The 84,198-nt window shown below is 69.7% G+C and carries 64 protein-coding genes and 1 tRNA gene; 33 read left to right on the top strand and 32 right to left on the bottom strand.

The genetic code is table 11. From position 1 onward, the window contains the following. Nucleotides 1–146: 146 nt before the first annotated feature. From AB0H50_RS32810 to AB0H50_RS32795, 4 genes are all read right to left on the bottom strand, one after another. Complete coding sequence (locus AB0H50_RS32810) at nucleotides 147–13,871, bottom strand: amino acid adenylation domain-containing protein (protein WP_357460417.1); 13,725 nt, start codon at nucleotides 13,869–13,871, stop codon at nucleotides 147–149. A gap of 33 nt (nucleotides 13,872–13,904) precedes the next feature. After that, nucleotides 13,905–14,654 carry a DUF6875 domain-containing protein gene (locus AB0H50_RS32805; RefSeq protein WP_357460415.1) on the bottom strand — a complete coding sequence of 250 codons (750 nt, stop codon included), beginning with the start codon at nucleotides 14,652–14,654 and terminating at the stop codon, nucleotides 13,905–13,907. 397 nt (nucleotides 14,655–15,051) lie between these two features. Then, nucleotides 15,052–16,212: an acyl-CoA dehydrogenase gene (locus AB0H50_RS32800; protein ID WP_357460413.1), complete on the bottom strand. Its 1,161-nt coding sequence runs from the start codon at nucleotides 16,210–16,212 to the stop codon at nucleotides 15,052–15,054. Between the two features lie 158 nt (nucleotides 16,213–16,370). Continuing rightward, on the bottom strand, nucleotides 16,371–17,060 hold the full coding sequence (locus AB0H50_RS32795; protein WP_357460410.1) for a TetR family transcriptional regulator: 690 nt from the start codon (nucleotides 17,058–17,060) through the stop codon (nucleotides 16,371–16,373). 103 nt (nucleotides 17,061–17,163) lie between these two features. Between AB0H50_RS32795 and AB0H50_RS32790 the strand changes: the two genes are divergently transcribed. From AB0H50_RS32790 to AB0H50_RS32780, 3 genes are read left to right on the top strand one after another with little or no spacing between them, the layout of a single operon-like run. Beyond that, nucleotides 17,164–17,622, top strand: a complete 459-nt coding sequence (locus AB0H50_RS32790; RefSeq protein WP_357460408.1) for a helix-turn-helix domain-containing protein — start codon at nucleotides 17,164–17,166, stop codon at nucleotides 17,620–17,622. Nucleotides 17,623–17,624: 2 nt separating this feature from the next. Then, nucleotides 17,625–17,963, top strand: coding sequence for a hypothetical protein (locus AB0H50_RS32785; protein ID WP_357460406.1), 339 nt, complete (start codon nucleotides 17,625–17,627; stop codon nucleotides 17,961–17,963). Continuing rightward, a complete protein-coding gene (locus AB0H50_RS32780; protein ID WP_357460404.1) occupies nucleotides 17,938–18,189 on the top strand; it encodes a hypothetical protein in 252 nt (83 codons plus the stop codon). Before AB0H50_RS32785 ends, AB0H50_RS32780 begins: the two co-directional genes overlap by 26 nt. A 21-nt stretch (nucleotides 18,190–18,210) precedes the next feature. On the opposite strand, the gene purE is transcribed toward AB0H50_RS32780, so the two are convergent. Both purE and AB0H50_RS32770 read right to left on the bottom strand, forming a co-directional pair. Next, nucleotides 18,211–18,711, bottom strand: a complete 501-nt coding sequence (purE, locus tag AB0H50_RS32775; protein ID WP_084501883.1) for a 5-(carboxyamino)imidazole ribonucleotide mutase — start codon at nucleotides 18,709–18,711, stop codon at nucleotides 18,211–18,213. Then, nucleotides 18,704–19,924: a 5-(carboxyamino)imidazole ribonucleotide synthase gene (locus tag AB0H50_RS32770; protein ID WP_357460401.1), complete on the bottom strand. Its 1,221-nt coding sequence runs from the start codon at nucleotides 19,922–19,924 to the stop codon at nucleotides 18,704–18,706. The genes purE and AB0H50_RS32770 overlap by 8 nt, the downstream gene beginning before the upstream one ends. Nucleotides 19,925–19,963: 39 nt before the next feature. Here AB0H50_RS32770 and AB0H50_RS32765 point away from each other — a divergent pair, with 39 nt between their 5' ends. Then, a complete protein-coding gene (locus AB0H50_RS32765) occupies nucleotides 19,964–20,506 on the top strand; it encodes a GtrA family protein (protein WP_357460399.1) in 543 nt (180 codons plus the stop codon). Nucleotides 20,507–20,525: 19 nt separating this feature from the next. Here AB0H50_RS32765 and AB0H50_RS32760 read toward each other — a convergent pair whose 3' ends face one another. From AB0H50_RS32760 to AB0H50_RS32750, 3 genes are read right to left on the bottom strand one after another with little or no spacing between them, the layout of a single operon-like run. Beyond that, on the bottom strand, nucleotides 20,526–21,833 hold the full coding sequence (locus AB0H50_RS32760; RefSeq protein ID WP_357460396.1) for a HAMP domain-containing sensor histidine kinase: 1,308 nt from the start codon (nucleotides 21,831–21,833) through the stop codon (nucleotides 20,526–20,528). Between the two features lies 1 nt (nucleotide 21,834). After that, nucleotides 21,835–22,512, bottom strand: coding sequence for a response regulator transcription factor (locus tag AB0H50_RS32755; RefSeq protein WP_067787709.1), 678 nt, complete (start codon nucleotides 22,510–22,512; stop codon nucleotides 21,835–21,837). Nucleotides 22,513–22,549: 37 nt separating this feature from the next. After that, nucleotides 22,550–23,089 (bottom strand): PH domain-containing protein, encoded by a 540-nt coding sequence (locus AB0H50_RS32750; RefSeq protein ID WP_357460394.1) that lies wholly within the window; start codon nucleotides 23,087–23,089, stop codon nucleotides 22,550–22,552. Nucleotides 23,090–23,288: 199 nt separating this feature from the next. Here AB0H50_RS32750 and AB0H50_RS32745 point away from each other — a divergent pair, with 199 nt between their 5' ends. Continuing rightward, the gene (locus tag AB0H50_RS32745; RefSeq protein WP_357460391.1) at nucleotides 23,289–24,242 is read left to right on the top strand and encodes an acyl-ACP desaturase; all 954 of its coding nucleotides are present in this window, start codon (nucleotides 23,289–23,291) and stop codon (nucleotides 24,240–24,242) included. An 8-nt stretch (nucleotides 24,243–24,250) separates the two neighbouring features. Here the strand turns inward: AB0H50_RS32745 and AB0H50_RS32740 are convergent, their stop codons facing one another. Together AB0H50_RS32740 and AB0H50_RS32735 are read right to left on the bottom strand one after the other, a co-directional pair. Then, on the bottom strand, nucleotides 24,251–25,072 hold the full coding sequence (locus tag AB0H50_RS32740) for a biotin--[acetyl-CoA-carboxylase] ligase (protein WP_357460389.1): 822 nt from the start codon (nucleotides 25,070–25,072) through the stop codon (nucleotides 24,251–24,253). Between the two features lie 52 nt (nucleotides 25,073–25,124). Beyond that, nucleotides 25,125–25,313 (bottom strand): hypothetical protein, encoded by a 189-nt coding sequence (locus tag AB0H50_RS32735; protein ID WP_357460387.1) that lies wholly within the window; start codon nucleotides 25,311–25,313, stop codon nucleotides 25,125–25,127. 245 nt (nucleotides 25,314–25,558) lie between these two features. Between AB0H50_RS32735 and AB0H50_RS32730 the strand changes: the two genes are divergently transcribed. The 3 genes from AB0H50_RS32730 (at nucleotide 25,559) to AB0H50_RS32720 (ending at nucleotide 28,293) form a co-directional block, all read left to right on the top strand. Continuing rightward, nucleotides 25,559–27,199: an acyl-CoA carboxylase subunit beta gene (locus AB0H50_RS32730; RefSeq protein WP_357460384.1), complete on the top strand. Its 1,641-nt coding sequence runs from the start codon at nucleotides 25,559–25,561 to the stop codon at nucleotides 27,197–27,199. 132 nt (nucleotides 27,200–27,331) lie between these two features. After that, nucleotides 27,332–27,658, top strand: a complete 327-nt coding sequence (locus tag AB0H50_RS32725) for an acyl-CoA carboxylase subunit epsilon (RefSeq protein ID WP_357460381.1) — start codon at nucleotides 27,332–27,334, stop codon at nucleotides 27,656–27,658. Continuing rightward, nucleotides 27,655–28,293 (top strand): nucleoside triphosphate pyrophosphatase, encoded by a 639-nt coding sequence (locus AB0H50_RS32720; protein WP_357460380.1) that lies wholly within the window; start codon nucleotides 27,655–27,657, stop codon nucleotides 28,291–28,293. The genes AB0H50_RS32725 and AB0H50_RS32720 overlap by 4 nt, the downstream gene beginning before the upstream one ends. Here the strand turns inward: AB0H50_RS32720 and AB0H50_RS32715 are convergent. Then, nucleotides 28,219–29,010 (bottom strand): transcriptional regulator, encoded by a 792-nt coding sequence (locus AB0H50_RS32715; RefSeq protein WP_357460377.1) that lies wholly within the window; start codon nucleotides 29,008–29,010, stop codon nucleotides 28,219–28,221. The genes AB0H50_RS32720 and AB0H50_RS32715 overlap by 75 nt on opposite strands. A gap of 166 nt (nucleotides 29,011–29,176) precedes the next feature. Between AB0H50_RS32715 and AB0H50_RS32710 the strand changes: the two genes are divergently transcribed. From AB0H50_RS32710 to AB0H50_RS32700, 3 genes are all read left to right on the top strand, one after another. After that, the gene (locus AB0H50_RS32710) at nucleotides 29,177–30,091 is read left to right on the top strand and encodes a sulfurtransferase (protein ID WP_357460374.1); all 915 of its coding nucleotides are present in this window, start codon (nucleotides 29,177–29,179) and stop codon (nucleotides 30,089–30,091) included. A 241-nt stretch (nucleotides 30,092–30,332) separates the two neighbouring features. Beyond that, nucleotides 30,333–32,138, top strand: a complete 1,806-nt coding sequence (locus tag AB0H50_RS32705; RefSeq protein ID WP_357460371.1) for an acetyl/propionyl/methylcrotonyl-CoA carboxylase subunit alpha — start codon at nucleotides 30,333–30,335, stop codon at nucleotides 32,136–32,138. A 93-nt stretch (nucleotides 32,139–32,231) separates the two neighbouring features. After that, a complete protein-coding gene (locus tag AB0H50_RS32700; protein WP_357460369.1) occupies nucleotides 32,232–33,155 on the top strand; it encodes a patatin family protein in 924 nt (307 codons plus the stop codon). 232 nt (nucleotides 33,156–33,387) lie between these two features. Here the strand turns inward: AB0H50_RS32700 and AB0H50_RS32695 are convergent, their stop codons facing one another. Next, nucleotides 33,388–35,394, bottom strand: coding sequence for a protein kinase (locus AB0H50_RS32695; RefSeq protein ID WP_357460366.1), 2,007 nt, complete (start codon nucleotides 35,392–35,394; stop codon nucleotides 33,388–33,390). A gap of 314 nt (nucleotides 35,395–35,708) precedes the next feature. Between AB0H50_RS32695 and AB0H50_RS32690 the strand changes: the two genes are divergently transcribed. Beyond that, entirely contained in the window at nucleotides 35,709–36,056 is a 348-nt protein-coding gene (locus tag AB0H50_RS32690) for a hypothetical protein (protein WP_357460363.1), read from the top strand. Between the two features lie 211 nt (nucleotides 36,057–36,267). On the opposite strand, the gene AB0H50_RS32685 is transcribed toward AB0H50_RS32690, so the two are convergent. The 3 genes from AB0H50_RS32685 to AB0H50_RS32675 form a co-directional block, all read right to left on the bottom strand. After that, a complete protein-coding gene (locus tag AB0H50_RS32685) occupies nucleotides 36,268–37,434 on the bottom strand; it encodes a hypothetical protein (protein WP_357460361.1) in 1,167 nt (388 codons plus the stop codon). A 144-nt stretch (nucleotides 37,435–37,578) separates the two neighbouring features. Next, a complete protein-coding gene (lat, locus tag AB0H50_RS32680) occupies nucleotides 37,579–38,928 on the bottom strand; it encodes an L-lysine 6-transaminase (protein WP_357460358.1) in 1,350 nt (449 codons plus the stop codon). Nucleotides 38,929–38,992: 64 nt separating this feature from the next. Beyond that, nucleotides 38,993–39,445, bottom strand: coding sequence for an Lrp/AsnC family transcriptional regulator (locus AB0H50_RS32675; RefSeq protein ID WP_357460356.1), 453 nt, complete (start codon nucleotides 39,443–39,445; stop codon nucleotides 38,993–38,995). 121 nt (nucleotides 39,446–39,566) lie between these two features. Between AB0H50_RS32675 and AB0H50_RS32670 the strand changes: the two genes are divergently transcribed. The 4 genes from AB0H50_RS32670 to AB0H50_RS32655 all read left to right on the top strand — a co-directional run bounded on the left by AB0H50_RS32670 (nucleotide 39,567) and on the right by AB0H50_RS32655 (nucleotide 43,164). Further along, nucleotides 39,567–41,096 (top strand): aldehyde dehydrogenase family protein, encoded by a 1,530-nt coding sequence (locus AB0H50_RS32670; RefSeq protein WP_357460354.1) that lies wholly within the window; start codon nucleotides 39,567–39,569, stop codon nucleotides 41,094–41,096. A gap of 64 nt (nucleotides 41,097–41,160) precedes the next feature. After that, nucleotides 41,161–41,234, top strand: a tRNA-Met gene (locus AB0H50_RS32665). A 728-nt stretch (nucleotides 41,235–41,962) separates the two neighbouring features. Next, on the top strand, nucleotides 41,963–42,607 hold the full coding sequence (locus AB0H50_RS32660) for a type IV toxin-antitoxin system AbiEi family antitoxin (RefSeq protein WP_357460351.1): 645 nt from the start codon (nucleotides 41,963–41,965) through the stop codon (nucleotides 42,605–42,607). Nucleotides 42,608–42,720: 113 nt separating this feature from the next. After that, entirely contained in the window at nucleotides 42,721–43,164 is a 444-nt protein-coding gene (locus tag AB0H50_RS32655) for a nucleotidyl transferase AbiEii/AbiGii toxin family protein (RefSeq protein ID WP_357460349.1), read from the top strand. Between the two features lie 80 nt (nucleotides 43,165–43,244). Here the strand turns inward: AB0H50_RS32655 and AB0H50_RS32650 are convergent, their stop codons facing one another. Next, a complete protein-coding gene (locus AB0H50_RS32650; protein WP_357460346.1) occupies nucleotides 43,245–46,715 on the bottom strand; it encodes an indolepyruvate ferredoxin oxidoreductase family protein in 3,471 nt (1,156 codons plus the stop codon). A 773-nt stretch (nucleotides 46,716–47,488) separates the two neighbouring features. On the opposite strand from AB0H50_RS32650, the gene AB0H50_RS32645 reads away from it, so the two are divergent. The 3 genes from AB0H50_RS32645 to AB0H50_RS32635 are packed head-to-tail and all read left to right on the top strand — an operon-like array spanning nucleotide 47,489 to nucleotide 50,647. Beyond that, nucleotides 47,489–49,873, top strand: a complete 2,385-nt coding sequence (locus AB0H50_RS32645; RefSeq protein WP_357460343.1) for a nitrate- and nitrite sensing domain-containing protein — start codon at nucleotides 47,489–47,491, stop codon at nucleotides 49,871–49,873. Then, the gene (locus tag AB0H50_RS32640) at nucleotides 49,851–50,276 is read left to right on the top strand and encodes a roadblock/LC7 domain-containing protein (RefSeq protein ID WP_357460341.1); all 426 of its coding nucleotides are present in this window, start codon (nucleotides 49,851–49,853) and stop codon (nucleotides 50,274–50,276) included. The genes AB0H50_RS32645 and AB0H50_RS32640 overlap by 23 nt, the downstream gene beginning before the upstream one ends. Continuing rightward, nucleotides 50,273–50,647 (top strand): DUF742 domain-containing protein, encoded by a 375-nt coding sequence (locus tag AB0H50_RS32635; RefSeq protein WP_357460338.1) that lies wholly within the window; start codon nucleotides 50,273–50,275, stop codon nucleotides 50,645–50,647. The genes AB0H50_RS32640 and AB0H50_RS32635 overlap by 4 nt, the downstream gene beginning before the upstream one ends. 94 nt (nucleotides 50,648–50,741) lie before the next feature. Here AB0H50_RS32635 and AB0H50_RS32630 read toward each other — a convergent pair whose 3' ends face one another. From AB0H50_RS32630 to AB0H50_RS32620, 3 genes are all read right to left on the bottom strand, one after another. Beyond that, entirely contained in the window at nucleotides 50,742–52,697 is a 1,956-nt protein-coding gene (locus AB0H50_RS32630) for an FAD-dependent oxidoreductase (protein ID WP_357460335.1), read from the bottom strand. A gap of 189 nt (nucleotides 52,698–52,886) precedes the next feature. After that, on the bottom strand, nucleotides 52,887–53,666 hold the full coding sequence (locus AB0H50_RS32625; protein ID WP_357460332.1) for a DNA-formamidopyrimidine glycosylase family protein: 780 nt from the start codon (nucleotides 53,664–53,666) through the stop codon (nucleotides 52,887–52,889). Nucleotides 53,667–53,681: 15 nt separating this feature from the next. After that, on the bottom strand, nucleotides 53,682–58,616 hold the full coding sequence (locus AB0H50_RS32620; protein WP_357460329.1) for a DEAD/DEAH box helicase: 4,935 nt from the start codon (nucleotides 58,614–58,616) through the stop codon (nucleotides 53,682–53,684). Nucleotides 58,617–58,821: 205 nt separating this feature from the next. On the opposite strand from AB0H50_RS32620, the gene AB0H50_RS32615 reads away from it, so the two are divergent. Then, complete coding sequence (locus tag AB0H50_RS32615; RefSeq protein WP_357460327.1) at nucleotides 58,822–59,367, top strand: histidine phosphatase family protein; 546 nt, start codon at nucleotides 58,822–58,824, stop codon at nucleotides 59,365–59,367. On the opposite strand, the gene AB0H50_RS32610 is transcribed toward AB0H50_RS32615, so the two are convergent. After that, nucleotides 59,318–59,974, bottom strand: coding sequence for a TetR/AcrR family transcriptional regulator (locus tag AB0H50_RS32610; RefSeq protein ID WP_357460325.1), 657 nt, complete (start codon nucleotides 59,972–59,974; stop codon nucleotides 59,318–59,320). The two genes, AB0H50_RS32615 and AB0H50_RS32610, sit on opposite strands and share 50 nt — an antisense overlap. A gap of 68 nt (nucleotides 59,975–60,042) precedes the next feature. Between AB0H50_RS32610 and AB0H50_RS32605 the strand changes: the two genes are divergently transcribed. Together AB0H50_RS32605 and AB0H50_RS32600 are read left to right on the top strand one after the other, a co-directional pair. After that, nucleotides 60,043–60,990, top strand: coding sequence for a patatin-like phospholipase family protein (locus AB0H50_RS32605; RefSeq protein ID WP_357460322.1), 948 nt, complete (start codon nucleotides 60,043–60,045; stop codon nucleotides 60,988–60,990). Beyond that, a complete protein-coding gene (locus tag AB0H50_RS32600; RefSeq protein WP_357460319.1) occupies nucleotides 60,987–61,826 on the top strand; it encodes an SDR family oxidoreductase in 840 nt (279 codons plus the stop codon). The genes AB0H50_RS32605 and AB0H50_RS32600 overlap by 4 nt, the downstream gene beginning before the upstream one ends. Nucleotides 61,827–61,862: 36 nt before the next feature. Here AB0H50_RS32600 and AB0H50_RS32595 read toward each other — a convergent pair whose 3' ends face one another. Next, on the bottom strand, nucleotides 61,863–62,576 hold the full coding sequence (locus AB0H50_RS32595; RefSeq protein ID WP_357460317.1) for a MerR family transcriptional regulator: 714 nt from the start codon (nucleotides 62,574–62,576) through the stop codon (nucleotides 61,863–61,865). Nucleotides 62,577–62,639: 63 nt separating this feature from the next. Here AB0H50_RS32595 and AB0H50_RS32590 point away from each other — a divergent pair, with 63 nt between their 5' ends. Then, a complete protein-coding gene (locus tag AB0H50_RS32590) occupies nucleotides 62,640–63,122 on the top strand; it encodes a DUF6194 family protein (RefSeq protein WP_357460570.1) in 483 nt (160 codons plus the stop codon). A 129-nt stretch (nucleotides 63,123–63,251) separates the two neighbouring features. Here AB0H50_RS32590 and AB0H50_RS32585 read toward each other — a convergent pair whose 3' ends face one another. Then, nucleotides 63,252–63,995 carry a dienelactone hydrolase family protein gene (locus AB0H50_RS32585; RefSeq protein ID WP_357460314.1) on the bottom strand — a complete coding sequence of 248 codons (744 nt, stop codon included), beginning with the start codon at nucleotides 63,993–63,995 and terminating at the stop codon, nucleotides 63,252–63,254. A 17-nt stretch (nucleotides 63,996–64,012) separates the two neighbouring features. Continuing rightward, a complete protein-coding gene (locus AB0H50_RS32580; RefSeq protein WP_357460311.1) occupies nucleotides 64,013–64,741 on the bottom strand; it encodes a 3'-5' exonuclease in 729 nt (242 codons plus the stop codon). Between the two features lie 516 nt (nucleotides 64,742–65,257). On the opposite strand from AB0H50_RS32580, the gene AB0H50_RS32575 reads away from it, so the two are divergent. The 8 genes from AB0H50_RS32575 (at nucleotide 65,258) to AB0H50_RS32540 (ending at nucleotide 70,982) form a co-directional block, all read left to right on the top strand. Next, complete coding sequence (locus tag AB0H50_RS32575) at nucleotides 65,258–65,899, top strand: 2'-5' RNA ligase family protein (protein WP_357460308.1); 642 nt, start codon at nucleotides 65,258–65,260, stop codon at nucleotides 65,897–65,899. A gap of 285 nt (nucleotides 65,900–66,184) precedes the next feature. Then, on the top strand, nucleotides 66,185–66,511 hold the full coding sequence (locus AB0H50_RS32570; RefSeq protein WP_357460305.1) for a hypothetical protein: 327 nt from the start codon (nucleotides 66,185–66,187) through the stop codon (nucleotides 66,509–66,511). A gap of 11 nt (nucleotides 66,512–66,522) precedes the next feature. Then, a complete protein-coding gene (locus AB0H50_RS32565; protein WP_357460302.1) occupies nucleotides 66,523–67,002 on the top strand; it encodes a hypothetical protein in 480 nt (159 codons plus the stop codon). 314 nt (nucleotides 67,003–67,316) lie between these two features. Beyond that, nucleotides 67,317–67,496, top strand: coding sequence for a hypothetical protein (locus tag AB0H50_RS32560; protein ID WP_357460300.1), 180 nt, complete (start codon nucleotides 67,317–67,319; stop codon nucleotides 67,494–67,496). Nucleotides 67,497–67,539: 43 nt separating this feature from the next. Continuing rightward, nucleotides 67,540–68,103: a TetR/AcrR family transcriptional regulator gene (locus tag AB0H50_RS32555; RefSeq protein ID WP_357460297.1), complete on the top strand. Its 564-nt coding sequence runs from the start codon at nucleotides 67,540–67,542 to the stop codon at nucleotides 68,101–68,103. After that, entirely contained in the window at nucleotides 68,103–68,936 is an 834-nt protein-coding gene (locus AB0H50_RS32550) for an MBL fold metallo-hydrolase (RefSeq protein ID WP_357460294.1), read from the top strand. The genes AB0H50_RS32555 and AB0H50_RS32550 overlap by 1 nt, the downstream gene beginning before the upstream one ends. A gap of 67 nt (nucleotides 68,937–69,003) precedes the next feature. After that, on the top strand, nucleotides 69,004–70,365 hold the full coding sequence (gene hpnE / locus AB0H50_RS32545; RefSeq protein ID WP_357460291.1) for a hydroxysqualene dehydroxylase HpnE: 1,362 nt from the start codon (nucleotides 69,004–69,006) through the stop codon (nucleotides 70,363–70,365). Nucleotides 70,366–70,400: 35 nt separating this feature from the next. Then, entirely contained in the window at nucleotides 70,401–70,982 is a 582-nt protein-coding gene (locus AB0H50_RS32540; protein ID WP_357460568.1) for a TetR family transcriptional regulator, read from the top strand. A gap of 9 nt (nucleotides 70,983–70,991) precedes the next feature. Here AB0H50_RS32540 and AB0H50_RS32535 read toward each other — a convergent pair whose 3' ends face one another. Then, nucleotides 70,992–72,725: a glycerol-3-phosphate dehydrogenase/oxidase gene (locus AB0H50_RS32535; protein WP_357460288.1), complete on the bottom strand. Its 1,734-nt coding sequence runs from the start codon at nucleotides 72,723–72,725 to the stop codon at nucleotides 70,992–70,994. A 280-nt stretch (nucleotides 72,726–73,005) separates the two neighbouring features. Between AB0H50_RS32535 and glpK the strand changes: the two genes are divergently transcribed. After that, nucleotides 73,006–74,505, top strand: coding sequence for a glycerol kinase GlpK (gene glpK, locus AB0H50_RS32530; protein WP_357460286.1), 1,500 nt, complete (start codon nucleotides 73,006–73,008; stop codon nucleotides 74,503–74,505). Nucleotides 74,506–74,634: 129 nt separating this feature from the next. Here the strand turns inward: glpK and AB0H50_RS32525 are convergent, their stop codons facing one another. From AB0H50_RS32525 to AB0H50_RS32510, 4 genes are all read right to left on the bottom strand, one after another. Beyond that, nucleotides 74,635–75,813, bottom strand: a complete 1,179-nt coding sequence (locus tag AB0H50_RS32525; RefSeq protein WP_357460284.1) for a PLP-dependent aminotransferase family protein — start codon at nucleotides 75,811–75,813, stop codon at nucleotides 74,635–74,637. 91 nt (nucleotides 75,814–75,904) lie between these two features. Next, complete coding sequence (locus tag AB0H50_RS32520) at nucleotides 75,905–76,990, bottom strand: hypothetical protein (RefSeq protein ID WP_357460281.1); 1,086 nt, start codon at nucleotides 76,988–76,990, stop codon at nucleotides 75,905–75,907. Nucleotides 76,991–77,062: 72 nt separating this feature from the next. Beyond that, nucleotides 77,063–78,097 (bottom strand): hypothetical protein, encoded by a 1,035-nt coding sequence (locus AB0H50_RS32515; protein ID WP_357460279.1) that lies wholly within the window; start codon nucleotides 78,095–78,097, stop codon nucleotides 77,063–77,065. A gap of 312 nt (nucleotides 78,098–78,409) precedes the next feature. Beyond that, the gene (locus tag AB0H50_RS32510; protein WP_357460278.1) at nucleotides 78,410–79,900 is read right to left on the bottom strand and encodes an NAD(P)H-quinone dehydrogenase; all 1,491 of its coding nucleotides are present in this window, start codon (nucleotides 79,898–79,900) and stop codon (nucleotides 78,410–78,412) included. 81 nt (nucleotides 79,901–79,981) lie between these two features. On the opposite strand from AB0H50_RS32510, the gene AB0H50_RS32505 reads away from it, so the two are divergent. After that, nucleotides 79,982–80,461, top strand: coding sequence for a gamma-glutamylcyclotransferase (locus AB0H50_RS32505; RefSeq protein WP_067787901.1), 480 nt, complete (start codon nucleotides 79,982–79,984; stop codon nucleotides 80,459–80,461). A gap of 81 nt (nucleotides 80,462–80,542) precedes the next feature. On the opposite strand, the gene AB0H50_RS32500 is transcribed toward AB0H50_RS32505, so the two are convergent. The 3 genes from AB0H50_RS32500 to AB0H50_RS32490 all read right to left on the bottom strand — a co-directional run bounded on the left by AB0H50_RS32500 (nucleotide 80,543) and on the right by AB0H50_RS32490 (nucleotide 83,866). Then, a complete protein-coding gene (locus AB0H50_RS32500) occupies nucleotides 80,543–81,709 on the bottom strand; it encodes a M20 family metallopeptidase (protein ID WP_357460566.1) in 1,167 nt (388 codons plus the stop codon). 170 nt (nucleotides 81,710–81,879) lie between these two features. Continuing rightward, nucleotides 81,880–83,082: a M20 family metallopeptidase gene (locus tag AB0H50_RS32495; RefSeq protein WP_357460276.1), complete on the bottom strand. Its 1,203-nt coding sequence runs from the start codon at nucleotides 83,080–83,082 to the stop codon at nucleotides 81,880–81,882. A 79-nt stretch (nucleotides 83,083–83,161) separates the two neighbouring features. Further along, a complete protein-coding gene (locus AB0H50_RS32490) occupies nucleotides 83,162–83,866 on the bottom strand; it encodes an enoyl-CoA hydratase-related protein (RefSeq protein ID WP_357460273.1) in 705 nt (234 codons plus the stop codon). Nucleotides 83,867–84,198: the final 332 nt, after the last annotated feature.

The following is an 84,198-nucleotide window of genomic DNA, read 5'->3' as shown; positions in this document are numbered from 1 at the left end:
CCGCTTTTTCGTCGGGGCGCCGCCCTTGGTCTTCCCTCTCTACCTACCCCCCCCCCCCGGGGGTACCCGGTCGCGGGGTCCCGCGCGCCGCCCCCCCGCGGGGGGGGGCGCGCGCCCCCCCCCCCCCACGGCGGTTGCGATCGAAGTCAGCCGCGCTCCCTCAGGTACTCGGCCAGGATCGGGCCGATCACCGCGAGGGCCTCTGGCCTGGTCAGCCGGTTGTGTTCGTGACCGGTCCGATGATCGAGGATCGCGCCGCCGACATACGGCCTCCAGGTGTCCACGTTGGGCCCGTAGCCGGGTCGGACGCTGGTGCTGCTGAAGAACAGCATGTCGCCGTCGAACACGCCGGGCCGGTACTCGGCCGCCTGTCGGACCAATTGCTGGTAGTCGAGGTGGAGGCGTTCCAGGGCCGCGGCGTCGAGCGCGCCGAGAGCGCCTGCGGCTGTCGCGCCCAAAGCACCGTCCGGCCCAGCGCCCAAGCCGCCACCCGCCACCGCGCCCAAGTCGTTCTCGCCACCGCGCAGCAGTTCGGCGGCGCGCTCGGCCAGCGGCTGGTCTCCGGTGAGCAGGTCCGGGTCGATGCCGCCGAACTCGGCGAGCAAGACCTCCGGCGGCGGCATCTCCGTGGTGCTCTCGGGTTCCACGTCGGCGCGGCCGTCGATGACGACCAGCGCGGAGACCGTCGTGCCGCGGCGCTGGAGTTCCACGGCAACGGCATGCGCGAGCGGTCCGCCCGCCGAGTAGCCGAGCACTCGGTACGGACCGCCGGGCTGGACGGCCTGCATCTCGTCGGCATAGCGTGCCGCGCGTTCGGTCAGTGACATGTCCGGCTGCTCGGCGGCGACGCCGGGCGATTGCAGCCCGTACACCGGATGGCCGGGATCCAGATGACGCACCAATCCCGCATAGCCCCAGGCCAATCCGATCGCCGGATGCACGCAGAACAGCGCGGGTCCGCTGCCAGAAGCACGCAACGGCAGCAGCGGCAGCAGCGCCGGATCCACGCCGTCCGGCCCGGCTTCTCGCTGTTCGACGATGCGCTGGGCCAGCGCACCCGGCGTGGGATCGCCGAACATCCACTGCACCGGCACGGCGCAGCCGAGGCGTTCCCCAAGCTCGGCGCACAGGCGGATCGCCACCATGGAGGTGCCGCCGAGTTCGAAGAAGTTGTCGTCCAAGCCGACCCGGTCGGCGTCGAGCACGGTCTCGAAAGCGCTGACCACCTCCTGCTCGGTGCGGGTGACGGGCGGCCGGTAGGGCAGGTCGGCGGTGCGCCGCTGGGTCAGGTTCGGCGGCGGCTCGTAGACGACCGTTCCCGGCGGGGCCGTGACGTCCAGTTCACCGAGCAGCAGACCCGGATTCGCGGTGACGGCGTCGAGCACCTCGACGTACCGGTCGGCGAAGGTCTGCGCGGTGGACGGTTCGAACAGGTCGAGCGCGAAGGTCAGGCTGCCGCGCATACCGGCCGGCCCGCCCTCCTCGTCGAAGCGCTCGGCGAGCATCCACTCCAGATCGAATTTCGCTCCCACCGAAGGCATTTCGAGCGGGCGGACGTCGAGGTCGGGCAGGGCGGCCGGTTCGCGCTCGAAGTTCTGGAAGACGAGCAGCACCTGGAACAGCGGATGGTGGGCGGTGGAGCGAGCCGGGGCGAGCAGCTCGACCAGCCGCTCGAACGGCAGGTCGGCGTTGCCGAAGGCGTCCAGATCGCTGTCTTTCGTTGCGGCCAACAGGTTTTCGAAGGTGTCCTCGGAGCGAATCCGGCTGCGCAACACCAGCGTGTTCACGAACATGCCGACCAGCTCGTCGAGTTCACCGTCGCCGCGGCCTGCGATGACCGAGCCGATCGCCACGTCCCGCTCCTCGGAGAGCCCGCCGAGCAGCACGGCCAGCGCGGCGTGCGCGACCATGAAGATGCTGACGCCGTGCCACCGGCAGATCTGCCGAATCCGTTGCTGCACAGCGGCATCGATGTCGAACTCGACCACGCCTGCGCGGTGAGTGGACACCACGGGTCGTGGATGGTCGCTCGGCAGGGTCGAGACCTCGGGCAATCCGTCCAGCGCACCGCGCCAGTACTCCAGCTGCCGGTGCGCGACGCTGTCGGGATCGTCGTCGGCGCCGAGCAGTTCGTGCTGCCACAGGGCGTAGTCGGCGTATTGCAGCGGCAGCGGCGACCAGTACGGCGCGGCGCCCGCGCGGCGAGCCATGAAGGCCATCATCACATCGCGGGTCAGCGGCGCCAGCGACCAGCCGTCGGAGGCGATGTGGTGCATGACCACCACCAGCACCGCCCGCCGTTGGCCGAGCCGCAGCAGCGAGACGCGGATCGGAAGCTCGGCGGTGAGATCGAAGCCCTGGGCGATCGCCGCGGCGACCCGCCCCGGCACCGCGTCCGGGTCGGCATCGGAAATCCGCACCGGCACATAGGCTTCCGCCAGACCGCGGACGTCCTGGTAGGGCTCGCCCTCGGCGTCCACCGGATACACCGTGCGCAGCGACTCGTGGCGGGCGAGCACGTCCATCAACGCCGTCTGCAGGATCGCCGGATCCAGATCGCCTTCCACCTCGGCCGCGATGGGCACGTTGTGCGCCGGTGACGCGGGGTCGTACCGGTTGAGGAACCACATCCGCCGCTGCGCCGCCGAGAGCGGAATGCGGGCGGGGCGATGACGCGGACCCGGCCGCGGACCCGGCGCCGCGGCCGCGGTGCGCACCGCTTCGGCGAGTTCGACGACGGTCGGGGCGTCGAACACCATCCGCACCGGAACGCGGGTGTCCAGCGCGGCGCCGAGGCGGGCCGCGATACGGGTCGCGATCAGCGAATTGCCGCCGAGCGCGAAGAAGTTGTCGTCCAAGCCGACCCGTGGCACGCCGAGCAGCTCGCCGAAGGTGTCGGCCACGACGCGCTCGGTGGGCGTGTTCGGCTCGCGGAATCGACCGGCCCTGATATCGGGGGCCGGCAGGGCGCGCCGGTCGAGCTTGCCGTTCGCGGTGCGCGGTAGTTCGTCGAGCACGACGAGCGCCGACGGCACCATGTACGACGGAAGCCGCTGGGCAAGAGACGCTTTCAGCGCCTCGAGGTCGATCGTCGCGAGGTTGGACAGCTCGGCGTCGCGCTCTTCAGCCTCGAGCGCCTCGAGCTCGCGCCCCTCGGCCTCCACTGCATCAACTCCGCGCGCCTCGGCCTCGTACGTCCCGGCCTCAGCCTCGTACACCCGGGCGTCGCGCGCCGCCATGCCGTGCGCCTCCGCCTCGTGCGCCCCGGCCGCGGGGGCTCCAGCCTCGCGCGCCTGCGGCTCATGCGCCTCCATGCCAAGCGCCGCCGCCTCTCGCACCCCAGCCCCGTGCGGCACCACATAGCCGACCAGCAGCTCACCGACGGCCGGATCGGTGTACACCGTCACCGCCGCCTGGTGCACCGCGGGGTCGCTCGCCAGCGCCGACTCGATCTCGCCGAGCTCGATGCGCAGCCCGCGCAGCTTCACCTGGAGGTCGCCGCGGCCCAGGTAGTCCAGTGCGCCGCCGCGCCTGCGCACCAGGTCGCCGGTGCGGTACATGCGTCCGCCGGGCGCGCCGTAGGGATCGGCGACGAATCGGGCGGCGCTCAGCGCGGAGCGGCCGTGGTAGCCGCGGGCGAGGGCCAGGCCGGACAGATACAGTTCGCCGACAACACCGTCCGGGACCGGGTGCAGCCGCTCGTCGAGCACGCGGACCGCGAGGCCGGGGGCCGGGCCGCCGATGGTGATCTCGTCGCCGGGTCGCAGCGCCTCGCTGCCGGTCGCCCAGATCGTGGTCTCGGTCGGGCCGTAGTCGTTGAAGTGCAGGCGATCCGGCGCGGCCCACTTCTCGACCAGCTCCGGCGGGCACGGCTCGCCGCCGGTGATGATGCCGCGCAGCGCGGGTTCGGGGCCGAGTGCGGCGGCATCGACCGAGCCCAATGCGGAAGGTGTCAGCGCGATGTGCGAGACACGCTCGCGGGCAAGCAGTTCGCCGAGTTCCGGACCGCCGAAGGCGGTGGGACCGGCGATCACGAGCGTGCCGCCCGCACCGACGGCCATGAGCAGTTCGAGCACCGCGGCGTCGAAGCTCGGGGACGCCACGGCGAGCACTCGCGAGTCCGCGGTGATGCGCATCCGATCACGTTGCGCGGCGGTGAGATTCGCCAGACCCTCGTGCGTGACGACGACGCCCTTCGGTCGTCCGGTGGACCCCGAGGTGAAGATGACGTAGGCCGGGTTCTGCCAGCGCACCGGCGCGGTGCGTTCGGCGGCGTCGATCGGCGCACCGGCGGCCGAGTGCACCAGATCGGTGGTGGCCGGATCGTCCAGCGTGAGCCAGCGCACCCGCGGGTCGCCGGAGGTCTCCGCGGCGTCGTCGAATCCCGAGCCGGGCAGCGTCGGCGCGACGGCGCGGACCGTCACCCCGAGCCGCGCCCCGGAATCGTCCAGGATCTGCGCGATCCGCTCGGGCGGGTAGGCGGGGTCGATCGGCACGAACGCGGCGCCGGTCTTGGCCACCGCCCATACCGCGAGCACCGCGTCCAGCGAGCGCCGGATGGCGATCGCGACCAGCCCCTCCGGGCCCGCGCCCGCGGCGATGAGGACCCGGGCCAACCGATTGGCGTGCTCGTCGAGTTCGCGGTAGGTGAGCCGGGTGACGCCGTCGGCCACCGCGACGCCGTCGGGATTGGCGGCCACCGCCTCGGCCAGCTGCCGAGGCAGCACGGTCGGTTCGGCCACCGAAGGGCGAGCCGGGATGGCAAGGGCCGTACGCTCTTCCGGGTCGAGCAGCTCGACATCACCGACGGGCGCTTCGGGATCCGCGGCGACGGCGTGCAGCAGCCGCAGCCAGCGGTCCGCGAAGCGCTCGACGGTGTCGTGGTCGAACAGATCGGTGGCGTAGCCGAAGCGGATCGTCAGGCCGGACGTCTCGTCCGGCGCCACCGTCACGCTCAGGTCGAAGCGCAAGCTCTGCTGCTCCAGCTCCACCGCGGCCACGTGCAGGTCGGGCAGCGTGAGTTCCACCGGCGCGAGATTCTGGAACACCAGCATCACCTGGACCAGTGGGTGCCGCGCCGCCGAGCGCGCCGGATCGAGCACGTCGACCAGGCTCTCGAACGGGATGTCGGCGTGCGCGAAGGCGTCCAGATCGGTGCGCCTGATCCCGGCGAGCAGTTCGGCGAACGACGCGGCGGAGTCGATCTCGGTGCGCAGTACGACGGTGTTGACGAACATGCCGACCACGTCGTCCAATTCGGCCGCGCCGCGACCGGCGACCGGCGTTCCGATCGCGATGTCCGGTGTGCCGCTGAGCCTGGCGAACAGCGCCGCGAGCGCGGCGTGCAGCACCATGAACAGCGAACTGTGGTGTGTCCGGCCGAGTTCGTCCAGCGCGGCGGCCGATTCGGCGTCGAGGGTGCGCAGCACGGTGCCGGCGCGCAGCGACGGGATGGCCGGACGCGGCCGGTCGGCGGGCAGTTCGAGGCGGTCGGGCAGCCCCTTCAATGTGCGGGTCCAGTAGTCCAGTTGAGCCGCGAGCAGGGATTCCGGGTCGTCGGGTGAACCGAGCCGTTCCCGCTGCCAGAGCGTGTAATCCGCGTACTGAACGGGCAATTCGGCCCAGTCGGGTACAGCTCCGTGCGAACGGGCCGCGTAGGCCGCGAGCACGTCCCTGGCGAGCGGGCCCATGGAGAAGCCGTCCGCGCTGATGTGGTGCACCACCACGACGAGGACGTGCTCGTCGGCGGCGACGCGGAACAGGCGCAGCCGCAACGGAACCTCGGACGCGACCTCGAAACCTCTTGTGACGCAGTCGAGTACCGCGGCGGGCAGCTCGTCCGCCGCCAGCGGGGTCGGCTCCGGGTCCAGTTCCAGCGCGTCCGGCGGCAGCACGACCTGATAGCCGACGCCGTCGCGCGCCGGGTACACGGTGCGCAGCGCCTCGTGCCTGGCCAGCACGTCCGACAGCGCCGCACGCAGGGCGGCCACGTCGAGTTCACCGCGCAGGCGGAGCACCGCGGGGATGTTGTACGCGCCGGATTCCGGGTCGTACTGGTTGACGAACCACATCCGCTGCTGGGCGGGCGCGAGCGGAATCCGCTCGGGTCGCGGACCGGAGCGTGGTCCGATGCTGGGCCGGGCACCGTCGCCCGCCGCGGGCAGCCGGGCGGCCAGCGCGCGCACCGTCGGCGCCTCGAACAGCAGCCGGACCGGGACCTGGATGTCCAGTGCGGCGCCGAGCCTGGCGGTCACCCTGGTCGCGGACAGCGAATCGCCGCCGAGCGCGAAGAAATCGTCGAACGCCCCGACGCCGGGACGATCGAGCACCGCGCCGAAGACCTCCGCCACGACGCGCTCGACGCCGAGCGGAGCCACGTATTCCACGGCGACGCTCTCGGGTTCGGGCAGCGCGCGCACGTCGACCTTGCCGTTACCGGTCACCGGCAAAACGTCCAGGACGGTCACCGCCGCGGGCACCAGATGGCGGGGCAGGCGGCGAACCAGATGGTCGCGCAGGCGCGCGGCGTCGAGTTCGGCGCCCGCCGTCGGAGCCACGTAGGCCGCGAGCGCCAGATCGCCGGTGGGCCCGCGCCGCGGCACGGTGACGGCGAGCCCGACGCCGGGCACATCGCGCAGCACCGCGTCGACCTCGCCGGGCTCGACCCGGATGCCGTGCAGCTTCACCTGAGAGTCGTTGCGACCCACGTATTCCAGGCCGCTGCGCGAGATGCGCCGGACCAGGTCGCCGGTGCGGTACATCCGGTCACCGGGGGCGCCGAACGGGCTGGGCACGAACCGCCCGGCCGTGAGCCCCGCGCGGCCGTTGTAACCGCGCGCCAGGCCGGGACCCATCAGGTACAGCTCACCGACCGTCCCGACCGGTGCGGGCCGCAGCCAGCGGTCGAGCACGACCAGCCCGAATCCGGGCATCGGCCCGCCGAGACCCGCGACCTCGCCGGGGACGAGGGCCCCGCTGAACGTAGCGGCGACGGTCGCCTCGGCGGGGCCGTAGGAGTTCATCATCGACCGCCCGGCCGCGACCCGGGCGGTGAGCTCAGGGGGGCAGACCTCGCCGCCGGTGACCACGGTGCGCACGCCGTTCCACGAGTCGGTCGAGAGCGTGGCCAGCACGGCGGGAGGCGCGATGACGTGGGTCACCTCGTTCGACACGATCACGGAGGTCAGCTCGTCGCCCGCGGTCGCCGCCGCTGGCGCGACCACCAGCGTGGCGCCGGTGTAGAAGGTGGACAGCCACACCAGCGTCGCGGCGTCGAAGTTCGGGTTCATGCTGAGCAGCACGCGATCGCCCGGCCTGGCCCGCATGCGCGCCGAGGTGCCCACCGCGAGTCCGCCGAGTCCGGCGTGGGTCACCATGACGCCCTTGGGCGTTCCGGTCGATCCCGAGGTGTAGATCAGGTAGGCCGGGTGTTCCGCGCGCAGCGGACGCGGCCGGTCGGCGTCGGTGACCGGCGCGTCGGAATGGTCCGGCAGTTCGGCGGACAGCACCGGATCGTCGAGCAGCATCCAAGACACGGTGCCGGGCAGTCGATCTCGGTGTTCTGTGGTGGTGATACCCAGCTGCGCGCCGCTGTCGGCGGCGAGCGTGGCGAGACGGTCCCCGGGATGGTCGACATCGACCGGGACGAACGCGGCGCCGGATTTCGCGATCGCCCAGACCGCGAGGAACCAGTCGACAGACCGCGGCAGCGCGAGCAGCACCCCCGTCTCGGGACCCGCCCCGGCCGCGACGAGCTTGCGGGCCAAGCGATTCGAGCGGGCGTCGAGTTCGGCGTAGTCGAGCGCCGACGCGCCGTCCTCGACCGCGACCCGGCCCGGGCGCACGCCGCAGTGCAGCAGATCGGGCAGCAGTCGCGTCGGCTGCGGGCGGGAGCGCATCACCTCGGCGCGATCCACGCCGCTCACGGCGGCGGTCTGCCCAGCCGGGCCGGCGGCGGCCATGCGGTCGAGCATCCGCACAAGGCGCGCGCCGATCGCGTCCGCCTCGGCGGCGTCGAAGAATGCGGTGGCACAGCTGAGGATCAGCCGCAAGGTGTCGCGCGCGTGGGCGGCCAGCGAGAGCGGGTAGTGGGTGCCGTCGCGGCCACGGAAGTCGCGAACCCGCAGCGCCGCGTGCTCGGCGGCGCCGCGGAGGGCCGCCGCGTCCACCGGATAGGACTCGTAGACGATGGCGGTGTCGAACAGCACGCCGAGCCCGGCGCCGGACTGGATCTCGGTGAGCCCCGCGGTGTGGTGGTCGAGCAGGGCCCCCTGCTCGCGCTGGACCCGGCGCAGCAGGTCACCGACCGGCTCGGCCGGATCGAGGGCGATGCGCACCGGAAGGGTGTTGACCATCATGCCGACGATCCGCTCCGCGCCAGGCAGATCGGCCGGGCGACCGGAAACCGTTGCGCCGAAGACGATGTCGGTCTCGCCGGTGAGCTCGGCGAGCAGCAGGCCCCATGCGCACTGCACCACCGTGTTGAGGGTGACGCCCTGGTCGGCCGCCATGCGCTGGAGGGCGAGGGCACTCGCGGGCGCGAGCGGCAACTCCAGATCCAGTTTCCCCGAGCCGGTTCGCAGCGGAGTACGCCCCGCGGTGACCAGCGTCGGACCGGACAGTCCGGACAGCGCGTCCGTCCACGCCGCCATCGCCGCGGCGCGGTCCCGGTGCGTCAGCCATTCCAGGTAGTTGCGGTAGGAGACAGAGGGCGGGAAACCCGCTCCGTCGCCGCCGCTTTCGTATCGCGCGAGCAGTTCGGCGAGCAGCAGCGGCATGGACCAGCCGTCGAGCACCAAGTGGTGGTTGGTGACGAGCAGCCGAATGTCGTCGTCGCCGCACCGCGCGCACACGAACCGAACCAGCGGCGGGCGCGCCATGTCGAACGGCGCGGCCAGCTCGCGAGCCGCGAACGTGTCGAATTCGGCGGGATCGACATCCACCGTGCGCCACGGCACCTCGACGTCGGCCAGCACGATCTGCACCGGCTCGTCGGTGCCCGCCACGAACGCGGTGCGCAGCGCCTCATGTGCGCGCACGGTCGCGGTGGCGGCGGCCGCCAGTCGCTCGATGTCCACGGCGCCGTCGAATTCGAACACGGCCTGCACCGCGTACTCGTCGGTGCGACCGGCGGCCAGTTGCGCGTGGAAGAGCAGACCATGCTGTAGCGGAGCCAGCGGCCACACGTCGGTGATGGCGGGATACCTTGTGGCCCAGGCGTCCAGCTGTCGCTGATCGACAGCGACCAGCGGCAGATCGGAGGGCGTCAGTTTGCCCGCATCGGACTCGGCCAGCCGATACGCCAGCTCCTCGAGCGCGGAGATCCATTTCCCGGCAAGGGCTTCCATCTCCGCGCCGTCGACAATCCCCGAGGCGTACCGCCACACCGCGTGCAGCACCGAACCTTTCGGACTTTCGACGACCACCGCGTCGACAGCGAGAACCGCCGAGGCGGGCAGCTCGGCGCCGCCGCCACCGCCCAGGCTCGCCGCGAGCGAGACCGGCAGCCACGGCACCGCGTTCTGCGTCGCGTCGGAATCACCTTCTGCCACCTGGCCGAGGTAGTTGAATCCGAGTTGCGGGTGCGGGGCCGCACCGAGGATTGCTGCGGTCTCCGGGTTCGCGTGGCGCAGCAGGCCGTAGCCGATGCCGCCGCGCGGGACGGCGCGCAGCTGTTCCTTCACGGTGGCGAGCGCGTCCAGCGGACCGGCGTCGCCGATCTCGAGCCGTACGGGGAACTGGCTGGTGAACCAGCCGACGGTGCGGGAGAGGTCGGCGCCGGGCACGGCGGCCTCGTCGCGGCCGTGCCGCTCCAGCATGACCAGCGCGGGGCTTGTCTGCGCACGATGGTCGGCGAGCGCCGTGGCCAGCGCGGCGAGCAGCGCCTCTTCCATACCGCAGCGATAGGTCGCGGGCAGCCGGTCGAGCAGCGTCGCGGTGGTCGCGGCGGGCAGGCTCAGTTCGAGGCGGTCGAGGGTGTCGCCGGTGTCGACGACCGGGTCGAGCCCCCGGCGGCCCAGCGGCGGATCGGGGGTGGCGAGCACAGCGGCCCAGTAGTCGGCCTCGGCGGTCCACAGTTCGGTCGTCGCCGCCTCGGTGAGGGCGTGCGCCCACGTGCGCATGGAGGTGCCGACGGACGGCAGCTCGGGCGTCTCGCCGGCGCGCACCTGCGCCCAGGCGGAGATCAGGTCGGTGATCAGGATGCGCCAGGACACCGCGTCGACGGCCAGGTGGTGGATGACGAGGACGAGCAGGCCCGCGCCATCCGGGCCCGGATCCAGCCAGGTCGCCGCGACCATGACGCCCGCGTCGGGCGCCAGCCGCGCGGCGGCATCGTCGACGACGGATTCGGTGTCCACGCCGTCGATTTCGGGGCAGGGCACGCGAACGAGCAGCGACTCGGACGCGATCGTCGCGGGCGGCGCGACCTCCAAGCCGCCGCGAACGACCCTGGCGCGCAACATGTCGTGCCGGTCGAGCACCGCGCCGAGCGTGCGCACGAGTTCCGGCTCGCGCAGCCCGGCGGGCAGGGCGAGCACCATGGATTGACTGAACCGCTGCCACCCCGGCTGCTCGAGCAGCCAGTCCACGATCGGCGTCCTGGGCAGGAAACCCACTCCGCCGCCGGGCAGTTCGGCCAGCACCGTCCGCTCACCCGGCGCGCTGACCACCGACGCCAGCGCGGCGGGCGTCGGGTGCTCGAACACGTCACGCGCGGAGAACACCAGACCGGCCGCCCGGCCGCGAGCGACCAGCTGGATGGACAGGATCGAATCGCCGCCGAGCGCGAAGAACGAGACGTCCGCTCCGACCGCAGGCACGCCGAGCACCTCGGCGAACAGCGCGCACAACGCGCCCTCGACCTCCGTCGCCGCCGTGCGCGGCGCGGCGTCGGCCGTCGGCTCGGGCAGCGCCCGGCGGTCGACCTTGCCGTTGCCGGTCAGCGGCAGGGCGTCGAGCACGGTGATGGTGCCCGGCACCATGTGGCCCGGCAGCCTGCGCATGCAGAATTCCCGCAGGTGCGGCACGTCCAGCTCGGCGGGCCGCGAATCACGGTGCACCGGAACGACGTACGAGGCAAGCATGGCGCGGCCCGACGCGCCGGTGCGCACCACGGTGACCGCGATCTCCACCTCGGGATGCGAATCGAGCACCGCGTCGACTTCTCCCGGTTCGACACGCATTCCGCGCAGCTTGACCTGGAAATCGCTGCGGCCCAAGTAGTCCAGCACCACACCGTCGGCGCTCGCGCGCGCCGCGTCGTCGAACGGTTCGACCGAACGCCAGCGGACCAGGTCACCGGTGCGGTACATCCGGCTTCCCCGCGGGCCGAACGGGTCGGCGACCAACCGGTCCGCCGTCGAGCCCGGACGCCCCGCGTAACCGCGGGCCACGCCGGGTCCGGCGATGTAGAGCTCTCCCGGCGTGCCGATCGGCACCGGGCGCAGCCTGCGGTCGAGAACCATCAGCCGGGCGCCGGGCACCGGACGGCCGATGCCGGAGGAACGCTCCGGATCCATCGCGCCGGTGAAGGTGGCCGCGACGGTGGTCTCGGACGGGCCGTAGGAGTTCACCAGCCTGCGGCCGGGACCGAAGCGCGCCACCAGTTCCGGCGGGCAGATCTCGCCGCCGGTGGAGACCGCGACCACGCCGTCCAGCGCGCCCTCGGGCAGCGTCGCCAGCACGGCGGGCGTAGAGCACACCTGGGTGATTCCGAAATCGGCGACCGCGGCGGTCAATTCGGCGCCCGCCATGGATTCGCCCCGGCCGATCACCATCGTCGCGCCGTTGCCGAAGGCGATGAGCAGTTCGAGCATCGACGCGTCGAAACTCGGGTTCAGGCAGTGCAGCACGCGCGAGCCGACCTCGGGCCGGTATGCCTCGCGCACGGCGTCGGCCAGACCCGCGATTCCCGCGTGGGTGACGACGACGCCCTTCGGCACGCCGGTCGACCCGGAGGTGAAGACGACGTAAGCGGTGTGGTCGAGACGGACCTCGCCACGCGGCCGGAATTCGGTCGAATCCTGCTCCGCGGCTTTTCTGTCCCCAGCACCCCGCGCGCCGTCGCCGGGTTCGAGAGCCGCGAGAATCGCCGCATCCGTATCGATCTCGAGCCACCGCACCCCATCGGGCAGCCGGGCCCCCTGCTCGCGGGTCGTGATCCCCAGGCGCGCACCGCATTCCGCCGCCATCTTGGCGACCCGCTCGGCCGGATTCCCGGTACCGACGGGCACATATGCCGCGCCGGAACGCACCACGCCCCAGAACGCGAGCACCGATTCCACCGAGCGCGGCAGGGCGACCAGCACCGCGTCGTCCGGCCCCGCGCCCAGCTCGGCGAGCCGTCCGGCCAGGACGGCCGCTGCGTGGTCGAGCGCGCCGTAGCTCACGGTGCGGGCGCCGTCCACCACGGCCGCGGTGTCCGTGCCCGCCGTGTTCAGCCCCTCGTCGAGCACATCGGAGAGCCGCCGCGGCGCGGGCGGCGTCGGCCCGTGCGCGCCTGTGCGCAGGGCGATTTCGTCGTCGAGGAAGTACTCGACGTCCCTGACCGCGGTGCCGGGCTCGGCGTCGAGCAGGCCCTCGAACAGCTTCAGGAACCGCAGGTGATGGCGGGCCAGCGTCTCGTCGTCGTAGAGATCGGGATTGGCGGTGAAATCGAGGTGGACCGGCGCCTGTGCGCCGTGCTGGTAGATGTTGACGAACAGGTCCTCGATCGGGCCCGAGGTGAGCACGTGCAGGCTGGTCTCGATGCCGGTGAACTCGACCTCGCTGGGGAACAGCATGATATTGACCACCGGGCCGACGACACCGCGCCCGCCCGTAGCCTCGACCTCGCCCGTCGCGTGCCGGATCTCCTCGTGCCGGTACCGCTGGTGGCGCAGCGCACCGGAGACCTCGATCCGGATCGCGTCGACGATCTCGACCAGCGTGCTGCGCTCCCCCACCGTGACATGCAGCGGAACGACATTGGCCAGCATGCCGGCCGACCGGCGCAGCGCCGCGGTGGTGCGGCCGGAGACCGGCAGGCTCAGCACCACGTCGTGCGCGCCCGTGGCCTGCGCGTAGTAGACCGCCAGTGCCGCCATCACCAGCGCAGGCGCGCCGACGCCGAAACGTGTTGCCGCCGCGTCGAGCCGAGCCTTCACCTCGTCGGACAGCTGGTGCGTGCGCGCACGCCCGAGCGCGTGCGCGGGCGCGGAGCCCGTCACCAGGCTGCATCGCTGCGGCATCTCCGCGATGCGCTGCTCCCAGTACTCCGCGTCGGCGGTGAACCGGCTCGACTCCCGGTAGGCCATTTCCGCGTCGTGAATCTCGCGCAGCCCGGACGCCCGGTTCGGCTTCGGTTCCTCGCCCGCCAGCGCCGCGTTGTACAACTCGGCCACGCGGTACAAAACCGTCACGGACGCGAACCCATCCGCCACGACGTGGTGTCCGCGCGAGTACCACAGCACCCGATCGGGTGCGACGCGAATCAACACCGACACTCCCGGCCGCTCGCCCAGCAGATCCACCGGCGCGGACAGGTCCGCGCGCATCCACCGCATGGCCTCGGCGTCCGGGTCCGCGGAATCGCTGAGATCCAAATAGGCCAGCGTGGTGTCGAGGCTGTGGTCGACGACCTGATACGGACGCGAGTCGCGCTCGCCGAACCGCAGCAGCGCCGATTCGAACTCGTGCGCGGCGCGATGCCCGACCTCCACGAGGGTGTCGATGTCCAGCGGGCCGCGCATCTCGATGTACTGCGCCTCGTTGAGCGGCACGGAGGGATCGAGCTGCTGTGCGTACCACATGCCCAGCTGTGCGGGCGAGAGCGGAAACTCCCCGTTCTGGCCCATGTCGATCCCCCGCGCGGCCGAAAGTCCGTGCGTCATAGTCGGTCCCTTGGTCGTCGATCGCTGTGTGTCTCAGCTGGCTTTCCGCGGCCCCAGATGGACCGGACTGCCGTTCTCGGTCGGCATCGCCGCACTGCCCTGCTCCGCTTGCAGCTGGTAGACGGGCACATCGAGGTTCGAGCTCGCGGTCAACCGGCCGACTACCACCTGCCGCACGTGGGCGGGCAGACCGGGCGCGAACTTCTTGACGTATGCGGACATCCACTCCGGCCGCCCCAGCAGGAACGGGAAGTCGGTGGCCATCATGCTGCGCACCACGATCATCGGAATGGGCGAATCGAGCGGGTGGAAGTCCTTGTTCCACAATCCCGGCTCCTTGCATCCGGGATAGAACTGCCCGAGCATGAAGCCGCGCTCGACGAACCGCGTCTTGAGTACGTCGTGCAGGTTGTCGATCAGCGAGAAGTCCCGCAGATCAGGCAGTGCGGTGACGAGGCAGCGCAGGACGGCACCGCCGCCGTCTTCCGGTGGGAGGCTCCCGAACAGCTCGAGCGCGTCCTCGATGACCAGTCGCACGTACGGCGGCCACGGACGCACGCCGGCTATCCTGCCGACCCACATCAGGTCGCGGTGCAGCGACGGTCTGACATAAGGACAGACGGGCCCGTCGCGGCCGAGGTCCGGCTCGGTGCCGGTCAGATAGTCCTCGGCCCAGATCCGCACGGCGTCCACCGTGGACATGGTGTGCGGACACGAGATTTCGGTGTCGGACAACGGGAACCAATTCATCCCCGATTGCGGTCCGATGACGATCTTGGACATCACTCACCTCGTCGCAGTGCGAGGTCGAGCATCGCTTCGCGAGTCTCCTCGTTCGGCGATCGACGAACCACCCCATTTCCTTCTTCGTGAGTGACTTTCACTAGTGAATGCAATATGGCGTAACATGCCGTCAACTCCTGCCGACGTACCGTCGAAACGCCCGTTGAGGCGCTTCCTATCAGCGAGGATCGACGTCAGCCACAGACAAAGCCCCGACGGCTTCCGCAAAATCCAGCTATCAATGTTTATGGCGCTGGAGGTCTCGAAACGAGCTGTGGGACGGACACGATAAAACTACCGATAGGACTCGGAACAATCTCCGAGATCGGTCGGTGAACGAAAAAAGGGAACGGCCGGGTAACAACCCGGCCGTTCCCGAATACGCAGCGTGCCGGCGTCAGCCGCGCAGCAACGCCCTGGACATCACCACGCGCTGGATCTGGTTGGTGCCCTCATAGATCTGGGTGATCTTCGCGTCGCGCATCATCCGCTCGACCGGGAAGTCGGTGGTGTAACCGGCGCCGCCGAAGAGCTGGACGGCGTTGGTGGTGACCTCCATGGCCACGTCCGAGGCGAAGCACTTGGCGGCGGCGGAGATGAAGCCGAGGTTCTTCTCACCGCGCTCGGCGCGGGCGGCCGAGGTGTAGACCATGAGGCGGGCGGCCTCGATCTTCATCGCCATATCGGCCAGCATGAACTGGGTGTTCTGGAAGTCGGCGATGGCGGTGCCGAACTGCTTGCGGTCCTTGGTGTAGGCGATGGCCGCGTCCAGCGCGCCCTGGGCGAGGCCGACAGCCTGCGCGCCGATGGTCGGGCGGGTGTGGTCCAGAGTCTGCAGCGCGGTCTTGAAACCGGTGCCGGGCTCGCCGATGATGCGGTCGCCGGGGATGCGGCAGTTCTCGAAGTACAGCTCCGCGGTGGGCGAACCCTTGATGCCGAGCTTGTGCTCGAGCGGGCCGACCACGAAGCCCTCGTCGTCCTTGTGCACCATGAACGCGGAGATGCCGTTGGCGCCCTTCTCGGCGTCGGTCACGGCCATCACGGTGTACCAGGAGGACTTGCCGCCGTTGGTGATCCAGCACTTGGAGCCGTTGATGATCCAGTCGTCGCCGTCCCGCTTGGCGCGGGTGCGCATGGAGCCGGCGTCGGAGCCCGCCTCGCGCTCGGACAGCGCGTAGGAGGCCATCTCGCCGTTGACGATGTCGGACAGCACCTTCTGCTTCAGCTCCTCGGAGCCGTTCAGGATCAGGCCCATGGTGCCGAGCTTGTTGACCGCGGGGATGAGCGAGGAGGAACCACAGACGCGGGCGACCTCTTCGATCACGATGCAGGTGGCGACCGAGTCGGCGCCCTGGCCGCCGTAGGCCTCCGGCACGTGCACGGCGTTGAAGCCCGCGGCGTTCAGCGCGGTGAGCGCCTCCTCCGGGAAGCGGGCGTTACCGTCGACGTCCTTGGCGTACGGCGCGATTTCCTTCTCCGCCAGACCGCGGATGGCCGCCCGCAGTTCGTCGTGGAAGTCCTCGAGCTTGAACAGGTCGAAATCGGGGTTTCCCGCCATGGGACACGCTCCTGGGTGATGGGTCTTAGGCCGCGGTCGGCAGCTTTCAACAGGTCGGCACTCAGTGCCACTTCGAGCGCAAGTATACGCACGAGATTCGCCGCAACGTGCGGATACCTATTGGCACTGAGTGTCAAAGCCTGGCACTGTTGGGCAGGTCACAGGCCACCGAGCTTGCGGGTCAGCAGATCGATCACCTGGCGCGAGGGCATGTCCCTCGGGAAAACCGCGACCACCATCTCCTCGGGCTCGCAGATCCGGCCGTGACCGCGCGGAATGGCCGAGAGTTCCACTCGCAGGTCCGCGGCGCCCGCGTCCGACTCGCCGCGCACCATGCGGCGCAACAGATAGTTGTGCGTCGCGGTGACCGCCGCGGTGAACTGCACCCTGGCGAGGTCGGGCACATCGGGCAGACGCTCGCGCAGGTAGTCGGTGAACAGGCGCTCGTAACGGAACACGGTGACGATCTCGCGCTCGCGCAGCGCGGGCACCCGGCGCACCACCTGGTAGCGCCGCGCCGCGATCTCGCGCCACTGCGTGAACCGCTCGAAGACCTGCACGACGGCCGCACACACGGCCTCCCACGGATCGTCGTCCCGCGCGCCTGCGAGATAGGCCGCCGCCTGTGCCAGCTGCGACTCGTGATCGGCGAAGATCACGTCCTCCTTCGAGCGGAACTGCCGGAAGAACGTCCGCCGCGAAATCCCCGCCGCCTCCGCGATCTCGTCGACCGTCGTCGCCTCGTACCCCTTGTCCGCGAACAACCGCAGCGCCTGATCCACCACCGTCAGCCGAAACTGCGCCGGATCCTCCGCGGCCCGCGCCCGCGCACTCTCCTCAGTTGCCACGGCAGCCACCGTAGCGACCGACGCGCGGAGATCCGCATCGCCCGGCAAGGTTGTTTCGGTTATTTCGTTTGTTTCGTATAATTCGACTGGAGAGGAGGATCTCATGGCCGGAATTCATGCCGCCAAGCGCATCGAGCCTGGTGAGATCGATGCCGAAGTCGCAGCGCGTGCGATGCGGCGCATCAAGGACTACCTCATGCGTCACCCCTCGGAAGACACTGTTCGGGTCGACGGTGAGACGGGTAGCGACAACGCCCTGATCCTCCCCCGCGAGGTTGTCAATATGGTGGCGTTCATCCTGGCCCAAGCGGCCGAGGGCCGAGGCGTCTCCATCGTGCCGTCGCACGCCGAGCTGACGACCCAGCAAGCGGCAGACATGCTGAACGTCTCCCGTCCTTATGTCGTTCGGTTGCTGGAGGCCGGCGAGATTCCCTTCCGTCTCATCGGTACCCATCGCAGGATCCGCTTCGACGACCTGAAGGAGTACAAACGCCGCAGCGAGGCCAAGAGCCGGGCGGCGGCCGACGAACTGTCCGGCCTCGGGCAGGAACTCGGTATCTGACCATGGCCTTCGTTGTCTTGTACGACGCCAACGTGCTCTACGGCAACACGCTCCGCGACATGCTCATCCGCCTCGCCAGATCCGGTGTCGTCCAGGCGAAGTGGACGAACGCGATCCTCGACGAGACACTCGGCAATCTCGCGGACAAGCGACCGGACATCTCGGCTCACAAGCTGGATCGGCTGCGCGAGCTGATCATCGATGCGGTGCCCGACTGCCTCGTAGAGGGGTACGAGGCGCTCATCGAGGGCCTGAAACTGCCGGACCCCCGGCGACCGGCACGTCCTCGCGGCCGCCATCAAGGTGGGCGCGCAAGTGATCGTCACCTCGAACCTGCGTGACTTTCCACCCGAGCGCCTGGCGGAGTGGGACATCCAAGCCAAGAGTCCCGACGAATTCGTTCTCGACCAGATCGCCGTCGATGATCGGATCGTGTGGGCGTGTGTCCAACAGATCGCCGACTCTCGGCGCAATCCGCCGGAATCCGTCGAGGAAATACTCGACGCCTTGGAAAGCGCCGGTTTGGTCGAATCCGTCGCAGCCTTGCGATCCGGGCGCCGCTGTTAGGCGGCATCCGGATGCCGCACCTCAGCCGAGGAGTTTGGTGCGGAGAGCTTCGTCCTTGTCGAGGACCAGCTTTTCCAGGTCGGACTGGAACTGGGTCATGCGGGTGCGCAGGGCCGGGTCGGCGGCGGCGAGGATGCGGACGGCGAGCAGGCCCGCGTTGCGGGCGCCGCCGATGGAGACGGTGGCGACCGGGACGCCCGCGGGCATCTGCACGATCGAGAGCAGGGAGTCCATGCCGTCGAGGTACTTCAGCGGGACGGGGACGCCGATGACCGGCAGCGGGGTCGCGGAGGCGACCATGCCGGGCAGGTGGGCGGCGCCGCCGGCGCCCGCGATGATCACCTGGATGCCGCGGTCGGCCGCGTCGCGCGCGTAGTCGAGCATGCGCTGCGGCGTGCGGTGCGCGGAGACGACACCCACCTCGAAGGGCACGCCGAACTCGGCCAGTGCCTCGGCGGCGGCCTCCATGGTCGGCCAGTCGGAGTCGCTGCCCATGATCAGGCCAACTCGAGGATTACTCATGGGGGTCCCATCCGTCGGTCCACACCGCGTGCGACATCCAGTGCGCCGCCCGCTCTGCCTTCTCGCGCACCTCGGCGACGTCGTCGCCGAGGATGTTGATGTGCCCGATCTTGCGATCGGGGCGCTCGCCCTTGCCGTACAGATGTACCTTCGCCTCCGGCATCCTGGCGAAGAGGTGATGCAGCCGCTCGTCCATCGACATCTCCGGCGCCTGCGCCGCGCCGAGGATGTTGGCCATCACGGTGACCGGAGCCAGCGGACTGGTGTCGCCGAGCGGATAGTCCAGCACCGCGCGCAGATGCTGTTCGAACTGCCCGGTGCGCGCCCCGTCCATGCCCCAGTGGCCGGAGTTGTGCGGGCGCATCGCCAGCTCGTTCACCAGCAGCTCACCCGCGTGAGTCTCGAAGAGCTCGACGGCCATCGCGCCGACCACGCCGAGCTCGGCGGCCAGGTTCAGCGCCAGGGTCTCGGCCTCGGCGGCCCGCGCGTCGGCCAGATCCGGCGCGGGCGCGACCACCACCGCGCACTGACCGTTGCGCTGCACGGTCTCCACCACCGGCCACGTCGCAGCCTGCCCGAACGGCGAACGGGCCACCATCGCCGAGAGCTCGCGCTTGAGATCGACCTTCGCCTCGGCGAGCAGCCGCACCCCGTGCGCGAGCTGATCGGTGACGATCCGCTCGGTCTCGGCGGCGTCGGCGGGCATCCAGACGCCGCGACCGTCGTAGCCGCCGCTCACCGCCTTGAGCACGAACGGCCAGCCGTGCTCGTCGCCGAAGCGCACCGCGTCGGCCGGCTCGGCGACCGGGGTGAACGCGGGCACCGGGACGCCGAGCTCGGCGAGTTTGGTACGCATGGCCAGCTTGTCCTGGGCGTACACCAGGGCCTGCGGCGGCGGCGCCACGTTGACGCCCTCGGCGACCAGCGCCGCGAGGTGCTCGGTGGGCACGTGCTCGTGATCGAAGGTCAGCGCGTGCGAACCGACGGCGGCCTTGCGCAGCGCGGCGAGATCGGTGTGGCTGCCGAGCACCACGTCGGGACTGACCTGCGCGGCCGGATCCTCGGGGTTCTCGGCGAGCACCCGCAACCGCTGGCCGAGCGCGATCGCGGCTTGATGGGTCATCCGCGCCAGCTGACCGCCACCGATCATGGTGACGGTTGGCATGGCGGCTTGATCGAAGGAACGGGTGCTCACGTCGTGCAATCTTGTCATGTCCGGCTGCCATGACCGCTACCGGTACACTCGGCTCTCGTGTCTTTCGTCGACGACGTGGTCAGCGTCCTCCCCCGGCCCCTGCGGGAGATGGCCTACCGCCATCACGAGCTGATCAAGTTCGCCATCGTCGGCGCAACGACCTTCGTGATCGACAGCGGCTTCTTCTACGCGCTCAAATGGACTGTGCTGACCGAGAAACCGGTCACCGCGAAGATCATCTCCGGCGTCATCGCCGTGATCGCCTCCTACATACTGAACCGGGAGTGGTCGTTCAAGAACCGCGGCGGCCGGGAACGCCACCACGAAGCCCTGCTGTTCTTCGCGGTCAGCGGCGTCGGAGTGGTGCTGAGCAACATCCCGCTGTGGATCTCCAGCTACGTGTTCGACCTGCGGCAGCCGAACGTCAGCTTCACGGTCGAGAACGTCGCCGACTTCGTCAGCGCGTTCGTCATCGGCAACTTCCTTCAGATGGCCTTCCGCTTCTGGGCGATGCGCCGCTGGGTCTTCCCGGACGAGATGACCGAGCTGGAGGCCGAGCTCGAGGAACTCATAGAAGAGGAACAGCTGGGCCGCAGCTGACGGCTCAGCGCGTAATGGCTCAGCGCGGCTCGGGGACCGTACCCGCCGTCCGCGCCGACACCGACGACCCGAGGAACACCGCGAACAGCGCGGGCCTGCGGCGCTGCAACTCCAGGCGGCCGCCGTCCGCCTCGATCAACGCGCGCGCCAAGGCCAGGCCGACACCTGTCGATCCGCCCGCCGAGAAGCCGCGATCGAAGATGTGCGGCGCGAGCTCGTCGCGCACGCCCTCCCCCTCGTCGGCCACCTCGACGCACACCAGCGGCTCGCGGGCATTCCCTGGACGGACCGTGCGCACCGACACCGTGCAGGTGCCGCCGCCGTGCATGAGCGCGTTGTCGATCAGCACCGTCACCGCCTCCCGCAGGCGCGAGGCGGTGATCGGCGCGCGCAGCGACGCGTCGCCGGTCAGCAGCAGGGTGCGGCCTGCCTCGGCGAACGGGTGGGTCCACTCGGTGACGATGCCGCACAGCTCGTCCATCACCGGGATCGGATCGCGGTCGGCGGCGTCCTCGTCGCGGGAGGCGCGGACCAGTTCGTCGATGGCGTCGGTGAGCCGGTCGACCTGTGCCATCGCCTCCTCGGCCTCGTGCACCACCTCGGGGTCGGCGTGCGCGGAGAGTTCGTCCAGCCGCAGCCGTACCGCCGTCAGGCGGCTGCGCAGCTGATGGGAGACGTCGGCGACCAGCGCGTGCTCGCGTTGCAGCCGACCCGCGATCTCGACCGTGGCCGAGTCGAGCACGTCGGAGACCCGGTCCAGTTCGGAGATGCCGTGGCGGCGCGGATCGGGGCGGAAATCGCCCATCGCCAGCCGCGCCGCGCGCGCCGCGACGTCGCGCAGCGGATCGGCGACGCGGCGCGCGGTCACCACCGCGACCGTCACGGCCGCGCCGAGCGAGGCGAGCACGGCCAGCGCGACCACCGCGACCGCCTGCCGCTGCCGCGCGTGCATCGGCCCGGCGGGCACCTCCAGGCGCAGCGATCCCGATGTGCCCATGGACAGCGATTCCACCAGCGGGTCGGCCACCGACTCGGCGCCGATGTCGAGGCGGGAGGCGTTGTCCTGCGGGCTCGGGTAGACGATCGTGAGCTTGCCGTCCTCCGGCACCAGCGGGCGCACCACGCGCACGTCCAAGCCGCCGCGCACCAGACCGTCGGCCTTTTCCTGGGCGATGACCTCGGCGGCGACGCGATCCAGCCTGCTCTGCAGGTCGTTGCGGGTGATGTCCTCGACCCACAGCCAGGCCGTGTAGGTCAGCGGCACGCCGAGTACGACCGTCGTGATGGTCAGCACGGTCAGCATCGACCGCAGGATTCGGCGCCGCACGTCAGTCGGTGTTCAGCCGGAAGCCGACGCCGCGCACCGTGACGATGCGCCGCTCGGCCATCGGCCCCTCGTCGCCGATCTTGCGGCGCAGCCAGGACATGTGCATGTCCAGCGTCTTGGAGCCGCGCAATTCGGCGTCGCCCCAGACCTCGCGCAGGATCGTCTCGCGTGGCACCACCTGACCCGCCCGGTCGATGAGCACCTTGAGCAGCTCGTACTCCTTGTTGGCCAGACCGACCTCGACGCCGTTGACCAGCACCCGGCGCGCGGCGGGCTCCAGCCTGATACCGCCCACCTCGACCGCCTCGTCGCCGATTCCGCTGCGGCGCAACAACGCTCGCACGCGAGCCAGCAACTCCGCGAGCCGGAACGGCTTGCCGACGTAATCGTCGGCGCCCGCGTCCAGCCCGACCACGAAATCCACCTCGTCGGTGCGGGCGGTGAGCATCAGCACGGCCAGGTCGGCGCCGCGGGCGCGCACCTGCCTGCACACCTCCAGTCCGTCCATGCCGGGCAAGCCGAGGTCGAGGATCAGCAGGTCGTGGTTGCCCTCGAGCGCGCGGCGCAGCACGGCGGGGCCGAAGCTCTCCACGGTGACGTGGTAACCCTCGCGCCCCAACGCGCGCGACAGCGGCGCGGCGATGGCCTCGTCGTCTTCGGCCAGGAGTACGGCGGTCATGCGAACAGATTACGGATATCCGGCGACCACGCCGGACTCACCGATAGCCGCCCGCCGAGCCGTACCCGTGCTGATTGCTCGATCGCCCCACTTCGAACACCTGGTGGTAGAGCAACGCGTGCACATCCTGCACGCCGGGGATGTCGTCGTATTCGAGCGGCTCCTCCGAGGACGAGCCGATGATCAGGGTGCCGGTGCCGAGCATCCTGTCGAACAGCCCGTGCCGGAACTGGACGCTCGAAATGCGGCTCATCGGGATGTCGATGCCGGTGTGGGTGAGCACGCCCTGGCGTACCAGCACCCGCCGCTCGGTGACGATGAAGTGCGTCGTCTTCCAGCTGAGAATCGGTGCGATACAACGCCATAGGACGATCGCGAGCCAGATGGCGAAGACCAGGACCAGCACAACGGTCTTGGCGCTCTCCGGGGTGTTGCGGTATGCCAGGCCCCCCGCGAAACCGGCCAGCGCCGTGGCCGCGATGAGCGTCACGATGGGCCAGAAGAGCATCTTCCAATGCGGATGGCGATGGAGTATCAATTGCTCGTCGGGTGCGAGCACATCCTCCGGATAACCCATGGGGGAACCCTACCGCGGCATGATGCCGAAATGCCTGACACCGGCCCCGGAGTGCTGCACAATCGTCAGCTTGCGGGACACCCGCTTCACTCAGCTGATTCGCAATGCGCACGACCCGGTTCCGCTGCTCGACAAGCTCGGCCAAGACTCCGAAGACAACCGCTCGGCAAGACGTGCACTGACGACTGAGGAGGCGTGTGTGACCAGGGATCTGACTCAGCTCGAAATTCTGACCGAACTCGAACCGGTGGCCGAAGAGAACGTGGACCGGCACTTGTCGATGGCGAAGGAGTGGCACCCGCACGACTACGTGCCGTGGAACGAAGGCCGCAACTTCGCCGCGATGGGCGGCGTCGACTGGGATCCCGAACAGTCGAAGCTGAGCGACGTGGCCAAGGCCGCGATGATCACCAACTTGCTCACCGAGGACAATCTCCCCTCCTACCATCGCCTGATCTCGGAGAACTTCAGCAACGACGGCGCGTGGGGCACCTGGGTGGGCCGCTGGACCGCCGAGGAGAACCGGCACGGCATCGTCATGCGCGACTATCTGGTCGTCACCCGCGGCGTGGATCCGGTCGCGCTCGAACAGGCCAGGATGATCCACATGACCCAGGGCGTGCACGCGCCTGCAGATTGGGACGGCTTCCTGGTCAACGTCGCGTACGTGACCTTCCAGGAACTCGCGACCCGGGTCAGCCACCGCAACACCGGCAAGGTCTGCGACGACCCGATCGCCGACCGCATGCTGCAACGGGTGGCCGCCGACGAGAACCTGCACATGATCTTCTACCGCAACATGTACGGCGCGGCCCTCGACCTGGTGCCCGACCAGGCGATGCACGCGCTGACCCAGGTGCTGACCAATTTCGTCATGCCGGGCGCAGGGATGCCGAACTTCCGCCGCAACGGCGTGCTCATGGCCAAGCACGGCATCTACGACCTGCGCCAGCACCTCGACGAGGTGATGAACCCGGTGCTCAAGAAGTGGGACGTCTTCGAACGCAACGACTTCGGGCCGCGCGGCGAGCAAGCGCGGGAGCGGCTCGGCGCGTTCATCGAAAAGCTCGGCCGCGATGTGCTCAAGTTCGAGGAGCAGCGCGACCGCATGTTCGCCAGGGAGGCGGCGAAGGGAGACCTGCAGCGCGCATGACGGCTATCTCAGTAATCGGCGCGCAAATGGGTGACGTCGCCCGCCGACACCGGGTAGTCCCCGATCAGCAAACGCCCGCTCGCGTCGATGTCGGTCGCGACACCGGTGCGGGTCTGCCCGCCGGGCAGTTCGGCGCGCACGTCCATGCCGAGCGTGGCGCAGCGCTCGCGGTAGGCGTCGGCCAGTTCGCCGGTGGCCCACGACGCGTCGCGCCAGTCGGTGAAGCGGCGCGCGAACTCGATCAGCAGCGACTGCGCCACCAGCGTGCGGTCGGTCTGCGCGGCACCGGCCAGCGCGAGCGAGATGGCATGCGGCACCGGCAATTCGGCCTCGGTGAGGCTCACGTTCACACCGATGCCGACCACCACAGCAGGCGCATCGCCGCCCGCGGCCACCTCGGCGAGGATGCCCGCCACTTTGCGACCGCCGATCAGGACGTCGTTGGGCCATTTCAGCATCGCGTCCACACCCGCCGTCGCGCGCAGCGCGTCCACCGCGGCCACGCCGGTGAGCAGCGGCAGCCAGCCCAGCGCCGCGGGCTCGATGCCGGGCAGGCGCACCAGCATCGACAGGGCGATCTGCGCCCGCGGCGGGCTCACCCAGGTACGCGCGTGCCGACCGCGGCCCGCCTCCTGCGTTTCGGCGATCAGGACGCGGTGGTCATCGGATGTCGCGGCCGCCGCGATGAGATCGGCGTTGGTGGAACCGGTGGATTCCACCACTTCCACGCGCGAGAAGAAGGCCGCGTGGTCGCTCTCGGCGAGACCCCGCCGCAACTGCTCGGCATCCAAAGGCGGTCGATGCGCTGTATCGGGCGGTGGCGTCTGCACGAACGTGCAGGCTACTAGCTCCCGTCCCGAGCCGGGACGGGAGCGAACGGTGTCAGCCCGCGAGGTCGTAGCCGGCCATGGTCATGCCCGGCTCTCGTTCCCCGCGCGCCCCGCTGTCCCCGGCCGCCTCCTCTTCGTCCGTTTCCGGATCGAGGATGGTCGGCTCGGCCTCGCGAACTCGCCAATTCGTCCATGCCGCCGCCGTGGCGTATTCGGCGACGGTTCTACCCCACTCCCACATGTCTGGCTCCTCCCCATGAGCCGAAAGATGGACTCCGAGAGGATATCCGGACGCCCCGCGGCGGGGAAACCGAATTTTCCGGCGCCGCCGCGGCGCCTCGTCGCAGCCGGTTCCGGACACTCGGCCGATGTCCCGTAAACGGCCGTGGAATTTCCCTTTGCGCCCTTGTCCACCTGGGCTTTTCTACTAGCGGGTAGCCCCTACTGGGTTAGAAAGACCAACTGCCACTGGTTACACTCCGAGCCATGACGAGTGTCCAGCAGCAGTCCGCATCCGGTTCGGCGGGCGAACCCGATATCCACACCACCGCCGGGAAGCTGGCTGACCTGCGGAATCGGCTGGAAGAGGCCAAGCACCCGATGGGTGAGGCGGCAGTCGACAAGGTGCACGCCAAGGGCAAGATGACCGCCAGGGAACGCATCCTCGCACTGCTGGACGAGGGCTCTTTCGTGGAACTCGACGCGCTGGCCCGCCACCGCAGCGTCAACTTCGGCCTGGAGAACAACCGCCCGCTCGGCGACGGCGTCGTCACCGGTTACGGCACCATCGACGGCCGCGACGTGTGCATCTTCAGCCAGGACGTCACCGTCTTCGGCGGCAGCCTCGGCGAGGTGTACGGCGAGAAGATCGTCAAGGTCATGGACCTGGCGCTCAAGACCGGCCGTCCGCTGATCGGCATCAACGAGGGCGCTGGCGCCCGCATCCAGGAGGGCGTCGTCTCGCTCGGCCTCTACGGCGAGATCTTCCACCGCAACATCCAGGCCTCCGGCGTGATCCCGCAGATCTCGCTGATCATGGGCCCGGCCGCGGGTGGCCACGTCTACTCCCCCGCGCTGACCGACTTCGTGGTGATGGTCGACGGCACCAGCCAGATGTTCGTCACCGGTCCCGACGTCATCAAGACGGTCACCGGCGAGGACGTCACCATGGAGGACCTGGGCGGCGCGCACACCCACATGACCAAGTCCGGTGTGGCGCACTACGTGGCCTCCGGCGAGCAGGACGCACTGGACTACGTCAAGGATCTGCTGAGCTACCTGCCGAGCAACAACCGCGCCGATGCCCCGCGCTTCGCGCCCACCGACCCGATCGACGGCGCCATCGAGGACTCCCTCACCGAGGAGGACCTCGAGCTGGACACGATCATCCCGGACTCGCCGAACCAGCCGTACGACATGCACGAGGTGATCCGTCGCCTGCTCGACGACGACGAATTCCTCGAGGTGCAGGCCGAGCGCGCGATGAACATCATCGTCGGCTTCGGTCGCATCGACGGCCGCAGCGTCGGCATCGTGGCCAACCAGCCCACCCAGTTCGCGGGCTGCCTCGACATCGACGCCTCGGAGAAGGCCGCGCGCTTCGTGCGCACCTGCGACGCGTTCAACATCCCGATCATCACCCTGGTCGACGTTCCCGGCTTCCTGCCCGGCACCGGCCAGGAGTACAACGGCATCATCCGGCGCGGCGCGAAGCTGCTCTACGCCTACGGCGAGGCCACTGTGGGCAAAATCACGATCATCACCCGCAAGGCCTACGGCGGCGCCTACGACGTCATGGGTTCCAAGCACATGGGCGCCGACGTGAACCTCGCGTGGCCGACCGCTCAGATCGCCGTGATGGGCGCTTCGGGCGCCGTCGGATTCGTCTACCGCAAGCAGCTGCAGCAGGCGGCCAAGGACGGCAACGACGTCGATGCGCTGCGGCTCGAGCTGCAGAACGAGTACGAGGACACCCTCGTGAACCCCTACGTCGCCGCCGAGCGCGGTTACGTGGACGCGGTCATCCCGCCGTCGCACACTCGCGGTCAGATCGTGTCCGCGCTGCGACTGTTGGAGCGCAAGATGGTGACTCTTCCTGCGAAGAAACACGGCAACATCCCGCTCTGAATCAGCGATACCCTCGGTAGGCCGCGCACACTGGTTGCCGAGACGCAATGAGTGGATCCGAGGATGATTATCGCGTCATCCCGTTTCGGGTGAGGTCTACGCCCGATCGAGCTAGAGGAAGGATCTGGCACTGTGACGACCGTGGCAGAGGAAGACGTGTTGACCGCCGCCGAGTTGGATCTCGCAGTCGACCCGATCGCGGAAGAGGTCGAGGCGGTCACCGTTGACGCGGCCCCGACCGCCGAGGCGGGCGAGCAGCCGTTCATTCGAATCATCAAGGGCTCACCGAGCGACGAGGAGATCGCCGCGCTGGTGTGCGTGTTCTCCGCCGCCGCCAACGCCTCGGGCGCTTCGGCCCCGACCGGCCCGGCGGACGGGTGGGGACGCCCGACCATGATGCACCGCGGCACGTCGCCGTTCTCGCCGTACGCCTTCCCGCAGCTGTCGCACCTTCGGTGACGACGACGCTGATTCTCGCGTCCGCGTCACCCGCCCGCCGAGAGGTGTTGCGCTCGGCAGGCATCGACCCGGTTGTCCGTGTCTCCGACGTGGACGAGGACGCGGTCGCGGCGGCCCTGCCCGCGGACACCGCTCCGCAGATCGTCGTCGTCGAGCTGGCGAGGGCCAAGGCGGCCGCCGTCGCCGCCACCATCCCCGAATTCGCCGCCGATTGCGTTGTGGTGGGCTGCGATTCGATGCTGCTGGTGGACGGCGTTCTGCAGGGCAAGCCGCACACTCCCGAGGTGGCGCGGGCCCGCTGGGCCGACATGGCCGGGCGCAGCGCCGATCTGATCACCGGCCACTGTGTGCTGCGGATGCGGGACGGCGAGATCGTCGCCGATGCCGTCGACTGCAGTGCCACCACGGTGCATTTCGCGAAGCCGGAACCCGACGAGCTGGATGCCTACATCGCCACGGGCGAGCCGCTGCAGGTGGCGGGCGCGTTCACGTTGGACGGGCTCGGCGGCTGGTTCGTCGACCGGATCGACGGCGATCCGTCGAGCGTCATCGGTATCGGTCTACCACTGCTGCGCCGACTGCTTGGCGACGTTGGGGTCGGCATTGCGCAGTTGTGGCGCCACACGGCCCAGTAGCGGCGGCGTGAGAGGCGGTTCCGCGCCGCCCTGCTCGGCGACTACGGGCGCCGACGCCGTCTCGCGATTCTCCTGATTCCGGCGGGCCAGGTATTCGAGCCGGGTCAGGCACAGCTCCGGTTCCACGAACGGGCGCAGCTGGACGTTCACCTCGCCGCGCGCGCCGTTGCGGTCGAGCACTTCTCTGATCAACCCGAGATGCACGCCGCACACCACCTCGGAGTGCGTGCGGGCCAGTTCGCGCAGCGGGCAGGCGGTCATCCGGATCAGGACCTGATCGCCGTTCTCCGCGGCCGGATCGCGTTCCGGCGCGAACCCGAGTTCCGAGAGCAACGTCAGCGTGAGGTCTCTGGCGTCCTCCAGTGACTCCACGGGGTGATCGCCGGCGTCGAGCTTGCCCCCCCAGGCGCGTCCGGCCGCGAGGGCGGCCTCCGAGCGGCGGCGCTGGTCGAGGCCGAGCTGGTCGGCGAGCACCTGCGCCAGTTCCTGATATCCGACCGAGCGCTGCACCGCGCTGTAACCGATGCGCGGTCGGCCGCGGCCGCGCGGAGGTTGCTGGAATTGCCGAACGAGGGATTCCTTGGTGAGCACATCGAGGTGAAATCGCACCGTCGTGACGTGCTGTCCGGTGATCCTGGCCAGTTCCTGGGCATCGAGAGGCTCGCTTGCGCCACGTAGGATCGCGAGCAGTCGCCGCCGCGGCCAAGAATCGGACATAGCTCACCCCTCCTCCCGGGAGACTTTATCGGATGAGGGTGCGATTTATTCGCCCAATCAGCCGATTCGTGATCTGAAACGAAGTTCACTACCGCCTCACATTTACCATCGCAGTGAGACCCGAACCGCCGTAACCACCGTCTACCTCGCGTGAAGGACCCCAATCGTGCCCGTTGCCCCGGACGCTCATCCCTCATTCGGAACGTACGCACATCCTCACCGACTAGTAACCACAGAGTGGCTGTCGGCAAACATAGGCGCGCCGGGACTCAGGATCGTGGAGTCCAACGAGGACATCTTGCTCTACGACATCGGACATGTGCCGGGGGCCGTCAAGATCGATTGGCGCGGTGATCTCAACGATCCGGTCACGCGTGACTATATCGACGGCGCCCGTTTCACCGAACTGATGCGGGCCAAGGGCATCGCGCGCGACGACACGGTGGTCATCTACGGGGATCGTGGCAACGCGCAGGCCGCGCACACGTTGTGGCTGTTCACCCTCTTCGGGCACGAGGACGTGCGGTTGCTCGACGGCGGGCGCGATGCGTGGATCTCCGAGGAGCGCGACACCACCTTCGATACCCCGAACCTCGCGGCCAGCGACTACCCGACCGTGCGCCGCGACGACGCGACCGCACGCGCCTTCCGCGACGACGTGCTCACCCACCTCGGCAAGCCGCTGCTCGACGTGCGCTCGCCCGAGGAGTACTCCGGGGAGCTCACCCCCAAGCCCGACAATCCCGAGGACGCGGCGCTGCGCGGCGGCCACATCCCCACGGCGCTGAACATCCCGTGGGACCGTTCGCTCGGCTCGGACGGACGTTTCCGCTCGCGCGCCGAGCTGGATACCATCTACGCGCCGGTCGACGGTGCCGACGACTTGGTCGTCTACAGCCGCGTCGGCGAACGCTCCAGCCACACCTGGTTCGTGCTGACCTACCTGCTCGGCTACGGTACGGTCCGCAACTACGACGGCTCGTGGACCGAGTGGGGCAATTCGGTGCGGATGCCCATCGCCAAGGGGACCGAACCGGGCGAGGTTTCGGCAAACGGCCCGCGTCGCGGCCGCGGCAAGTAAGCCTTCGCTCGGGAGCCCAACTGGTGCGCGATCACACCGGATGCGATTGTGTGATGCGCGACCTACTGTTCAGTAGGGCTATCCGAGTTCGGCGTCTGTTGGCAGACTGCCTACACTCGCCCCAGACGAAAATTGTCGTCACGGGCACGGGGCCTGCGCGGTGTTCCGACCCCTACCGGGAACGGGCCATGTGCGGCCCCCATCCCGCGAAGCGACCAGAAGATTGCAACCAGGAGGCTCAGTGCCCAGCCATGCCAGCGCGCGGATCACGAAGGTACTCGTAGCTAATCGAGGCGAGATCGCCGTGCGTGTGATTCGGGCGGCCAAGGACGCCGGCATCGCCAGTGTCGCGGTGTACGCCGAGCCCGACGCCGATGCGCCCTTCGTGAAGCTCGCCGACGAGGCCTTCGCCCTGGGCGGTCAGACCTCGGCCGAGTCGTACCTCGTGTTCGACAAGATCCTCGACGCCGCCGCCAAGGCGGGCGCGGACGCGATCCACCCCGGCTACGGCTTCCTGTCGGAGAACGCCGACTTCGCCCAGGCCGTGATCGACGCCGGTTTGATCTGGATCGGTCCGTCGCCGCAGTCCATCCGCGATCTGGGCGACAAGGTGACCGCCCGGCACATCGCCGAGCGCGCGAACGCGCCGATGGCCGCGGGCACCAAGGACCCGGTCAAGAACGCCGCGGAAGTGGTGGAGTTCGCCGAGAAGTACGGCGTGCCGGTCGCGATCAAGGCCGCGTTCGGCGGCGGCGGTCGCGGCATGAAGGTCGCGCACTCCATCGAGGAGATCCCCGAACTGTTCGAGTCGGCCACCCGCGAGGCGGTCGCCGCGTTCGGCCGCGGTGAGTGCTTCGTCGAGCAGTACCTGGACAAGGCCCGCCACGTCGAGGCGCAGGTGATCGCCGACAAGCACGGCAACGTCGTGGTCGCGGGCACCCGCGACTGCTCGCTGCAGCGCCGGTTCCAGAAGCTGGTCGAGGAAGCACCGGCGCCGTTCCTGTCCGACGAGGTGCGCGCCGCGATCCACGAGTCGGCCAAGCGGATCTGCCGTGAAGCCCACTACTACGGCGCGGGCACCGTGGAGTACCTGGTGCAGGGCGAGACCGTGTCGTTCCTCGAGGTGAACACCCGCCTGCAGGTCGAGCACCCGGTCACCGAGGAGACCGCGGGCATCGACCTGGTGCGTCAGCAGTTCCGCATCGCCAACGGCGAAGAGCTGGATATCAAGGAAGACCCGACCCCGCGCGGCCACTCCTTCGAGTTCCGCATCAACGGCGAGGACGCGGGCCGCGGCTTCCTGCCCGCCCCCGGTCCGGTCGACGTCTACCGCGAGCCGTCGGGCCCCGGTGTGCGCGTCGACTCCGGCGTGGTCGCGGGCAGCGTGATCGGCGGACAGTTCGACTCGATGCTGGCCAAGCTGATCGTCACCGGCGAGAACCGCACCCAGGCGCTGGAGCGCGCGCGCCGCGCCCTGGCCGAGTTCCAGGTCGAGGGCCTGGCCACCGTCATCCCGTTCCACCGCGCCATCGTCGATGACCCCGCGTTCATCGGCGACGGCGAGAAGTTCGACGTCTACACCAAGTGGATCGAAACCGAGTGGACCAACCACATCGAGCCCTACACCGGTAGCGGCGCCCCGGCCGACGAGGACGAGGAGCTGCCCCGGCAGAAGGTCGTCGTCGAGGTCGGCGGCCGCCGCGTCGAGGTCTCGCTGCCCGGCAACTTCACCGTGGGCGCGGGCGCCGCAGGCGCCGCGAGCAACGGCGCAGGCGTGATCCGCAAGAAGCCGAAGCCGCGCAAGCGTGGCGGCGCGGGCGGCGGCGCCGCCTCCGGTGACGCGGTCACCGCGCCGATGCAGGGCACCGTCGTGAAGGTGGCCGTCGAAGAGGGCCAGTCCGTGGAAGCGGGCGACCTGATCGCGGTGCTCGAGGCCATGAAGATGGAGAACCCCGTCAACGCGCACAAGGCGGGCGTCGTGACCGGTCTCGCCGTCGAGGCGGGCGCCGCGATCACCCAGGGCACGGTGCTGGCCGAGATCAAGTAAGGCGCACCTCGCGCACACTGGGTCGAACGACACCGCACGAGAGCGGGTGATGGACAACGAAGTCCACGCCCGCTCTTGTCGTATCGTGGTGCGGTGACCAGCTCTACAGTGGCCGAGATCATCCGCGGCCGCAGCGCCACCGGTTCCCGCGCGGACGGGCATCGGCTCGCGCTCGTCATCGAGGGCGGCGGCAGCCGCGGGGTCTATTCCAGCGGGATGGTGCAGGCGCTCGAGGAGCTCGGCCTCTCCGGGGTGTTCGACGCGGTCTACGGCACCTCGGCGGGCGCGATCAACGGCGCCTGGCTGCTGTGCGGGCGGGCCGTGCCCGGGATGCGGTCCTGGTCCAACCCCGAGATCATGCGACGGGTGATCGATCCGAGCAGGCTGTTGCGCGGCGGCGCCGCCTTCGACGTGCGGTTCCTGGTGCACCGCGTCTACGACGGCCTGGAACCCATGGACTTTCCGGCGATCCTGAACAACCCCACCACCTTCCATCCGATCGGCACCGACATCCGCACCGGCAACGCCATCGACCTGCGCCCGCACATCTACGACAAGCGCACCCTGATGCGGGCGCTGCGGGCCAGCGCGAACCTGCCGATCCTGGCCGGTCCGCCGGTCGTGCTGGACGGCGTGCCCTATCTCGACGGCGGCATCGCCGAGCCGATCCCCATCCACAGCGCGGTCCGCGGCGGCGCGACCCACTTCCTGGTGCTGCGCACCCGCCGCGCCGACGAGACCCGTCCGCCCGCCTCCCGCGTGCACCAATTGGTCGGCGGCAACTATCTTCGCCTGCGCGCACCCGGCGCCTACCGTGCCTGGCTGCGCCGCCCGCAAACGGAACAGGCCGAAGACGCACTCCTGGCGGAATTGGGTGACACGGTTCTGGAGATCCGTCCCCCGGCGGGGTCGCCCACTGTCGAAGGCACCGCCCGCGATACCGCGCTGCTCACCGAGGCGCTCGAGATCGGCCGCCAGTCCGTCCTCACGACCCTTGCCCGGGTAGACGCCGCCTGAAGTCCGTTGCCGAATGCTCTGGCGCGCCACACCGTCCCGGCCCCGCCTCCCCGCACTGTTGAGGCTGGTGCTCGGCGCGCTGGTGCTCGGCGCGCTGCTGCTCGGCGAGCGGCTGCGCCCGATCGAGCGCGTCACCGTGCGGACAAGGGGCCGATCCGGCGGGCAACGGGCCGATACCCGCGACCGAGCGATCGGACGTCGCGATCCGCGAGCCGAGGAGCGGCCGGACCGCTCAGTCGAGCGCGACGCTGACGCCGTTGGAGAGCACGAAGTCGTGCAGTTCGAGGTGGGCCGGTGTGCTGCCCGCGGGCACGTCGAAGACCAGCACGGTGGTCGCCGACATGCCGGGACGCAGTTCGAAGGAGTAGCCGAGACGTGACTGCATCGCCTGCCAAGCGGTGGCCGTTGTGTCGTGATCGAGCGCGTTGCCCTCGGCGTCGATGAGCTTCTGGCCGAAGGGCAGGAACCACTTCACCTCGTCGGAGATGTTCCGGACGGCGAGCGTGACGACCAGGAACGCGCCGCGCGCCGACTGCAGACCGACACGCGAGACTCCCGACTTCACGTCGGTCACCGCGAATTCGAACTTGCCGTCCCGCACCGCGCTGTACGCGGGGGCGGGTGCGTCCGGGTTCGGCGCGGGCTCCGGACGCTCCTCGACCATCGCGGTCGGCGGCGTCCTCGCGGACTCGTCCCCGCTGACCGCGGCGATCAACGCCAGGCACCCCGCCGCGAAGACGAAGGGCGCCAAGAAGATCACGACCAACGCACCGATCACCTTCCGCAGCACCCCACCACGCTTGCGCCGAGGCGGGAGCTCCCGACGCGGCGGCGCGACGTACGCGGGCCCACGCGACGGCCACACCGGCCCGAGCGACCGTGGGCGCCGAATCGCGGGGACCGGTTTGCGCCGCAGGTACCACCGCTTGCCGTAGGGGTGACCGACCGGCAATGCAGGACGGGCGGCGGCCGATGGCGGCATCGCGGGCGCGTAGCCCAGCGGCACCAGGCTCTGCCCGATACCTGACGGTGGCCGGCCCTGCGACACGCCATCGGGCGGCACGGAAGTCGGAGGCACGACACCTGCCGAATGGCCCTGCGGCCGCGGGTCCTGCGGTGCGACCCTGGTCTGCACCAGCGTCGGCGTTGGTCCCGGCGCGGGCATCACCTTCGTCGGAGGGAGAACGCCCGAGGCCGCCGGGCTGGACAGTCGCGCGGGTACATCCGTCGGCTTCGGAGCACCGGTCCCCGCCGCGACCGGAGTCGGCGGCTGCCCGCCCGGCATCTCGGGCCCGATCGTCTCGACCCGCGTCGGCCGGAGCACCGGATGCTCGAACACACCGGCTGGCGCAGGCCCGACCGCCTCAACCCGAGGCCGCGAGCCCCCCGGCTGCCCGAGCACACGAGTCGGCTGCGGAGAAGGTGCGCAGGGCGAAACGATGTCGCGGGCCGCCCGCACGAACTCCCCCGCGCTGGCGTACCGATCCCCCGGCTCCTTCGCCATCCCCCGCGCGATGACCGCGTCGAGCCCGGCCGGAACGTCCGGGTTCGCCGACGACGCGCTCGGCGGGTCGGTCATCAGGTGCCCGTGCATCTGCCGGGCCGGGTCGGTGTCGCCGTACGGGCGGCCGCCGGTGAGGGTCTCGTAGAGGACGCAGGCGAGCGAGTAGACGTCCGCGCGCGCGTCGGCGTGGCCGCTGAAGCGCTCCGGCGCCATGTAGGCCCAGGTGCCGATCGCCAGACCCGTTGTGGTGACCGAGGTCTGACCGGTGCCGCGGGCGATGCCGAAGTCGATCAGATAGGTGAAGCCGCCGGGGGCCACCAGGATGTTCGAGGGCTTGACGTCGCGATGCACCAGCCCGGCGCGGTGCGCGGCGTCCAAGGCGGCGGCGACCTGCCCGAGGATGTCGAGCGCCGCGCCCGCCGCGAGCGGTCCGCCCTCGGACAGCCGCGCGGCGAGGTCGGTGCCTTCCACGAAGGCCATCTCGATGTACAGCCGCTCGTCCACGGCGCCGTGCCGGTGAATGGGCACGATGTGCGGGTCGCGCAGCGCGGCGGCGACTTGGGCCTCGCGTTCGAAACGCTTCCGGTAGACCGCGTCCGCCGCGAGCTCGGCGGGCAGCAGTTTCAGCGCGACGTGCCTGCGGTCGGTGGTGTCGTAGGCCAGCCAGACCTGGCCCATGCCGCCCTTGCCGAGCAGCCGTTCCAGCCGATAACGACCGAACCGCGCCGCTGTCATCGCGAACCTCCCAGTCACCGTCGACATCCGCCGCGCCGACGCGGACTCCCGAATGCCGGGGTACACCACCGAAAGTCCAGCTCACGACACTGTCGTGTCGGGCCCAGCCTTACAGGGAGCGTACCCCGCTTTGGCCGACTCGAATGGTGTGAGCTGCCCGACTTCCGCCCCCGCTGCCCGCCCCGCGGCGGCCGGGGCCGCTCACGCTAGCCTTTCCCCGTGGACGAGCTGCCCGGCATCCGGACCGGCGCTCCCGTGCGGGAGCGCGCGATGGGTCGCGCCCTGTCGTTCGGCGACCGACATGGAGAGCACTGATGGAACCCATCGAGATCAACGCGGGCAGCTGGTACCTGCGCGCACTGCGCGCCGACGAACGGATCGACGACCGCCCCGCGCTCGCCGCGGGCGGTATCACCGATCCCGGGTACGTCGCCCAGCGAAGCGCCCAGTGGGACAAGGAAACCCACTACTCCTGGGCGGTCTGCGAACCCACCACGGCGGAAATGGTCGCCGAGATCGTCGTCACCCCGGCGGCTGACGGCACCGCCGAGCTCGCCGGCTGGTCGCGCGCGGGTTACGAATCCGCGCTCGACGCCGGGCGTACGGCGGTCGGTCGATTCGTCGAAGGTGGCCTCGGGCTGCGTCTCGCCGAGACCAGCTGATACCCGCCGCAACCGGTTGCCGTCGCTCGGACGCGCCGGGCCGGACAAGGCGCCCAGTCGCGGTGGTACGCCTACGAATTCCGGCCGAATGCACTCATCGCGTGGCAAGGCGGAAGCAGGAGCCGATACCGGGCTTGGATCGGTGACGACGACAACGCGGCCAAGCGGCGATCCGGGCCGTGGAGGCGCCGGATGGATTTCGAGACAGGGCCTAACGCATGACCCCGGTGTGGCCCGTCGAGTAGCGCCCCGGCTGCGGCCAGATGGTGAGCCCGTGCGGTCCGCGCCCGACCGGGATGCGGGCCAGCAGCTTCCACTCGACGATGTCGATCGCGTAGACCTCGCCGTGGTGGCGACCCGAGGCCCAGAAGACCCGGCCGTCGGCGGAGATATTGCCCATGTCGGGGCTGCCGCCGCCGGGTACGGACCACTTGTGTACCAGGCGGTTCTCCGCGAAGTCCCACACCGAGATGCTGCCCTCGTGCCGGTTCGTGACGAGCATCTGCTTGGAGTCGCGGGTGATGTAGAGACCGTGCGCGCCGTCGCCGGTGGGCACGAAGCCCTTGCTCTCGAAGGTGAGCGCGTCGAAGACGTAGAGGCCGCCCGCCGCCATGTCGGCGACGTAGAAGGTGAGCCCGTCCGGGGAGAGCTTCACGTCCTGTGGCTTGCCCGAGCGCCCGCCCGCGAGATCGATGGTCTTGACCAGCTTGCGGTCCGCGACGTCGAAAACCTGCATGCGGCCGATGAATTCGCAGCTGGCCAGGGCGAAGCGGCCGTCTGCCGTGAAGTCCATGTGGTCAACGCCCGCGCAATCGGGCACCGAGAGGGCGTGCGCCTTCTCCCAGGTCCGCGGATCGTAGAAGTCCAGCGACCTGTCCGCCTCGGCGACGACGACGGCGAACCGGCCGTCGGGTGTGTAGTACATGTTGTAGGGGTCGCGGACCGGGAACGGCTCCCCGGGCAGACCGGTGCGCGGGTCGATCGGCCGCAGGCTGCCGCCGCCGATCGGCAGATCGTTGGTGATGTAGAGCGTCTGCATGTCGTAGGACGGCACTACATGCTGGGGCTCCTGGCCGCCCGCCGGAAACGTGTCGATCACCTGGAAGGTGTTCGGGTCGATCACCGAGACGGTGTTGGACTGGCTGTTGGGCACGTACACCAGCGGCCGGTGATCGGCCACCGAGGGGCTCAGCTCCCGGTTGGCCGCGTACACATCGGTCGGCGAAAGCGGCGGCGGCATACCTGGCAACAGATTGGCGATCTGCGGAGGCGGAGCGTCCGAGCCCGGCGCCGCCGCGGCGGCCGAACTCGTCGATTCGGTGACGACGATGCCGGCCTCGCTCGTCGTACAGCTGGTCAGCGCCGCAACAGCGGCCAAAGACGCGAAGAATACGCTAGGTGCGCCACGTCGGTTCACGCGCCTGCACCGTGCCTGGGAGGAGTGAGACGACATGTAAGCGAAGCCTACGGGTCGGACAGCGATTTCCGGGCTATCCACGCAAGCAGCGCCGACGCGCGCGTGTCAGTCGACCGAACCCAGCACCCTTTCGACGGCGTCGACGGCGGCGTCCAGCTGCGCCGCGCTGACCGTGAGCGGCGGCCGGAAGCGGATGCCGCGCTCGCCGGTACCGATGATCAGCACGTGCTCGCGCTCACGCAGCGCGGTCAGCACCGCGTCGCGCAGTTCCGCCGTCGCCAGGGTGATCGCACACATCAGGCCGCGCCCGCGCGGCTCGGTGACCCTGGGGTGCGCCGCCGCGAGCTCCGCCAACCTGCGCAGCAGATGCTCGCCGAGCGGCTTGGACCGCTCGATGAGTTCGTCGCGCTCGATCACCTCGAGGATGCGGCGGGCGCGGACCATGTCGGCCAGGTTGCCGCCCCAGGTGGAGTTGAGCCGCGAGCCGACCGTGAACACGTTGTCGGCGATCTCGTCGACGCGCCCGCCCGCCATCACGCCGCACACCTGGGTCCGTTTGCCGAAGGCGACCACGTCGGGCGAGAGTCCGAGTTGCTGGTAGGCCCAAGTGGTTCCGGTCATTCCGACGCCGGTCTGTACCTCGTCGAGGACGAAAAGCGCGTCGTTCTCGTGGCAGAGCCGCTGCACGGCGAGCAGGAACTCGGCCCGCAAATGCCGGTCGCCGCCCTCACCCTGGATCGGCTCGGCGATGAAACACGCTATGTCGTGGGGATTTTCGGCGAACGCGCGGCGCATCTGGTCCAGCGTTTTCGCCTCGGCGGCCTCGATGTCGCAGCCGGCCGCCAGGTAGGGCGTGTCGACGCGGGGCCAATCGAACTTCGGGAAGCGGTCGGTCTTGACCGGGTCGGTGTTGGTCAGCGACATGGTGTAGCCGGTCCTGCCGTGGAACGCCCCGGTCAGGTGCAGCACCTTCGTACCGAGATCCGTTGACCTGCCGCGAGATTCGTTGTGCCTGCTCTTCCAGTCGAACGCGACCTTGAGCGCGTTCTCCACGGCGAGGGCGCCGCCGTCGATGAAGAACAGGTGCGGTAGCCGCGGATCGCCGAGCACACGCGCGAACGTCTCGACGAACCGCGCCATCTCCACGGTGTAGATATCGGAGTTGGATGGCTTGTTCAGCGCGGCCGTCGCCAGCTCCGCGCGGAAGTCCGGATCGTCGGCCAGCGCGGGGTGGTTCATGCCCAGCGCGTTGGACGCGAAGAAACCGAACATGTCGAGATAGGTGCTGCCGTCGCGTTCGTCGACGAGGCGGCAGCCGCGGGAGTTCGTCAGGTCCAGCACCAAATCGAAGCCGTCGGCGAGGATGTGCGCCGACAGGATCTCGTGTACCCGGGTGGCGGGGGTGACCGGTGCCGTGTCACCGCCCGATCGGGTGCGCTCCAGTTCGATGGTCACACCAGTAGGGTACGAAAATATTTACGGAATCGCTACAACATTGCGTAGTAATTACACCAAATCGCTACCTGTCGTAGAATGTCTGCAAGATGATGGTGCTGCGCGTCCGGACGTTGGCGGTCGCCCTGATCTCTTGGAGCAGCTGCTCCAAGTGGCGCGGCGAAGCGACCCGCACCAGCAACACGTAGCTCTCGTCACCCGCCACCGAGTGGCATGCCTCGATTCCCGGGATATGTTGCAGCACAGCGGGGGCGTCATCCGGCTGCGACGGGTCGAGAGGAGTGATCGCGACGAATGCCGAGAGCAGCTGTCCAAGGGCCTCCGGATCGACGTGCGCGGCGTAGCCGCGGATCACACCGCGCGCTTCCAGCCTGCGCACCCGGGACTGCACCGCGGAGACCGATAGGCTCGCCTTTTCGGCCAGGTTCGACAGGGTGGCGCGACCATCGGCCATCAGTTCACGAATCAGCAGGCGATCGATGTCATCGAGTACGGGTCTTGCCGGTGTATCCGCCATCAGTGGAGGCTAACCCAGCGAGCGCGGCTCGTGTCGAAAACCCCGACTCGTTCACTTCCGGCAACCTGGCAGCACCGGGTGCACGCACCAAGCAGAATCCAAAGCCGAAGCGGAGCAATCGATGACGAACACCCTGAGCGATCAGCTGACCCGCGATCTCGCCGACCGCGCGGCAACCCTGTTGCGCGGCCTCGGCGCCGAGCCGCCCGAGGCGGGTGAGCTGACCGCCCGCACTCCCATCACGGGCGGCGTGCTCGCCACCCTGCCCGCCGACCCGCCCGAGGCTGTCGACGCCGCCATCGGACGCGCCGCCGCCGCGTTCGGCGCCTGGCGGACCGTGCCCGCGCCCGCCAGGGCCGCCGTGGTGCGCAGGCTCGCCGAGTTGCTCACCGCGCACAAGTCCGAGCTGGCCCAGCTGGTCACCCTCGAGGCGGGCAAGATCGGTCCCGAGGCGGTCGGCGAGGTGCAGGAGATGATCGACATCTGCGAATTCGCCATCGGACTCTCCCGCCAGCTGTACGGCCGCACCATGCCCTCCGAGCGGCCAGGTCACCGGCTGATGGAGACCTGGCATCCGCTCGGCGTCGTCGGTGTGATCTCGGCCTTCAACTTCCCGGTCGCGGTCTGGGCGTGGAACACCGCGATCGCGCTGGTGTGCGGCGACACGGTGGTGTGGAAGCCCTCCGAGACCACCCCGCTCACCGCGCTGGCCTGTCACACGCTGCTGCGCCGCGCCGCCGTCGACGTGGGCGCGGATCCGCAAGTGCACCAACTGATCCAGGGCGGCTCCGAGGTCGGGGCCCGGCTGGTGGACGACGAGCGAGTCGCGCTGCTCAGCGCGACCGGCTCGGTGCGGATGGGCCGGATCGTCGCGCCGCGGGTGGCCGCCCGCTTCGGCCGCTGCCTGCTGGAACTCGGCGGCAACAACGGCGCCATCGTGACGCCGTCGGCCGATCTGGAGCTGGCCGCGCGCGCCATCGTGTTCGCGGCGGCGGGCACCGCGGGGCAGCGGTGCACCACCCTGCGGCGGCTGATCGTGCACGCCGACGTGGCCGGGCCGCTGCTCGACCGGGTCTCGAACGCGTATCGCCAACTGCGCGTGGGCAATCCGCTCGACGAGGGGGTCCTCGTCGGGCCGCTGATCAACGAATCCGCGCGCACCGGCATGCGAGCGGCGATCGACCGTGCCCTCGCCGACGGCGGCGAACTCGTCTGCGGCGGCGAGCCGGTGCCCGGCTTCAGCGAGCACGCCCACTACGTGCGCCCGGCCATCGTGCGAATGCCCGCCCAGACCTCCGTGGTGCGCGAGGAGACCTTCGCGCCGATCCTCTACGTGCTCACCTACCACGACTTCGACCACGCCGTCGCACTGCACAACGCGGTACCACAAGGACTTTCGTCCGCGATCTTCACCGGCGACCAACGCGAGGCCGAACGCTTCCTGGCCGCCGACGGCTCCGACTGCGGCATCGCCAACGTCAACATCGGCACCTCCGGTGCCGAGATCGGCGGCGCGTTCGGCGGCGAGAAGCACACCGGCGGCGGCCGCGAATCCGGCTCGGACTCGTGGAAGGCCTATATGCGCCGCGCCACCAACACCGTCAACTACTCCGCCGAACTGCCCCTCGCCCAAGGCATCCAGTTCGGCTGAAAACCCCCTCCGACCAGCCGATTAGGCGCCACGCCCGCCGCATGTGTAATGTTGAGACTACCGACGCGGGGTGGAGCAGCTCGGTAGCTCGCTGGGCTCATAACCCAGAGGTCGCAGGTTCAAATCCTGTCCCCGCTACAAATGCTCAGGCCAGAGAGATTCGAATCTCTCTGGCCTGAGCTTTTTCTCGCACTACCCAGGCGCGCACCCGGTCCTATTTCGATCCGGCGAGCCACCGCACGGTGTTGACGCACCAGGTCCCGAGAACGCTTCCCGGTGCGGGTGGGCGGTAGGGCGTACCGAACCCGCGGCGGCGATCCAGTGTGAGCCGCAGCGGTCACCGATCAGGTTCACGTCGACGTAGTGATGGAACGAGGAGTCGGTCACGATCCGGCCCACCCCCGCCGGAAGCCCGTCGTGGGCGCACAGGATGCCGATGGCTATCGCGACCGAGGGCGCTGGGTCGCCGGGTGGATTGGCGGCCAGGCAGGGTCGGCGGTGAGGGCGCCCCGGTCGACGCTCCGACTCACGCGCTCGATTGGCGCGTATCCCGGGTTCCCCGGCAACGGTTTTCGGCGGCACTTCATCCCGGGCTGGCCACGGACCGAGTGCACAGATGTCGCCGCCAGAGCTTCGTAACGAAGCTTGCACAACGGGTCCTGAGCTTCGGTACCTTGTGTACCGCAACGGCTTTCATGCAGATCGGATGCGGGCGTCGGTGCCCGAGGTGTTGACGCTGTCGATGTTCCCCTTCCCTCGCCTTTGCGGATCTGATCCAACTACCTCAACTAGCTGTCTTTGATCATTAAGTATTGGATATGTAACCTTTAATAGGACAGATTCGGTACCAAAAGGAGGTGTGGCGGGTGAACGGTCGGCGTCGCACCGGGGGGCTGCCGGACTTCGCGCGTCGTCCGTTGCGCACGGTGGGGTCGGCGGACGCCACCGATGTCTACCGCCATCCCCGACAGCAGTTGGCCCGGCTGGCTCGCCAAGGACTTCTGCACCGGGTTGCCCAGGGGTATTACGTGGTGGTCCCGCAGGAGTATGTCGGTGTGCCGTGGCTGCCGGAACTCGAAGCGGCGGCGGCAGGCATCGGTGCGGCCATGTTCGGTCCCGATCACGCGGTCCTGATGGGCGTCAGCGCAGCACGCGTGCACGGTGCGATCCCTCGCGCGCTCGCGGTCGCCATACTTGCCGTGCCGAGGCAGCGTGCGCTGCTCCAACTGAACGATCGCGATGCGTCGGTGCGTTTCGTGACGCGCGACACGGCCCGCCTCGACGCCGAACTGATGAGCACCGAACTGGGACAAGCGCTCGTGACCACGGTGGAACAGACGGTGCTCGATCTGGCCCGGCGTCCAGATCTGGGCGATATGGCGGTGGAGGTACCCGCTGCGGTTCGCGCGCTGTATCCGCGCTGCGACGCCGATCGATTGACGGAGTTGGCCGCCGAGCAACGAATGCGGGCAACATCGCGGCGGGTCGCCGAGATGGTCGGTGAACGTTGAGGCCGGGGTTCGACGAGCGTGCCGAGGTCGCGACTCGATTTGGTGTGTCGGCGGTCCAAGTCGAGCGGGACTTTCTGATTTCGCTTGTACTCGCCCATCTCTCCTAGCAGAGCGTGGACGGTGTGCTCTTCATCGGCGGAACCGCACTGGCTCGAACTCACTTGCCAGACGGTCGGCTCAGCGAAGACATCGACCTGATCGCACTGGGCAACCGGTCCGAGATCGCCGCGCAGCTGACGCGTGAGCTGCCGCGCGCCGTGCTGCGTCGATTCGGCAGGCTGAAGTGGCGACCGAGTCCGAGCGAGGTGGCAGGTTCCGACTCCGCGTACCTCATGACCGAGGACGAGAGTGTCGTCATCGGCGCGATCGATTCCGCCGCAGCCGAGCTGTTCCGACGGTACGGGCCCACCAACAAGGTGCCGCAGCGTTGGCAATTCTCCACGGCCCCAAGCGAACAGCAGTGGCACGCCCAGCTGGCGGGCCAGACCCGCCTCACGGTGTCGGCACGCCAGGCACTCGAGATCGTGTGTGACGCCTGGGAACAACGAATGGTCTAGCCACAAGGCGTCCAGCATCACCATCGAGCTCGACATGGCCACCGAGATAACCGGCGGACGACCGACGCGATCGTCGGGCCTCAGATCCTCGGCGGCTCGATGCCGAGTTCGCGCAGCCGCTCGGAGTAGGTCACGACAGTGGCGAGCTTGACGTCCTCGTAGCCGCGCACGATGTCGGCGAGGCCCGCCGCGCGAACGGCTCGGTCGTAGCCCGCAGCGTCCAAGGTGGTGGCCAGATCGGTCACCATGCTGACGTAGTGTGCGCGCAGTTCCCGCTCGACGCGGCGCAGGTGCGCGTAGCCGAACAGGTCGAACTTGGTGCCGCGCAGGCGCTTTCCCTTGGCCAGCAGGCGCAGCGCGAAGTGGCTGCGCGGGCCCATGCCGATCTTCTTCTCCCGGCCGAGCGCCCGCAGGACGGGCGGGTGCAGGCGGTAGGTGAGGTTCGCGCCGTCGGGCACCTGCTCGGCGACCTCGGCGAGGAACGCCGGGTCGGTCAGCCGTCGCGCCACCTCGTACTCGTCCTTGTAGGCGGTCAACTTGTACAGCCCGCGCGCCACCTGCTCGCTGAATTCGGTGCGGTCGGTAACCCGCCGTTCGGTGTCCCAGATGTGCTGCACGGTGCGCACGTAGTCGCGCGCCACCGCGACGCTCTGGAATCCGATCAGCTCGGCCGCGCGCAGCTCCACCAGCCGCCGCGTCGCGCCGGTCGCGGTGAATCCGTCGAGCAGATCCGCAGGCACGACCACACGCGTGGGCTCGGGCTTGCTGCGCGCGGCGGCGGCGAACTCCGAAGGCCGCGCGATCGCGATCCTGCCCCAGCGGAAGGCCGCGATATTGGCGGCGACGGCGACGCCGTTGATCTCGATGGCCTCCTCGATCGCCGACGCGGGCAGGCGGAGTCCCCCGCTCTGGTACGCCGCACCGACCAGCAGGAAGTTGGCGGCCGCGGTGTTGCCGAAGAGCACCTCGGCGGCGGCGAGCGCGTCGAACGAACCCGCCACCCTGGCTGCCCGCGCCAGCCGGGCCAGCAGCGAGGCCTCGTCCGGGTAGGTGACGGACTTGTCGTAGACCATGTCGCCGGTCGGGGTCTTGCTGGTCGAGGCCACCGCGACGGTCGCGGTCGGCGAGCCGTAGGCGAGGTTCTTGGCGTCGGTCGCGGTGAGCAGGTCGAAGGCGATGATGCAGTCCGCGGAGGCCGGGGCGAGCCGGTTGGCGGGCTCCAGCGCGTCGGCAGCGAACCGCAGGTGCGACACGACCGGTCCGGCCTTCTGGCTCAGGCCGATCTGGTCGAGGCTCGCCACGTCGAAGCCCGCCCGCAGCGCCGCCGTCGCCAGCACCTGGTTCACGGTCACGATGCCAGTGCCGCCGATCCCCGCGAGGAAGACGTTCTGCGTGCCGGTCGGCGCCGCGAGCGCGAGCTCCGGCAGACGCGCCGGCTGCGGACGGCGAACCTCCTTGCGCCGCTTGCGCTTCGCCGGGTCGGGCAGCTCCACCGTGACGAAGGAGGGACAGTCGCCGTCCAGGCAGCTGTAGTCGGTGTTGCAGGAGGTCTGGTCGATGCGCGTCTTGCGACCGAACTCGGTGTCGACCGGCTGCACCGAGAGACAGTTGCTCTTGACGCCGCAATCGCCGCAGCCCTCGCACACCGCCTCGTTGATGATCACCCTGGTCCGCCGGACCGGCAGCGCGCCGCGCTTGCGCTTGCGGCGCGCGTCGGCCGCGCAGTGCTGGTCGTACACGAGCACGGTGACGCCGGGAATCTCGCGCAGCATGCGCTGGGCCTCGTCGAGCCGATCGCGGTGCCACAGCAGCGTGCCCGGCGCGAGATCGCGTTTGCGGTAGCGGTTGGGTTCGTCGGCGCAGACGATGATCTTCCGCACGCCCTCGACGCTGAGCTTGTGGGTGAGCTTCGGAACGCCGATGGAGCCCTCCGCGTCCTGCGCCCCTGTCATCGCGACGACGTCGTTGTGCAGCAGCTTGAAGGTGATGTTCACCCCCGCCGCGACACAGGCCTGCACCGCCAGCTGCCCGGAGTGGAAATACGTTCCATCGCCGATGTTCTGGAACAGATGGCCCACGTCGGTGAAGGGCGCCTGCCCGATCCACTGCGCCCCTTCGCCGCCCATCTGGGTCAAGCCGGTGACGGCGCTGTCGGCGCGACCGGACATGGTCACCAAGGTGTGACAGCCGATGCCGCCACCGGCCAGCGAGCCCTCCGGCACCGCGGTGGAGCGATTGTGCGGACAGCCGCTACAGAAGTAGGCCGCGCGCTTGGCGGGCAGCACCGAGAGCGACAGCGCCTGCGGCAGAGGCCTTTTCATCTCCAGGTAGCCGGCGAGCGCCCGGCGCAGCGGTCCGGCGATGCGACCCGAGGTGAGTTCGCCGTTGGGGCTGAACAGCGTGCGTCCCTCGGCGTCGGTCTTGCCGATGATCTCCGGCGCACCCGCGCGGCCATAGAGGATCTCGCGGATCTGCGTCTCGACAAACGCAGTCTTGTCCTCCACCACGACGATCCGCTCCAGCCCGTCGGCGAACTGCCGTACCCGCTCAGGCGCGATCGGAAACGGCATGCCGATGCGCAGCAACCTGACCCCGGCCCGGGACAGCGCGGCGTCGTCCACGCCGAGATCGAGCAGGGCTTGGCGCATCGCGTCGAAGGTGGTTCCGGTGGCGGCGACGCCAATTCTGGCGCGCTCCGGATTCACCTCGATCACGTCCAGCTCGTTGACGGTGCTGTAGGCCTTCACCAGTTCCCAGCGCGGCCCGTACAGGTCCGCCTCGGCGACGACGCTGTCGGTCGGCGCCGCCATCGGGCGCTGCCGATAGGTGAACGGCCTTCCTTCCCACTCGATCTCGGGCATCGCGATGGCGATGTCGCCGACCGAACCGTCCACCGTCCAGGCGCCGTCGGCCACATCGGCGACGATCTTCAGCGCCACCAGGCATCCGGACGCCCGAGACAGCGCGACGCCGTGTAACCCCATGGTGATGATCTCGCGCGCGTTGCGGGGAAACAGCACCGGGATGTTCATCGCGGCCAGCGACCGTTCACTCACCGCGGGCACGGTCGAGGACTTCGCGGCCGGATCGTCACCGACCAGCAACAGCATCCCGCCGCGCGCGTTCGCGCCGTACATATTCGCGTGGCGCAACGCGTCGGTCGCGCGATCGAGGCCGGGACCCTTTCCGTACCAGACCCCGATGACACCGTCGTGTGTCGCGTTGCCCGCGGGCAATTGCGCTTGGCTGCCCCACACCGAGGTCGCGGCGAGTTCTTCGTTCAGACCGGGGACGAAGGAAATGTCGTGCTCGGCCAGCACGGCGGGCATTCCGTTGAGCATCTTGTCCACGCCACCCAACGGGCTGCCCTGATAGCCGGAGACGAAGGTGCCGACCCGCAGACCCGCCCGCAGATCGCGAACGTGTTGTTCCACCAGTTGGCGCGCGATCGCCTGCACACCGGTCAGCACGACGGCGCCGGAGCCGACCCGGTAGCGGTCGGCGAGGTCGTACGGCGCGGTGATCAGATCGCGGTCGGCGAGCTCGGTCATCGGTCCACCCATCCGCTCGGCGCCCGATCGGGGCGCTTCGCATCGTTGAGCACTTGGTGACGACATACTGTCCCGAATGGACCAAGTGCACAATAGATGAACAAGATATTGCGCATTCTGCTCAACTTGAGCACCAAATGGTTGGCATCACCTATGCACGATGCGAAATTGATGTGACGGTGAACACGTTCGGCGGCGAACCGCTGATCACAGCCCCTTGCCCTCGGCCCGCGCCACAGTCGCCGCAGACGGCTCCGCGGTGGACGAAGTTGACGCCCCAATCCGAACCGAAGCCGTCGACGGCCAGCGCACGATCCCACCCCGGCCATCCATGCACGCCTTCATCGGGGAGAGCCCGAAATGAGCGTGCTCCACCACGGTTCCCTCGTCGTCGTGTTCACCCGCGCGGGTCACCGGGCCGGGACGGAACGACTGAACCGGCGGTCGCATCGACATCCTCAACCCGTAGATGTCGACAAGAACCGTGACCACCGTGGTGTGGGACCCGCGTACCGCGTGCGTTTACCGTGAAATTGCCCGTGAAATGCGTTGTGACCACTGCATTGGCATTGGTAGCAATTCCGAATATGTCGTTTCGTTACCCGGATACCGCCGCTCCCTATTACTCTCCTCTATGCTCGACGAAAGTTATTGCGTCGCCGTTCTTTCAGTGACTAGGGTTACTCAGGAGACTCGGCCCATGTCGGTTCTCGACCTGGCACAGGCCGGTTCCGCACGGGGCAGCGACGCCCAGAGGTAGGCAAAGAACATCGGTGATAAGCAGCAGAATCCACCGCGTATTACCGACCGGCACGTGGTCCCGCCACCTCGGCGTCCGAACCAGGTTGCTGGCGATCGTCCTCATTCCCAGCGTCGCCCTGCTCGCGCTCGGCATCGGCGCCACCACGTACCTGGTGAAATCCGGTCGCAATGCGTCGTCTTGGGCCGAGCTGGCGACGTCCGTCACCACCCCGGCGATCCTGATGATCGAGGCATTCCAGGAGGAGCGTCGCGCCTCGCTGCTGCACTTGGCGGGCGACGACGACGCCACCCACACCCTGCCCGCCGCGCGCAAGAATTCCGACGACGCGCTGGACGCGCTGGGTTCCCTGGGTGATACCGCCTCCGAACTGCGTCCCGACCTGGCGGGCGACATCGACAGCTACGACGTCCTCTACCAGCAACTGCCCGCGCTGCGCGGCGGCATCGACGCGCACGCGGTGCCGTCGGCGCAGGTGTTCCTCGCCTTCAGCCGGATCATCGACACCATCGTGCTCGCTTCGCTGCTGGCCGCCGAGGTGGCGCCGGACGCCGAGATCGCCGTCGACCTGTACAGGGCGGTGCACGCGCTGCGTGCGGCCGAAGCGGTGTCGCGGGCAAGCGCGCTCGGCTCGGCGGCGCTCATCGCCGACCAGTTCACCCCCGAACAGCTCACCGAGTTCAGCGGCTACGTCGGCGACGCCCGCGGTGAGGTCGGCTACGCGACCACGGTGCTGACCGGCAAGCGGCAGGCACAGCTGCAAGAGATCACCGCGAGCCCCACCTGGCGACAGCTGACCGCGATGGAGGACGCGATCCTCCAGCGAGGCACGAAGACCGGCGATTCCGACGCCTCGAGCAGCTCCACCGGCGAAGGTTCCGGCAGGCAGTCGACCTCTCGGACCACCCGCACGGCCGACACCCCGCCGCCGCTGCCGCTCGGCGTCGGCGAATGGCAGCAGTCCGCCACCGCCGTCCGCTCGCAACTGCTGAAGCTGTGGGAGGACCAGAGCCGCGACGCCCACCGCACCGCGGAGCGCGTCGGCGACGACGTCGCGCGCAACTCCCTCTACGGTGGCCTCGCCGTGCTCGCGCTGACGCTGCTGGCCTTCCTCTCCGCCCTGCTGCTTGCCAACCGTTTCATCGGTCGCATGCAGCGGCTGCGCCGCGACACCCTGGAACTGGCCGACCAGCGGCTGCCCGAGACCATCCGCCTGCTCGGCGAGGGCGCTGAAGTCGACACGCGGGAAGTCGCGCGCCTCGACTACGGCGGCGACGAGATCGGTCAGGTGGCCGACGCGTTCAACCGCGCCCACCGGGCGGCGGTGTCGGCCGCGGTCGGCGAGGCGAAGACGCGAGCGGGCGTTGCCGCGGTCTTCCTCAACATCGCGCACCGCAACCAGGTGATGGTGCACCGTCAGCTGGCGCTGCTGGACAAGGCCGAACGCCAGGAGGAGGACCCCGAACGTCTGGACGTGCTCTTCCAGCTCGACCACCTGGCCACCAGGGCGCGGCGCAACGCCGAGAACCTCGTCATCCTCGGCGGCGAGCAGCCGGGCCGTCGCTGGCGCAATCCGGTGCCGCTGATCGAGGTGGTGCGCAGCGCGGTCGCGGAGAGCCTCGACTACACCAGGATTCAGATCGGCAAGCTGCCCGACGTGCGCGTCTCCGGCGCCGCGGTGGCCGACGTGATGCACCTGATCGCGGAGCTGACCGACAACGCGACGGCCTTCTCCCCGCCCGAATCGCGGGTCGAGGTGACCGGCACGCTGGTCGGCAAGGGCGTGGCCGTGGAGATCATCGACCAGGGGCTCGGCATGCCGGAAGCCGAACTCGCCGAACGCAATGCCGTGCTGGCGTCCCCGCCCGACTTCAGCGTCGCCACGCTCTCCAGCGACGCCCGGCTCGGCCTGTTCGTGGTCGGGAAGCTGGCGGCGCGGCAGGGCATCTCGGTGCGGCTGACCGAATCCGACTACGGCGGAGTGCGAGCCATCGTGCTGGTGCCGACGGCGGTGATCGCCACCGGTCAGGAACCGCCCGTGCGGGGCAACCAGGGCGTCCAGGAACCGCACGCGCTGGCGAGCAACGGGACGTTCAACGGCTTCGCGCCCGTTCCCGTCCTCGCCGCGCCCAGCCCCATCGAGATCCCGCCCGCCGCGAACACCGGAGGAGATCGACCGGCGCTGCCGCGGCGCCGCCGCTCCGACGCCTCCGCCGATCCGTCCGCTCGGCTCGGTGGCGCGGCGGGTACCCGCCCGCGCACCGCCGAGGAGGCGCGCACGCTGATGTCGGCCATCGAGAACGGCACCCGGCAGGGTCGCCTGAACCGCGTCGACGACCCGACCGCAACGAACTCCAACCCGCAGGAAGGCACCGGTGACGACCTCCAAGCCCCGTAGTCTCGACTGGTTGCTGGACGATCTCGTCGAACGGCTGCCCGACGTCCGCTACGCCGTCGTGCTGTCGACCGACGGATTGCTCCTCGGCCACAGCACAGCGATGAATCGCTCGGACGCCGAACGCTTCTGCGCGATGGCCTCCACCTTGCACGGCGTGGCGCGCAGCGCTGGCAGCCACTTCGACGCGGGCGGGGTGTGTCAGACGGTGGTGGAACTCGACCGCGCGGTGCTGTTCATCACCGCCGCAGGCGACAACGCGTGTCTGGCCGTGCTCACCGCGGAGAACGCGAACATGGGCATGGTCGCCTACGAGATGAACCAAACCGTGCAGCGCGTCGGCGCGCACCTCTCGGTCGACCCGCGTCCGCAACCGCTCGACGAGGTCGGTTCGCGACGGCCATGAACGACCGGCGGGAGTCCTGGTTCGACGAGGAGGCCGGCCCCCTCGTCCGCCTCTACGCGGTCACCAACGGGCGCTCCGGCGGCGGCCGCGCCGAGCTGAACATGCTCACCCTGGTGGTGCGCGCCGGATCGCGGACGCTGCGGCGCAACGAGCCCGAATACGCCGAGATCATGCGACTCGCCCGCGAACCGCAGTCCGTCGCCGAGCTGGCCGCACAGCTGAACCTGCCGTTGACCTCGACCAAGATCCTGATCGGCGACCTCATCGACGACGGCCTGCTCGACTTCCGCGATCCCGAACCGACACCCGAGGCCGGTCCGCGGGACATGGACGTGCTGCGCGCCGTGCTCAAGGGGATTCAGGCGCTCTGACCCTTCCTGCGCTCTGCCCTTCCAGCGCTCCGACATCGCGCTCCGGCGGCACGACATCGAAGCGTCCCGACATTGTGGTGGCCGGACCCCGCGCTCAACCCAGCCGCGCGGCAAGACGTTTCGCGTTCATGAGGGCGATCGCCTCGATCGATACCATCGGGTTCACTCCGGACGCGGTCGGGAAGCAGGACGCGTCCGCGACGACGATATTGGGCACCTCCCAGGTCGCGCCGTCGGGATCGGTCGCCGACATGTCGCGCGAACCGCCCATTCGCGCCGAGCCCATGATGTGCAGCGCGCCCATGCCGCAGCGACCCGGTTCGTATCCGGCAGCGAGGCAGGCCGCGACGAATTCCGCGTGCGAGCCGCTGACCCCGGGCGCGTACACCGCGCCCGCCTGATGGCCGGAGAACACGCGTCGCGCGCCCGCCGCCTCGAGAATGCTCGCGGCGCCTGCGATTCCGGTGTGCAGGTGGGCGCGGTCGCGCTCGGAGAGCCGGTAGCGGACGACGGGCTCACCCGCCCGGTCCACCGTGACCCGCCCGTGGTCGCGGTCGCGGGTGATGACGCCGACGGCCGCGGTGCGGGCCAGATCCAGCATGGCGGTGCGGTGTTCGGCCCCGCCCCGCCAGTTCATGAAGCCGACCAGCAGCCCTGGGTGCAGCGGGCCGGTCTCGTAGATCACGCCGTAGCCGTGCTCGTCGAGATCGCTGTGCCTGCGCGAGATCCGAGTCTGCAACCCGCCCTCCCACGGCCGGATCTCCTCGTCGAAGACACCGAACACCGCCGAGGCCGGATGCAGCCGCAGGTAGTCGCCGATGTTCTTGTTCCGCAATCCGGAGCGGCGCAGCAGCGCGGGCGTCTGGACGGCGCCCGCGGCGACCACAACGGCGCGGGCGCGGACCGTGAACTCCGCGCCGTCGGCGGTGACCGCCCGGACGCCTTCGGCGCGGCCGCCGGCGACCTCGACGCGCCGGACGTCGGCGCCGACCACCAGGCGAGCGCCGTGCGCTGCCGCGTCGGCCAGCCAGGTCTTGGTGACGGTCTGCTTCGCGCCGAGCCGGCAGCCGTAGCCGCAGCGACCGCACTCCACGCCCGCGTCGCACGCCGCGGTGACGTTGCGGGGCAGCGGGGAGACGTCCCAGCCCAGCGCCGCGAGTCCGCGCTCGAGCACGCCGTCGCGCGCCGAGCCGGGCGAACGGTCGTAGGTGACGCCGAGCCGTCCTTCGACGGCGTCGAGCGCGGCGCCGTATTCGTCCTCGGCGAACTGGGTGGCGCCCAGGCCAGCCCATTCCGCGCGCACCTCGTCCGGTGTGCGCAGCGAGGTGCTCCAGTTGACCACCGTGCCGCCGCCGAGGCACGTGCCAGCCACCAATGTGAGCTGGCCTTCCGCGGTGGCCGATGGGCCCGGCGCGTATAGCCGCAGCAGCGCGTCGAGCTCTCCCGCGCCGAAATCGGCGTCGTCGTAGTACTCGCCGCGCTCCAGCACGATCACATCGAGGCCCGCCTCGGCGAGCACCGCCGCCGCGGCGCCACCGCCCGCTCCGGAACCGACGACGACCACATCGCAGTCGAGCGTGCCGCCCGCCTCTGGCCGCACCGGATGCAGGGCAGGCTTCGGCGCGCCGGGCAACGGGCCGGGCGGAGCGGGATAGCCCATCTCCTTCCACAGCGGATTGGTGCCGTCGGGTCCCGGCGTCGTGTAGTACGCCAGCAGCGCGGCCTGCTGGAGCGCCTGGAAGATCGCGCGCTTGGCCCCGAACCGCGATTCGCCGAGGCGGAGCAGCAGCCGTTCGCGGTCGGCCTGCGAACGGGCCGAGAACCGGCGCGGACCCATGCCCGCGAGCAGGCCGAGAACCGGCGAATCCCACAGCCCGAGCAGCGTCGCCACCTGTTTGCGTTCGGCCTCGCGCGGATTGCGGGAGAGCAGTTGGACCACCACGTCGGCGACGCCGAGCTCGGAGGCGGGCGGCAGCGCGAGACCGTCGCCGGGCGCGAACGTGTCGCAGATCAGCTCCAACGCCGCCCGCTGCCCTGCCGTCAGTTCCATGGTGTGCTCCCCGAGACCAAAAAAGTGTGCCGCGCAATCGGAATTACGGCTCACATATGTTCGATGAGCTCGAACACTACTCCGGAGCTTTATGGGCGTAAAGGCGGATTGGCAACTATTCGGGCCGGGCGACGTCAACATCCGAAGAGAATGTGGAACAACTTCCCGGAAGGCCGTCGCGCTGCGCTCTCAAGCCGGTTCGGGTTGGCAGCGAGGGCAATAGTAGATGCCGCGCTCGCGCTGCGTGATGCGATCCGAGGGCGGACTCGTCTCGCCGAGCGGCCGCACCTCGATCCGTGTACCGCAGCGTTGACAGGGACGGCGCTGGCGGCCGTAGACCAGTGCTCGCCACGGTGGCCGGTGCGCCGCCTCGCCGAGCACCCGGTGCGCCTCGTTGACCAGGGCGAGCAGATCCGGCACCGCGGCGACGGGGGTGGCCGGGTGCACTTTGCGGAGGAAGCAGACTTCGCTGCGGTAGATGTTGCCGATGCCCGCCAGGTTGCGCTGGTCGAGCAGGGCGAGGCCGACGGGTTGCGCCGGATGCGCCGCCAAACGCCGAACCGCCTCGGCCGCATCCCAATTCACGCCGAGCAGATCGGGGCCGAGGTGATCGGTCGCGGTGTGCTCGTCGGCTCGGCGCAGCACCTCGACGGTGCCCAGCGAGAAGCCGACGGCCTCTGTGTCGTCGGTGCCGAGCACCACGCGCGCGTGCACCCGCGGCCGGGTCCAGCGTTCGCCAGCGCAATAGGTGCGCCACTCCCCCTCCATCTTCAAGTGTGTGTGGATGCTCGCGGTGGTGGTTCTGATGAACAGGTGCTTGCCATAGCTGCCGACCTCTTCGACCAAGTCGCCGACGAGATCCACCGTCGCATAGCGCGGCACCCGGAAATCGCTGCGCACCAGAGTCTTTCCGGCCAGCGCGAGCCGCAGCCGGTGTGCGGTCAGAAAGACCGTGTCCCCCTCAGGCATGCACCGCTCCCGCCGTCACAGCTGCCTCCGCAGCCGCAGCCCGCGCGGCGTGGCGGAGAAGCCCGCCTCGGCGAGAAAGCCGGCGAAGGTGTTGCCGTGCACCGATTCTCCGTCCACCCGGTCGATCACCAGCGAGTCGACCCGGCGGCGCCGGACCAGCTCGGCGAGTTCCGCGGCGGCGGCCTGGCGCGCGTTCGGGTCCTCGGTGAAGGTGAGCAGCGTCTTACCTCCGCGCTCGAGATAGAGCACGAGTTCGCCGTCCACCAGCACGACGAGCGCGCCTGCCTTGCGGCCGGGGCGGTGGCCGCTGTCGCCGTCGCCCTTGGGCCAGCCGAGGGCCGCGCCGTACGGATTGGCTGGGTCGCAGGCGGCCAGGGCCAGCGCCTTGCCCTGCCGCGCCGGATCGCCGGAGCGGGCACGGTCGGTGTCGAAGGAGCGCAGCCGGTCGACCACGTCGGTGGTGGAGAACTGCGCGCCGCCGAGCGAGTCGACGAAATAGCCACGGCGGCACCGGCCGCGATCCTCGAATTCGGTGAGCACCCGGTACATCAGCGCGAAACCGCCCGCCACACCTTCGTTCTGCACCGATCCCCTGGTCAACACACCGTAGCGCTCCAGAAGCATGTCCGCCGTCGCGTGCGCGCGAATCGTGTTGTCGGCGACGCGTTCCGGCAGCAGCGACCAGCGACCGGCGACCGCGGGCGGGCCGGACCTGGTCGGCATGCTCGGGCGGGGCAGATAGGCGCGGCCGCGCGGCGCGCGACGCGGGGTCCGGTGCGCGGTCGTGGTGCGCGATGTGCCCGCGAGCAGGGCGCGCACCGGCGCGAAGGTGTCGCCGGAGACCACACCCGCCCACACCAGGTCCCACAGCGCCGCGGCCACCGCCGTGTCGTCCAGCAGGCCGGTGGCGTCGGAGAGCTGACGGAAGAAGTACGCGCCGCCGCCGTGCAGCACCGGAGGCAGCCGGATGGGCTCGGCATCGGCGCTGGGCTCGAAATCGGCGCGGAGCGCGGCACCGGCCGGTCGCTCGTCCGTCGACGGGACGGAGCCGTCGAGCGCCGCCGCGGTGTCTCCCGAGGTGAGCGGCGTCCGCGCCGCCAAGGACGCGCCGAGCGCGTCGAGCAGGCGCAGGTGCGCCTCGGACAGCTCGATCTCGTCCGGTGGCGCCAGCGTGAACGACGCCTGCTCGGCCAGGTGCAGCGCGACCCACCCGTCCTTGGCCGTGATGGCGCCGTGCCCTGACCACACCACCTCACCGGTGGCCATCAGCTCGTCCAGCATCGCGGGCGAATAGTCGCGAACCCGGGCCGGCAGGATCAGCGACTCCCACGCCGAGGCCGGAATGGGCACTCCGGCAAGCTGTTCCACCACGGCAGCGACACCGTCGACGCCGCGCAGCTCGCCGGTCTCGACATGCTGCCAGGACGGCAGGAAGCGCCCGAAGGCCGCGATCGCGACCGGTTCCACCTCGTGCCGCGCCGCGGCGAGCGACCGCCGTCGCAGCCGCCGCAGCACCTGGGTGTCGCACCATTCCGCGCCGCTGGCTCCCGGCGTGAATTCGCCTTCCACCGCGCGCTTTTCGGCCACCAGGCGATGTAGCGCCGCGGCGGCGACGGCGGGGCCGATGCCGAACCGCGCGGCGACGGCCTCGGTAGTGAACGGCCCGTGCGTGCGGGCATAGCGGCCGACCAGGTCACCGAGCGGGTCGGCGACCGGTTCGATGAACGCGGCGGGCGTGCCGATCGGCAGCGGGACGCCGAGCGCGTCGCGCAGGCGGGAGGCGTCCTCGACGGCCACCCACCAGGTCTTGCCCGCGAACGAGACCTCGAGGGCGCGGCGGGCTTTCGCGAGTTCGGCGAACCAGGGACGCGGATCGCCGACCGGTGGCGGGGGCTCGTCGGCGGTGGCGAAGTCCATGCCCGCCCGCTCGGCGGCACCGCTCGCCAGCTCATCACGAGCACCGCCCGGCAGCGCAGCGCCGACAGAGCGCAGCGCCGCTTCTTCGGGGGTCAGCGGGCCGAGCAGACGCAGCAGATCGGCGAGCCCTTCGGCGTCGCGCGCACGTCGTTCCGGTGTGAGCCGCTGCAATTCGCGCTCGGTCTGCTCCAGCACCACCGGGTCGAGCAACTCGCGCAGCTCCACCCGGCCGAGCAGCTCGGCGAGCAGACCGGAATCCAGTGAGAGCGCGGCGGCCCTGCGCTCGGCCAGCGGACTGTCGCCCTCGTACATGAACTGGCCGATGTAGTCGAACAGCAGCGCGCTGGCGAACGGCGAGGGCGTCGCGGTCTCCACCTCGACGAGCCGCACCTGCCTGCGCGCGACCCGGCCGAGCAGATCACGCAGGTTCGGCAGGTCGTAGACGTCGCGCAGGCATTCGCGCACCGTCTCCAGCAGGATCGGGAAGTCGGGGAACTTGCGCGCCACGTCCAGCAGCTGCGCCGAACGCTGCCGCTGCTGCCACAGCGGGGCGCGCTTGCCGGGATCGCGCCGCGGCAGCAGCAACGCGCGCGCCGCGCATTCGCGGAACCGGGACGCGAAAAGCGCGGAGCCGCCGACCTGTTCGGTGACGATGTCATCGATCTCGTCCTGTTCGAAGACGAACAGCTCCGCGCCGGGCGGATCGTCGGTGGTGTCGGGTAGCCGGACGACGATGCCGTCGTCGGAGGCGGTCGGCGCGGCGTCCACGCCGAACCTTTCGCGCAGCCGGGAGCCGACCGCGAGCGCCCACGGCGCGTGCACCGGCAGACCGTACGGCGAGTGCAGCACCAGCCGCCAGTCGCCCAGTTCGTCGCGGAACCGCTCGACGATCAGCGTGCGGTCGGTGGGCAGCCTGCCGGTCGCGGTGCGCTGGTCCTCCAGCAGGGTGACCAGATTCGCGGTGGCGTTGTCGTCGAGTCCGGCCGCGCGGACGATGCGGCCGAGCCCGTCGGTCTCGGAATCGTTCGCGGCGCCGCTCTTCCCGCGTTTCGCGCCGCGAGCCGGGGCCGCGGAGCGCGCACCGTCGCCCGACGCATCGAGCGCCACCGACCCGGCCGCCGCCGCGGACTCCCGGTCCGCCTTGCGGATGAATTCGCCCAGCGCCGCGCCTAATTCGGCGGGCCTGCCGAGCCCGTCGCCGTGCCAGAAGGGCAGCCTGCCCGGCTGTCCGAAGGCGGGCGTCACCATGACCCGGTCGAAGGTGATCTCCTCGATGCGCCAGCTGGTCGCGCCGAGGGCGAACACGTCGCCGACGCGGGATTCGTAGACCATCTCCTCGTCGAGTTCGCCGACTCGCGAGTTCCGTTCGCCCACCATGTACACCGCGAACATGCCGCGATCCGGGATCGCGCCGCCGGAGGTCACCGCCAGCCGCTGCGCGCCGGGGCGGCCGGTGAGCGTGCCCGCGTCGCGATCCCACACCAGCCGGGGACGCAGTTCCGCGAACTCGTCAGAGGGATAACGGCCGGAGAGCAGGTCGAGCACCGACTCGTAGGCCGAGCGCGGCAGCCCGGCGTAGCTGCCGGTCCCGCGCACCGTGTCGAACCAGGCGTCCACGTCGATCGGCTCGAGCGCGCAGGCGGCGACGGTCTGCTGAGCCAGGATGTCGAGCGGGTGGGCCGGGATCTGGATCGCCTCGATCTCCCCGGTCACCATCCGCTGCGCGGCCACGGCGCAGTGGATGACGTCGGTGCGGTGCTTCGGGAACAGCACGCCGCGGGAGATCTCGCCGACCTGATGACCCGCGCGCCCGATGCGCTGCAAGCCGCTCGCCACCGAGGGTGGCGCCTCGACCTGCACCACCAGGTCGACCGCACCCATGTCGATGCCGAGCTCCAGGCTGCTCGTCGCGACCACGCAGCGCAGGCGACCGCTCTTCAGGTCGTCCTCGATGAGCGCGCGCTGTTCCTTGCTCACCGACCCGTGGTGCGCGCGGGCCAGCAGCTGATCGGCACCGTGGATCACCTCGGTGGACGCGCCGAGCTGCGCGGGCGGCGCGTGCGCGGTGTCGATCGGGTCGCCGAGCCGGGCCGAGTACGCCTCGTTGAGCCGGGCCGTGAGCCGCTCGGCCAGCCTGCGCGAATTCGCGAACACGATCGAGGAGTTGTGGTCGAGGACCAGGTCGACGATGGCCTCGTCGACGTGCGGCCAGATCGAACCAGGCTGATCGGATTCGCCGGGCTCGGTCATGTCCGGCACCGGCACCCGCACCGACAGATCGAAGGTCTTGGGGGCGGGCGGAGACACGATGGTGATCGGCGCGTTGCCCACCAGGAACCGGCCCACCTCCTCCGGCGGGCGCACGGTGGCCGAGAGCCCGATGCGCTGGGCGGGCCGCTCGGTCATGAGATCCAGCCGGGCCAGCGACAGCGCCAGGTGCGAGCCGCGTTTGGAACCGGCGATGGCGTGCACCTCGTCCACGATCACCGTCCGCACGGTGCGCAGGGTCTCGCGCGCCGCGGAGGTGAGCATGAGGAACAGCGACTCCGGCGTGGTGATCAGGATGTCGGGCGGGGTGCGCTGCATCGCGCGCCGGTCGGCGGCGCTGGTGTCGCCCGAGCGCACACCGACGCTGATGTCGGGCGGGTCGAGGCCGAGCCGTTTGGCGGTCTGGGTGACGCCGACCAGTGGCGCGCGCAGGTTGCGCTCCACGTCCACCGCGAGCGCCTTCAGCGGCGACACGTACAGCACCGTGGTCCCCGCGTGCCCGACCTTGTCGTCTCCGGTCTCGGCGCCTCGGCGGCGGCGCTTGGCCGCCGTGCCTTCCTGTCGCTCCCGCGCGGCCAGTTCGTCGATCGCCCACAGGAACGCCGAGAGCGTCTTGCCCGAGCCGGTCGGCGCGACCACCAGGGTGTGTTCTCCGGCCGCGATGGACTGCCACGCGCCGAGCTGGGCCGAGGTCGGCGCGGGGAAGGCGCCGTCGAACCATTCCTGGGTCGCGCGGGAGAACATGGCGGTGGAGAACGTGGCCATGCGATCAGTCTGCACCCCGGCACCGACAGGCGCCCGGCCGCGCGGCGGCAACCAGCCGCGCGAGGGGGACCTGGGCCGCCGGGCCCTGCGTGAACCCTCCAGGTCCTTCAACAGGCAAACCGTGCGCTACACGACAGCGCACTCCGAGCCTCCCTAGCGAGGGATAAAGGTCCGCCCGCAGGCGCCGGGTCGTACGCTTCCAACCGTGCAGAAGGTGCTGAGACTCGACCTGGTCAGCCATGGCATGACCGAGGCGATGCGAAAGGCACGCTTTCCAGTCGACGAATCTCTCACCGAGGCCGGCCGCCGCGCCATCGCCGCCTGCACACCGCTGACCGCGCCGCGGGTGCTCACCGGGCCGGAGCGTCGCACCGTCGAGACCGCCGCTCTGCTCGGTCTGCCGGGCGAGGAGGACGACCGGCTGCGTGACCTGGACGCGGGCGCGTGGCGCGGCGGCGAGCTGATGTCGGTGCCGCAGGACGAGCTCTACGCCTGGCTGACCAACCCGCAGTTCCGCGGGCACGGCGGGGAATCGGTGCTGGACGTGATCGAACGGACCAGGTTTTGGATGGCCGAGATCGCGTCCGGGGGGATGTCCACCGTCGCGGTGACCCATCCCGCCGTGATCCGCGCGGCGCTGCTGGTGACCCTTGACGCCCCGCCGAAATCGTTCTGGCGCATCGACATTCCGCCGGGTAGCGTCACCCGGCTGCACTATCGCGGCGAGTGGACACTGCACTTCCCGCCGTGAGCGCGGTCGTCGACCGCTCGGCGACGCTCAACAGCAGCCGCACCGCGTCGGTGATCAGCCGGGCCGACAGGGACGGGTCGATGGCGCGCTGAATGCCGAGACCGAGACCGAGGCTCAGCACCGTGGCCGCGGCATCCTCGGCGGGCATCGGCAAGACCAACCCGAGACTGTCGGCCAGGGTCTGCAACTGCGCGGCCACCGCACCGCGCACCGCGCCGAGGCTGGACACCAGCGCGGCCCGCAACTCGGGATCGTCGCGGGAGAGCGTGGCGAATTCGAACTCGAGCAATGTCCACCCGACGTCGCCGAGCGTGCGTTCGGCCCAGTCCTGAAGCCGCGCGAGCCGGTCGTCCAGGCTCTCGTCCGCGGCGACGAGTTCGGCCACCTCACCGAACTTGGTGGTGTGGATGTGCTCGAGCACCTCCAGGCACAGCTCCTTCTTGGTGCGGAAGTTGGAGTAGACCGCGCCCTTGGAATAGCCGGCCTCCTCCGCAACCCGCTCCATCGAGGTCTTCGCGTAGCCGTCGGCAAGGAAGAGATCGCGCGCCGTCGCGACCAGAGCGGCCCTGGTTCGGGCCTGACTCTCGGATCGGGTCAGTCGTGCCATGCGGCGATTCTACGTACCATGAGATTTCGGATACCGAGAGAATTTGGATTCTGCTAGTGTGCGAAACCATGGGTAACAACAACGGGTCACAGCGACGTGGCCTGGCCATCGGTTGCGGCGGCACGGTCGGCGCCGCCTGGATCGTCGCCGCGCTGGCCGCGGTGCGCGACGTGCTCGACTGGGACCCGCGCGAGGCCGACGTCCTGATCGGCACGTCGGCCGGCGCGGAGCTGGTGACCATGCTCGGCAGCGGCCTCGGCGTCGAGGAACTGGTCGCCATGCAGGAAGGCCGGAGCACGAACCCGATCCTGCTCGAGCACATGCGCGATGCGCCGGGACGGTTCCCGCCGCTGCCCCGTCCCCGCCTCGGCGCACCGCGGCTGAGTCTGCGCGCGGCGGGCTCGGCGCAGCGGCTGCTCACCGCGGGCAGCGGCCTGCTGCCGATCGGCGGCGGCGACGCAGGATGGTTGCAGCGGCTCGCCGAGCGACTCAACCCGGGCCGCGACTGGACGCCGCATCCCGCGACATGGCTGGTCGCCATGGATTACGCCACCGGACAACGGGTTCCGTTCGGCGCGCCGGATGCTCCCCATGCCGCCCTCGGCGCGGCGCTGCGCGCTTCCTGGGCGATCCCCGGTTGGCTGCCGCCGGTCTCGATCGCCGGTCGCCGGTTCGTCGACGGCGGTGCGGGGTCCACCGCGTCGGTGGATTTGCTCGCGGGGCAGGGGCTGGACGAGGTCGTGGTGCTCGCGCCGATGGCCTCCGCGTCGCGTGTCCCCGCTACCGGCCCCGGCCATTTCCTGGAACGTCAGCTGCGCGACCGGATGAGCGCGCAGCTCGCCGCGGAGATCGCCGCATTGCGCGACGCGGGCACCCGGGTGCTGATGCTCGGCACGACCGCCGAGGACCTCGCCGTGATGGGTCCCAACTTCATGGACGGCCGCCGCCGCCTCGACACCTTCCGGCACAGTCTGCGCAGCACCCGCCGCGCCCTCGAACAAGGAGCGTTCGCATGAGAATTCTCGGACACGGATATCCGGCCATCGATGTGCGGGACGCCAGGGTGCTGATCACCGGAGCGGGCCGCGGCATCGGCCTGTCCACCGCCCAGATCTTCGCCGACGCCGGAGCCGAGGTGGCCATCGCCGACGTCGACACCACGGCGGCCGAAGAAGCGGCAGCGTCCATCGGCGCGCACGCCTTCGAGCTCGACGTGCGCGTCCGCGAGCAGTGGGACAAGGCCGTCGCCGAGCTCGGTCGCGTCGACATTCTGGTCAACAACGCGGGCGTGATGCCGGCGGGCGCGTTCCTGGACGAGCCCGACGCGGTCGGCCGGGCCACCATCGACATCAATGTCTGGGGCCTGATCCACGGCATGCGCGCGGTGGGGCCGGGGATGATCGCGCGCGGGCGCGGGCACATCGTGAACGTCGCCTCCCTGGCGGGCAAGATTCCGATTCCCGGCTTGGCCGTCTACAATGCCAGCAAGTTCGCCGCCGTCGGTCTCTCTGCCGCAACGCGTTTGGAGTTCGCGGAGCACGGCGTGAGCGTCAGCTGCGTACTGCCCTCCGCGGTGCGCACCAGGCTGTCGTCGGGCCTGACCCTCGGGCGCGGGATGCCCACCGTCGACCCAGAAGACGTCGCCGCCGCCATCGTCCAGACCCTTCAGACCCGCAAAGCCGAAGTGGCCGTGCCGAATTACCTCGGTTCTCTCGACGTCGCGCTGGCCGCCGCGCCGGAACGCGCGGTTCAGCTGGTCCGAAAACTGTTCGACGGCAACCGCGCGCTGCATCCCGCCGACGCCGGCGTGCGGGCGAAATACGAGGAACAGGTTCGCTCGATCACGGGGTGAACTCACCGCCGTGCTCCGCAACATGTTCTCGAACCATCACGCCGACGCGAGCACAACGCCCAGCTCGGCGGCGCCGTCGAGCAGGGCACGCGAGCGGACATCGATGCTCGCGTCTCGCGCCGCCAGCACGGATGAGATCTCGTGCCATCTGCTCGCTCGGCGCAGCTCCGGCATGAGGGCGCGCAGCGGAGCGATTCGGTAACCGGCCCGCCGCAGCTGGTTGACGATCCGCGCGTCTCGGACGTCGGTGGGCGTGTACTCGCGTGCTCCGCGCGGCATGCCGCGCGGAGGCGCGAGGAGACCTTCGGATTCCCAGTGCCGCAACGTCGACGGCCGCACGCCCAGTGCACCGGCGAGCTCCCCGACGCTCATCGAGTCAGCAGGCCGGACATCGTCCATCGGCTCGACGGTGATCGCGCCCGCCGCCCGCTTGGCCAGTTCCAGTTCCCGGCGCTCGGTGGCGAGCCGGGCGTGGGCGGCGTCCAGCAGGGCGAGCAGATCCGAACCCGGGTACGCGTGCGCGGCGCGCATGATCCGCTTGGCCTCGACCGGACCCGCGCCCACCGCGAAGGCCCGATAGGCCAACGCGGAATGCAGGTGCGCCTGCGTGTAGGTCCGGTAACCGGCGGCGGTGCGCGTCGCCGGAGGCAGGACCCCGTCGCGTTCGAGGTTGCGCACCTGCTGAACGGAGCACCCGGTCTCTCTGGCTATGTCCACCGTGCGCAATCCAGGCGATTTGCGACTTGTCATCCTGGGAGCTCGGCATTCTCGGTCTGAAGTCTCCATAAGCACATGAGTGAAACGCTAGAACACATGAAGATGGACGAGATCATCGAATTCGTCGCGGCACTCGACGGAGTCCTGACATTGAAGCCGCAACCCGGCGACGGTTCCCCCGAACTCAGCTGGGGCGATGCGTTCTTCTATTACGCCCCGGACGGCGTCGTCCCCCGAACACAACCCTTCGCCACGGTCGTCACGAAGGACTACCCCGGCGACGAAACCTCGCACCTGAACCGCCCCGACACCTTCCGCGTGAATTTCTTCGCAGGCAAGGACGCCTTCCTGAACTGGATGGGCCGCACGCCCCGCGACGCCGATCCACACGACGTGGACCCGAGCGCCACCGACACCGTCATTGCGCACCCGGTCTACGGAACTCAGGGCTGGCTTGCGGTGGTGAATCCGGGCCCGCGCACGGAAACAGCTGTCCTGGAACTACTTCGCGCCGCCCACAACCTCGCCCGCTCCCGCTGGCACCGCCGCGCCGGGAACGATCAGCCTGGCACGTGGTGATGTACCGGCGCGTTCCCGGCGCGCTGAGGTGGGGCGAGCAGGCGCTGGCCCGCCGCCCTCGAGGTCGATCGCCGTCTGACCGACCGATCCGCCGGTGCGTAATGCCCCAGGGAGGCTCGGCAGGCCCGGCTACTGGCGCAAATTGCGGTCGAACAGGGCCAGCAGTTCGCGGTAGTGCCGTTCGGCGGCCTCGGGGTCGTAGGCGGAAGTATCGGCCTGGGTGTAGCCGTGTTGAGCCCCCTCGTAGACCTCGGTGCGGTGGCGGACGCCTGCGGCCTCGAGTGCCTTGTCGAACTGGGCAATGTGTTCCGGGGTCATGTGGTGATCCTCGCCAGCGTGAGCGAAATACAGCTCCGCCGTGATGTTTCCGACGGTCAGGTGCGGGCTGTCCGGGGTGTCGGTGACGAGTGGTCCGCCATGGAATCCGGCAACCGCAGCAACCCGATCCGGGAACATGGCGGCGGCCAGCACCGCCAGCCGCGCACCCATGCAGTAGCCGGTGACACCGACCTTCCCCTCGGCGACCTGCGGCGACGCGGCCATCCACTCGAGGTAATCGCCGACATCGGAACGCAGGAGCTCCGGCGTCAGCTCGCGGATCATCGGGAAGACCTGCTGGAAGATCTCCGGCCGCTCCTCCGGGTCGATGAAGTCCGGCAACTCGATCACCGGCGCACGCCCGTGCCGGTAATAGGCGTTCGGCAGCAGGACCGTATAGCCGTGAGCGGCAAGACGATCGGCCAGCGACCGCAGGCTCGGCCGCAATCCGAAACCGTCCTGAATCACCAGCACTCCCGGATGGGCGGCGCCATCGTCGGGGTAGGCAACATACGCGTCGGCGACACCATCGGGCGTCCGAACATCGACAGACATACCGTGCACTTCAGTCATCATGAATTCTCCTGTCGCGTCGCCCCTTTCGAACCTATCTCATTCAAGATCGGCCGATTCGACTCACCTACCGGTGGCCAGAGTGCCGTTTGCGTTCCGAACTGGTTCACCACAGTCCCCCTTCGGGTTCGAGCACCGGTACGAATTCGGCCCGGTGCGGCGGCGCGCACGACACCGTCCCAATCGAGGCCGCTGTCACCAACGAGGCGGCGCAACAACTGCCACGCCGCCCACGTGTCGTAGGCGGCGCGGTGGTAGCCCTGTTCGGCCAACGCCGCGGTGTCGAGTTCGGCGTGGTCGATGAGCTTGTCCAAGCCGTAGCGGGGCAGGCCCGGCCACACCGCTTTGGCCAGGCGCAGGGTGTCCAGCACCATCGGCGGCGCCCATCCGGGCAGGTGTGCCGACAACACCCTGTGTTCGACGTTCGCGTTGTGCGCCACCAGAACCCGGTCACCGAGTGCGGCCTGTACGTCGGGCCGAACCTCTCGCCAGGTGGGGCATTCGGCGACATCGGCGTTGGTGATGCCGTGGACCTTGCGGGTCACGATCGGGGTGATCGGTGCGGTCGGCCGGATCAGCCATGAGCGCATGTCGGTGGCCTGCGCGGAGCCGAGGGTGATCGGCAGGACGGCGATTTCGATGATCTCCGCTGGGGTGCGACCGTTGCCCTCGACATCGACGACGGCGAGAGCCTTGCCGGTGAACGCGTGCGGAACTGGGGTGGTCACAGCGTCTCCCTCATCGTGGACCAGCCGAGTTCGGCGCGGCCGTGCCGGTTCGGTGGTCGGGCTTGGTGGTGTCGTGCGCCTGATGGGCCAGGCCGTGTTGCATCAGGTAGCGCTTTGCTCAGGCAGGCCTCGATCACGACAGCGCGGTCGTTGATCTCCACCACGCGCCCGCCGAGATCGTTGGCGATCGCCGCGGTGTAGAACGCGTCGGGCTGTCGCCACGCCTGCGCGCAGCGGTCGAACTGGGCTGGGCAGATGTCACACCGCTCGCGGATACCGTAGTGGCCGGTGTAGTCGACTACGCCATGGGCGTCGGTGACCGTGCAACTGGTTTTGCGAAACCTGATGTCGTGAGCTCGTGTTGGGGCCCCTCGTACAACGGGTGGAGGAGATAGCGTTGATGGCGCGCAACACTGCGGGGCGCTCTGCCCGTGGTGTCGCCGAGATCGCGGAAGTGGCCGCGGAGTTCCGTCTGCCCTGCCCTCTCCCGTTGACGACATAGCGAGGTGACCGCTTGTGCTCGAGGAGCAGCAGGAATCGACGATCAGCCATTGGTGGTGGCGGCCAGGCTGGTCGATCGGGAAAGCCTTCTACACCTGGCACGTAATCCCCGAGCAGCCAGCGGCCCGCGGCCTGGTCGCGGCGTTCGCGTCGACCCTGGCCCAAGTAGCGACGATGGACCCCGTTGACGCGGCCGGACTCCACATCACCGTCCAAGGGATCGGCTTCATCGATGAAGTTGCCGAAGTCGACCTCGAGCGGATCATGAAGGCCGTGCGCGAGCGGCTCGCCGCATGCGATCCCGTCAAGATCCGTATTGGCCCCCCGATCGTGGACCGGGAAACCATTCAGCTACCGATAGCCAACCCAGATGGTCTCCGGAGAGTGCGCGACGACATCCAGGACGCGATCGCGTCAGTGTGGGGCCGGGAGCGAGTACCGGAGCGTGGCAACGCATTTCGGCCGCACCTGACTTTGGCCTATTCGACCGGAGTCACGTCGATCCCAGGTATCCGCCGCCAACTGGTCGACGCCGGGCTTGCCGACATCGCGGTGGAGGAGGAGGTGAGCGCTGTGTCGTTGATCGCGTTGAACCGCGACCATCGTCGATACGAGTGGACCGACATCGGCGTAGCCGAATTGACCAGTTCGGTGTAGTCGTCGTCAAGCTACCCGTGCTCACCTACGCCGCAATGCCGATAAACCGTCAGCTCGACCTGTCGTAGCGCGACGTCCGAGAGGACAGCCGGGGACGGGCAGCCAGGGGATGGCCTTGCCGTGGCGAGTGCCGATCGCGGGTTGGTAGGTGACCAGGCGCTCCATGGTCCTCGGGCGCCAACCCGTCTCTTCTTCGACCTCGCGGGCCGCGGCGAGAGCGACGTCCGTAACGAATCTCGTTCGTGGACCAAGCAAGACAGTCGGGGACTATGCCTCCCGAGAGCGGTGATCACTGCAATCCGCCGCACGCCAGTCAGCGGCGCGTACGTGGGACTGCCGACTCATCTGCGCCGGAACGTGCGCAGACCGGGGCGGCGGCGCAGCGCCGCACTCGACCAGTTGGGCATGGTCGAGGCGCGGCTCATCGAGGGCGAGCTCGAGGAGGCTCGCCGTATCGGTCACGCTGCGTTGCAAGTCGTCGAGCAGACCGCGTCGGACAGGGTCGCGAAGAAGGTGGCGAGGGTGTACAACCGCACCGGACGGTTCGCGACGGTGGGTGCGGCGGTCGAGCTGCGGGAGCGGATGCGACCACTGGTCGCCGCGACAGCATGAGGAGCGAAAGTATGGTGCGGGTCGGCGTCACCGGGCACATGAACATCACCGAGGCCACCGAGCTGATGGTCTACGAGGCGGTGCGGGTACTGATCGCCGACGACGACCCAGGCGAGCTGGTCGGCGTCAGCTGCATCGCCCGCGGCGCGGACTCGGTGTTCGCGCGCGCGGTGCTCGACGCCGGTGCCCGCCTGGAGGTCGTGTTGCCGTCACGAAACTACCGTGCGGCGAAGGTGAAGCCGGACCACGCAGCTCTTTTCGACGATCTTGTGGCGCGGGCGGCCAAGGTGCTGGTCATGGACTACGACGACGCGGGCCGGGAAGCTTACGAAGCCGCGAACGAGGCGGTGCTGGGCTCGGTCGATCGGTTGATCGCGGTGTGGGACGGCGAGACAGGACAGGCAGGCAGCACCGGTTCGGTGGTCGACCTCGCGCGCGCGAAGGGCGTGCCGGTCCATGTGGTGTGGCCGGAGGGCGCGGCGCGCGGGTAGACCGGCCGTGGCGCAGTGGTTTGTCACCTGGTGTATGTGACCACCGCGGCGGCTGCGCCGTGTACGCCCACCCACCACGCTCCGTGATGGCTCGCCGTGAGTTGCTGACCAACGAGCAGCCGGCGGCCGGAAGTTCACCCGGCGGACGCGCCCGCGTCGGAAAACGTTCCGGTTCACATGGGAGGCATCTGGGTAGGGCCCGCGCGGATGCGCGTGTCGCGGAGTGTTAGTTGCCACTCAGTTGCTAACAGTTCGGCCCTCGATGACGACAGCCCTTGCGGCCGACCGCTACTCACCCGACAGGAGCAGGACAGATGACGACCCGATCGGCGCGGCGCACGCGCTCGCTGCGCGCGATTGCCGCGCAGTACGTCGCAGCGCTGGTCGCGCTGCTGGCGACGGCCGTCTTCGGTTACCTGCTCCTGAATCCACCGCAGCCGAAGGGCACCGCGGAGGTCCCGCACTCGAGCGTCACCCAGCACTCGCCGCGCTGAACATAACTAGACCGGTCGTCATAGCTCGAGGTACCGTGACCTCGTGTCCCCACGAACCGACTCGCGGCAGCGCTTTCTCGACGCCGCCGCCGACCTCTTCCACACCAAGGGCTACTACGCCACGGGCCTCAACGAGCTGGTCAGCGCGGGCGGCGCGCCGAAGGGCTCGCTGTACTTCCACTTCCCCGGCGGCAAGGAGCAGCTCGCGGCGGAGGCGCTGACCCAGTCCAGCGCGCAACTGCGCGAAACCCTGCGCGCGCTGCTCGCCGACGGCGATACCGACGCGGTGTTCGCCGCCTTGGAGCGGAACCTGCTCGCCTCCGATTTCCGGCGCGGCTGCCCGCTCGCGACGGTCGCGCTGGACGCTGCCGCCGAGAGCGAACCCATCAGGCAAGCCTGTGTCAGCGGGTTCGCCTCGTGGCGGGAGGCGATCGAGGAGTTCCTGCGGGACAAGGGCGTCGACGAGGAGCGCGCCGCGGGGCTCTCGATCGTCGCGCTGACCAGCCTCGAAGGCGCGCTGCTGCTCGCCAAGACCCAGCGCGACATCGCCCCGCTGCGCACCGTCGCCGACCACCTCCGCACCACCCTCGAACGGGAGCTCTCCTGATGCGCATCCATCACCTCGACTGCGGCACCATGCGCCCCTTCGGCGGAAAGCTGCTCGACGGCGCGCCCGGCCTGCTGCGCCGAGCCGAAATGGTCTGTCACTGTTTGCTTCTCGAACTCGACGACCGGCTGGTCCTGATCGAGACCGGGATGGGCGAGCAGAGCGTGCATCGCCCGAACGAATGGCTCGGCCGTCGCTTCATCCACCTCACCCGCCCGGTTTTCGACCTGGAGCGGACCGCGGTGCGGCAGGTGGAGGCGCTCGGCTTCCGCCGCGAGGACGTGCGCGACATCGTGCTCACCCACCTCGATCTCGATCACGCGGGCGGCCTCGCCGACTTCCCGCACGCCACTGTGCACGTCTATGACGAGGAGCTGCGCGCCTTCCGCGGCGCGCACACCGCGCAGGAGCGATTCCGTTACCGCGCGGCGCAATTCGAGCATGGACCGAAGTGGCAGTCCTACGCAGATCACGGCGAGCGGTGGTTCGGCTTCGAGGCGGTCCGCGAACTGGCCGGGCTGCCGCCGAGCCTGCTGCTGGTGCCGCTGGCCGGGCACACCCGAGGTCACGCCGGCATCGCCGTCGACACCGGCGACGGCTGGCTGCTGGCAGCGGGCGACGCGTATTTCCACCCCGGCCAACTGGATCTCACACATCCGCACCAGCCGCTCGGCGTCACCCTGTTCGAGCGCAGCGTGGAGACCCTCGGCGGACCGCGGCGCGAGAACCAGCAGCGCCTGCGCGACCTTCTCCGCGAGCATGGCTCGCGGGTGCGGATCTTCTCCGCGCACAATGCCGCCGAGCTGCGCGCCTTCCAGGGCGTGTCTGCCTGAAACCCTTGACCGCTCAACCCTTCCCGCCTAACTTGCAACATGTAAGTTAAGCGGGAAGGGTACGGCCATGGACGATCCGCGGCGCTATGTGGTCATCGGCGGAGGACTGGCGGGGCTCGCGTCCGCGGTCTGGCTCGCCGAAGCGGGGAAACGAGTCACGCTCCTGGAGCGCCGCGGACGGCTGGGTGGGCGCACCCACGCCATGCAGGTCGATGCCGTCGACGATCCGCCCGACAACGGCCAGCACGTGATCGCCAGCGGCTACGAACACCTGTTCCGCTATCTCACCAGCGTCGGCACCCGCGAATTCGTCGCCTTCCCGCACCGGGCCACGCTGCGCTGGCCGGACGGACGCGCGGTGAGCATGTCCACCAAGGGATTCGGGGCGCTGCGCACTTTCCTCGGCGCACATCCCGACGCGAGCGCCCTGGACCGGCTGCGCGCGGCCCGCGCCACGGTTCTCCTCGGATGGCAATGTCTGTGCCAGCCAGCCGATCTGGGCGATATCACCACCGAGCAGTGGTTCCAGCGGGTCGGCATGCCCGCGAAAGCCCGTGAGGCGCTGTGGGATTGGTTGGCGCTCGGCATCGCCGCCGAACCGGTGCAGCGGGAGTCGGCGAAGGTCTTCGCCGATGTGATGGCGACCGGCATCCGGCTCGGCGTCCGGCACCGCCGCGCGGTCACCATCGGCTACCCGACGACCGACCTGGACACGCTGTATGTCACCGGGGCCCAACGGGTTTTCCAGCGATACGGGGTGGAGGTCAGGCATCGCGCCGTCGCGCGGCGCATCCACATCGCCGACGGCGAGGTGACCGGTGTCGCGCTGGCCGACGGTTCGGTGCTGCCCGCCGACGCGGTGGTCTGCGCGGTCCCCAACTCCGCGATCGCGGGTCTGCTCGACGACCTGCCTGAGCATGCCGAAATCTACGCCGCGGCAGACAAACTCGGCTACACGCCGATCGTGAGCACCAACCTCTACCTGGACCGTCCGCTCGGCACGACAGCGGAGTTCGAGGCGCTGATCGGCGGTACCGGCGTCATCGACGAAGTCTTCGATCGCCAGCTGATGACCGGGCGCGGCACCGACAAGGCCTGGTTGTACTGCCTCACCACCAGCGGCGCCTACGAGCAGATCCGCAAGACGAACGACGAGATCGTCGCCGAACAACTCGATCTGCTGCGCCGCTACTATCCGGCGATGGCCTCGGCCCGCGTCGTGCGGGCCCACGTGGTGCGCATGCCGAAGGCGACCTTCTCGCAGGTACTCGGTACCAACGGGCTGCGCCCGGACCAGCGCACGTCGGTACCCACCCTGGTGCTGGCGGGCGACTGGACCGCCACCGACTGGTCGGCGACCATGGAGAGCGCGGTGCAGAGTGCGGCCAAGGCGGTGGACCTGTTGCTTGCGCTACCGTCTGTGCCGTGACCACGGAGCGAGCCTCACGTGCGCCCAAGCGGCGCATGTCCGCGGCCGACCGGCGTACCCAGCTCCTGGACGTGGCCCGCGACATCGTCGCCGCCGAGGGGTTCGCCGCGGTGAGTATCGATCGCGTCGCCCGCACCGCCGACGTCGCCCGCGCCCTGGTCTATCAGCAGTTCACCGATCTGCCCGGGCTGATGTCCGCACTGCTCGACCGGGAGACCGCGATCGCGCTGGCCGGCGTGCGCAGCGTGGACTGGGTCGGCACCGCCGACGATGTCGATCGGCTCGGCCGCGGAGTGCTCGCCTACCTGCACGCCGCGCCGACCAGCTGGCGAATCATGCTCAGCCCGCCCGACGGCGGCCCGCCCGAACTGCGCGACCGGCTCGAGACGGGTCGCGCCTACGCACGGGCCATCGGCGCGCGACACCTCTCCCGGTACGCCGGGGTCACCGTCGATCCGAACGGCGCGACGGAACGAATCATGCTGGCCGCCATCGAGGAATTGGCCCGCCTGCATCTGACCGACCCGGTCACCTATCCGGACGAGCTCGTGCTGCGCTACCTGCGCACGCTGGTGGACTGGGCGGTCGGCGTCGAGGCTGCGCTCGATCGATCCTGACCGGGTGGTTCAGCCGTCGGTGGGCACCGGCTCGAGTATCTCCGCGCGCGGCTCGGGCGCGGCGGCCCGCAGCGCGTCGGCCGCGGCGTCGTCGGGCTGCGTCTGCGAGCGGATCTCGGCCTCGACCCTGGCGTGATAGGTCCTGATCTCACGGTCGATCTCGGCTTCGTCCCAGCCGAGCACCGGCGCGACCAGCCGGGCCACCTGCTCGGCGCAGTGCGCGCCGCGATGCGAGTACTCGATGGAGATCCTGGTGCGTCGGGCCAGGATGTCGTCCAGGTGCAGCGCGCCCTCGGCCGCCGCCGCGTATACCGCCTCCACCTGAAGATACGAGGGCGCCTCGGTGATCGGCTGCAACAGCTCGGGCTTGCCCGCGGCCATCGCCATCACCTCGTCGATGAGCGACCCGTAGCGATCGAGCAGGTGCTTCACGCGGTACGGGTGCACGCCATAGGCCTCGGCAAGCTGCACCGTCTGATTGACCAGCGCGAAATAGCCGTCCGCGCCGAGCAGCGGCACCTTCTCGGTGATCGACGGCGAGACCCGCGCCGGAATGTCCTGCGCCGCTTCGTCCATCGCGTCGTAGGCCATCACGCGGTAGGTGGTGTACTTGCCGCCCGCGATGGCGACCAGACCGGGCGCGATCCGCGCGACGGCGTGCTCCCTGGAGAGCTTGGAGGTCGAATCGCTCTCGCCCGCCAGCAGCGGCCGCAGGCCCGCGTAGACGCCGGTGATGTCGTCGCTCGTCAGCGGAGTGACGAGCACCTGGTTCACCCGATCGAGCAGGTAGTCGATGTCCGCCTTGGTGGCGGCCGGGTGCGCCAGGTCCAGATTCCAGTCGGTGTCGGTGGTGCCGATGATCCAGAACGCGCCCCAGGGAATGACGAACAGCACCGAGGTTGCCGTGCGCAGGATGATCGCGGCATCACTGACGATCCGGTCGCGCGGCACCACGACGTGCACGCCCTTCGACGCGCGCACGTGGAACCGGCCGCGGTTGTGCGAGAGCGCCTGAACCTCGTCGGTCCACACGCCCGTCGCGTTGATGACGACGTGCCCCTTCGCCTCGCCGGAACGCCCGTCCTCGCTGTCGCGGAACCGCACACCGACGATCCGATCCGACTCCCGCAGGAACCCGACGACCTGGGTGGACATCCGGATGACCGCACCGTAGTGCGCGGCCGTACGCGCCACCATCATGGTGTGGCGGGCGTCGTCGACGACCGTGTCGTAGTAGCTGACGCCGCCGATCAAGGAGTCGCGCCGAAGACCGGGTGCCAGTCGCAGCGCGCCCGCGCGCGTCAGATGATGCTGTCCCGGAACGGATTTCGCGCCGCCCATGGTGTCGTAGAGCATCAGCCCGGAAGCGACGTACGGACGCTCCCACACCCGGCGGGTCAGCGGATAGAGGAAGCGAAGCGGCTTCACCAGGTGCGGCGCCAGGCGGGCCAGCGCCAGCTCGCGCTCGCGCAGCGCCTCCCGTACCAGACCGAACTCCAGCTGTTCCAGATACCGGAGCCCGCCGTGGAACATCTTCGACGACCTGCTCGAGGTGCCCGACGCCAGATCCCGCGCCTCCACCAGCGCGACCGAGAGACCACGGGTCGCCGCGTCGAGCGCGATGCCAGCACCGACCACACCGCCGCCGATGACGATCACGTCGAAGTGTTCCTTACCCAACCGCTCCCAGGCCGTACGGCGCTGCTCCGGGCCGAGGAACTGCGATTCCGGTTTCATGGTCATGCTCGACTCCTCCAGCCGATTCGCCTGCATCGGACGTACGGTCTTCACGGGCACCGATCGAGCTGTTCTCGTACAGGCTATGCGAATCGCCACGCCGAGCGCCGGTCGGCGCGGGCTCCGTGTGTCGTGCGGAACTACTCGCCGGTAACCACCCCAGCCTAATAGGCGCGGCCGGACGAAGTCCGTCCAAAGCCGCGCACGGGCGGAGCGCGGGCGGTGGTACCGGCGATCATGCCGCGATGCGATACCGAGCGCGCCGGGCGTTTAGTAGCCTGCTGCAATGCGTCGCTATGTGGCCGCCATCGATCAGGGCACGACATCGAGCAGGTGCATCGTCTTCGACCGGCGTGGCCGCGTCGTCGGGGTGGCCCAGCGCGAACACGAGCAGCTCTTCCCGCGGCCGGGCTGGGTCGAACACGATGCCGAAACCATTTGGCACAACACCGAATCGGTGATCGGCGAGGTGCTGGAACGCAACGGCCTCGGTGCGGGTGACATCGCCGCCGTCGGCGTCACCAATCAGCGCGAGACCACCGTGGTCTGGGAACGCGCCACCGGCAAGCCGATTCACCACGCCATCGTCTGGCAGGACACCCGCACCGATCGGCTCGTCGCCGAGCTCGGCGGCGACGCGGGCCCGACCCGCTATCAGGACCGCACCGGACTGCCGCTGTCCACCTACTTCGCGGGCCCCAAGCTGCGCTGGATCCTGGACCATGTGCCGGGCGCGCAGGAGCGCGCCGAGGCGGGCGAACTGTGCTTCGGCACCATCGACAGCTGGGTGCTGTGGAACCTGACCGGACGGCACATCACCGACGTCACCAACGCCTCCCGCACCATGCTGATGGATCTGCGCACCCTGCAATGGGATTCGGAGATCTGCGCGGAATTCCGGATACCGGAGGCGATGCTGCCGGAGATCCGCAGCTCCTCGGAGGTCTACGGCGAGATCGGCTCCGGTCCGTTGCGCGGGGTCCCGGTCGCGGGCATACTCGGCGACCAGCAAGCCGCCACCTTCGGCCAGGCCTGCCTGATCCCCGGCGAGGCCAAGAACACCTACGGCACAGGCAATTTCATGCTGCTCAACACCGGAACCACCCCGGTGTTCAGCAAGCACGGGCTGCTCACCACGGTCTGTTACCGGCTCGGCGATCAGCCCGCGGTCTACGCATTGGAAGGTTCCATCGCGGTGACCGGGTCGCTGGTGCAGTGGTTCCGGGACAATCTCGGCATCATCGATTCCGCCGAGGAGATCGAGGAACTGGCGGGCAGTGTCGCCGACAACGGCGGCGCCTACATCGTGCCCGCGTTCTCCGGGCTGTTCGCCCCGCGCTGGCGGCCCGACGCCCGCGGCGTGATCGCCGGACTCACCCGTTTCGTCAACAAAGCCCACCTGGCGCGAGCGGTTCTCGAATCCACCGCGTTCCAGACCCTCGAGGTGGTCGACGCGATGCGCGCCGACGCCGAATCCCAGCGGCTCGACCTGGAATTGACCACGCTGAAGGTCGACGGCGGCATGACCGGCAACGACCTGCTCATGCAGTTCCAGTCCGATATCCTGGACGTCCCCGTGGTCCGGCCGGTCGTCACCGAGACCACAGCGCTCGGCGCCGCGTACGCCGCGGGCCTTGCCGTCGGCTACTGGTCCGGCACCGACGACATTCGCGCCAACTGGGCCGCCGACACCACCTGGCAGCCGAGCATGAGCGCCGAGGACCGCGAGGAGCACATCGCGGCGTGGAACAAGGCCGTCGAGCGCACCTACAACTGGGTCGACTGAGGCAGGCGCGCAGGCCCGACCAGCGCACTGCCCACCGACGAAGGCGTGAACACGCGGGGCGCGCTGGTCACTGACGCATGCGCACCGAGTGGAGTGCCGCGGGCCGCAGTGCCGACCGACGCTGACGCGCTATCCGGCGTGCGCCGCGGCAAGCCGGTCGACGGCCTGCTCCAGCACGGCCGTGTCGGAGGTGGTGAAGCACATGCGCATCGAGTTGCGGTAGCCGTTCTCGACGGCGAACGCCGCGCCGGGCACGTACGCGACGCCCGCGTCGAGGGCGCGTGGCAGCAGCAGCTGGGTGTCGGTGCCGTCGGTGAAGTCGGCCCAGACGAACATGCCGCCCGCCGCGTCGGTGCAGACGACGCGCTCACCGAAGCGGGTGCGCACCGCGTGCACCAGGGACTTGGCCCGCTCGCCGTAGACGCCGCGGACGTGGTCGACGTGTGTGGTGAGCCAGTCGCGGTCCGCGAGAAGCTCCGCCGCGATCTGCTGGGTGAGCGCCGAACCGCACAGATCCGCACCCTGTTTCAGCAGTTCCACCGCCCGGCACACCGGGTCGGGGGCGACCATCCAGCCGACCCGCAGGCTCGGCGACAGGATCTTGGACGCGCTGGAGAGCCGAATCACGTTGGGCGAGTAGGTCGCCACCGGTTCCGGTGCGGGCCGGTCGAACCAGAGTTCGCCGTACGGGTCGTCCTCGATCACCCAGAAGCCTTGTGCCTCGGCAAGTTCGGCGAGTTCGCGGCGACGCGCGGAGCTCATGGTCACCCCGCCGGGGTTGTGGAAGTTGCTCACCGTGTGCACCACCGCGGGCCGCTCGCCGCGCGCGAGCAACTCGCGCAGCACCTCGACGCGCATGCCCTCGCCATCCAGCGGGACCGCGACGATGCGCGCACCGGCCGCGCGAAAGACCTGGAGCGCCCCGACGTACGCCGGGTCCTCGACGACCACCAGCGCGCCCGGATCGAGCAGCACCTCGGCCAGCAGCGAAAGCGCCTGCTGCGAACCGTGCATCACGAACACCTCGGCGACCGGAACCCGGCGCCCGAGGCGGCCGGACTCGCGCTCCGCGAGCACGTCGCGCAGCGGGGCCCAGCCTGGCGATTCGGTGTACTGGAGGCAGCCGCTGCCGCGCAGCGCCGACTCGGCCGCCGTCGCAATGCGCTCACGCGGCATCAGTTCCGCGTCCGGCAATCCGCCCGCAAGGCTGATCACCTCGGCCCGCGTGGTGAGCTTCAGCAGGTCGCGAATCGCCGAGCTCTTCAGTCCGCCGAGCTTGCCTGCCAGCGGTGGAACAGTCGGCGACATGGAAACCTCCCAGGGGAACGCCACAGTACGCGATGTCCCACTCTCGCACATCGTTACCAGGATATGAAATTGTCATCTCAAAATATGAGAACTACGGCCGTTCCTTGATGGACGAGACCAGGGTCTCGCCGTCCTTCTCGACCGTGGTCACGGTCTGCTTGTAGACGATCGTCGAGCCGTCGGGACGATGCTCCCGCAGGTCCACCTCGTAGGTGCCCGGCGCGATCTCGAACATCCACAGGCAGTGCGTCGTCCCCTTCGGAATGATCTCGTCGATGGCCTTCTGGATGACCTCACCGGTCGAGATGTTCACCGCGTCGGGCGCGACGAACTTGCGCACCCGCTCACCGCTGCGCTCCACGTAGAACGCGTACTGGAAGCCCAGAATGGCGTCCGGGCCGCTGTCGGTGCCGCCCGCGCCGTTGCCGCGGGTCATGTTGCCGTCGCGCGCGGGCGGGCAACCTCCCGCGACGCTGGTCGCAGGCGGCGGCGCGGCGGTCGTGCCTTCGTCACCGCCTCCGTTGACCGCGACGATGGTCACCACGAGACCGATCAGCACGGCGAGCGCGGCCGCGACACCCAGCACGATCCAGCGGGTGTTGCTCCCTCCGGAGCTGCTGGCGGACGCGACGGGCGCACTGGGTGCGAGCCGCTTGGCGATCGGATCGTCGGCCCAGGAAAGCCCGGCATCGGACTTGCGCGACGCCTCCGGCGGCGGCTTGGGCACATCGCCGGATTCGCTCGGGCTGTTCCACCAGCGTTCTGGCGTTCCGCCCGCGGGCGCGACGGTGTGCCGGACAGTCGCATCGGAGGACACGTCCCGCTCGAAGTCGGGCGCGGGGCGAGACGGCGAGGCGGGAAGGGACTGCGGCGCAGGCGGGGTATCCGGGAAGACCGTGGTCTCGGGCGCGCGGTATTGCGGTGGCGTCGGCGGAACGGGCGGCGCCTCGGCGGCGGGCCGCCAGCCCACATCCGGATGCTCGCCCGCGGGCTCGGGCCACTGCGGACCGACCTCACCCAGCTGCGGACCACCGAACTCGCTCACCGGCGGACCGAAGCCGCCGTCGACCGGCGGGCCGAAATCTCCGGTCGGCGGACCGAACTCGCTCAGCGGCGGACCGAACTGCGACCCGGGCTGGTCGGCTTCGTTGCCCTTCGCGTCACCCTCGGAGCCCACACCCAATCCTTTCCCCAGAACACACGTGTGGGGCGGTCGAGAACGACCGCCCCACCCGCTGAACAGCTCGTGTCAGTACTGGAACGAGCCACCCCACTGCGTGGTCACGCCAGCCACGTTGACCGTCTGCGGAGCCAAGTCGCCCGGCGGAACAATCGGCGGAAGTTTAACCTGTGCGGCGGCTTCCAGCGCGGCGGCGCCGCCCGGCTGAGCGGCGATCCACTGCTCGACCGACGCCTTGGCCAGGTTCACCTGGGTGGTGTCGAGCACGAAGGAGTTGGTGTTGGGCGCCAGACCCTCGCCACCGGTGTAGCTGGTGACCTTGATGGTGTTGACGTCGACGAACTCGACCGACACACCGGCCTCGCCCTTACCGGTCGGGGTGTTGTAGCCGACGGTGCCGACGTAACCGGCCTCGTTCCGGAAGTGGTGGGTGTTGGCCACGAAACCGGGCAGCACGGTGCCGCCGTCGACGTTGGCGCCGAATTCCTGGTGCGGGCCCGTCATCTCGACGACCGGCGCGGCGGGCGCGGTCTGCAGGCGCGGAGCCTCCCAGCGCGGCTGCTGCACCAGCGTCTCCGACTCCGACTGCGGGGCGGAGCGCGGCTTTTCCGGCTGCGCGGCGCGCGCGTCGGCGTCGCCACCCGGCTGCGCACCGCTCTCGCCGCCCGGCCGCGTTTCGCCCGGCTGCCCCGGCTTCGGGTCGTTCGACTCGGTGCCGGGAACGACGACCGGCTGCACCGGTTCGACCTGCCCGGGCACCGGCAGCGGCGCGACGCGCGGGGTGGTGACGCCCGGCTGGGTCGGCGCCGCTAGCTTGGGGTCCTTCTTCGGATCCGGCATCACCTGGTCCGGATCCGGGGTAGTGACACCCGGCTGGCTCGGAGTCGGTTTCGTCTCCGGCTTGTTCGGGTCCGCCTGCTCGGGCTTGCCCGGCTGCGGCTGCGTGGTCTCCGGCGTGTTCTCGGCCTGCGGCGTCTCGGTGCCAGGCTGCACCGGAGCCGGTGTGGTCGGTGTGCTCGGATCGTTCGGAACTGCCCCCGCCGGCGCCGCGAACAATGTAGCCACAGCGGCCGCGGTGGCCAGTGGCAACGATGTGCTAGCCATCGCTCGCTGCGCCCGACTCGGCTTACGATGTTTCACTTTTCGCCAATCCCTTTCCCGGGTGCGATCGAATCGACCGCACTCAGTTGTCCCTGGTGAGACGCGCGCGATCGCCGAACGCCCCAAGGGCCGTTCGTTGTTCGGTTTCGGAAAGGACCATCCCCCCACACCAGAACCACGCAACCGCCCGCCGATCGCATCTCTGCGGGCAGTCAACCATATGTGCGCCGTGCAGGCAACGCAGTGAAATACCCGAGCCGACAACGTCACTCGACGCGTCGGCGGGCAATGCCGCGAGAACCGCCCTGCGGCGCGTCAATCCAGGTCGTCGTGGCGCATGAGCAGACGACCGGCCTCGGTGACCGAACCGGTGAGCGACGGGTAGACCGAGAAGGTCTGGGCGAGATCGTTGACCGTCAGGTTGTTCTGCACCGCGAGGGCGATCGGCAGGATCAGTTCGGAGGCGATCGGCGCGACAACGACGCCGCCGATCACCACGCCGGTGGCCGGGCGGCAGAAGATCTTGACGAAACCGCGGCGCAGGCCCGACATCTTGGCCCGCGGGTTGGTGTTCAGCGGCAGCATCACGGTGCGGGCGGGGACCTCGCCGTTGTCGATCGCGGACTGGCTGACGCCGACCGTGGCGATCTCCGGCCGGGTGAACACCGCCGAGGCAACCGTCTTGAGCCGGATCGGGCTGACGCCCTCGCCGAGCGCGTGGTACATCGCGATGCGCCCCTGCATGGCGGCCACCGAGGCCAGCGGGAGCAGGCCGGTGCAGTCGCCCGCGGCGTAGACGCCGGGCACCGACGTGCGCGAGACCCGGTCGACCCGGAGGTAGCCGCCGCGGTCGAGCTCGACTCCCGCCTCTTCCAGGCCGAGGCCCTCGGTGTTCGGGGTGGAACCGACTGTCATCAGCGCGTGCGTGCCCGCCACGGTGCGGCCGTCGGAGAGCTTGACCACGATGCCCTCGGCGGTGCGCTCGACGGCGTCGGCCCTCGCGTGCTTCACCAGTTCGACGCCGCGCTCGGCCAGCGCTTCCTCCAGCACGAGGGCGGCGTCGGCGTCCTCGTGGGGCAGCACCCGGTCGCGGCTGGACACCAGCTTCACGCGGACGCCCAATTCCGTATAGGCGGAGACGAATTCGGCGCCGGTCACACCGGAACCGACCACCACCAGGGTTTCCGGCAGCTCGCGCAGGTCGTAGAGCTGACGCCAGTTCAGGATGCGTTCGCCGTCGGGTTCGGCGCCTGGCAGCACACGCGGGCTCGCTCCGGTGGCGATCAGCACCACCTCGGCCGCGATCGTCCGCTCGCGCTCGCGGCCACCGTCGAGCTTCACCAGCACGCGGTGTGCCGACCGTCCGCCCCCGTTTTCGGCCAGCTGGGCGCAGCCGGAGAGCACGGTCACGCCCGCGGACTGCAGTTTGGAACGGATGTCGGAGGACTGGGCCAGAGCCAGCGCCTTCACGCGCGCGTTCACCTCCGGCAGCTGGACGCCCGCCTGGCTCGGATCGAGCGTGATCCCGAGATCCCTGGCCCGGCGCAGATCGGTGCGCACCCCGGTCGAGGCGATGAAGGTCTTGGAGGGGACGCAGTCCCACAACACACACGCGCCACCGATGCCGTCGCGGTCGATCAATGTCACATCCGCGCCGTGCTGGGCCGCGACAAGGGCCGCCTCATAGCCGGCCGGTCCGCCACCGATGATCGCAATGCGGGTCATGGATACCTCCGCTCGAGCTGTCGACCGGGATCTCCGGTACCTGGCTAACGTTAGTGGTCGGGCCGTTGCCGGTCGCGCCACACCTGGCCGTTGCGCCGGGAACACGGCGTGATGTGGGCGGGATAGCGGCGATCCGGTGGCATCATTGGCTACCCTTTGCAGGTGCCGATCTACGCCGCCTACGGGTCCAACATGGACTCGACCCAAATGCTCGAGCGCTGTCCGCACTCCCCCATGTCCGGAACCGGCTGGCTGGAGGGCTGGCGACTGACCTTCGCCGGCGACGACATCGGGTGGGAAGGGCCGCTGGCGACGGTCGTCGAGGAGCCGGGCTCGCGGGTGTTCGTGGTGCTCTACGACGTCTCACCGGAGGACGAACAACTCCTCGACCGCTGGGAGGGCTCGGACTTCGGTATCCACAAGAAGATCCGGTTGCGCGTCACGCCGAGTCCGGGCAGCGGGACCGAGCCGCGACTGGCCTGGCTGTACGTGCTCGACGCCTACGAGGGCGGCCTACCCTCGGCGCGCTACCTCGGCGTGATGGCGGACGCGGCCGAAAAGGCCGGCGCGCCAGAGGAATACGTGCACGCGCTACGCACCAGGAACAGCCGCAACGTGGGACCGGGCAACTACTCGAGCTGAGAACGAAACGACGAACCCCGCCGCCGGGCGCTCACCCCGGCGGCGGGGTTCTTTCGTTTCGAAGCCGTTCCTTTCGAAGCCTCAGGGCGCCTGCTGCTGGAGCACGATGTTCGACAGCACCCGCACGCCCACCTCGAGCGCGCGCTCGTCGAGGTCGAAGGTCGCCTGGTGCAGGTCCAGCTGTTCGCCTTGGCCGGACCAGACGCCGAGGCGCGCCATCGCGCCCGGCACCTCCTCCAGGTACCAGGAGAAATCCTCGCCGCCACCGGACTGGATGGTGTCGGCCAGCGCGTCGGGGCCGAGCGCGCGGATCGCGTCCTCGAAGATCCTGGTCGAGTGCTCGTCGTTGACCACGGGTGGCACGCCGCGGCGGTAGTTGAGCTGGTATCGCACCCCGGTCGGCGCGAGCAGACCGTCGACGATCTCGTGCACCATCGGCTCGAGCAGCGACCACGTCGCGTGGTCGCCGGTGCGGACGGTACCGGTGAGCATGCCCGTCTGCGGTATGGCGTTCGGCGCCTTGCCCGCCGACACCGCGCCCCACACCATCACGGTGCTGGTCCGCGGGTCGATGCGGCGGCTGAGCAGGCCGGGCAGGCCGGTGATCACGGTGCCGATGGCGTAGACGAGGTCGCTGGTCAGGTGCGGCCGCGAGGTGTGGCCGCCCGGCGAGTCGAGCACCAGCTCGATGGTGTCGGCGGCCGAGGTGATCGCGCCGACGCGGATGCCGACCCGGCCGACCTCGAGGCGCGGATCGCAGTGCAGCGCGAAGATCCGCTCCACGCCCTCCATCACGCCCGCGGCGACCAGGTCGATCGCGCCGCCCGGCATCACTTCCTCGGCGGGCTGGAAGACCAGCCGCACGCCGACCGGCAGATCGGGCACCTCCGCGAGCGCCAAGGCGGTGCCGAGCAGGATCGTGGTGTGCGCGTCGTGGCCGCAGGCGTGCGAGACGCCGGGCACGGTCGAGGCGAAGGGGAGGCCGGTGAACTCCTGCAGCGGGAGCGCGTCCATGTCGGCGCGCAGGCCGATGCGCGGGCCCTCGGGTCCGATGTCACAGATCAGGCCGGTGCCGCCTGGCATCTTCTGCGGCGAGAGACCCGCCTTGGTCAGCCAGGCCGCGACGAACTCGGTGGTGCCGAACTCGGTGCGGGACAACTCGGGGTTGGCGTGGATGTGCCTGCGCCATTGCACGAGGTCGACTGCGTGCTCGGCCAGCCACGATTCGACCGCATCCCGGCCGGTCACGACGGTGTTGGTCGCGACGCCTGCCGGCGCCTCCTGGCTCAGGCACGCCGCGCCCTTGGGCCCGGTGGCTCGCGCCGAGGTGTTCGACAATGCGGCACTCGCGGGGCCCTCCGTGGTAGCGCGCGCCGCCTCCTGGCCCGTCGCTCGCGCCGCCGGTCGGCCTGTAGTGCTCACCGAATGTCCTCCTGTCGTTGAACGAGTCGTTGCAACAACCTGTCTCTATGTTCTTCATCGCGGGCGACGGCGATTGCGGTACGCGCGAGCGCGACCGCGCCATCGGTTACGGCGCGATCCGCCGAGGCGTTGACACTGGCCGCGGCGAAGCCCGGCTGATGTGTCACCGCCCCACCGGCATCTATGCCGATGACCGGATGAATGCCCGGGATGACGTTGGTGACATTGCCCATATCGGTGCTGCCGAGCGGTCGCTGCGCCTCGAGCTCCGGTGCGATCGGCACCCGTCCGAGGTCGGCGATCTGCTCGCGATAGGCACACAGTAACGCCGGATCGGGTGTCAGCTCGGTATATGTAGGCGCGAGCGTCCGGATTTCGTGGGTGCAGCCGGTCGCGAGGGCGCCCGCCTCGAAACAAGCCGACGCTCGTCGCGTCAGATCATCGAGGGATGCGGAGTCGACTGCGCGTAGGTAGTACAGCAGTTCCGCACGTCCGGGCACGATGTTGGGGGCTACGCCACCGTCGCTGACTATACCGTGTAGTTGCTGACCGGGGTTGAGGTGCTGCCTCAGCAAACCAAGAGCTACCTGTGCGACGGTAACCGCGTCGCCCGCGTTACGGCCCCGCTCAGGCGCCGCGCTGGCGTGCGCCTCGTGCCCGTGGAAGACCACGCCGATGTCGGCGAGGGCCAGCGAGTGCGCGCCTGCGATGTCGTACGGACCGGGGTGCACCATCATCGCCATCGCGATGTCATCGAAGACGCCGCGCTCGAGCATGAGCACCTTGCCGCCACCGCTCTCCTCGGCGGGCGTCCCGAGCACCACCACGGTGATGCCGAGTTCGTCGGCCACCTCGGCGAGACCGAGCGCCGCGCCGACGGCCGACGCGGCGATGATGTTGTGCCCGCAGGCGTGCCCGATCTCGGGCAGGGCGTCGTATTCGGCGCAGATGCCGACCGTCAGCGGCCCGCTTCCGTAGCGGGCGCGAAACGCCGTCGGCAGGTCCGCGACGCCGGCACTGATCTCGAAACCGCGCTCGGCGAGCGGCTCGAGGACCTTGGCGACGCTGCGCGTCTCCTCGAAGGCCACCTCCGGCTCGGCGTGAATGGCGTGCGAGAGATCGATCAGTCGCTCGGCAGCGGCCGCCACGGCGGCATCGGACGCCGCCGCGGCGTCGTCGGCGCGGCTCGGTGGTGGCATGGGACACAGTCTGGCACTGTGGCGCGCTTCGGGCGCGCCGGTGCCGGTTCGTCCGGTCACATCGGGGCCGGACCAGGGGTTACCCGGCGGCGAACGCCAGGTTCTCCTTGGTGGTCGGCACGGCGAGTCCGGCCAGCGCGTCGGCGTGCAGCGCCCGCTTGATGACCGGCAGGTTCGGCTTGCGGTTGCCCGCGAGTGCCGCGGCGTACCCGACGGCGGTGTCCAGCAACGCGTCGGCTTCGGCGGCCTGGTCCACGATGGCCGCCGCGACGGCCTGGTCGGCCGGGTAGCGGTGGCCGGTGGTCATGGCCTGCACGCAGACCTGATTGCTCAGGCGGTTGGTGAGCAGGGCGTTCATGCCGACGGTGAACGGCATGCCCAGGTGCACCTCTGGCAGGCTCCAGAAGCCGCGATCGGCCCGCATGACGCGGAAGTCGTGCGAGGTGGCCAGCATCGCGCCCGCGCCGAACGCGTGCCCGTTGATCGCGGCGACCGTCGGCATCGGGAAGGCCAGCAGGCGGGTGTAGAGCGAGTGCACCTTGTCCAGGTAGCCGTGAATCTCGCCGGGGTTGCCGAACAGCCAGTCGGTGTCGAGGCCGTTGCTGAAGAACTTGCCGGTGGCCGTTGTGACCAGCGCCGCGGGTCCCTCGGACGCCTCGACCTCGTCGAACAGCCCGTGCACCTCGTCGATCCAGTCCGGATGGAAGCGGTTCTCGCTGTCGGCCTGTCCCTCGCTACCGAGGTACAGCACGAACACATCACCCTGACGCTCCAGATACGGCATGCGTGCAGCGTATCGCCATCGACGCCCGCCCCTACTCGCGGGTAACGCACCGGCCGCACCCGTGCCGCGCTGCGGCCGCACACCCACGTAGCGAGCAAGATGGGCTCCCCGATTGCCAGCAGAACGGGCTCCCCCGACACCGCTCACCATCGCCCGGGCCATGATGCCCACCGCAACATCCACGCACTCCCAGCCACCCACAGGGCGAGTCTTACGAGCCCGTCCGCGGCCGTCTCGCTTCCCAGCGGTCGAAGCGCATGCGACGAAGTCGCGAGTCTCGACCGCTGGGAAGCGAGACACAAGGGGCCGCGGACCCGCGCGCGCCAGCGCGC

Source organism: Nocardia sp. NPDC050793 (assembly GCF_040654065.1).
Classification (GTDB): domain Bacteria; phylum Actinomycetota; class Actinomycetes; order Mycobacteriales; family Mycobacteriaceae; genus Nocardia.
Note: the sequence above shows the minus strand (reverse complement) of the source record. Positions and strands in the feature narration are given on the sequence as shown.

Bases quoted from the DNA above. Each gene is read 5' to 3' on its own strand.
- AB0H50_RS32810 (WP_357460417.1), bottom strand. From the start codon at position 13,871: ATGACGCACGGACTTTCGGCCGCGCGGGGGATCGACATGGGCCAGAAC.
- AB0H50_RS32805 (WP_357460415.1), bottom strand. From the start codon at position 14,654: ATGTCCAAGATCGTCATCGGACCGCAATCGGGGATGAATTGGTTCCCG.
- AB0H50_RS32800 (WP_357460413.1), bottom strand. From the start codon at position 16,212: ATGGCGGGAAACCCCGATTTCGACCTGTTCAAGCTCGAGGACTTCCAC.
- AB0H50_RS32790 (WP_357460408.1), top strand. From the start codon at position 17,164: ATGGCCGGAATTCATGCCGCCAAGCGCATCGAGCCTGGTGAGATCGAT.
- AB0H50_RS32785 (WP_357460406.1), top strand. From the start codon at position 17,625: ATGGCCTTCGTTGTCTTGTACGACGCCAACGTGCTCTACGGCAACACG.
- purE (WP_084501883.1), bottom strand. From the start codon at position 18,711: ATGAGTAATCCTCGAGTTGGCCTGATCATGGGCAGCGACTCCGACTGG.
- AB0H50_RS32770 (WP_357460401.1), bottom strand. From the start codon at position 19,924: ATGACAAGATTGCACGACGTGAGCACCCGTTCCTTCGATCAAGCCGCC.
- AB0H50_RS32755 (WP_067787709.1), bottom strand. From the start codon at position 22,512: ATGACCGCCGTACTCCTGGCCGAAGACGACGAGGCCATCGCCGCGCCG.
- AB0H50_RS32750 (WP_357460394.1), bottom strand. From the start codon at position 23,089: ATGGGTTATCCGGAGGATGTGCTCGCACCCGACGAGCAATTGATACTC.
- AB0H50_RS32735 (WP_357460387.1), bottom strand. From the start codon at position 25,313: ATGTGGGAGTGGGGTAGAACCGTCGCCGAATACGCCACGGCGGCGGCA.
- AB0H50_RS32730 (WP_357460384.1), top strand. From the start codon at position 25,559: ATGACGAGTGTCCAGCAGCAGTCCGCATCCGGTTCGGCGGGCGAACCC.
- AB0H50_RS32715 (WP_357460377.1), bottom strand. From the start codon at position 29,010: ATGTCCGATTCTTGGCCGCGGCGGCGACTGCTCGCGATCCTACGTGGC.
- AB0H50_RS32695 (WP_357460366.1), bottom strand. From the start codon at position 35,394: ATGACAGCGGCGCGGTTCGGTCGTTATCGGCTGGAACGGCTGCTCGGC.
- AB0H50_RS32690 (WP_357460363.1), top strand. From the start codon at position 35,709: ATGGAACCCATCGAGATCAACGCGGGCAGCTGGTACCTGCGCGCACTG.
- AB0H50_RS32675 (WP_357460356.1), bottom strand. From the start codon at position 39,445: ATGGCGGATACACCGGCAAGACCCGTACTCGATGACATCGATCGCCTG.
- AB0H50_RS32670 (WP_357460354.1), top strand. From the start codon at position 39,567: ATGACGAACACCCTGAGCGATCAGCTGACCCGCGATCTCGCCGACCGC.
- AB0H50_RS32650 (WP_357460346.1), bottom strand. From the start codon at position 46,715: ATGACCGAGCTCGCCGACCGCGATCTGATCACCGCGCCGTACGACCTC.
- AB0H50_RS32635 (WP_357460338.1), top strand. From the start codon at position 50,273: ATGAACGACCGGCGGGAGTCCTGGTTCGACGAGGAGGCCGGCCCCCTC.
- AB0H50_RS32630 (WP_357460335.1), bottom strand. From the start codon at position 52,697: ATGGAACTGACGGCAGGGCAGCGGGCGGCGTTGGAGCTGATCTGCGAC.
- AB0H50_RS32625 (WP_357460332.1), bottom strand. From the start codon at position 53,666: ATGCCTGAGGGGGACACGGTCTTTCTGACCGCACACCGGCTGCGGCTC.
- AB0H50_RS32620 (WP_357460329.1), bottom strand. From the start codon at position 58,616: ATGGCCACGTTCTCCACCGCCATGTTCTCCCGCGCGACCCAGGAATGG.
- AB0H50_RS32610 (WP_357460325.1), bottom strand. From the start codon at position 59,974: ATGGCACGACTGACCCGATCCGAGAGTCAGGCCCGAACCAGGGCCGCT.
- AB0H50_RS32605 (WP_357460322.1), top strand. From the start codon at position 60,043: ATGGGTAACAACAACGGGTCACAGCGACGTGGCCTGGCCATCGGTTGC.
- AB0H50_RS32600 (WP_357460319.1), top strand. From the start codon at position 60,987: ATGAGAATTCTCGGACACGGATATCCGGCCATCGATGTGCGGGACGCC.
- AB0H50_RS32595 (WP_357460317.1), bottom strand. From the start codon at position 62,576: ATGACAAGTCGCAAATCGCCTGGATTGCGCACGGTGGACATAGCCAGA.
- AB0H50_RS32590 (WP_357460570.1), top strand. From the start codon at position 62,640: ATGAAGATGGACGAGATCATCGAATTCGTCGCGGCACTCGACGGAGTC.
- AB0H50_RS32585 (WP_357460314.1), bottom strand. From the start codon at position 63,995: ATGTCTGTCGATGTTCGGACGCCCGATGGTGTCGCCGACGCGTATGTT.
- AB0H50_RS32565 (WP_357460302.1), top strand. From the start codon at position 66,523: ATGGTGCGGGTCGGCGTCACCGGGCACATGAACATCACCGAGGCCACC.
- AB0H50_RS32560 (WP_357460300.1), top strand. From the start codon at position 67,317: ATGACGACCCGATCGGCGCGGCGCACGCGCTCGCTGCGCGCGATTGCC.
- AB0H50_RS32550 (WP_357460294.1), top strand. From the start codon at position 68,103: ATGCGCATCCATCACCTCGACTGCGGCACCATGCGCCCCTTCGGCGGA.
- hpnE (WP_357460291.1), top strand. From the start codon at position 69,004: ATGGACGATCCGCGGCGCTATGTGGTCATCGGCGGAGGACTGGCGGGG.
- AB0H50_RS32540 (WP_357460568.1), top strand. From the start codon at position 70,401: ATGTCCGCGGCCGACCGGCGTACCCAGCTCCTGGACGTGGCCCGCGAC.
- AB0H50_RS32535 (WP_357460288.1), bottom strand. From the start codon at position 72,725: ATGACCATGAAACCGGAATCGCAGTTCCTCGGCCCGGAGCAGCGCCGT.
- glpK (WP_357460286.1), top strand. From the start codon at position 73,006: ATGCGTCGCTATGTGGCCGCCATCGATCAGGGCACGACATCGAGCAGG.
- AB0H50_RS32525 (WP_357460284.1), bottom strand. From the start codon at position 75,813: ATGTCGCCGACTGTTCCACCGCTGGCAGGCAAGCTCGGCGGACTGAAG.
- AB0H50_RS32515 (WP_357460279.1), bottom strand. From the start codon at position 78,097: ATGGCTAGCACATCGTTGCCACTGGCCACCGCGGCCGCTGTGGCTACA.
- AB0H50_RS32495 (WP_357460276.1), bottom strand. From the start codon at position 83,082: ATGCCACCACCGAGCCGCGCCGACGACGCCGCGGCGGCGTCCGATGCC.
- AB0H50_RS32490 (WP_357460273.1), bottom strand. From the start codon at position 83,866: ATGCCGTATCTGGAGCGTCAGGGTGATGTGTTCGTGCTGTACCTCGGT.